Here is a 115,343-nt window from a genome sequence, read left to right on the forward strand (position 1 = left end):
AAAAACTATGCTTCTGCTTCTTTTTATCCTGTGTGATCGGGGCAATCATTGGTATCTTTCTTATCGCTCTAAAATTAGGTAGACGAAATCAACCAATACCGTTTGCTCCTTACATTATTGCTGCTAGTTTAATTACATACTTTTACGGTGATTCGTTGATTTTATGGTATTCTAACTTCTATCATATACCATTCAATTGAGCTCTGACCTATGATTATCAGGTTGTCCTAGTTCTAGGTTCTTAAGGTATGTTTTTTTTCATAGATTAAGTATGAAGGAGGGGATGAGTATGCGAGGACATTATACGATCTTAAGACTGTTGCTGGCAGGATTTTTGTTATATGTTGCCTGGCCATCTATTCCATATGCCTCAACCGTAATGGAACAAATTTTCTGGGCAGCCTGGATCGGTTTCTTTCTATTCGTAGTTGGCGCAAATGTTGCTTCATTATTACAAATGATAAAACCACCAATTATGGAACAGCAGGAAGAAAGACAACGGCAAACCTATAATCATTGAGTTTCATTGTTTTCAACTGTATAATAAATGGTAAATAATTCATTAGTACAGTTGAAAGATGGTGTGCGGGTTAATGGCAAGTAAGCATGAGCAAATCATTCAGCATATTATATCATTGGATATAGGTCATAAGATTTCTGTAAGACAAATAGCGAAGGAACTACATGTCAGTGATGGAACAGCCTATCGTGCAATTAAAGATGCGGAGAATCAAGGATTAGTTAGTACAATTGAACGTGTAGGTACGATTCGAATTGAACGAAAAAAGAAAGAAAACTTTGAACGCCTCACATTTGCAGAAGTGATTAATATTGTAGAAGGTCAAGTTTTAGGCGGCAGAAAAGGATTGCATAAGACATTAAATAAATTTGTCATTGGAGCTATGCAGCTTGATGCAATGATGCGTTATACAGAAGCCGATTCATTATTAATTGTTGGAAATCGTATTAAAGCACATGAACTGGCTATTAAAGAAGGAGCAGCTGTATTAATTACAGGCGGATTTGATACGGAGGATTATATCAAGCGTTTAGCTGATGAAAGACAGTTACCGATTATATCCACAAGCTATGATACGTTTACCGTTGCTGCAATGATTAATCGTGCGATTTACGATCAACTAATTAAGAAAGAAATTGTAGTAGTTGGTGATATATTTACTCCATTTGATAGTTCCTTTTATTTACACAGTAAAGATACCGTTCAAGATTGGTATCGACTAAATAATAATTCTACCCATACACGTTTTCCTGTGGTAGATAATAAAAAACGTGTAATCGGTATGGTTACATCCAAGGATGTTATTGGTGTCGATGAACAGACAATAATTGATAAGGTCATGAGTAGAAACCCGAAAATTGTTCAAGCTAAAACATCATTAGCTTCTGTCGCGCACATGATGGTTTGGGAAGGCATAGAAGTAATGCCAGTAGCAGATGAAACAAATCATTTGAAAGGGATTATATCGCGTCAAGATGTACTGAAGGCATTGCAACAAATACAAAGACAACCTCAAATTGGCGAGACAATTGATGATATTGTTTCTAGAAGTATCATCGAGGACGAGCATAAAAAAGACGTATATTTGACAACAGTTGCTCCACAAATGACCAATCAATTAGGGACGTTATCGAATGGAGTATTTACTGCTTTAATAACAGAAGCAAGCAGAAGAATGTTGCTTCAATATAAAAAAGGGGATCTAGTAGCCGAGAATCTAACCGTTTATTTTATTAAACCGGTACAGATTGATAGTACATTACACATACAACCAAAATTATTAGAAATTGGTAGAGTATATGCGAAGATTGATGTTGAAGTATACGATGAGCAAAAATTAGTAGGAAAGGGCTTGCTAATGGCACAATTAATTAATCGTTAACCGATTAAAGAAAGCTGACTACCAAAGATAGTCAGCTGCTATTTAGGAGGGGTTTAATCTTTTCCATTCTTTGCGGTAATGCTTTACTTCTTTGATGCCGCGATAGATCTGAGGTATTCCAACAATAATCAGGATAATCCCTATAAACAAAGCGATTCTGGTTTGATACAGAATATACTGATTAATTGTAAAAGATACTACCAATGTTCCTAAGCAAATACGTGATTTCCCATTAAAATAAGCTTGGGTTAATCCGTCATTGCTTTTTACGATTGCTACTTTGTAGTATACATAAAGTACTAAAGAGAGAACTATAAGTATTGAAAAAATAATCATGTTATCGCTCCTAGTTTAATTTACCATTTCCATCACTCATTGTACCGTTTTTTTAGTGAATAAGCCATATCGACTTCAGAATTGACAAGAAAAGGTGATAGTATTGCAGGACATTATTGATGTAATTAAGCAGTATCATACAATTATCATTCATCGGCACGTAAGGCCAGATCCAGATGCCATAGGATCCCAAGTGGGTTTAAAAGAAATCATTCAATATTCCTTCCCCGATAAACAGGTCTTTGCGGTTGGAGAGGAAGAACCAACGCTAACTTTCCTAGCAAAAATGGATGTTATTAAAGATGAACAATATAAAGATGCGCTTGTAATTGTTTGTGATACAGCTAACACAGCACGTATATCCGATGAACGATTTCAATATGCAGCTAAATGGATAAAAATTGACCACCATCCAAATGTGGATGAATATGGCGATATTCAATGGGTAGACACAACTGCTAGTTCTACCAGTGAAATGATTTATGAGTTTTATTTACAAACAAAGCAATATGGGTTGAAGTGTAATGATAAAGCTGCTCGATTACTTTATGCTGGTATTGTTGGGGACACTGGAAGATTTTTATTCCCTAGTACGACCAAACAAACCTTAAAGATTGCAGCTGAATTAGTTACATTCTCATTTGATCGAACTGCTTTGTACGACGGTATGTATCGGATGAAAGATAATATTGCTCGCTTAAAGGGTTATATCTTAGAACAGTTCAGCTTATCTGATAACGGTATGTCTGCTATAAAATTAACGAAAGCTATTCTAAATCGATTTGAAGTACAACCGAGCGAGACCAGCCAACTTGTGGGAGTACTAGGCGATATAGACGGGATTTTAGCATGGGTAACCTTTATCGAAGAAGATGATACAATTCGAGTTCGTTTGCGGTCTAAAGGCCCCGTAATTAATGATTTGGCTGCTAAATATAATGGTGGAGGTCATCCTATGGCATCGGGAGCCTCTGTATCAACTTGGAAAGAGACAGAAGACGTTATAGCAGATTTAGAACAAATATGCGAACAATATCAACAAAAAATGTAACGAAAAAATAACACGCCATGGGAAACGGCGTGTTATTTAGATTAGCTACTTTTTGTACTGCTATTTGGAATGAACCAGCATCCTGAAGATGCTTCATCTAAAAATACATCTAGGTGTTCTTTTTCAATGCCACGTTTTACTAAACGAATAAGTTCTCGTGACTCTGCGTAAGCGGAGTTCCCTTGTTTTAAGCGAGCTATTTTTTCATCTCGCATTTCACGATGATCCATTACCAACATGAAAATCCACTCCTTTCATCTGAAGCATTATATGAAAGTAAACGGGAAAATGACTCTCTTGTTATCTTTATCATAACTGGATTTGTAAGAAAATGCCATGAATTTTCGGATATTTCATGAAACGTTCACATTATGTAGTCCGCTCGGCTTTGGCTGTAATTTTAATATTTTTAGAAATGATCAATTTAGTAATAGTAAGCGTATATGTAAACTCTTCTACCTCAAATGACTTATTTTCGACAGTTGATTCTAGTAATTGATCACTTTCTCCTATAATGGACAGATCTTTCCCCACCACGTGTTTTAATTCTTGTTGTACTAATTCTTTCAGCTTGTCAGCTATAAGTCGGTCGAGCCGTAACTCTTCCATATTTTCGATAGTTAAGTTTATTGACTCTACAGTTACTTCTTCGGAAGGTCTTTCACTTAAGTCATCATTATCTTCCAATAATGAATCATTTTGATTCCGTAGTTCTGTTATTTCACTACGAAACGCATTATTTTGTGCAATTAGAGATTCATACATGGATCCATACATATAAAGCAGAGTGCAATAAGCTACAACTCCACCAACCATCACACCAACGAAAAAACGTTGCCAAGTTACTTTTTTATGGTAGGGAGGTATATGCATTACGATATTTCCTCCTGAATTAACCAGTTTAAAAGAAGAATCGCCGTCTTAACCCCGCCCATAGCGGAAAGAATAAACATAGCTTGTTTAAATAAATCCATTGTAGAACCATCTAGAATTCCTTTTTCAAAGTTAGCTATCGCATCAAATGTACCACCAATAGCAGCAACAATTGCCCAAATCCGTAATCGATCTGCTATTCGTCCTATTTCTGTTAAGGGAGGATCTCCAGTCACAAATGCCCCAATACTGCCAATAATTGCTCCACCGATAATTACACCAAATGCGATAAAGTAACAGTGTATAAAAGTTTCAAAGAATCGTTCTTCCATAAGGACGCACTCCCCTGTGAGTCATGTTGTTTCCATTTTATGATTACATGGGACGAGTTATGCAAAGTTATCAGCGTTTCCGTATGCATGTTCTACATAGATTGGTATAATGGGTCATAGAGAATTTAAAGGCGGGATAAAATGTCGTACACACATTTACAAGTACGAAGTAGTTATAGCCTGTTAAATAGTACAATAACGATCGATCATTTAGTTAAGAAAGCAAAAAAATCAGGATTTGAAGCATTAGCTTTGACAGATGAGCAAGTACTATATGGGGCTATTACTTTCTATAAAACATGTAAAAAGTATGGAATTAAACCAATTATTGGTATGTCTGTTTACGTCCACGCGGAACAAGATAAACTGGACGAGATAACCCTCTTAGCAAAAGACAATCATGGTTATCATGATTTAATTAAATTAAGTACATTGATTCAACAGCAAGAGGCCAAATATATAGAAGATCATCAATTAGCAGCGTATACCAAAAACTGTATCGGGATATTCTCTGAGAAACAATCAAGCATCTTTACCAATATTCAAGCTAATGATTATGAAGAAGCATTTAAAAAATTAGCAATTATAAAAGATATGTTTATTGAAGGCGACTTTTATGTAGGGATTGAAAGTAGCGTGAACGAGGAGACGAATCGTTACGAAGCAGTAAAGTCGTTTCTTACAAGCTATTCGCTTCCACCAGTTGCTATAAATGATGTGCGTTATCTCCAAGAAAAGGATGTAATTGCTTTTGATTGCTTACAAGCAATCAAAAATAATGAGAATTGGGATGGTAAAAACATCCCTTCTGCTTATTATTACCGTCATTTGTCTACAGCAGCTGAAATGCAGCATTTTTTTTCGTTTTGGCCAGAAGCTATAACAAATACAGAACGAATAGAAAAAAAATGTGAGGTAGTGTTTGATTTTAATCAACGTTTCCTGCCATCGTTTCCACTCCCTGATGGTGTAAACGCTCATACATGGCTGGAAAATCGATGCTGGGAAGGGTTACATGATAAATATGCTAACATCACGAAAACCATCAGAGAACGTTTAAAGTTTGAGCTCAATACCATTAAAGCAATGCAATTTAGTGATTATTTTTTAATTGTGGCAGACTTTATTCAATATGCAAAAGAACAACCCATTGTAGTTGGCCCAGGTAGGGGGTCTGCAGCAGGATCATTAGTTGCCTATGTTTTAGAAATAACCGATATTGACCCGATCAAATATGATTTATTATTTGAACGTTTTCTAAACCCAGAGCGTATGACAATGCCAGATATTGATATTGATTTCTCGGATTGGCGTCGGGATGAAGTGATTGATTATGTTCAACATAAATATGGTAGGGATCATGTAGCACAAATCATTACTTTTGGTACATTTGCTGCACGTTCTTTAATAAGAGAATTAATCAAAACAATGAATATAAATCAACAAGATGCATCATTTATATTGCGGCATATTCCTGTACAAGCCAAACAACGGATTTCTGAAATCATAACTGCATCAGACGAGCTTAAAAATTATATCAAAACATCTGAGCCGCTAAAATTACTTTTTACAGTCGCTGTAAAGTTGGAAGGAATACCTAGACATGTTTCCACACATGCAGCAGGTATTGTTATCACGGAAAAGCCGTTAAATGAATATATCCCTTTAACAATGGGTACTGGGGATAGCAATTTAACACAATTCCCGATGAATGACCTAGAAGCAATAGGATTATTAAAGATTGACTTATTAGGGCTTCGTAACTTAACACTGCTAGAAAAAGTCCTGCAAACCATTCGCTATATTTCCAATGACGATACCCATTTAAAAAACCTACCTCCAGAAGATAACTTAACTTTTTCCATGTTACAGCATGGAAAAACAAACGGTGTATTTCAGCTCGAGTCACAGGGGATGAAACGCGTGTTGCAGCAATTAAAGCCAACTGAGTTTGAAGATATCGTTGCGGTTAATGCGCTTTATCGACCTGGACCAATGGAATATATTCCTACCTTTATAAGGAGAAAGCATGGGGAAGAAGCAATCACTTACCCACATCCTGACTTAGCTCCAATATTGTCGAAGACCTACGGAGTATTAGTTTATCAAGAGCAAATTATGCAGATAGCTAATAGAATAGCAGGATTTTCCTTAGGTAAAGCAGATATATTACGAAGAGCAGTAAGTAAAAAGCAAGAACAACTTATGGCAGAGCAAAAAACTGATTTTATTACTGGATGTGTCCGTAATGGCTACTCAAAAAAGGTTGCTGAAGAAATTTTCGAATGGATTGTACGTTTTTCGAATTATGGTTTCAACCGAAGTCATGCAGTAGCTTACAGCCGCATCTCTTATCAGCTGGCTTATTTAAAAGCCCATTACCCTGCGGCATTTTTCGCTGAGTTACTCAGCTCTTCTGTTAATCAGCAAGAGAAATTGCAATCCTATATACGTGAGCTGAAGACTTTGCACCTAGATGTACTGCCTCCTTCTATTAATAAAAGTTTTGGTAAATATGCAGTAGAAGGAAATAAAATTCGAATGGGCTTATTACAAGTGAAAGGATTAGGCAAACAAGCCGTACAAGAAATAATTCGCGTTCGCAAAGAACGGCCATTTAAAAATTTATTTGATTTTTGCTTACGTGTTTCATCGAAGGCAGTCAACCGACAAACACTTGAGGTATTAATTATGGTTGGTGCATTCGATGAAAGTAATCAAAATAGAGCAAGCTTGTTGGCGACCATTGATCAAGCAATGGAACAAGGTGAATTATTTAAAGAATTTCTTGGCCAGCCTAACCTGTTTCAAGATCAAATTGAACTTGAAGGCGATTATGTAGATATAGAGGATTTTTCACAGTTTAAGAAATTGGCTGATGAGAAGGAATTCCTTGGTGTTTATATGTCAAGTCATCCTCTACAATCATATAGAATGCAATTAAAACAACATGGTCATGTTTCTTTATCACTTGCGCTTACGTTGGCTGGTAAAAAAAATATAAAAAGTGCTGCTGTTATTCAATCTATTAAAACAATCCGAACAAAAAGAGGAGATCCGATGGCTTTTTTAACATTAGGAGATGAGTCAGGTGAGATGGAAGCAGTTGTTTTTCCAGAGCTATACCGCAATGTAAATCGATGGTTAAAAGAAGAAACGCTTGTATTGATTGAAGGGAATTTGGAAAGTAGAAATCAAGGTGTTCAGTGGTTACTATCTTCTATTATTGAACTAACAGATGATCGGTTGGAGGAAATGAAATCCACTCGTTTATTTATTAAACTAACAGGAGAAGCTAGTGAAGCTGGTATAGAAAAATTAAAACAAATGGCTCACTATTACCCTGGAAATATTCCTGTAATTATCTTTCAAGAGCAAAATAGGAAAACCTATCAACTTTCTGAGGCGTATTTTCTGCAGCCAACAACCGACTGTTTAAAAGACTTAAAAGCTTTTTTTGGTAAGGATAGCGTGGTTTTAGACAAAGGTTAAATAATCAGGATTACTTTACACACAAAAACCATCTGTTATAATGGAAGAGTTAAATGTGGTCAGACCACTCGTGCAACCATATAGTATCGTATTTTTCTGCGAAAAGGAGCGATTAGTAAAGATGGCAAGCTTAAGAGATCAAGCATTACACTTGCATAAAGTAAATAAAGGCAAATTGACAACTCACTCAAAAATCCCAGTTACGAATGCAGAGGAGTTAAGTCTAGCGTATTCCCCTGGTGTAGCTGAGCCTTGTAAAGCAATTCATGATCGTAAAGAAACAGTCTATGATTATACAATGAAAGGGAATATGGTTGCGGTTGTCAGTGATGGGTCAGCGGTTTTAGGGCTTGGTAATATTGGAGCTGAGGCGGCATTGCCCGTAATGGAAGGGAAGTCTGTCTTATTTAAGAGCTTTGCTGGTGTGGATTCCTTTCCAATTTGTTTGGGTACGCAAAACATAGACGAGATTGTACAAACTGTTAAATTAATGGAGCCAACATTTGGTGGAGTGAATTTAGAAGATATTGCAGCACCAAACTGTTTTATTATTGAAGAACGTTTGAAAAAAGAAACAAATATACCTATCTTTCATGATGATCAACACGGAACAGCCATTGTCACCGTGGCAGGTTTAATTAATGCTCTTAAACTCGTAGGAAAATCTTTCTCTGATATAAAAGTTGTCGCAAATGGAGCAGGCGCAGCAGGAATAGCTATTATTAAATTATTATATAACTTTGGTGTGCGCGATATGATTATGTGTGACTCTAGAGGGGCAATATATGAAGGACGTTCCTATGGTATGAATGATGTAAAAGAGCGGGTTGCTGCTTATACCAACCAAGATAAACAAGAAGGAAGTTTAGAAGAAATGCTTGATGGAGCAGACGTGTTCATTGGTGTATCTGTTGGAGGCGCACTTACAAAAGAGATGGTGGAAAAGATGAACGATGACTCCATTATTTTTGCAATGGCGAATCCTGACCCAGAAATTATGCCAGAAGTAGCGAAAGAAGCTGGAGCAAAAGTAATTGGTACCGGTCGCTCGGACTTTCCAAATCAAGTAAATAATGTGCTTGCGTTCCCTGGTATCTTCCGTGGAGCTTTAGATGTAAGAGCTACTAGAATAAATGAAAGAATGAAGGTTGCAGCAGCTAATGCAATTGCTTCATTAATTGCGGAAGACGAATTGAATGAGGATTATGTCATCCCTGCACCTTTTGATGCTAGAGTAGCTCCGATTGTAGCAAAGAGTGTTGCACAGGCCGCAATGGAATCAGGTGTAGCGAGAATTGAAGTAAATCCAGAAGATGTTGCTGAAAAGACTAGAAAATTAACACAAATTGATGATAAATAATGTGTTAAAAGGAGTGAGTCATGGCTGTGTCCATGCCATCAAAGCAAAAGGTATATCAGGGTGTATTAAAAGAAATACGCCAGTTTATTGATAGTAATGATTTACAACCTGGAGACAAGCTCCCTTCCGAAAGGGAGCTTGCTGAAAACCTTCAAGCTGGCAGATCTTCGATAAGAGAGGCATTGCGAGCTATGGAATTATTAGGTTTGATAGAAACAAGGCATGGGGAGGGTACTTTTTTAAGTACTTATCGACCACATCAAACGGTTGAATTACTGTCATCATTTATTCTACAAGGAGATCAAGTTAAAGTTGATTTGGTGGAAACGATACGTTTACTTGAGAAAGAAGCAGTTAAACTAGTTTTATATCATTTAACTGAAAAAGAGGTAAGTCATTTAAGTACGATTATTAATGCAACCTATACCAAGCAAAATGCCAGACATGCTGCTTTCTTCACCTATATTTTTGAGAAAACCAATAATTTGTTACTATGGAAAGTTTGGCATTTAATGTTTGACTTCGCTACGACTGTAGAGAATGTTGGGACTGATAAATCGTTTTATATTGAACTAATACAAATTTTTCTAGATAAGGATCATTATTCTATTGACGATTTATTCGACACAGTCCCGAATAAATCATAGTTTTGACAACTATTTCTGACAGTTTTCGAAGGCTGGATTTAATATAATGGTTGTAGTTCTTTACTTATGTTATTTGCCACGGGTTTGTTTGAAAAGGAGGAATTTGCCTTGCTTAAAGATTTTTTTGGCAAGCGGAAAAAATATGCGTCTATCCCAAGTGAACAAGCAAAAGCGGATGTTCCGGAAGGATTAATGCAAAAATGTAGCGGATGTCACAAAATATATTATCGAAAAGAAATGAATAAGAATTTACAGGTATGTCCGAATTGTGGCTATCATCACCCCTTACAAGCTTGGGATCGTATCGATACGTTATTTGATGATGATACCTTTGAAGAGTGGGATCAAGCGTTAACGACAGGAAACCCATTAGCTTTTCCAGGTTATGAAGAAAAAGTAGAAAAAGATCAAAAGAAAACTGGGCTTAATGAAGGGGTCGTAACTGGAAAAGGAACAATTGATGGACAAGCTACTGCTTTTGCAGTTATGGACTCTAGTTTTCGTATGGGAAGCATGGGTTCTGTTATCGGGGAAAAGATTGCTAGAGCAGTTGAAAATGCAAGAGTTGAAGGTATTCCTTTCATTATTTTCACAGCCTCTGGTGGGGCAAGGATGCAAGAAGGTTTACTAAGCTTAATGCAGATGTCTAAAACAGCGATAGCAATTAAACGGTTTAGCGAGTCAGGTGGTCTCATGATTTCTGTAATGACCCATCCAACAACTGGGGGAGTATCCGCTAGCTTTGCTTCGATAGGAGATTATAATTTTGCGGAGCCAGGAGCGTTAATTGGATTTGCTGGAAGACGGATTATTGAACAAACCATCAGAGAAAAACTGCCAGATGATTTTCAGACAGCTGAGTTCCAATTGAAGCATGGACAACTTGACAAAGTGGTGAACCGATTAGAAATGAAAGAAGTACTTTCATTATTGCTTAAGTTTCATCAGAAAGGTGGGAATGAAAAGTGAAACAAGTATTAGAAATTGAAAAACCCATCGTAAATTTAAAGGAGAAAATTGCTGAGCTTAAGCGTTTTACAAAAGATAGTGAGATTGACCTTAGTGAAGAGATTTCGACGCTTGAAAAAAGGTTAGCTGTGTTAGAAGCTGATATATATGGTAATTTAAAACCGTGGGATCGTGTTCAACTGGCTAGACATGCGGAGCGTCCGACTACATTAGATTATATAGATAAACTATTTGAAGATTTTATTGAATTTCATGGAGATCGCTTATTTGGAGATGACGAAGCAATTGTAGCAGGAATAGCCTATTACAAAGACAAGCCTGTAACTGTTATTGGTCACCAACGAGGGAAAGATACAAAAGAAAATATTCGGAGAAATTTTGGTATGCCTCATCCGGAAGGGTATCGCAAAGCATTAAGACATATGAAACAAGCTGAAAAGTTTTCACGACCAATTATCTGTTTCATTGATACAAAAGGAGCGTACCCAGGAAAAGCTGCTGAAGAAAGAGGACAGAGTGAGGCAATAGCTCGAAATTTAATGGAAATGGCTGGATTAACGGTGCCAGTCATCTGTATTGTTATTGGTGAAGGCGGTAGTGGTGGCGCCTTAGCATTAGGAGTAGGGGATCAAATTCATATGCTTGAAAATAGTACGTATTCGGTTATCTCTCCTGAAGGTGCTGCATCTATTCTATGGAAAGATTCTGCGTATGCTCAACGTGCTGCCGAGACGATGAAGATAACAGCTTATGATTTGAAGAAACTGAATGTGATTGATAATATAATACCTGAACCTAAAGGTGGAGCACATCGAGATTTAGATCAACAAGCTGCTTATCTAGATGAAGTATTGGAAAAATCACTTCAATCTTTAATGCAGTATTCTGTTGACCAATTATTGGAACAACGATGGGAAAAGTACAAGCAGATAGGCGAATATAAGACAGTACAGTAAAGGAAATCGCTTGTTATTTATTGGAAGTAGCTTAAAAGGTAAAAACAAAGTTTTGATTTAGATTTGATTGCGTCTTTACGTACTGACAAGAGGTTGACACTACAGTCAACCTCTACTTCGTGTTTTAGACAAATGGACGTTTAACTTGAATGAAGGCATACTACATAGCTAGTTATATGTTGTAAAAACTTTTCAATTCATTATGCTTTCGATTGCTATTTTACTTGTTTCCAATTATCTTAAAGAGAGGAATTATTTTTAAAAGAGAAATCGTACGACATGAGGTGAGATAATTTAATGAAGAAAATTGGTGTGTTAACTAGTGGTGGTGACGCTCCTGGTATGAATGCAGCCATTCGTGCTGTTGTGAGAAAAGCCATTTATCATAATATAGAAGTTTATGGCATCAAATATGGTTATCAAGGGTTAATGGAAGGTAATATTGAGCGAATGGAAATTGGTTCTGTTGGAGATATTATCCATCGTGGCGGTACCATTCTATATTCTGCTAGAAGTGAAGCTTTTAAAACAGATGAAGGACAGCAAAGAGGGATTGAACAGCTGAATAAATTTGGAATTGAAGGATTAATTATTATTGGAGGGGATGGTAGCTTTAGAGGTGCTCAAAAATTGACAGAAAAAGGCTATCCATGTATAGGAGTTCCTGGAACCATAGATAATGATATTGCAGGTACTGATTTTACAATTGGTTTTGATACTGCATTAAATACAATAATTGAGGCAGTTGACAAAGTTCGTGATACCGCAACCTCTCATAAGCGAACGTATATCATAGAAGTAATGGGAAGAGATGCTGGCGATTTGGCGCTATGGGCTGGATTAGCTGATGGTGCTGAAAGTATCTTAATCCCAGAAAAGCAAGAGGATTTTTCGACAGTCATTGATAAGCTGAGACGTGGGCATAAACGCGGTAAAAAACATAGTATTATTGTCCTTGCAGAAGGTGTAGGAAGCGGCTTCGAATATGGAGAAAAAATTGAAAAAGAAACCAATTTAGAAACACGAGTAACCGTCCTTGGCCATATCCAACGGGGAGGATCACCATCTGGGTCTGATCGTGTACTTGCAAGTAGACTTGGTGCTAAAGCAGTTGATTTGCTACTTGAAGGAAAAGCAGGAAGAATGGTCGGAATCGAGAATAATTCCTTGGTCGATCATGATATAACGAAAATTTTAAATGAGCAGCATACAATTAACCAAGATATGTACAAGCTATCCCAAGAATTATCGATCTAACTTTAGAATTTCTTTACAGGTATTATAAGGAGGAAGTGTGAAATGAGAAACACAAAAATTGTATGTACGATAGGTCCTGCTTCAGAATCAATTGAAAAGTTGGAGCAATTAATTGAATCAGGTATGAATGTAGCCCGTTTAAATTTTTCACATGGAGATTATGAAGAACATGGCGCGCGAATTAAAAGTATTCGGGAGGCTGCAGAGAGAACAGGTAAAACCGTAGCCATTTTATTAGATACAAAGGGTCCAGAAATTCGTACTGGAAATTTTAAGGATGGACAGGCTGAACTAGTTCAAGGAAATGTAATCTATGTCTCCATGAAAGAATTAGAAGGGACTGCAGACAGGTTTTCAGTTACGTATCCGGGATTAATTCATGACGTACATGAAGGCTCTAAAATCCTATTGGATGATGGATTAATCGAACTAGAGGTTCAAGAAATAGATAGAGCAAATCAAGAATTGAAGACAATTGCTTTGAATACAGGAATGATTAAAAATAAAAAAGGTGTAAATGTACCGAATGTTTCAGTTAACCTACCAGGGATAACAGAAAAAGACGCGAACGATATTGAATTTGGCATTGAACAGAATGTCGATTTTATCGCAGCATCATTTGTCAGACGTCCATCAGATATCCTAGAGATAAAAGAATTACTAGAAAAGCACGATGCAACACACATTCAAATTATTCCTAAAATCGAAAACCAAGAAGGCGTAGATAATATTGACAGTATTCTTGAAGTAAGTGATGGATTAATGGTTGCACGTGGAGATCTTGGAGTTGAAATTCCTGCAGAAGACGTACCGCTTGTACAAAAGAGATTAATTAAACAGTGCAATACTGCAGGTAAGCCTGTCATTACTGCGACACAAATGTTAGATTCAATGCAAAGAAATCCAAGACCAACTAGAGCGGAAGCTTCAGATGTTGCAAATGCTATTTTTGATGGAACAGATGCAATCATGTTGTCTGGAGAAACAGCTGCTGGTGATTATCCAGTAGAGTCTGTACAAACAATGAGTAATATTGCATTAAAAGCAGAGACCGGGTTAGATCATAATTCTATATTACGTGATCGTTCTAAACATGTAGACATGACAATTACGGATGCGATTAGCCAATCTGTTACGCATACTGCGATGAACCTATCTGTAAGCTCTATTATTACTCCAACAGAAAGTGGTCATACTGCCAGAATGATTTCAAAATATCGACCACAAGTACCCATTCTTGCCGTAACATTCTCAGAAAGAGTCAATCGTCAACTTTCACTTGTCTGGGGTGTGCATGCAGTAATGGGGCGCCGTGCTAACTCGACGGATGAAATGTTAGATATAGCAGTTGAACGTGGGTTACAAACTGGTATAGTTGAACATGGAAATCGCGTTATTATTACTGCTGGAGTTCCTGTAGGTGAAAGTGGAACTACAAACCTAATGAAGGTTCATGTGATTGGTGATGTAATTGGTAAAGGTCAAGGGATCGGTAGAAAAAGTGCTTATGGGAAAGCAGTGGTTGTAAAATCGGCAGAGGAAGCAATTCAACAAGTTGAAGAAGGAGATATCTTAGTAACATACGGCACAGACCGTGAAATGATGCCTGCCATTGAAAAAGCTAGTGGAATAATTACGGAAGAAGGTGGACTCACTTCACACGCTGCAGTGGTTGGATTAAGTCTAGGAATTCCAGTAATTGTAGGCGTCAAAAATGTATTTGACCTCATAAATAATGGGGAAGATATTACAATTGATGGTACAAAAGGGGATATTTATCAAGGACATACCAGAGTCCTTTAAAATGGAAGACAGTGAAAGAGGTGCATTGATCTCTTTCACTGTTTCTTTACATGATGCCAGGTGTTTGTAACAAGCAATCGATATGCCCTTTTTAACTTTTATCCTGTAGTGAAAGAGGTGACTTGTCTTATGCGATGGTTTTTATTGACTGCTTTTTTATTATCTGCATTTGAAATCGGTGTATTTATATGGATTGGTGACATGATTGGACCTTGGTGGGTCGTATTATTAGTTCTGCTTACTGGTGCTGTAGGCTTTTATTTGGCTAAACAGCAAGGAATTGAAACATGGCAGCGAGCGCAGCTATCCATGCGAAATGGAGAAGCCCCCACTGGTTATATCATTGATGGAATCTGTATATTAATTGGTGCTGTCTTATTAGTAACGCCGGGATTTATATCTGACGCAATAGGCTTTTTATTAGTAATTCCAACTACAAGGAAGCTATTTAAGCGACGGATAGAGCAATTTATTAAGCATATAATTACCAACCGAACTATCATATATCGTAAATGGTAATCAACCTTTGATGAACCGCCATACATCTTGAAAAGTTCCTGCCCGATGTAAGGCATTTATGACAATTAGAAAAACAGGTGCAAGAATAAACCCGGCGACTCCCCAAAGTTGAATCCCAATAAAAAGAATAATTAATGCTGCAAGCGGGTGTAATCCCATACTTGAGGATAGAACCTTTGGTTCGATTACCTGCCTGACAATAATAATGATTCCGTAAAGAATTGATAAGTTAATGGTCATCGAATAATTTCCAATAAGGAATAAATAGAACATCCATGGTACAAAAATAATCCCTGAGCCGATATAAGGGAGCAAATCGACAAAAGCGGTATATAGTGCAATCGTAAAGGCATGTTCAAATTGGAATAATAGAAGCCCAACATAGACAATAAAAGCATTAATTAATACAAGAATGAGTTGTGCTTTTAAATAACCAGCCACTGTTTTTTTAAGGTGTCTGGTTATTTTTTTTCCTGGGCTTTTTACAATGGATGGAATCATGCTTATCATTAATTGGCGTAAATTAGAATAGTCATTTGAAATTAAAAAAACAGCAAGTAAAATAAAAATGAATACTGTTATCGATCCTGGTAATGAAGTAATAACACCGGGCAGTTTGAACAATAAATCTTGTAAGAAACCAGTTGCTGAAGTAGTAAGGTTATTCAAGAATTGCTGAACATTATCGCTAATAGCATGCTGCTGTGCAGTATCTAACATTTGAAAATAAGACAAAACCTTCTGATATAGCGGCATAATCGTATTGTTGATGAAATCGGTGATATACCCACTAAAGGTCTGGAAGTGTTGTGGTAATTTCTCAGCAAGAAATAACGTACCTTGAAAAAGCTCTGAAAAAATGAATAAAAAGACGCCACTAATACAGGAAATAAATAAAATCATTGTTGTAACGACTGCTAACATTCTAGGGAATTTTAATTTCACTTCTAATGTTGTTACCGTTGGGTTCATAAGCATTGCTATTAAAATGGCAATGAATAAAGGGTATAAATATACAAAGCTTGCTGTGATTATGATATAGATGGCGAAAATAAAACTAACTACAATGAGCAGTCGTAACAGTTGATAAAATAATGGCTTGTACATAATTTAACCCCATTTTAAAGTAATATAGATTCTATCTATATTACTTATGAGACAAACGAAGAAGTTAGAATAATTATTTAAAACATAAAGCTACTTGAAGCGAAAAGTGCTTTCCATACATTTTATAAATTAGAAGAAATGTCACTCTTTTTGCAAAAAAAACGGAGTTCTAGTAAAATTTATAAGTGAAGTTAATCGGTTTCAATTCACATTAGATTCATAATACTTTATAATTATCAATGGGGGTAATTATATTATTATTAGAATATTGTCGAAAAAAAGATAATATCCTGAATATTTATAAAGGAGAGGGTTTGTTATGACAGCAACAACGAAAGGCCTTGAAGGAGTTGTAGCAACTCAATCGTCAATAAGCTCAATTATAGATGACCAGCTTACATATGTTGGGTATAAGATTGATGATTTAGCTAAGAATTCGAGCTTTGAAGAAGTTATCTACTTACTTTGGAATCAAAAGCTGCCGACAAAAGCTGAATTAGAGGCTTTAAGAGCAGATCTTGCTGCAAATATGGAATTGCCTGATGCAATTATTGACCATTTACGTTCCTATGATCTTTCTACCGTTCACCCGATGGCAGCATTACGTACCGCCGTTTCTTTACTAGGTTTATATGATGAAGAAGCGGATGTAATGGAACAAGAAGTGAATAAGAAGAAAGCAGTTCGAATTCAGGCAAAAATCGCTACAATTGTAACGGCTTTCGCAAGAATACGCCAAGGTAAAGCGCCTATTAAACCGAAGAAGGAATACAGCTATTCAGAGAACTTCTTATATATGTTAAATGGTGAATCACCTAAAGACATTGAAGTGGAAGCAATCAATAAGGCTCTCGTACTTCATGCTGACCATGAATTAAACGCTTCTACATTTACAGCTCGTGTGTGTGTTGCTACATTATCCGATATTTATTCCGGCGTAACCGCTGCTATTGGGGCATTGAAAGGGCCGCTTCATGGGGGAGCCAATGAACGTGTGATGAAAATGCTTACCGAAATTGGCGAAGAAGAAAATGCGATACCATATATTAAAGAAAAGCTTGAAAATAAAGAAAAAATTATGGGCATGGGCCATCGTGTATACCGAAACGGTGATCCACGTGCTAAATTCTTAAGAGAAATGTCTAGACAACTAACTAAATTAACTGGCCAATCCAAATGGTATAACATGTCGATCAAAATTGAGGATTACATTAAGGAACACAAAGGGCTTCCAGCCAATGTAGATTTTTATTCTGCATCCGTATATCATAGCTTGGGAATTGATCATGATTTATTTACTCCGATATTTGCAGTAAGTCGTGTATCTGGTTGGCTAGCGCATATTCTAGAACAGTATGATAATAATCGATTAATCCGACCACGCGCAGAATATACAGGTCCGAAGTCGCCAGAATATGTATCTATTGATAAGCGATAAGGTAGTAATCTTAAATAAAGTAAATTTACCAATTTAATCAGGAAAACACGCATGTATTTTTGTTTGGGAACAAAGATGTTCATAAACGGAAATCTTTGCTAAACTATAAATGCATAATGAAATTAGGAGGTATTCATTGATATGGCACAGGGAGAAAAGATTATTGTAGAAAATGGACAAATGCATGTACCAAATAAACCAATTGTTCCATTTATTGAGGGGGATGGAACAGGTCCAGATATTTGGGCGGCTGCTCGTAGAGTGATTGAAGCTTCTGTTGAGAAAGCATACAATGGCAAAAAAGAGATTGATTGGCTGGAAGTATACGCTGGTCAAAAGTCATTTGATCAGTCTGGCGAATGGCTTCCACAGGATACACTTGATAAAATTAATGAATATAAAATTGCTATTAAAGGGCCTCTTACTACTCCAATTGGTGGGGGTATTCGTTCGTTAAATGTGGCATTACGCCAGGAATTAGATCTATTCACGTGTTTACGTCCTGTTCGTTACTTTGAAGGTGTTCCATCACCTGTGAAACGTCCAGAGGATGTAGATATGGCAATTTTCCGTGAAAACACAGAAGATATTTATGCAGGTATCGAGTGGCAAAAAGGTTCAGATGAAGTGAAAAAAGTGATTGATTTCTTGAAAAATGAAATGAATGTAACAAATATTCGCTTCCCTGAAACATCGGGTATTGGTGTGAAGCCAGTTTCAGAGGAAGGAACGAAACGATTAGTGCGTGCTAGTATTCAATATGCATTAAATGAAGGACGTAAGAGTGTTACTTTAGTACATAAAGGTAACATCATGAAATTTACAGAAGGATCATTTAAAGCTTGGGGATATGAAGTAGCTGAGGAAGAATTTGGTGATAAAGTTTTCACTTGGGCAGAGTATGATCGTATCGTTGAAAAAGAAGGAAAAGATGTTGCAAATAAAGCACAAGATGAAGCGTTGGCTGCAGGAAAGATTTTAATAAAAGATGCTATTGCTGATATCTTCTTACAACAAATACTTACCAGACCAAATGAATTTGATGTTGTTGCTACAATGAACTTGAATGGAGATTATATTTCGGATGCACTTGCAGCACAAGTAGGCGGAATCGGTATTGCTCCAGGGGCAAACATTAATTATGACACAGGACATGCGATTTTTGAGGCTACTCATGGAACTGCTCCTAAATATGCAGGATTAGATAAAGTAAATCCATCTTCTGTTATTCTGTCAGCTGTATTAATGCTTGAACATTTAGAATGGAGAGAAGCGGCTGATCTAATTACCAAAGCTATGGATAAAACAATTGCCTCGAAAGTGGTTACGTATGATTTCGCTCGATTAATGGATGGGGCTACTGAAGTGAAATGCTCAGAGTTCGCAGATGAACTAATTAAAAACATGGATTAATGTGCAAAGGGGATTTTAAAATGGCTATTAAGAGAAGTAAAGTATCCGTAATTGGCTCTGGATTTACTGGAGCAACAACTGCATTAATGATGGCGCAAAAGGAATTAGGAGATGTAGTACTTGTAGATATTCCAGATATGGAGGATCCAACAAAAGGGAAAGCCCTTGATATGTTAGAGGCAAGTCCAGTACAAGGATTTGACGCATCCATTATTGGAACTGCTAATTACGAAGATACAAAAGACTCTGACTTGGTTATTATTACAGCAGGTATTGCACGTAAGCCAGGTATGAGCCGTGATGATTTAGTGAACACCAACGCAAAGATCATGAAATCCGTAACAAAAGAAATTGTTAACTATTCGCCTGATACTTATATCGTAGTATTAACAAACCCAGTGGATGCAATGACATATACGGTGTTTAAGGAATCTGGATTACCGAAAGAACGTGTAATTGGACAGTCCGGCGTTCTTGATACAGCTAGATTCCGTACTTTTGTTGCACAAGAACTAAACCTATCTGTTAAAGATGTAACTGGATTTGTACTAGGTGGTCATGGTGACGACATGGTTCCATTAATTCGTTATTCTTATGCAGGTGGTATTCCATTAGAAAAATTAATTTCTAAAGATCGACTTGACGCCATTGTAGAACGTACTCGTAAAGGTGGAGGAGAAATTGTAGGTTTATTAGGAAATGGCAGTGCTTATTATGCTCCAGCTGCATCTTTAACTGTGATGGCTGAAGCAATTCTTAAAGACCAACGGCGTGTTCTTCCTTCCATTGCCTATTTGGAAGGAGAATATGGATACTCGGATATTTATTTAGGAGTACCAACCGTATTAGGTGGTAAAGGAATTGAAGAAATTATTGAATTAGACTTAACAGAAGATGAAAAGGCTGCGCTAGATAAATCCGCAGATTCTGTTAAAAATGTACTGAATGTATTAGAATAAGTTGATAAAAGCCCCTATCTATAACAATATAGATAGGAGCTTTTTTATAATGTATAGAGAATTTTATTGGAAATATTATGATGACTTTGATATAATAGAAAGCGCTTACATTTACTGATTTACATTTAGGGGGGATATTGTGTTAGGAAAAAGGCGGGCATTAGGAAAAGAGTTAAAGGATATAAGTATTGGCGATTCGTATTCAGAGACGAAGAAGATGGGTGATCGCGATTTATTGTTATATTTGGGGTTATCCAATGATGCGAATCCGTTATATCTTCAGCATGATTATGCATCATTAACTGATTATAAAAAGCCAATTGTACCATCTGTAATGCTATTTGGTATGATTTCTTCTATCGTATCTATGCACTTACCAGGTCCAGGTAGCCATATAACACAACATGAAATGACATTTCCGAACCCAGTTTATCACAACATGAATGTACAATTTCTTATTAAAGTCATTGCTATTGATCATCATAATCAACGCGTAGCGATGAGTGTCTCTGGAACCGATCAAGAAGGAAATGAAGTGGTGAAAGGAAAGCTTTATGTTTGTCCAGCATGTAAGCCAAATACTCTGACAGCTCAATCTTTAGAAAACTTTTTTTAACTGACAAATATGGAATGAGGAATAAATATCGCTGCTCGGAAATACTATTCAGTAAGAGGATAGTATTTTTTCTTTCAACGAAGCATCAGATTAGTTTGTAAATTTTAATTTACAAACTCTCAGCTTGTTCACATTAATACCTATTCATTGTAAGATGAGAGTGTAACAAATAATCTACTAGCGATCAGAAACGGGGACTGTACACATGAATGAAAAAATATTGATTGTAGACGATGAGAAGTCAATTGTTACATTATTAAATTACAATATTGAAAAAGCAGGATTCCAAACGGATGTTGCTTATGATGGGAATCAAGCTGTCCAGAAAGCCGAAAGTACCGGGTACGATTTAATAGTTCTCGATCTTATGCTGCCAGAAATGGATGGGATGGATGTTTGTAGATATCTTCGAAATAATCAAATAGACACACCAATTCTAATGTTGACCGCTAAGGATGAGGAGTTTGATAAGGTACTTGGTCTGGAACTTGGAGCAGATGATTATTTAACAAAGCCATTTAGTCCGAAAGAAGTCATTGCAAGAATCAAGGCAATTCTTCGACGGTCAACAAAAGTAGAAAAATCCAATTTTTCGTATATACAAATTGGCGAATTGACTGTTTATCCGGAAAGATATGAAGCAGAAATGCATCATAAGGTAATCACCTTTACCCGAAAAGAATTTGAACTACTTTATTATTTAGCAAAAAATAAAGGTAAGGTTATATCCAGAGATCAGTTGCTTAGTGGTGTGTGGGATTATGATTTTGTTGGAGATACTCGTATCGTGGATGTTCATGTTTCGCATTTACGAGATAAAATTGAACCAGATTCAAAAAAACCTGTTTATATAAAAACAGTCAGAGGTCTGGGATATAAAATGGAGGACCCTAGTTAATGCGATTTTTGTTTAAGAAGCCAATTTTCGGATATGTTATTGGTATTTTTCTTGTTGTAGCATTTACTGCTATTTTATTAAGTTTTTTAATCGGCCATTCCTTTGTATTAATTGCAGTGCTGCTTATTCAATTTATAGTACTATTATTATTTTTATTAAACTTTTATGACCGCTTCATAAAGCCTGTAAATAAAGCGACTAATACAATCGATGAGATTGTGAAGGGGAATTATCGTGCAAGGTTTCATCATCCTACAAGTGATAGTATTGGCTTATTAAGCACCAAGATAAATTCACTTGCACGTAATTTAAGTGAGATATCTATTCAAGAACAGATGCAATCCGAACAGTTATCCACGATTATCGAAAATACCCAAAGTGGCTTGGTTTTAATTGATTCAAAAGGGTATATTCACTTTGTAAATAAAAAGTTCATTACTCTATTTGGTAATTCTTCAAAAGCCTACCAAGGCTATTTATATTATGACGTGTTAAATAACGAGATTATCCATGAGACTGTACAAAAAACCTTTCTCTACGAACGAAATATAAAAGAAGAATTCACCCATTTTAAAGGTCTTGATAAATACTATATTGAAATAGTGGGTGCACCTATCTTTGATGATCGCAATATCTTAAAAGGTGCAGTTCTTGTACTTTACGATATTACTGAAATGAAAAAGCTAGAATTGATGAGGAAGGACTTCGTTGCTAATGTATCCCATGAGTTGAAAACACCGATTACTTCAATTAAAGGCTTTGCAGAGACATTGCTTGATAATTCTGCGGATCAATCCGATGAAAACAAAGAATTCTTAGAAATTATCTATAAAGAAAGTAATCGTCTACAACTTTTAATTGAGGATTTATTAATTTTATCACGATTAGAAAAAGAGAATTTTCAACTTGTACTATCAACATTTGATGTGAAAGAAGCCATCCATGAAATTACTCCAATTATTGAACATAAATTAACAGAAAAGAAATTATCATTTTCTACGGATGTTGAACCTAATGTAGAATTAACAGCGGATAAAGAAAAAGTAAAACAAATCATGTTAAATTTAATTGATAATGCCATTAACTACACCCCAGAAGCAGGGGAAATTAATTTATCTGCTGCTGAGGACGATGAAAGTATTTACCTTCAAATAAAAGATACTGGAATCGGTATTGCGAAGGAGTCTCTACCCCGTATTTTTGAACGTTTCTATCGTGTTGATAAAGCGAGAAGTAGAAATACAGGAGGTACAGGGTTGGGTTTAGCTATTGTCAAGCATATCGTTGAGGTGCATGACGGGGATATTCAAATCGAAAGTGAAGTAAACGAAGGGACAACAATCACTGTCATCCTTCCTAAAGTAACTGGAAGCAAAAACATTCTTGATTAAAGTGTGTTTTTGCTTTTTTGTGTTATACTGTCGTTTCACTTTATAAAGCTAGAATGATAAAATATGTTTAATGATGAATTTTCGGAGGCGAGACTATGAGCAATAAATTAGTATTAATAGATGGAAATAGTATTATTTATCGAGCCTTTTTTGCCTTGCCATTGTTGAATAATGATAAAGGTGTTTATACAAATGCAGTATATGGTTTTACAACGATGCTTCTTCGTATCCTGAAGGAAGAGGAACCTACCCATATGCTTGTTGCATTTGATGCAGGCAAGACAACTTTTCGACATACAACTTATAAAGAGTATAAAGGTGGACGTCAAAAGACACCACCAGAGCTATCTGAACAGTTCCCTTTATTAAAGGAAGTATTAGATGCATTTGAAATTGCTCATTATCAACTCGACAACTATGAAGCAGATGATATTATCGGCACATTGTCCAAGCGTGTAAGAAAGGACAAATGGGATGTAACGGTTATTTCTGGAGATAAAGATCTGCTTCAACTTGTCTCAGACAAGGTTACCGTTAATCTAACCAAAAAAGGTATAAGTGAGGTAGAGCGATATACACCTACTTTTTTGAAAAACAAAATGGAAATTTCGCAGGATCAAATTATTGACCTAAAAGCTTTAATGGGAGATAACTCTGATAATATCCCAGGTGTACCTGGCGTTGGAGAGAAGACTGCAGTTAAGCTTTTAAAGCAATTTGAGACATTAGAAAATGTATATGAACATATAGATAAAGTCAGTGGTAAAAAACTAAAAGAGAAACTTACAAATCATAAAGAAGACGCATTTATGAGTAAACAACTTGTTACGATCGAACGCGATTCGCCAGTAACGATTTCTACCAAAGATATTACTTACAATGGATATGAGCAGAAGAAGGTAAGTGAAGTTTTTAAACAATTAGGTTTTCAATCATTGCTTAGCCGATTAGATGGACAAGATGAAGAAGCTGATATGGTCTACGAAAAAGCAGAGATTGATTATACGGTTATTAACGAATTATCAGCTGATATGATAACTGGTGAAGAAGCGTTAATTGTTGAAATGTTAGGGGAAAACTATCATCAATTAGCAATTGAAGGCTTTGGGATCGTTAATGCTGAGCATGCCTATTTTCTACCAACAGAAGAAGCATTGAGGTCAACTTCATTTCAAAATTGGTTAGAAGATGGAAAAAAGAAGAAATTCGTATTTGATGCAAAAAAAACACTCGTCGCCCTTTTGAGAGAAGACATTCATATTAAAGGAATTACATTCGATATGCTATTAGCATCCTACCTACTTAATCCATCAGAGAATAATCATGACATACCGGCAATTGGAAATCGGTTCGGAAGAAATGATTGCTACTTTGATGAAGAAATATATGGTAAAGGTGCTAAATTAAAGCTGCCTGAACAAAAAGTTTTAGCTGAACATGTAATTAGTAAAGCAACTGTGATGTTTGAATTACGAAATAAGATGGAACAGCAACTTGAAGCAAATGAACAATATGATTTATATAAAGAACTCGAGATGCCTCTAGCTTTAATACTAGGTGAGATGGAGCATACGGGAGTAGCTGTTGATAAAGAACGTTTAGAAGAAATGAGAGTTAATTTAAAAGATCGATTGGATCAATTGGAGAAAGAAGTGCATGACTTAGCAGGAGAATCATTTAATTTAAATTCACCAAAACAATTAGGGCCAATTCTATTTGAAAAGCTGGAGTTGCCAGTGATTAAGAAAACAAAGACAGGCTATTCAACTGCTGCGGATGTCCTTGAACAGTTGCAAGATGAACATGAAATTATTCCGAAACTCCTATTATATCGCCAGCTGGGTAAATTACAATCTACGTATATTGAAGGCTTATTGAAGGTAGTAAATAAAGAAACAAACAAGATTCATACCCGCTTTAATCAAGCACTGACACAAACAGGAAGATTAAGTTCCATTGACCCTAATTTGCAAAATATACCGATTCGTCTAGAAGAGGGTAGAAAAATACGACAAGCCTTTGTACCAGCGAAGGAAGGTTGGGTAATGTTTGCTGCTGATTACTCGCAGATTGAATTACGAGTATTAGCTCACATAGCCAATGATGAGAAACTTATTGCTGCTTTCAAAAATAATATAGACATTCATACACAAACAGCAATGGATGTCTTTCATGTTGAAAAAGATCAAGTTACAGCTAATATGCGACGTCAAGCAAAAGCTGTTAACTTTGGCATTGTATATGGTATTAGTGACTATGGACTATCCCAAAATCTAGGTATTACTAGAAAAGAAGCGAAAAAATTTATTGACCGATATTTTGCTAGTTATCCTGGTGTTAAAGTATATATGGAAGAAATCGTTCAAGAGGCGAAACACAAAGGGTTTGTAAGTACATTGATGAAACGTAGAAGGTATCTGCCTGATATCACGAGTAGAAATTTTAATGTTAGAAGTTTTGCAGAGCGAACGGCAATGAATTCACCGATCCAAGGCAGTGCTGCTGACATTATTAAAAAAGCAATGATTGATCTGGATAACAAGTTAAAGGAAGAGAAGCTACAAGCAAGAATGCTGCTGCAGGTACACGATGAATTAATCGTAGAGGCGCCACGTTCTGAGATAGATAAACTAAAAGAGATTATACCAGCTATAATGGAAGAAACGGTTGAACTCGCCGTTCCGTTAAAAGTGGATTATGCGTATGGGGATAGCTGGTTTGATGCGAAGTAAGGAGATAAGGAGATGCCGGAATTACCAGAAGTAGAAACAATTCGAAACACTTTAAGACAATTTGTCTTAAATAAAACGATTGAGCATGTAGATGTAAGGTGGCCAAAAATCATCAAACGGCCTGATGATGTGGAACAATTTAAATCAGAAATCATAGGGCAAACGATTACAGATATCCAGCGAAAAGGGAAGTTTTTGTTATTCGAATTGGATGATTATGTTCTCGTATCCCATTTACGAATGGAGGGGAAGTATAGTGTAACTGCAGGCTCAGAACCAGAAAAGAAACACACCCATGTCATTTTCTCTTTTACTAATGGAGATCAGTTACGCTATAATGATGTTCGCAAATTTGGAACAATGCATTTATTTAAAAAAGGGGAAGAACAAGATAATAAGCCTTTATGCTTATTAGGGCCAGATCCATTTGATGATGCGTTTACACCAGAATATTTTATTACAAAGTTAAAAAAGACGGAACGAGTAATTAAAGCAGCTTTATTAGATCAAACAATTGTTGCCGGGTTAGGTAATATTTATGTGGATGAAACATTATTTAGAGCGGGAGTTCATCCATTAAAGCAAGCGAATAGATTGACTCAAAAAGAAATAAAGGAAATTCGTAAACAGGCGATAGCTACTATTCAAGCAGCTGTTATAAAGGGTGGTACAACAATTCGATCTTACGTTAATGGTCAAGGCGATATGGGAATGTTCCAGCAAGAGCTGTTTGTTTATGGACAAGAAAACAAACCTTGTAAAAATTGTGGAAAGACAATTGTTAAAATGAAAATTGGTGGTCGAGGAACCCATATTTGTACCTCGTGTCAGGTATTAAAGAGGTGAGATGATGGCATTAATCATTGGATTAACAGGTAGTATTGCTACTGGAAAGAGTACGGTTTCGCTTATGTTTGATGATTTTAATATTCCTGTTATTGATGCAGATAAAATCTCAAGAGAAGTCGTAAATCCAGGAGAGATAGCTTATGAACAAATAATTGAAACATTTGGAAGCCATATTTTAAGGGAAGATAAGACATTAAATCGTGAGAAACTTGGAGACATTGTTTTTAATGAAGAAACAAAACGAAAGCAGTTAAATGAAATTGTACATCCAGCAGTACGCAAAAAAATGCTTGATCGCCGAGACGGATATGTTAAAGCTGGGGCAACTTGTGTTGTATTAGATATACCGCTGCTATTCGAAAGTAAACTAACCACGTTAGTTGAGAAAACAATTGTTGTGTATGTTGATGAGCAAGTGCAATTAGAACGTCTAATGAAGAGGAATAATTATTCTGAACACGAAGCAAAACAACGTATTGCATCACAAATGCCTGTAAAAGCTAAAGCAGCAATGGCAGATGCAGTTATTAATAATAATCAAACCAAATATGAATCCTATGAACAGTTAGAACGTCTTTTAGCATCTTGGAATGTCATTTAATTTTACATGAACAGGTTGTCTCAATCGCAGACAACCTGTTTTTTGTAACTGCTTATTAAAATAGCCTTTAAATTCAGTAACCCTCCATAATAAATTGTTTGAAAACTAAAACTTATACTGAAATCAAAAATAAGGAACACACACAATTATAAATGTGTTATACTAATTAACAAATGAACGAAAAAAGTATAACTCAAAATAGGGGGACCACAGATGAATAAAACACGAATTGCTATAAATGGTTTTGGACGCATTGGGCGTATGGTATTTCGTCAAGCAGTTGAGGATGAACGTTTTGATGTTGTGGCCATCAATGCGAGCTATCCTGCGGAGACATTAGCCCATCTAATAAAGTATGATAGTGTTCATGGGATCTTTAACAAGGAAGTGAAAGCGCTTAAAGATTCGATTATAATAGATAACCATAAAATTGCATTAGTTAATTCTCGAGTTCCCGAACAATTACCTTGGGAAGAATTAAAGATCGATATTGTTATTGAAGCAACAGGCAAATTCAAAACAAAAGAAACTGCTGGCGGTCATTTACGTGCTGGGGCTCGGAAAGTGGTGATCACTGCTCCAGGGAAAGATGTGGATAATACAATTGTAATGGGGGTAAATGAACATACATTTAATCCAAAAACAGAAGCTATTATTTCTAACGCTTCGTGTACGACCAATTGTTTAGCACCAGTAGTAAAAATCTTAGATGACTCCTTTGGTATCGAAAATGGATTAATGACAACCGTTCATTCATTTACAAATGATCAAAAAAACATTGATAATCCACATAAAGATCTCAGGCGTGCAAGAGGATGTACGCAATCTATTATACCAACATCAACTGGAGCAGCAAAGGCATTAGGAGAAGTACTTCCACATCTAAATGGTAAACTTCATGGAATGGCACTTCGTGTACCAACACCGAATGTTTCCCTTGTAGATCTTGTTGTCGATGTAAAGAAAACAGCAACCGCTAAAGAAGTAAATCAAGTCTTTAGAAATGCTAGTAAGTCAGATTATCAAGGGATAGTCGATTATAGTGAAGCACCATTAGTTTCCATTGACTATACGACAACGGAGTACTCTGCTATTATTGATGGCTTATCTACAATAGTAATTGATGACCATAAAATAAAGGTTCTAGCGTGGTATGATAACGAATGGGGTTATTCGAAAAGGGTATTAGATTTGGCAAAACATGTCGGCAGTTTCCTGTACCAGCAACAGGCTCAGATTAGCTAAGAATAGGGACAGCTCTATCTCTATAAAAAGATTGCATTTAAAGAAGAAACAGTTTATACTTTTCGTTGTATTCTTGATTGATTGTCTTACTGCCTAAAGGGTTAGGGCCTCATCGGACTAACATTCCCCCCTTGGCAGAAGTAGGTATCAAGAAAATACCATGAGGGGGAACTTTCGATGGATACAATGGGAAGGCACATTATTGCTGAATTATGGGAATGTAATATTGATAAATTAAATAATATGGCAATGATTGAGCGAATATTTGTTGAAGCTGCGTTGAAAGCTGGTGCCGAAATTCGTGAAGTAACGTTTCACAAGTTCGCACCCCAAGGAGTGAGTGGGGTAGTTATTATATCCGAATCCCACTTAACCATTCATAGTTTTCCTGAACATGGTTACGCAAGCATTGATGTCTATACTTGCGGTGATGAAATAAATCCGAATACAGCAGTTGAATATATTGCTCGCTCGTTAGAATGTAATAATTATGAAAAAGTTGAAGTGTCAAGAGGTATTGGCCCAGTAAAAATGAAAAATATTCGAAATGTACAAATGTAAATAAAATAAGATATAATGATGGGTTGATAGTCTGCTATTAAAGGAATGGCAGATTATTAGCCCATTCTTGTTTTCTATTAGAGGTTTTATACAAAACATGTTAAAATAGTAATACTATACATAGGAATCTATATACTGTATTGGGGTGTCGAAAATTGTCGTTTCGAAATACAATTTCTAAATATTTTAGTAATCATGCAGAGACTAGAGATAATCATTGGGATCCCTCACTCCAAACACATTATTATAAAACAACTAAAGACAAAGGGATGAGTTTACTTGAGGATTTATTCCAGCGTTCTCAAGTATATGAATTACACTCAATATCCAAAGAACATGGAGAGATTAGTGTAAACCTTAAAAAAGGAAAAAAAGCATTTATTATAGCAACCATTATTATGGTAAGACCGTACCAAACCGCAGTTGATTTTTCAGTGACTACTGAATCGCTGCTACCAATTGACTTCGGTTACAGTACAAAATTAATTAAGCTACTTTATGAAGATATAAATAAAGAATTACCGTTAATAACAAAAGAGAAACAGGCATAGGTAGATATGAGGAGTGGGGTTGAACGGCATGAGATGTTCAAATTGCCATAACAAAAGTACAAAAGTATTAGACTCAAGACCAATAGAGGAAGGCCAATCGATAAGGAGACGTAGGGAATGTGAACAATGCGGTTTTCGCTTTACAACATTTGAGCGAATTGAAGATGTTCCTTTAATTGTTGTTAAAAAAGATGGAGCACGTCAGGAGTTTAGCCGTGAAAAATTGATTCGTGGCATTATTAGAGCATGTGAAAAACGACCAGTTCCATTAGAAAGGATTGAAGGGATTGCATTGGGTGTTGAGAAAGAGCTTCGCAATGAAGGGATTTCAGAGGTCGATAGTAAAGAAGTAGGTGAAAGAGTTATGGATCGACTTTCTCAATTAGATGAAGTAGCTTATGTGCGATTTGCTTCCGTATACCGACAATTTAAAGATATCAGCGTTTTTCTTGATGAGTTAAAAGATTTAATTAAAACGGATAAGCAAAATTAATCAACATGAAAGGATTAGAGTGAGGATGAACAGGATTGGCAAGATTTTACCTGTTGAAGGTTATTATGTTGTTCTCAAAGAATCATTACCGATTGACTACGCAAAATCTTTAACACATTTATATCAACCGTTAATTGGAATTCAAGCAGTTACTTTATACCAAACGTTATTACATGAGAAAGACCTACAAATGAATAATACGAAACCCCAAACTCATCATACGTTAATGAATTACTTAAATCTACCTTTAGATGAAATATATGCTGCGCGTTTAAAATTAGAAGGAATTGGTATGTTAAAAACATATCAAAAAAATAATGGAACAAACAATATTTATACGTATGAATTACAGCCTTTATTCTCACCAAAAAACTTTTTTAAAGATCCTATGTTATCTCAGCTTTTATACCACCATATCGGTATGGACAAATATAACGGATTAAAACAGTATTTTGTACAACAATCTATGGATACGTATGGGGAGAGTATAACTGCTTCTTTTCTGGATGTCTTTCAGACGATAAGACCTGTGAGTACAATAGAGGTGGAAGATGAAGAAGAACCAGCGGGAATGGTTGAGCATACAGATCTTTCTTGGATTGAGCATGTATTGAAACAACGGATGATCCCAGTACAAAAAGTACTTACTTCATATAACCGTAAGTTGATTTCCCAAATGATGTTTTTATATGATTTAGAGACATTTGAAATTGAAAAGTCCCTTTTATGGGCATTAACAGATGAAAACTACCTCCATGTGGATGAATTTAAAGCTGCGTGTCATGACGTCTTTCAATCAAAATCGAAAGGGAATAAAGTGCAGCTCACAGAAAAGGATAGTTTTATTGATGGAAACCAAACCGATCGAAAGAAACCGGAGACAAAGGAAGAGCAATTGATTCAACACTTAGAAACCATATCTCCAAAGCAACTGTTGGAAGATCTGTCTAGCGGCAATCAAGCGTCAGAACAGGATTTACGGTTAATTCGTGATATCATGACCCAACAAGGTTTACCTTCTCCAGTTATGAATGTCTTAATTCATTATGTATTACTTCAATCTAACATGAAGCTTTCTAAAGCTTATTTAGGGAAAATAGCAAGTCATTGGTCAAGAGCTAATTTGAAAACCGCTAAAGAAGCTATGGTCTTTGCGAAACAAGAAAGAAATAGTTTCCAAAAAGGAAAGACAAGCCCAAACACCTATCGAACAAAACAATCAAGAGAAGTAATTCCTGATTGGTTTAAGGAACAGAAGAGTAAGCAAAGGCAAATGGCTGCAGCCCAGGAAGAAGTCTTAGATGAAGCTAAGGAACAAAAAGAAATAGAAGCGTTGTTAAAACAATATTCAAGCAACAATAAATAAGTGTGATCAAGGATGAATAATATGAAGCCAGTACAATCCTCGCTGCAAAAGTGGATGAGAGAAAATGAGAACTTCCAGGAAAATTATTTAAAAATAAAACAAGAAATACTTAGTGATGGGGAGATTAAATCATTTTTAGCCGAACATCCTCAATTGCCACAAGCGGAAATAGATAAAAATTTAATAAAGCTTCATGAATACAAAACACAATCAAAGCAGTGTGATCAATGTACATGTTTTGAAGAATGTAAGAATATGGTTCAAGGTTATTCTCCTGTTTTACAAGTAGAAGACAAAGAGATCCATTTATCTTATGAAAAATGCCATAATCGGAAGGATTATGAAAAGCAGCGGGAGCAACAACAGATGGTTCAGAGTTTATATATGCCGAAACAAATTCTTGAAGCAACGATTGATAACATTGATACAGATCCTAAACGAAGTAAAGCGGTTAAAGAATTACTCCAATTTGTGGAACAAGCTAAGTCAGGTGTACCTGAAAAAGGGATTTATTTTTACGGTCCATTCGGAGTAGGGAAAACATACTTTCTAGGGGCTTTAGCTAACAAACTAAAAGAATTACAGCTTTCTTCGACTATTATTTATATGCCGGAGTTTGTACGTGAAATGAAGGCTTCGATGAAAGATGATTCGATAAATAAAAAGCTAGATTATTTTAAAAAAGCAGATGTACTTATGCTTGATGATATTGGTGCCGAAATGCAATCCTCTTGGTTTCGTGATGAAATTCTTGGCTCGTTATTGCAATATAGAATGATGGAGGGACTCCCGGTATTCTTTACATCTAATTACAGTATGGAAGAGTTAGAAAGTCATCTTGCACAAACGAAGACGGGCGTTGAAACGGTGAAAGCTGGCCGGATTATTGAACGGATGAAACAGATTAGTAAAGAAATTCCCATTTTCGCTGAAAATAGAAGAAAATAACGTTAGGATGCACAAGAGCTTGAATTTTCAAGCTCTTTTTTTTATAGGAATATAACGTTTACGAGGATGATTACTAAAACCAAGTTAATTCAACTGTGTCAGACTAAAGCGATTAGTGTAGTGAATCCCCCCACACTTCTGTATGAAAAAGAGACTTTATAATACGAATGTCCGTCGTAATCTTGTTACGGACCGAACGGCACGGGTTTAACAAACCTCCTTTTATTATCACCTTTAGATCGCCCCTCTAGCGCTATTCCATTTTTAAATGAAGTAATGAAAAAGACTTATACTTTAAGGATTTGACTTTTCTAGACTAATGCTTTAGAAATAGGACTTTTCATACAATTGGTAAAAAGTTCAAAAAATCACTTGATTCCATCAATGAGAACGGTTATCATTTAGTTTAAATAATGATAATGATAATCATTCTCATTATAATTATAGGTAATAATAGTTATTTATATGAAACGAACGTTGGAAGGAGTGATACCATGCAGTTTACGGGAATTAAAGGAAAGGTAGCTGTCGTTATAGGTGCTTCAGGTGGTATGGGACAGTCGATAGTTGAACAGCTTTCTGATAATGGGGCATATGTAGTCGCAATAGATAATCAGAAAGATAAGCTTTATTCATTTGTGAGTGATTTGCAGCAAAAGGGGATCCAACTAGCATCATGCCCTCTTGATATTCGTGATTACGATGAAGTTGAGAAAACAATAGAAACCATTGAGAGGGATGTTGGACCAATAGAAATACTTATTCATGCAGCTGGTGTCCTTTATTTGGACGAAGTTGTTTCGTTACCAAAAACGAATTGGGATACAACTTTTGCGATTAATACTACTGGCGTATTTCATATAGCACAAGCAGTAAGCAGAAGAATGATTCCACGCCAAAAAGGTTCAATGGTTATTGTGAGTTCAAATGCTGCACGTATGCCACGGATGTCAATGGCTGCTTATGCAGCTTCAAAAGCAGCTACCACTATGTTTGTTAAATGCTTAGGACTAGAGTTAGCGCAACATCATATTCGTTGTAATATTGTTTCTCCAGGATCTACGGAAACAGATATGCTTAAACAGTTGTGGAAAGATGAGCAAGGAGAACAAATATCGATCAGCGGAACTGCAGAAGAATACCGACTAGGAATTCCACTAGGTAAAATAGGGCATCCATTGGATGTTACCCGAACTGTATTATTCCTTACTTCTGATATGGCTGGTCATATTACAATGGAGGATATTTGTGTAGATGGTGGAGCAACATTAGGGTTGTAAAACAAGCACAATAAAAGGAGGATATTAGAAATGATAAACGCTACTGCTACAAATAAAAGGGGACAAGCACCTTTACTTGAGCATTATCAAAAGGGCGATTTTTTCCTAGCTTCACCGTTACGGACGATTTTGGGAAGAGGGGTATATTCAACTGTCGATACTTCAAATAATCATGGGTTGTCGAATCAAATTAGGAATGCATTGACTCAGGCTAAATTAGCTGGGCAAAACAAGCCAATAGTGGTAGGAGCGATTCCATTTAGTACTTCTACAGCAGCAAAGCTAGTCATCCCAAAAGATATTCGTATCGGATCCTCTCTTTCAATTCAGGATGATGAATGCAAAAAAGCATCTAGCAGTTCATTTGAAATTCAAGCTGTACCAGAACCAGAGGCATATTTGGCTGGTGTATTACAAGGTTTGGATGCTATTGAGGCAGGTTCGATCCAAAAAATTGTTTTATCGAGATCGTTACATATAACTTCAGCCAATCGAATAGATACACATCAATTATTAAAGAATCTGGCGTTTGATAACAAATCGGGTTACACATTTGCAGCTCATTTAAGTACCGAAAATGACCATTTAGAAGATCGAACATTAATTGGGGCAAGTCCAGAATTACTTGTCTCGAAAATGGGAGAAAAGATCGTGGCAAATCCGTTAGCTGGATCACGCCCTCGTTGTAAAGATCCAATTGAGGATGAGCAGCAAGCTAAAGAATTACTCGACTCAACGAAGGACTTACATGAACATACGGTAGTTGTCGAAGCGGTGAAACAATCACTACAAGGTTTTTGTTTAGAGCTAGATGTACCGAATAAGCCAACAGTAATCAAGACAGAAGCAATGTGGCATCTTTCTACTGAAATTACAGGGACTTTAAAAGATTCTCAAGTAACTTCTATCGATTTAGCAACAGCGTTGCACCCAACGCCAGCTGTTTGTGGCTACCCTACGGAGGATGCTCGTAATGCTATAGAGAAAATAGAACCATTTGATCGAGGTTTTTTTACTGGAATGGTAGGTTGGTGTGATGCATCTGGAAATGGGGAGTGGGTAGTTACGATTCGTTGTGCCGAAATACAAGGCAACAACCTTCAATTATATGCAGGAGCTGGAATTGTAGCTGGTTCAAACCCTGATGATGAGTTGGCTGAGACTGCAGCGAAATTTGGTACGATGCTCCAAGGAATGGGAATTTGAAAAAGGATAAAGGAGGAATGGCACAATGGTTTTAGCAGGATGTCCAACTTGGCCAGATGAATTTGCAACTTTTTATCGGGAAAAAGGGTGTTGGCAAGGAAAAACATTTGGACAGTTGTTGCAAGAAAATGCCAATAAATACGGAAACCAAATTGCCATGACTGACGGTGAAACAGAAGTGTCTTACAGTGATTTTAATGCAAACGTAGACCAGCTTGCAGCAGGTCTTCAAAGGTTAGGGATACAAAAAGAAGATCGTGTAGTGGTACAGCTTCCTAATCAACTTGCATTTTTTGATGTCGTCTTTGCTTTATTTCGTTTAGGAGCAATTCCCGTATATGCCCTTCCAGCACATCGGTATAGTGAGATTAGCTATTTTTGTGAATTTGCGGAAGCCAAAGCGTATATCATTCCTGACACGTATGGAGGGTTTAATTATACAGCATTAGCAAACGACGTACAAAAAAGCGTAAATTCACTTGAACATATCATTGTTCATGGTGAGACAAATGAATACACGTCGCTTTCTGAATTGTATTTACAAGCAGAATTTAAAGAGCCAGAAATTAAAGCAAGTGAAATAGCGTTCTTACAGTTATCTGGGGGGAGTACAGGGTTATCCAAATTAATTCCACGCACGCATGATGACTATATCTATACATTACACTTAAGTAATCAAATTTGTCGGATTAATGAAAATAGTGTATTTCTAGCTGTACTACCTATTGCACATAATTTCCCGATGAGTTCACCAGGCGTACTTGGAATATTGTATGCAGGTGGCAAGGTTGTATTATCTTTGGGTTCCAGTCCCGATAAAGCATTCCCGTTAATAGAAAAAGAACAGGTGAATATTACTGCACTTGTACCGCCAATTGCTCTTATATGGCTTGAAGCAATAAAAAGTCATGAAGATGATTTAACAAGTCTACAAGTAATTCAAGTTGGAGGAGCGAAATTTAGTGCGGAAGTTGCGAAACGTATTCAACCTGCGTTTGATTGTAAATTACAACAAGTATTTGGAATGGCGGAGGGCCTTGTTAATTATACACGCTTAGATGATCCAGACGAGATAATTGTACATACACAAGGAAAACCAATGTCAGCATATGATGAGATTCGGATTGTAGATGAAGAAGATACGATCGTGCCGATAGGTGAAGTAGGAGAGTTATTAACTCGTGGACCCTATACAATAAGAGGATATTATATGGCTCCAGTACATAACCGGAAAGCTTTTACTAGTGATGGCTTTTACCGAACCGGTGATTTAGTAAGTGTGAATGAACATGGTTATATCACTGTTGAAGGCCGTGATAAGGATCAAATTAATAGAGGTGGAGAAAAGATCGCAGCAGAGGAAGTCGAAAACCATTTATTGGCACATGCGAATGTATTTGATGCTGCAATCGTTGCTATGCCTGATAAATTCCTTGGTGAAAGAACTTGTGCATTCCTTATTTTAAAATCTCCTTCGGAAAAACCGGCAGATTTCAGGAATTTTTTAAGGGAAAAAGGCTTGGCTGCATATAAAATACCGGATCGTGTAGAGATTGTTGAAGCATTCCCTCAAACGCCATTTGGGAAAGTTAGTAAAAAAACATTGCGACAACAAATTGCACAAAAAATCAATATATAATCATTTATAGGATGAAAGGGAGTGAATAAGATGGGACTTCCATCTATAACAACATATCCGATGCCAAAAAGCACAGATTTACCTAATAATAAAGTGGACTGGCAAGTTGACCCGGAGCGGGCGGTACTACTTATCCATGATATGCAGCAATATTTTATGAATGCTTATGACTCTAGTCAATCACCGTTACCTGAACTAATCAACCATATTCAACAACTAAAAGAGCAGTGTAAACAAATGAATATACCAGTTTTTTATACAGCCCAGCCAGGTAATCAAGATCCAGTTGATCGAGCTCTCTTACAAGATTTCTGGGGTTCTGGACTAAGCGAAGATGCATCGGAGACGCAAATAATTACAGAACTTACTCCAGATGAATCCGATATTCTATTAACAAAATGGCGCTACAGTGCTTTTAAAAGGTCTGATTTTTTACGTATATTACAAGATAGCGGTAGGGATCAACTAATAATCACTGGCGTGTATGCGCATATTGGTTGTTTAGTGACAGCAACCGACGCATTTATGGAAGATATCCAATCATTCTTCGTTGCAGATGCAGTAGCCGATTTTTCGGAATCAGATCATAATATGGCTTTACAGTACGTTGCAAATCGTTGTGGGTATTGTTTAACTACAGAGACTGTTTTACGAGATCTTACCTCATATCAGGATGAACCTATTTCGTTTTCTAATCTAAAAAAGCAAATAGCTCATTTGCTCGACCTTGATCCTAAAGAGCTAGGAAATACGGATAATCTAATAGACGTAGGGCTTGATTCGATTCGCATGATGAGTTTAGTAGAGGAATGGCGGCAAGAGGGAATTGAAGTTAACTTTATGAAATTAGTAGAAAGGCCGACCCTAAACGATTGGTGGGAAATGATTACTGGGATACCACAAAATACATAAACTAGTGTCTATGGATAGGAGGTAACATGACAATGAAACAAAAACGGTACCCTTTAACTGGTGCTCAGACAGGGATTTGGTATGCTCAAAAACTAGATCCTAGTAATCCTATTTACAACACAGGAGAATATGTGGATATAAAAGGAAAGTTGGATATCAATCATCTGCAACAAGCGATTAGGCAAACGGTTTTGGAAGCAGAAAGCCTACATGCTCATTTAGAAGAAAGTCATGAAGGACCAAGGCAATCTATTCAATTAGAGAAAGACTTTTCTATCGATTACCTTGATGCTCGTGAACATTCCAACCCTAGTCAATTTGCGAAAAGATGGATGAAGGATGATTTGTCACAACCAATCGACATCGAAAAGGATTTATTATTTAAACAGGTTATCTTTCAAATTGATGAAAATCGATATTTTTGGTATCAAAAAATACATCATATTGCTGCAGATGCATTCGGTTTCTCCCTCATTAATCAAAGGGTTGCATCGTTGTATACATTATTTCTCCAAGGGGAAAAATTAGATGATGGCAGTGCATTGGGCTCATTTACAAAGGTTATAACCGAAGATCAAGGATATAGAAATTCGGAGAAATTTGAGGCTGATCGTGACTTCTGGATGAATCACTTTAGAGATTATCCAGAAGTCGTTAGTTTAGTAGATCGTTCAACGAGGTTACCTGCTTATTACATAAGTGATACAACTTATGTGGATAATGCAATCCTTACTTCCCTTCATAATAAATCGAGGAGATATAAAGGTAATTGGCATGATATGGTGATTGCAGCATTAGCCATTTATGTACATCGGATGACCGGAGAAGAAAATGTGATTTTGAGTTTACCTATGATGAATCGTTTTGGAACATCATCTTTGCGAGTTCCAGCAACAGTGATGAATATGCTGCCATTACGATTATCGTTACAGCCGGATGTATCATTACATAATCTGATCGAGCAAATTCATCAAGAAATCCGTATCATACGTAATCATCAGCATTATAGGCATGAAGATTTGCAGCGTGATCTCAAATTATTGGGGGATAACCAACGGTTGTTCGGTCCACAGATAAATATTATGCCTTTTGATTATACACTACGATTTGGAAAAGCAAAAGGAACAATATACAAGCTTGCAACAGGGCCTGTTGAGGACCTATCGTTAAACATTTATGATCAGAAGAATGATTCTGGATTACGATTTGATTTAGATGCTAACCCTGATATTTATAGTGAACAGGATGTGTATTTACATCTACAACGAATAGAAAAACTTGTGGTAGATATAGCTAATTCCTCAACGAAGCAAGCAATTGGTAAGCTTAACTTATTACTAACAAAGGAAAGGCAGCAGGTGCTAGAAGATTGGAATCCAGCCTATCATGAAATTGCTGATAAGCCATTTTTATCTCGTTTTGAAGAGCAAGTAAAAACGAATCCAGAACGTATTGCTGTAGAGTTTGGAGAAAAGAGGCTTTCTTACAGAGAATTAAATGGTCGAGCAAATCAAACCGCTTATTTGCTTCGTAAGCGAGGTGTAAAGCAGGGACACTTTGTAGCAATTATGTTACCTCGTTCAGATGAAATGCTTGTATCCATTCTTGCAGTAATAAAAACCGGTGCTGCCTATTTACCAATTGATCCGAGCTATCCGCAAGATCGAATTACGTATATGCTTGAAGACGCACAACCTGCTTGTGTTATTACGACAGTAAAAGATCAAATTTCATTGGAGAAAGAGAAAATAATCGTAGTAAACCTAGATGATAACAACATACAAGAAGAATTAACTTTATCGAATAATCAAACCTTTCCCTCTCCTATTGTTTCTGGGAGTGAACCAGCTTATATGATTTATACTTCTGGTTCTACAGGTATGCCGAAAGGTGTTGTAGTGAGAAATGAAGGCTTGATTAATTTTCTCGAGTCAATGCAATTGAAATTCAATCTTCAAGCTAGCGACCGGCTCTTAGCCGTAACAACAATAGCATTTGATATTTCTGCTCTGGAATTATTTCTACCTATCTTGAATGGTGCAACAACTGTCATTGTTGATAAAGAAACGATTCAAGATACGGATAAATTAGCACAGACTATTGAAACAAGAGATATTACGATTATGCAGGCTACTCCTACTCTCTGGCAAACGCTAGTAACATATCGCCCAAACACGATTCAAGGATTACAAGCGTTGGTTGGTGGTGAGGCACTACCTGCAAAACTGATGGAGGACTTACTTACGTTAAATTGTAAGATAACGAATTTATATGGTCCGACGGAAACAACAATTTGGTCAACCGCTATGCCAATTAGAGATAATGAAGCTAAAGCATTAATTGGCAGACCCATTGATAATACCAAAGTTTATATTTTGGATGCAGCTTTAAACCCATTACCCCCCAATGTTCCTGGTGATCTTTATATTGCAGGGAAAGGAATTGCCAATGGCTATTTAAATCGCCCTGGATTAACTGCTGAAAGGTTCATAGCTAATCCTTTCAGCCATCCTGGGGAGAGAATGTATTATACAGGAGATATCGCTAAATGGTTAAGTGATGGCACAATTGATTATATTAGTAGGTCTGACCACCAAGTGAAGCTTCGTGGATTTCGAATTGAACTAGGTGAAATTGAGAATGTACTAATGACACATCCAGATGTTGAACAAGCTGCTGTAATTGTACAAACAGACCAGTTAAGTAATCATCGGTTGGTAGCCTATCTTGTTGCAGATGAATCGTTGGATAGAAATGAAATTCGTTCACATATACAAGAGAAGCTTCCAGATTACATGGAACCATCCGTGTACCTTATTATTCCGAGTCTCCCACTAACACCAAATGGGAAACTCGATCGTAAAGCGCTTCCTGCTCCAGATATGGACCAAGAAGTATCAGATAGAGAGCCTAGGACACCACAAGAGGAGATTATATGTGATTTATTTGCTAAAGTGTTAGGCGTTCATCGTGTCGGAATTGACGATAATTTCTTTGATCTTGGGGGTCACTCTCTACTTGCTGGGCAGTTAATTAATCACATCCGTCAGATTTTTAATGTAGAAATTGGTATAAGTAAACTATTTACAGCACCTACCGTTGCAAGTCTTGCGGATGAGATTAATGATGGTAAGCAAGCTAGACCACCGATAAACAAAATGGAAAAACCAGTAAATATACCGTTATCCTTTGCACAGCAAAGGTTATGGTTCCTTTATCAATTAGAAGGAGCGAGTGCAACTTATAATATTCCAGTAGTTATTGAATTAACGGGTGATTTAAATATCGATGCCCTAGAACAATCCATCTTTGATGTGGTGGATAGACACCAGTCATTACGGACTATTTTTCCAGAAACGGAAGGAAATCCGCTTCAATTAATTTTAAGTACTAAGGAAGCTAATCCTGTGATTTATCAAAGGCAAATAGATAAAACGAAAGTGGATGATGTCATTCATTCAGAAATAAACTATTGTTTTAATTTATCAGAAGAAGCTCCATTTCGTGTAACGCTTTTACAAATAGAGAAGGATCACTATGTACTTGTACTTTTGATTCATCATATTGTTGGTGATGGTTGGTCACTTCGGCCACTTGTACAGGACCTAGGGAGAGCTTACCAACGAAGAAGTAAGGGAGAAAAACCTAATTGGTCTGCGTTGCCATTGGAATATGCAGATTTTGTATTATGGCAAGAAGCGCTATTAGGATCAGAGAATGGTCAGACAAGCTTGATGGCGAATGAATTGGACTATTGGACACAGGAACTTGCGAATCTACCAGATCAATTAGACTTACCAACGGATTATCCACGTCCAGTAGAGTCAACCTATAAAGGAGATAGTTATTATTTTACCATCACTCCTGAATTACACCGCCAACTATTAAAAATGAGTCAACTTAACGGTGCCAGTCTTTTTATGGCATTGCAAGCTGGATTTACGGCATTATTAACTCGACTTGGGGCAGGGCAAGATATTCCTTTAGGTACTCCAGTTGCTGGTAGGAATGATGATGCGGTAGAAGATATTGTTGGTTTATTTATTAATACGATCGTATTACGTACAAATACTTCTGGTGATCCTAGTTTTCGAGAGTTACTTCAAAGAGTTCGTCGTACAAACTTAAATGCTTATGAACATCAGGCTGTCCCTTTTGAGCGATTAGTTGAAGAATTGAATCCAATTCGATCTCGTTCAAAGCATCCATTATTTCAAATTATGTTCGCGCTGCAAAATACGCCGAACCCTGGTTTGGATTTACCTGAACTAGATAGTAATATAACAGTGAAGAGTGTAGGGTCTGCGAAATTCGATTTAACAGTTGAATTTCAAGAATTTAAAAATAGGGAAGGCAACCCAGATGGTGTAAAAGGAATGGTTGAATATAGTACAGATTTATTCAATCACCAAACGATTGAAAATATGTTCCAACGCTTTTTGAGACTGCTAGAATCAGCAGTAGTCGATATGGATCAACCAGTTGGTAAGCTAAATATATTGGGTTCTCACGAGGAAGAGATGATCTTGTCCGGTTGGAGCAGACAGAAAATGGTAGTAGCCGAAAATATATTACCTGATTTATTTGAAAAGCAAGTAGCCCATCATCCAAATGCAGAGGCTGTCGTAAGTAATAATCATACTTCATTAACATATGAAGATATCAATCAACAAGCAAACAGGCTTGCTCATTTACTAATAGCAAAAGGTGTAGGGCCAAATCAATTTGTGGCTTTAGCAATGCCTAGGTCAATCGATATGATCACTGGTTTACTCGGGATTCTAAAGGCAGGGGCAGGATATGTACCGCTTGATCCGAATTATCCAGATGCTCGAATTACTTATATGTATAACAATACGAAGCCTGTATGTCTCATTACAGATCAACAGCATAAAGATAAATTTAACAATAATCATCCTCATTCAATTATTATATTAGATGAAAATAGTACGAAACAACAATTGCATAAACAAAAAACATCAAATCCGACAAATAGAGATCGTAATGGTTCACTTTCTCCTTATCATCCAGCTTATGTTATCTATACTTCTGGATCGACTGGGAATCCAAAAGGTGTGGTTGTTCCACATCAGAATGTCGTTCGATTATTTGGAGCGACGGATCATTGGTTCCATTTTCATGCTGAAGATGTATGGACGTTATTCCATTCCTATGCATTTGATTTTTCTGTTTGGGAAATGTGGGGTGCCCTGTTATATGGTGGGAAGTTAGTCATTGTCCCACATGAGATCAGTCGCTCGCCGGAAGCGTTCTTGAATCTTTTGGTAGATGAAAAAGTTACAGTTCTTAATCAAACGCCTTCTGCATTCTATCAACTTATCCAAGCAGATCGTCATTTGGGTGGGGTAAATCTAAATCTACGATATGTCATTTTTGGCGGTGAAGCATTAGATTTAAATCGATTAGAAGAATGGTATGAGAGACATGAGCAACATTATCCACAGTTAATTAATATGTATGGAATTACGGAAACTACCGTCCATGTTTCTTATAAAGAGTTAGATAAGGCAAGTGTTTCATTAAGTGCAAATAGTATCATTGGTCAAGGAATTCCAGATTTAGGAGTATATATATTGGATGATTATTTAAATCCTGTTCCTCCAGATACAGTAGGAGAACTGTATGTATCTGGTGATGGAATGGCTTTAGGTTATCTAAATAGACCGGATTTAACTGCCGATCGTTTTATAGCTAATCCGTATGGAACTAGTGGTAGTCGAATGTATCGTACTGGCGATCTTGCCTGCTGGAAGCATGATGGTTCCTTAGATTATATTGGTCGTGCCGATCATCAAGTTAAATTAAGGGGATTTCGCATTGAATTAGGTGAAATCGAAGCAGTGTTAGCTAAACATCCTGATATTGATGATGTCGTGGTAATGGTACGTGAAGATCAACCAGGTGACGAACGACTTGTAGCCTATTGCACTTGTAAGTATGACATGGAAACAGAGGAAGATAATTGGAGAGCGTTCGCTGCGAAACATCTTCCTGAGTATATGGTTCCATCTGCTTATGTAATGATGGAAACTCTCCCATTAACTCCTAATGGAAAATTAGATAAGAAAGTATTACCAGTCCCTGAATATGGTATGAGTAATGCTTATCGTATCCCAAGAACGCCACAAGAAGAAATTCTTTGTGCTTTATTTGCAGAAATTCTTGATTTGCCACAAGTTGGTATTGATGATGGATTCTTTGATCTGGGAGGTCACTCCTTACTGGCTGTTCAATTAATGACGCGGATAAAGCAATTACTCGGAGTAGACTTGAATATTGGTACATTGTTTGCTGCTCCTTCTGTAGCGGGTCTTGCAGACCAACTTTCAGAAGAGAGCGACCATCATGCCTTAGATGTACTACTACCATTAAGAGAAAGCGGGAATCAGCCACCACTCTTCTGTGTTCATCCTGCTGGAGGATTAAGTTGGTGTTATGCAGGATTATTAAATAGTTTAGGAAAAGATTTTCCGATATATGGTATACAAGCCAGGGGGATTGCGGATTCTAGTCACTTACCTTCATCAATAGATGCCATGGCTAGTGAATATATACAACAGATAAAGCAAGTACAACCAGAGGGACCTTATCAGCTTGTTGGCTGGTCTTTAGGTGGAAATGTTATACATGCAATGGCTACGCAATTACAAGAATTAGGAGACACTGTATCATTGGTTGCCATGCTAGATGCTTATCCGAGTCATTTTCTTCCTATAAAGAATACACCAGATGATGAAGAGTCACTTGTCGCTCTGCTGGCATTAGGTGGATTTGATCCTGAAAGTCTTGGCAATGAACCATTGAATTTTGAGAATGCACTTAACATATTACGTAATAATGGCAGTGCACTAGCAAGCCTTAGTGATCAAACGATTTTAAATTTAAAAGAGACTTATGGAAATTCAGTACGTATTTTAAGTGAATACAAGCCGAAAGCATTTTCAGGTGACGTCTTGTTTTTCCGTTCCACGATTATACCAGAGTGGTTTGATGAGATTTCACCAAATACATGGACTCCATATATTAATGGAAATATCGAAGTGCATGATATTCATTGTCGTCATAAAGATATGTGTCAGCCTGAACCATTAACCGAAATTGGCGATGTTCTATTGCAGAAACTATTCCAATTACAAGTGAATTAATCAATGAGAGGAGAACGATAATGACAAATCCTATGGATAATCCAAATGGAAGCTATGTAGTATTAAGAAATAAGGATGGCCAATATTCGCTTTGGCCTTCCTTTCTCGATATACCTGATGGCTGGAATGTGATTTTTGGCGAAGATAATAGAGACAATTGTATGAACTATATCGAAGCCAATTGGAAGGATTTATTACCTTCGTCGCTAATATTAGTTAATGAATAGATAGGTTAGATATGGTGGGAAAGGCAAAGGGGGATTGGGTTTGGTTAATCTATATGTATGCAAACTTCCTAGCAAAAGAAGTTATCAAGAGATTCAAAGATTACTTCCTAATATCTCAGCTAGGGTTACACAAAAAATTAGTAGGTATCGATTTCTCGATGATGCATATCGCACTTTAATTGGTGACCTTTTACTACATCGATTCTTTTACCTGAATACCGGATATGATTTAAGGAAACAGAGAATAGAGATTACCAATTATGGTAAACCAAATATACCAACTTTTCCTTCTTTTCATTATAATATATCACATTCTGGTGATTGGGTGGCCTTAGCGACACACCATTATCCTGTTGGTGTAGATATAGAAAAAGTACAACCTCTTGAAAGCATTGTAGTTAAGAATCTGCTTTCTCATAGGGAATATAATAATATGCTTAAACATGATCGGCCGGTGCAAGCATTTTATGAGATATGGACAGGGAAGGAGAGCTTTGTGAAGGCAACTGGCAAGGGATTATCTATACCACTTCAATCTTTTAGTGTTACCGGTATGAGAAATATACAACTGATTAATACAACAACCGAAGACATCGTAAAAGGGTATCTGTGTGAACGATATAAAGATTTAAGCCGCTATTCCTTAACGGTTTGTGCAAAGCAAGCAGATAAAAAGTCATTTAATGATCTAACGGAATGTCAATTCAGCTGGTTAGCGAATGAACTGTAAACCATGTAGTAAGCAAACACGAGAAAAGGAGAGAATGTCCATGTTTAAAGCCGAGCGTATTGATGATGCATTGATTGAATTATTATGTGTGAAGGGACAAATGGTTGAGGAATCGCTGCAAAAAATAGAAATTTCCTATGATGATATAGCCTCTAAAAACAAAGGTCCTTATCAAACAGAAACCATCATAGAGATTCTTCAAATGCTAGCATGTAAAACATCTAAAAAAGAACAAGATAGCAAGGTATACTTACATTCGCGCGACCACCAACTAGAAAATTCAATTGTTAAAGTAGGGGATACGTTAATTGGGGATCAGCAACCTCATTTCATCATTGGCCCCTGCTCTGTTGAGAGTTATGAGCAAGTCTATCATGTCGCAGAACAAATGTCGGAAAGAGGGATGACATTATTGCGTGGCGGTGCATTCAAACCTCGAACATCGCCATATGACTTTCAAGGATTAGGCCTAAATGGTCTACAAATACTTTCTGAAGTTGCAAAACAATTTAATATGTCTGTGATAACAGAAATTATGAGTACGGAAAGTATTGATGAAGCCTATGATTATGTAGACGTAGTTCAAATTGGGTCACGAAATATGCATAATTTTGATTTGCTACGAGCAGTAGGTAAATTAGATAAACCAGTATTGTTGAAGCGAGGCTTATCTGCAACAATACACGAGTTTAAAATGGCCGCAGAATATATTTTAAACGAAGGTAATAACAATGTGATATTATGCGAGCGAGGCATTCGAACGTACGAAACAGCTACAAGAAATACGTTAGATATTTCAGCTGTACCAATTTTAAAGCAAGAAACACATTTACCTGTATTTGCAGATGTCTCTCATTCAGCTGGGAGAAAAGATCTACTTATCCCACAAGCAAAAGCGGCAATTGCCGCAGGGGCTGATGGTGTTATGGCAGAAGTACACCCAAATCCGCAAGTTGCTTTATCAGATGCAAAGCAACAAATGGACCTTTTAGAATTTCATTCTTTTATGGATCAACTGGATAACTTTTTACATCGTTTCTCTTTATCAGCAAGTGTCTAATAACATATCAACCTTATTCTATAAAACTTGTATATTTTCATGGAGAAGTAGTTTTAATGGATTACTCATTATTTCAAACCTTTGTCCATATAATGTAACAGTTTGGTTGGATGAGGGTGATGTTTATTGGTGGAACTATTTATGGAGTCAGATAAGGAAGTAATTCGATTTTGTGAAAAAGTGCGGCAATATAATAAACATATTAACCTGCACTGGAAGACACATGAGGAATGGGGGAATCATATTCAATTTGATGATCAAATTCCAAACCAAATACTTATATCAGCGATTGCTAAATCATTAACAAATGTATTTATTTCGCAACGATTGGGTAAATTAATTACAAACGTTATTGAAGATTTTTATTATTATACCAGTCTTGATGAAAAGGAGGAAATACTGGAGTTAACAAATTGGATTATGTCAGGGAAAGACAAAGATAGTCTAACAGTTCGTAAAAAAGAGGATCCATATCAAGTACTCGAATCCCTATTCATAGCTAATATTAAGGATACATCAACAATTCACTTTGATTCACTTGTTAAGTTTAGGTTGAAAGTGTTTCGAGATTATGTGATTCATTATGTAGGATTGGCAATTGATGAATATAAACGTGAAGAAGAACATCAAGAATTTGTGAATATGTTACGGGAGTATATCTCGAATCGCGAGCCTATCGTTGATACAGTCCATATTATACAAGGTAATTCATTTTCGTTTTATAAGCAAAATGGAAGACCCTTTTCAACGATGGAGTTGCGAGTGTTGATGCAAAAAGAACCGCTTTACATCGTCGGATTGGATGAGGATGAATTAAATTTAGCTCCCCTTGTAGCAATGTCTCCAAGGAGGATTTATATATATGGAGATCATCCGTCCGAACCGAAGACTCTGACGGTCATTAATGTTTTTCAAGAAAAAGTAACGTTTGAGCCGTTTAATCATTTTCCATTTCCTTACTATAGTAAAAAAGAGCAACATTAGGGCTTGCTTTTCCGAAAATTAGAAGCTATAATACACATTATAAATTAATTTAAGTTTTTGTGATATAGGTAATGAAAAGGACATGAATCATTGGATATGTCTGGAAAGAGAAAGAAGTCACCGGCTGAGAGCTTCTTACTGACATCAATGATTTACCACCTTTGAACCCTGCTATTGAAGCCTACTAGTAAGTAGCAGCGTTTCATCTGCGTTATAGATGTATGAAGCCGTAAGGAGTTTACGGAAAATAGGGTGGAACCACGACGTGACCAACGCTCGTCCCTTTGCTTAAAGCAGAGGGATGAGCGTTTTTATATTGAAGGAGGAGTGATTGTAATGGCTGCAGAATTATCTTTTGTTTTTCCTGATGGAGCAGAGAAGTCGTTTCCGGTTGGCACAACTGGTGAAGACATAGCTGGTTCTATCTCATCCGGATTGAAGAAACAAGCACTAGCAATTAAGCTGGGTAGTGTTTTATATGACTTAAAACGTGAATTGACACACGGAGGCAATGTAGAAATTATTACAAATAAGGATGACGAAGGTATTGAAATTATGCGTCATTCTACGGCACATCTAATGGCACAAGCGATTAAACGTTTATATAAAGATGTGAATTTTGGGGTTGGACCAGTCATTGAGGAAGGGTTCTATTATGATATGGACTTGGAGCATTCCATCACACCAGATGATCTTCCAAAAATCGAAAAAGAAATGAAGCGGATTGTCGATGAGGCTCACGAGATTGAACGTTTGGAGGTTTCTCGTGAAGAAGCTAAAGACATGTTTAAAGGTGACGAACTAAAGCAAGAATTAATTGATGCTATTCCACACGATCAGCAAGTAACGATTTATAAACAGGGAGAATTCGCTGACCTATGTCGAGGAGTTCATGTCCCATCTACGAATAAAATAAAAGCCTTTAAATTGCTTAGTATCTCTGGTGCTTATTGGCGTGGAGACAGTAATAATCAGCAGTTACAGCGGATATATGGAACCGCCTTTGCCAAACAAAGTCAAGTGGATGAATACTTAAAAATTCTTGAAGAGCGAAAAGAACGTGACCATCGGAAGCTAGGTAAAGAGTTAGACATTTTTACTGTCTCACAAAAAGTAGGGCAAGGCCTACCATTATGGCTGCCTAAAGGTGCAACCATTCGTCGTGTAATTGAACGCTACATTGTAGATTTAGAAGAGCGTTTGGGCTATGACCACGTTTATACACCAGTATTAGGAAGCGTTGATTTATACAAACAGAGTGGACATTGGGATCACTATCAGGATGACATGTTTCCAGAAATGAAAATGGATAATGAAGAATTAGTGCTTCGGCCAATGAATTGTCCGCATCATATGATGGTTTATAAAAATCAACTATATAGTTACCGTAATCTACCGGTACGAATAGCCGAATTAGGAACGATGCATCGTTATGAAATGTCTGGTGCCTTAGCCGGGCTTCAACGGGTACGTGCAATGACGCTGAATGATGCTCATATATTTGCACGTCCGGATCAATTAAAAGATGAGTTTATTCGAGTAGTTGAACTTGTCCAAAAGGTATATGAAGACTTTGGTATTCAGGATTATTATTTCCGATTGTCTTACCGTGATCCTAAGGATACAGAAAAGTATGTTGATAATGATGCAATGTGGGACAAAGCCCAAGCAATGTTAAAAGAAACAATGGAGGAAATGCAAGTAGAATATGTCGAAGCTGAAGGAGAAGCGGCTTTCTACGGCCCTAAATTGGATGTACAGGTGAAGACGGCGCTTGGAAAAGATGAAACACTATCGACGGTACAATTAGATTTTCATCTTCCAGAACGATTTGATTTAACTTATATAGGGGAGGATGGGAAGGAACATCGTCCTGTTGTTATTCATCGAGGCGTAGTATCAACGATGGAACGCTTCGTTGCATTCCTAATTGAAGAGTATAAAGGCGCGTTTCCAACATGGCTTGCACCAGAACAAGTAAGAGTGATTCCTGTTGCACCACAAGCTCATCTTGAGTATGCTAATCAAGTAGTGGACAAACTTAGATTGGAAGGTGTTCGAGTTTCTATTGATGAACGAGACGAAAAGATAGGTTACAAAATCAGAGAAGCACAGACACAAAAAATACCATTTGCTCTTGTTCTAGGTGATAATGAAATGAATGAGAATGCAGTAAATGTTCGGCGCTATGGAGAGAAACAATCAGAAACCAATTCGCTTGCTGAATTTACATCATTAATAAAACAAGAAATCACTGACAAATCGATGCATAGGTGAGCATGATCCAGAACGTCTAAATTAGAGGAGTAAAAAGAGCATGAATCATGGTTTTTTTGAACAGGTGTATCAAATAGTCGCCAAGATTCCTGAAGGACAAGTTGCCACTTATTCTCAGATTGCTAGGGCGCTTGAACAACCCCATAATGCAAGGGTTGTTGGTTGGGCCATGCGACAAGCTCCTGCAGATAGGAACCTACCTTGTCATCGAGTAGTAAAGAAAACCGGTGAGTTAGCCCCTGCTTTTACAGAGCAAAGAGCTTTATTGGAAAATGAAGGCGTCCCTTTTGATACGCGTGGAAGAGTTCAACTAACTGCCTGTAATTGGAACCAATAAGACAAATTTTTGAAAATAGGCTTTGACAACATATATATGATGTGTTATTCTATTAAAGTTGAAAATGATAACTGAATGATCTAAGACAAGTAGAAGCACCCGCTTCTCACCTGATTGACACCCTTTGGGTAGTTGACTGGTCCTTAACTCTGATATAGACGAATGGAGACGTGTGGGTGCATATGCCCACACTTTTTTCATGAACAAATAGTTGACTTGTCGATAATGATCACAAATAGATAAACTTTTTGGAGGTGGATGATTATTAGCAAAGAAATGAATGTAAATGAAAAAATTCGTGCAAGAGAAGTACGTTTAATTGATGCAAATGGTGATCAACTTGGCGTTAAGTCCCGTCAAGAAGCATTAGATATTGCACAAACAAGGAACCTTGATTTAGTGCTGGTTGCTCCCAACGCGAAACCGCCGGTTTGTCGCATTATGGACTATGGGAAATATCGATTTGAGCAACAGAAAAAAGAAAAAGAAGCACGTAAAAAACAAAAGGTTATTAATGTCAAAGAGGTTCGCTTCACACCTGGAATTGGTGACCATGATTTTGAAACAAAGTTAAAACAGGCACGTAAATTCTTAACAAAAGGTGATAAAGTAAAAGCTGCAGTTCGCTTCCGTGGACGTGCTATTACGCACAAAGATTTAGGAAGAGAAGTGCTGGATAGATTTGCTGAAGAAGTAAAAGACATTGCGACAATTGAGACAAAACCGAAAATGGAAGGTCGTAATATGTTTATGATGCTTGCGCCAGTAAATGAAAAATAAATTATGCAGTAATGACTGCTAACTTACTGTTATTGTTATAAGGAGGAAATCAACATGCCAAAAATGAAAACCCACAAAGGTTCTCAAAAACGCTTTAAGAAAACGGGTACTGGAAAGCTAAAACGTTCGCATGCATATACAAGCCATATGTTTGCTCATAAATCTCAAAAACAAAAACGTAAACTACGTAAGAGTACAACCGTATCATCTTCAGATTTTAAGCGAATTAAAACAATGCTTCCATATAAGTAAGGCATTTTATAACTAGAAAATAAACAATTTACTATTTTATTTTGATTTGTATTAGGAGGGAATTATTATGCCACGTGTAAAAGGTGGAACAGTTACGCGTAAACGTCGTAAACGCGTCCTTAAACTAGCAAAAGGTTATTATGGTTCGAAGAGAACGTTATTTAAAACAGCGAAACAACAAGTAATGAAATCAGGTCAATATGCTTATCGCGACCGTAAACAGAAAAAGCGTGAATTCCGTAAGTTATGGATCTCACGTATTAATGCAGCTGCTCGTCTAAATGATATCTCTTATAGTAAGTTAATGCACGGTTTGAAAATTGCTGGCGTTGATATTAATCGTAAGATGCTATCTGATTTAGCAATCCATGATGAACAGGCATTTACACAGTTAGTAACTAAAGCAAAAGATGCTTTAAAATAAAGAAAACGTCCTAAAAAGTAGGGCCGATATTTATTTTGTGAATGAGATGACCAAATACTTGCAAAAAAGCAGGAATTTGGTCATTTTTAATCTATGGATAGTCAATAATCCGTCAGAGAAAGGAATAATGTGGATGGAACTGTTGTCTAGTTTAATACCTTATTTAATTGGTGTAAACCTCATTACCTTCTTATTTATGGGGATGGACAAACAACGAGCCAAGAAACAACAATATCGTATCCCAGAACGGACGTTTTGGCTGCTTGCGATTGTAGGTGGATCATTGGGACTTTGGGCTGGGATGAAAACGTTTCATCATAAAACCAAGCATATGTCATTTCGAATAGGCTCTCCTATTCTAATACTGCTACATGTCATTATTGTTTGTTATGTTGTTTTTTCCTTGTCATAATGGCTCGTCTCATGTCATATACATTTACTAATGCGCGTCCTATACGTAGGAAGAAGAACATCAAGAAGGAGGCGAGTCATGGAGGTATTTGGGAATTATCTTATGGCTGTTATTGAAACAGGGGGGCTGTTTGCTCCATTATTATTCATTAGCTTTCATTTGCTGCGGCCTTTATTCTTTTTACCTGTGGTATTTATTTGTATATCAGGAGGAATTTTATTTGGAGCGGTTGCTGGTACAGTATACTCTTTAATAGGGATCACGCTATCGAGTATCATCTTTTATATGATTGTAAATAAAATGCCAAAGTCTGTTAAGCGGTTTACAAAATTGAAATCAAGGTTAATTGGTAAAGAATCTGTATTAACAACATCACAAATTGCCTTACTCCGCCTTGTTCCATTTATCCATTTTCATTTACTGTCACTATGTCTTCTTGAAATTTCTGCAGGTTTTAAAGAATATACGAAATCATCCATATTATCTAATATTCCTTTGGCTTTTGTCTATACGTCTATTGGGCAATGGATTTCAAATTTAACTCCTCTTTATATCTTCGTATTTTTAATATTATTATTGCCATGTCTCTACTTACTAAGAAGGAAAGAAATTTATATAAAATGGCAAGAGTTTTTTCATGTTAGTACAAAAGAAAGTATTTAAGGTAATAACGATGGAGGATCAAAAGTATGTAAGAATGAATAATCCGAATATTTTTCTGAAAATGCGAAATTGCATTCGGAAAAAGGATTCGGATTATTTATCATTCGTTTTTTAATTGTACGTACTACTGTATAGAATAATAGCCATGACTGTGAATCTTGTTAAATGAAATAAGGGTGATTTCTGCAGCAACATTACAGATCATGATGCTCTACTCGGGTAAGCAATACTTCTTGCCCGAGTTAACTGAAGCTTTGTCCCTGTAAAGCATGCCGTATTTCAGGTTACAAAATTAACGATTAAGATGGTTAATTACGATTTAGGGTCCTCATTTTTTTATGCCGATTATCACTACCGTAAGTAAAGAATTCGATTTGATAGAAAAAGATTATTTAGAGTTAGAGGTACTCATTCGATTGAAGTTATTAAAAGTTTATTAATGGGATGTTTCCATTCAATTTTTGCATATGGGTATCGAATTAACATTTCGTTTTCTAGAAAATACAAATCATCTCTAGTTAGTCCACGGAGTTCCAATGGATCTCTAACTGTAATTTGAATGTCCACAACTTCAAAGGAATTTTCGGTTGTTCCTACGTATTTTTCACCCTCAAATAAGCAGCCTCTATAAACAAACAAAAGATTCTTTTTACTATTAGTTGGTTCATCTAAAAGATAAAAATTTCCTTCTGCTTTTGCTATGCGTAGTTTTCTTTCTGGGTTTCGATAATATTGTATCCATGTGTAGACAAGCAAAGCGATTGCAACAAAAATTAATATACGGAATAAAATAATAATCATACCATCTGTCTCCCTGAAAAATTATTACTCATTTATACGTATGATAACATAATAAGGTTTCACTATTTTTGCTATTTCATGTAATATTCGGTGAAAATAGTAATTGAAAAAAGTCTGCTATTCTATTTGACTGAGCTATAGGTATATAAAAGAAACGAACCAGTGTTACAATCATCCGTTCATTATCTAGGCTTTCCATCACATCTTCCGATAGGAGTTCTGGTTTTAAGAAGTGGAAGCATGCCATAATTGAAAACCATTCTATTATATGTAATTATTATAGTATTGGTCTTTTTCCATGGTTGTTCATGAGTGAAATGGAAGACTAGTTGAAACAGCAAGTTTTGAAACGGGGGATAGAAATGGAAGCGGAATTAAAAATTAAATTGATACATAATGAAGCTAAGTTACCATATCGAGCTAATGAAGTTGACGCTGGATTGGATTTATTTTCAATTGAGGATAAGGTGATCAAGGCTGGAGAAGCGGAATTAATTCGAACTGGAATACAAATCGAATTACCTGAGAGAACGGAAGCACAGGTTAGGCCAAGAAGTGGTTTAGCTCTAAAACATTCCATCACTGTTCTAAATAGTCCAGGAACCATTGATGAGGGTTACAGGGGAGAAATAAAAGTCATTTTAATTAATCACGGAAAGGATGATTTTAAGGTAGAAAAACATATGAGAATTGCGCAAATGGTTATAGCTCCAGTTTTACAGGTCAAACTTACGGAGACGGAAGTTTTGTCAAACACAAGCAGAGGCATAGGTGGTTTCGGTTCCTCTGGTAGTAAGTAACACCAATGGGGTAAGAATATGGTTCAGCATTAATAGCAGAACCGCTAGTTACCTTTGAGTTTAACCCAAACATAGCTATAATAGCCACTGAACGTAACTGTAAGAAGGATTATTAAAAAATGACACATGCTATGAGACTTCGATTCCCAACTTTGAACATGTAATTGAATACGTTCAAAGGCTCTGTTTGTGAATACAGAGTAAAATGGAATTAGTCTGTCCTTTTTTAGCATCCTTCATTTCATATCTGAAAAATACGTCTTGCTTGGATTCGAGCATCTCCCCACTAACTTTTTGAAAGTGGGCTCTTATGCTAGATGGAAGCGAGATAAAAATATGTAATGTATAGAAAGGCGGCTTGTGCTGCCTTTTTTTTAATCTTGTCTACGTTTTGTTTTGTTGTAGCAAGGCTAGGTTTAGCTGTTAATGACATCTAACTACGTTTCATAAATTAGGATAGATTTTCCCTTTTACTTTTAATCACAGGTAGATGCTTGTGATTTTTTTATATAAAAAGGAAGAGGAAACCAATGCGTTATATTTATGTATGTAAGCGTGTATTTTGTAAGTATGGAATGAAAGAAAGCGTTGTTTTTATGCACAATCATCCATTTGTTACTCAGACGTGGGTCGGAATAAAAGCAGAAGAAAGGGGGCGAAAGGAATGGAAAAAATAGGTGTGGAATTGGAAAATGTTGAACTTTCTTTCTTAGATAGATTGGTATTACACGTCCTGCGTCTTGCTGTACACCAGTTTGACCGCATTGGAATTGTTGGAATAAACGGCGCTGGCAAGAGTAGCTTGTTGAAATTGATGAACGGTCAAATAAAACCAGAAAAAGGGCATGTAAAAAGCTATATAAATTTTGCTTATCTTGATCAAGTAACAGCACCAGATGAAAGTGAGATAGATTATGATCTAAAAAGGAAATTATCTATCCCAGAAACGAAAATGGAAAACTTCAGTGGTGGAGAGCAAACCAGGATGAAGTTAGCACAAATTTTCTCAAACTATTATGAAGGATTATTGGTAGATGAGCCTACTACGCATCTAGATACAGAGGGTATACAATTTTTTATGAAAGAATTAACTCATTATTATGGTGCCCTTGTGCTTGTGAGTCATGACCGGTACGTATTAGATCAACTTGTGACGAAGATTTGGGAAATAGAGAACGGAACTGTAACCGAATATACCGGGAACTATTCGGATTATGTTGACCAAAAGAAACTTGAGAAGCAGCACCAACAAGAACAACATGAAACATATGTAAAAGAAAAAATACGACTTTAAAAATCCGCAGAGGAAAAGATAAGGAAAGCAGGGAAAATCACACAAGGAAATGGTCATATGTCCAAAAAAGAAACAAAAGCAAAGGCCAACAAGATGTTTATGACCAAATAAAGGATACTAGTCAGAAGGCTATGCAACGTGCAGCGAAAGCTATAGAGCAGAGAATGGAACAGCTTGAAGAGGTGGAAGCTCCCAAGAAGGAGCAAATCCTTCTACAGGAAATGACCTAAATAAGGATGTACGAAATTTAAGTGGTGGAGAGGCTGTTCGTTAGTATTATGTCAGTTATTTTTAGGAAAATATAATGTGTTGTTTTTAGATGAGCCAACAAACTTTTTAGATGTTATTTGTATATAAAGCATTGGAGCGTTTTTTAAAGGCGTATGAGGGAACGGTTCTGCTTGTATCACATGATCGTATGTTTATAGATAGTGTGGCAGATCATGTATATCTCATCGAAAACAAAAAATTGATCTTACAAAGCTAATGTAAAGAAGCAGAGGAGATAGACTCTGCTTCAATTTATCCTATCACACAGCGTTAGGATAAATTGAAACTTTTTACGATTCAAACTGTATACGAAATAAAATGAGAGGGCTTAGAAGTTGATGGGAAACAAGCATATTTGCAATCATTCAAGTAAATGATAGGCAATAGGATGAGAGATCCTAGGATAATAACTGAATATCCTATTTATTCCTTCATGCTATAAAGGTATAATTAGTATTAAATCATTAGAAGAGGTGAAGTACATATGGGAAATTTAGATGATACAGTAAAAATGTTTAAAGATCTGACCGATGCAAAAGGAATTCCTGGTAATGAAAAAGAGCCAAGACAAGTGATGAAGGATTATATTATGCCATTTGCTGATGAGGTTGTTTATGATAATCTAGGGAGTCTAATTGCAAAAAAGACAGGGGATGAGCAAGGCCCAAAAGTTATGGTTGCAGGTCATCTAGACGAAGTAGGATTCATGGTAACTCGGATAGATGAGAAAGGGTTTATTTATTTTCAGACAACGGGTGGTTGGTGGAGCCAAGTAATGCTTGCGCAACGTGTTACCATTATGGGTGGTGAAGGTGATGTGACTGGTGTTATTGGTTCAAAGCCTCCACATATTCTTTCAGCAGAAGCTCGAAAAAAACCAGTAGAAATTAAAGATATGTTTATTGATATTGGTGCAGCCAGTAAAGAGGAAGCCGAAGCGTTTGGTGTAAAGCCAGGTGATTCCATTGTACCTTATTTTGAATTTACCCCTCTAAAAAATGAAAAATTATTATTAGCTAAAGCGTGGGATAACCGAATTGGCTGCGCAATAGCAATTGAGGTCTTAAAACAATTGCAAGGTACGGATCATCCAAATATTGTTTATGGGGTTGGAACGGTGCAAGAAGAAGTTGGTTTAAGAGGGGCAAAAACCGCTGCGAATGCAGTAGAACCAGATATAGGTTTTGGTGTAGACGTTGGGATTGCAGGGGATACACCTGGTGTATCTGACCATGATGCTGATAGTGAATTAGGTAAGGGTCCTCAACTTGTCTTGTATGATGCATCAATGGTTTCTCATAAAGGTGTTCGTAATTTAGTTGTAAAAACAGCTGAAGAGAATAACATTCCGTATCAATTTACTTCAATGGCTGGTGGAGGAACGGACTCTGGTTCCATTCATTTAACTGCTAATGGTGTTCCTTCGTTATCGATTACGATTGCAACACGTTATATTCATACGCATGCAGGCATATTACATCGTGATGATTTTGATAATGCTGTCAAACTAATTGTAGAAACAATTAAGAAGTTAGATCGGAATACCGTTAATAACTTGATCTTTGACTAATCTCTGAATGATAATGACAAAGGTTGTTCCAATATTGGAACAACCTTTGTCATTATGTGAGATATGAATGCATCACTTTTGTTACATAATTTTGCGTTTCTTGAAATGGTGGAATACCATGATATTTATCAACATTTCCCGGTCCAGCATTATAAGCGGCTAACGCTAATTCAACATTTCCATTGTAACGTTTTATCATTTGGCTTAAATACTTTGCACCACCGTTAATATTCTGTTCAGCATCATAAGGGTTTGTAACACCTAATGCTTTTGCAGTAGCTGGCATTAATTGCATTAGTCCTTGGGCACCTGCGTTACTTCGTGCATTTGGATTAAAATTGGATTCTGTTTGAACAACAGAATAGATTAATTTCTCATCAAGTTGGTAAGTAGCAGCGGCATCTGCGATTAATTGATGTATGGCTAGATTTGCATTTGTCTTGTCTTTTGTTGTAGCCGGTTTACTCATTTGTGATATCATATTATTTTGGGCTGTAGGCAGTAAATGCTGCTTAGCTGCTTGTAAGTTTGTAGCTTTGGTTAATTGTTCGGTTAACATTTGCTTAAAAGCTAAATCTATCATAGGAGAATAATTAGAAAAGCCATTTGTATTTGATGCTAGCACCGACATTGCTTGGTACTGCATCACTTGTTGTAAATCTCTCATCTCCATATCCCGTTCTCACTTTCTGCATGTATTTATAATCAGTTTACTATAGAATCTACGAGAAGCAATAGGATTTTCAAAAAACGTGGATGTTTTTTCCAGCCTTTTTGAGAATATCTTTATAAAAAGGGTCATTTCCAATACACAAAACACGTGAACATAGGGTGTTAATTTCATCCATATCATGGGAGGTATACACAATTACTTTCCCTTTGTTATTTGCTAAATCATGTAAGTAATTTTTTATTTCTTTTTTTGACTTTAGGTCAATACCGACAGTTGGCTCATCTAGTAAAATTAGATAAGGGTCATGTATTAAACTGATAGCCATGTTGAGCTTTCTTTTCATACCACCTGATAATGTCTTAACGGGTTTATTCCATTGGTCTAAATTCATTTCAAGACAGAATTGACGAAGTTCTGATTCTGAACGTTTTTTCCATGATAATTTTTCAAAGAAAAGCATGTTCTCTTTTACTGTAAATTCATCCCAAATAGCTATTTCCTGTGGTACAAAACCAATAAGTCGTCGTATTTTATTTTTATCGGCTAAATAAGTGAAGTTGTTTAATTGAACAGTTCCTGATTTTGGTTTTTGTAGTGTAGCTAATACCCTTAACAACGTAGATTTCCCTGCACCATTTTCACCGACTAAGCCTACGATCTCACCTGAATGAATGGTAAAGGTTAAATCCGAAAAGATTTGATTCTTACCATATGACATAGATAAATTATTTACCGTAAGCATTAGACTTCTCCTTTCTTAAAAACCATATTACAATAAGTGTAATTGTTACATATAGCCAAATATGATGGACGTTCGCATCCATGAATATCTGTAGTGGATGAATCACTTCAAGCAGCGGAAAATGATTGGTAATTCTTTCTACTGGCAGTATTACGCCACTCGAAATTGTCATGATCAATGTAAGGATAAATGATAAGCTATAATAAAAAATGAGATTTGTCACCCTTATAGCTATAAGAAAGACTAAGCTATTCATCATTAACCGGAAGGAAAATACATTCCATACATCTGTGGGGTGGATCCCCTCCCCGAGAATAATATTAAAGGCAAGTATAGCGATAAGGTCTGTAATCAAAAATAGTAAGGTGTAGATAATGAGATTTTGCAAGCAATAGGTTTTAAATGAATAACGGATAAAAGCAAATCGGGGACGTAAGGATGACCGTTTTTCTTTTATTATCCAATCAAATAGAAAGAAAGTTGATAATATAGAAAATAGCGCCCATAGTCCCCATGTATTCCAGATCAGTATTGAATTTGTTGTTTCTTCCGATTGACTGTTAGCATAGGTAAATGTTGTTTGTAACAATTCTTGATCCATTTGGATTTGTTTACTTTTAGCAACAATTTCCTCCCATGTCCATGAATGATTCTCATAATGGGTTTTAGCAAGGTTTAACACCGTATAGGCTGCCTTGGACCTACCTGTTTCTTCTTGTACAAAAGACGCAATCATTTCTGAAACGGGTGTATAAGCAAATGATAAATCCGAACTGTAACTTGTAATTAATTGATTTCTACTACCTTTTTTGATCTGTTGCTGATAGCCATCTCTTATAATAAAAACGCTATCCAGTTCGTGCTTTTCCAATTGAGCTAAAGCCTTATCTTCATCTAAGATGTCTACATGGATCATTGCTGCTTGGTTTATGTTCTCTTTCAGATTTTCGGCCATTGGTGTGTCTTCTTCGATTACAAGCCCAACGGGTATATTGCTATCTTCCTGAATCGACTCTGATAGGAGGGTGATAGATATGACAGCAATGATAGGGAGCAATAACCAAAACAATAGAGAAAAAATTTGATGTTTCCAAAATATTATCCGTGTTTGTAAGATGGATTTCATCGTAATCGCTCCTTAATGGCTGAAAAACCAAGCAAAATAAAAATACTAGCTACCATCATGCCGAGAAGTGGGAGTATATCGACAAAGGAACGGTTTGTTAGCATAATCTCTTGTAACCAGTGGAATGCTTCACTAGAAAATACCAAAGTCAACCCTTTTTGAATTTCTTGTGGAAAGTAGATCGTTGGAACGATTGCACCACTTAAGAGAAGGATTGCAATGGTATAAAACGACTGAATGAGTAATTGCAAGCGGTAAGAAGCTATTATCCTTTCGATAATAGCTAATCCAATGAGAAAGCCAATACTATACATTCCGCTTATCAGCAATATTCTCCAGATACCAAGCCCCTGTATTTCCCATTGTACAAACGGTTGGATAATGAAAAACAGACCAATTGCTAAAGGAAAGACAAACAGACCACTTGTGATCACTTTTGCTACTATTTGTTGCAGTTCTGAGACTCCGTATAACGCAAGTCGCTGCTGCATTTTTTTTCTTTCTTCTTTGTAAAGCAACATATACATCAATAACATCCAAATTGTTAGGACAACAAACCAACCAGCTAAGCTAAAATAGGATAGAGGATTGTTCGTCGCTTGATTAATTAATTGTTCTTCATTGATAATCCGATCTCTACCAATGGTATAGAAGACAAATTCTTTGAATTGTTCAAAAACTAGCGCGTTTCTTTCTTGATCACTTAATTGCATTTCCTTTGCATAATGATTAATGGTTAGGACATTGGCCTGTGAAGATCGAATATGTCTTGCTACACTTTCAATTAACTCATTTATCATTTGGCTTCGAATAGGTTGGTTAGCATTTCCGATAACCGGTAATTCTACAGAAACCCCCTGATAAAGATGCTTTGTAAAATATTCTGGGAAGATAATATAGGAGCTTAATTGATTATTTTTTACTGCTTGTACTGCTTCATTTTCATTCATGCTATCTATTTGTATGTAAGAGCCGAGTTCTGAAGCTTCTGTCATCATCTCTAAAAGTAACTGCGTTTCTTCTGATTGGTCGTTATCAACCAGCCCTAACTGAATTGGTTGCGATTCATTAGGTAAGAGAAATGAGACAATAATGACAAAAACCATTCCGATAATGATAAATGGAAAAAGGAAAAGAAGAGGAAGTGTGAGCCACTTCCTCTGGATTTGCACCCTGTTCCTGTTGATTAAAAGTACCAAGATTTTAATGAAATGCATAGGAGCACTTCCATTCTTAATAAATTATGAATCTAGAAATTTTTATGTTCTATTTAAAACCCCATATTGCCAGATTCAGAAAGTTTTCCGAAAAACCATTGCTGGAATTTAGGAGTTACGTCTGTTTCGAAATACTGCATTAATTGTTCAGCGTTCATATTCCCCAAATCTTTTTCACTGTTTCCTTCAGGAATCTTCACGCTGTCTACCGTTTTACCACTTACTCCAGCATGCAGTGATGCCATCTCTTGACTTAAAGTAGCTGTTTCTAAAGAGAAGTCATGTTCAGCGTTCATTTGATCATTATTATAAGTGGATGAACCGTTCCATAGTAGACTACCTCCGCCGTTAGCAGGATCTTCGATGGTGAAGGTACGTTCAAACTCCCGTTTATTATCATCTAACGTTTCAGTACCGTTATACGAAAGAACAATATCTCCAATTGTTAGATTAATAGAATCGGTTGCTTTATTATTTTTCCAAGATAGGTCGCCAGCTAAATTCATCTTACCTTGATCAACCGAATCTTCAAAAGTTACATCATAATTAAACACTTGACTGTCTTCTTTCAATAGTTGTGTTCCTTTTACTGCTAATGTAACTAATTCTTCAGATGAAGGCCCCATCTGAACTTGAAAATCTCGTTGGGCGATCACATCGTCATGAATCCAAATTGTTGATGTTAACCCATTAGGTATTTGCAAATCGGTTAATGCTTCTTTTGCATCTGCTAAGCCTGTTTCAAAGTCAGTGATCATTTGTTCCATTTCACTATTCATGGCCGTCCCGCCTAATTGTTGCAACTTCATCTGCTGACTTAATATTTCTTTTACTTTTTCGTCTTTTTCTAACTTATCCAAAATGGTTGTTAGTATTTGTTTTACTTCATTTTCACTTAATTGCATGGTAACTTTTTCAGTGTCAAGCGATTGATCGTTGACTTTAATTGTTTCTTCCTGGGCTTTAAATGCGTCTTCGGGGATTTCATTGTAGATCATCTCTCCATACGCCTCTTTAAAATAATCTAAGTCCTCTTCAGATAACGATCCTTCAAAAAAGCTTGCAAAATCCACTTTTTCTTCTCCTGTAAAGCTAGATGGATCTAATTCATGTAGCAAACTACCAATGTCATTCCCTTTTACCGAAAGTAAATCTTCAATGAAAGGAAGACCGACCATTAGTTTTTCACCAGTAAGGTAAAATTGGAGACCGTCAATTTGGATGCCTCCAATATCTGCAGTTAACTCGGAAGACAATTTCTTGTTTTCCATGTCGGTAGTATTCTTCATTGTGATGGTCGAGTTATTAATAAACTGTGACGGATCCATTTGGCCATATCCTGCGGAGCCGTTTGGATTATTATACTCTGCTGATAATTCTACGGTAGATTCTGTTGGGTTTTCTTCGGTTTGTTCTAACCAGCTCATCTCTGGTTCGTAACGTTCTTCGAATTTTTCAGTAAGCACCTCAATAGAATTCTTCTCCGCTAAAAAATATTCTTGTTTTCCGGATAAATTAGAAAAAATAAATGCCGAAACACTTCCCCCTATTAATATCACTGCTCCAATAACAATAGCAATGAGTGTTTTAGGCGACAATTTACCCCTTCGTGTTTCTCCCATAAAACATTTCCCCTCTCTATTTCTACTTCATAATTATATGTATTAACAATACCTAAAAAGGATAACAATGAAGTATCTGAATTGGTTATATCACTTTACTAAAACGTAGTCAAATTGTTCCAGATCTGTTCATTTGATGCTGATGATTCTAGCGTGTTTAATGCTTTGAATTCAAACAAAAAACCAGGATTTAAGACCTAAAAATAATAATTAGAATCCGGTAATTTTTTTAGTTAACGCATCTTTTATCACTTGCGTTTTTGAAGATAGGAAAAAATATCTAAATCCAAAATTAAAATTATTATTTTTTGAGTGATTAAAACAAAGCAAGTTCATGTTGATTTTAACGTATCTCTAGTACTTTTTGGTTAATTGTTCTTATTTAAAACAATTATCTAAAAGATTCAAGTGAAGAGTTGTTAACGTTTCTAACATTATCATTCATATGAAGCAAAAACTTGTAGAGAATCGCGGGGGTTCTCTACAAGTTAGCAAGTACTTTCTTGATTTGTTTTTAACGAATGCGTATAGGAGAGAAGGAATGATCAAAATATACACTTATCCGTTTGTAGATTGTTTTACTCCTTGCTCTAGTGCTTCAATCATATCTTGTTTGTCTTGTTCATCTGAATGTTTCCATATCAATTCAAACAAAACACCAAGACCAGGAAGCATTTTTTCTTCCCCATTTTGAACAGCGTCAACAATGGTTGCTTCTAATTGCTCTTGATCATTGGAAGCAATATTCGACAAGATGGCTTTACGTAAATTTAAATCCAAATTCCTCACCTCATTAGATAAAGTAGTACTACTAGCTAAGTGTCTAGAACTAGACTAGAGTTAGTTTGACCTATATTGCTTAAAATATGTATGATAGGATAGACACTAAATAGTGAGGAATGATGATATTGATTACTTCTGTCAAGAATGACAAAGTAAAGGTATGGAAAAAATTACATAAGCGCAAAGAACGATTCAAGACTGGCACATTTTTGATAGAAGGATTTCATTTAGTGGAAGAAGCTTGGAAAAGTAACTGGCAATTAAATGAGATTATTCTTCAGGAAGGGAATCATATTCCTGAATTTTGTAATGACATACCAACTGTATTCGTAAGTGAACAAGTATTTGGTATGATTTCACAGACGAATTCTCCGCAAGGGATTGCTGCAATTATAACCATGAAAGAAGAGTATGTACCAGTCTCAAAAGGCCAAGTATTACTTGTAGATGCAATTCAAGATCCTGGGAATCTAGGTACAATGATTCGTACAGCAGATGCAGCTGGGTTTTCTGAAATAATTGTTGGAGAAGATACAGTTGATATCTTTAATGATAAAGTAATTCGATCCACTCAAGGTTCTTTATTTCATATACCTGTAAGACAGGCTGATCTTCAAATAGAAATAAAACGACTTCAGGAACTTGGGTTCGAAGTGTGGGCTACAGCATTAGAGCATGCAGAAAATTATGCAACGCTCAAGCCATCACAAAAAACAGCATTAATTGTAGGTAATGAAGGTAATGGGATAAAACAAGAATTTCTTTTAGATGCTAATAAAATAGTAACAATTCCTATTTATGGTGATGCGGAATCTTTAAATGTAAGTGTTGCTGCAGGAATTCTTATGTATTATTTAAAAGGATAATGTTGCATCCTTAAAATAAATTCTCTATAATATAAATACAATAATATGTAATGCGTTGAAGGAGACCGATAACCCTACTATCATATGATTATAGGGAGGAATGCCATAGACTGGAAGCATTTCATCATATTGGAAGTTATCATTTCACTCTGGAGCAGATACTTGGACCTTGTAAACAAGTAAAGGTATTCCGGATCGATTCCGTTATCAGGAAGAAGTTGAGCACATTCTGCGTAGTTTCTAGGGATGTGTTAAATAGGGTGGTACCGCGAAGACAAAGCCTCGTCCCTTGTTGGGAGGAGGCTTTTTATATGCAATTTATTTAAAGATTGAACAAAAGTCTGAATTGCCGTTGTTTACAATTACACTGAAAAGGTAGATAAAAAAGGAGGCAGTGCCAAAAATGAGAGAGCAGTTACAAGCAATTGAAAAAGAAGCGCTAGAAAAAATTGCAAATGCAAATGATACGAAAACACTTCAAGATATTAAAGTTACCTATCTAGGTAAAAAAGGGTCTTTAACGAGTGTGCTTCGTGGTATGGGCAAACTATCGAAGGAAGAAAGGCCAGTTGTAGGGGAATTAGCAAATCAGGTTCGTGAGAAGATTACAACGACACTTGAGGAAAAAGGAGAAAAACTGGAACAAATTGCACTTGAAAAACAATTAGAAAAAGAAGCAATCGATGTTACCCTTCCAGGTCGACCAGTAAAAATTGGAGGCCCGCATTTACTAACAAAAGTTATTGAAGAAATAGAGGATTTATTTATAGGAATGGGATTTGAAGTAAGAGAAGGTCCTGAAGTAGAGACTGATTTTTATAATTTTGAATCGTTAAATTTACCAAAGAACCACCCAGCAAGAGATATGCAGGACACCTTTTTTATTTCAAACGAATTGCTTATGCGTACACAGACATCACCCGTACAAGCCCGAACGATGAGAGAGTATGGTGGAAATAAACCAGTAAAAATGATTTCGCCAGGAAAAGTTTATCGTCGTGACACAGATGATGCTACACATTCACATCAATTCACACAAATTGAAGGATTATATGTTGATAAGCATGTTCGGATGAGTGATTTAAAAGGGATCTTAGATACTTTTGCTAAGAAAATGTATGGGGAGGATCGTGAAATCCGATTACGACCAAGCTTTTTCCCTTTTACAGAACCTTCGGTAGAGATGGACATTTCATGTAAAGTATGTCATGGAGATGGATGTTCGGTTTGTAAAGGCTCTGGCTGGATTGAAATATTGGGAGCTGGAATGGTACATCCAAATGTATTATCTATGGCTGGATATAATCCAGAAGTATATAGCGGTTTTGCATTTGGAATGGGGCCTGAACGGATCGCAATGCTAAAATATGGCATTAATGATATTCGTCAATTTTACACAAATGATATCCGGTTTTTGAAGCAATACCATAATGCGTAGGGAGGAAGCTGAGACATGTTAGTTTCATTAAATTGGCTAAAGAATTATGTAAACATAGGTTCAATTAGTCCAGAAGAATTGGCAGAAAAGATCACAAAATCTGGTATTGAAGTGGATGGAATAGAGTATGTAGCAGAAAAAAGCGAAAATGTTGTTGTTGGTTATATTCGTTCTTGTGAAAAGCATCCGAATGCTGATAAATTAAATCTTTGTCAAGTGGATGTAGGGGAAGAAACGTTACAAATTATTTGTGGTGCACCTAATGTAGCGCAAGGGCAAAAAGTTGCGGTAGCAAAGCCTGGTGCTGTTCTTCCGGGAGACTTTAAAATTAAAAAAGTAAAATTACGCGGTGTTGAATCAAATGGGATGATTTGTTCATTGCAAGAATTAGGTATTGAAGAAAAATATGTACCAAAAGATGTGGCTGAAGGTATCTTTGTTTTTCCAGAGGCTGTAACGGTAGGAGAGCCAGTAGAGCCAATTCTAAATTTGAACGATGCTATTTTGGAATTTGATTTAACTCCAAATCGAGCAGATTGTTTATCTATGTTAGGTGTTGCTTATGAAGTGGCAGCTATACTTGATCAACCTGTTAAGCTTCCGAATCCAAAACCTGCCATGGTAGAGGAAGACGCGCATCAGTTTATTTCTGTTGAGGTAGAAGCACCAGAATGGAATCCCTACTATGGGGCATTCATCATTCGTAATGTAACGATTAACCCCTCTCCGCTATGGATGCGTAATTACTTAATTGCCGCCGGGATCAGACCAATTAACAATGTAGTGGATATTACTAATTATGTTTTGTTAGAATACGGTCAGCCACTGCATGCATTCGATTATGATAAATTAGATTCAGATAAGATTGTAGTGCGTCGGGCAAAGGAAGAAGAAGCAATTGTTACATTAGATGAACAAGAAAGAACCTTGTCTAATGAACATCTTGTCATAACCAATGGCAAGGAGCCGATTGCATTAGCTGGTGTAATGGGCGGGTTGAATACAGAGGTAACAGAAGGTACAACCAATGTATTACTTGAAGCTGCATTTTTTGCCGGGAATGCTGTAAGAAATGCTGTGAAATCAACCGGTTTACGAAGTGAATCCAGTACACGATTTGAAAAGGGTATTGACCCAAACCGTGTTAAATTAGCAGGATTACGTGCTTGTGAATTATTAGAGCAGTATGCAGATGCCACCATTTTAAAACATGTTGTAGAATTTGATGAATTGGACCAAACCGAGAAGCAAGTGGAAATGGACACTACTGAAATCAATAAACGCCTTGGTACAGAATTGGAAACGAAGCAGATCGTTGATATACTGCATCGATTACAATTTGCATTCGAACAACATGACGACCAAATTACTGTGTCTGTACCAACTCGCCGTGGGGATATCACCATCTTTGAAGACATGTTAGAAGAAGTGGCTCGTATTTATGGCTATGATCAGTTGCCGTACACCCTTCCGGCAGGTGCATCACAGGCTGGAGCATTAACAAATAAACAGGCAATGATCCGAAAAGTAAAGAGCTTATTAGAGGGCGCTGGTCTGATGGAGAGCCGTACGTATACATTAATAAGTGATAATGCGGTATCCAAATTAATTAGTCCAGAAATTAAGGAAGGACAGTTTGTTCCTATTGAATTAAAGCTTCCTATGAGTGAAGATCATAAATACTTACGCCAAAGTCTATTGCCTGAATTACTACGTGTCATTTCACATAATCAAGCAAGAAATCAAATCGATCTTGCCTATTATGAATTAGGCAGTGTTTTCTTAACGAAAGAAAGAGAATTAACGAAACAACCTGATGAGCGTCTCCGATTGGCTGGAGCAATATCAGGGAAATGGATGGATCACCCTTGGCAACAGGATAATAAAACGGTAGACTTTTATGTGCTAAAAGGCATCGTAGAAAAGCTGTTTGATTATTTAGATGTCTCTGTTTCATTTAATCAAGCTAAGATTGCGGATATGCACCCTGGTAGAACAGCGGAATTAAAGCTCGGTCATAAGAGAATCGGTTTCCTCGGGCAAGTACATCCTAGCTTGCAGAAACAATGGGACTTAAAAGAAACGTATGTTTTTGACATTAATATGGATGAGGTATTTTATGCCTATACTCCATCTCTGACTTATAAAACAATTCCAAAGTATCCTTCAATAGTTAGAGATATTGCCTTTGTATTGGATAAAGATGTCTTGGCTGGAGAAGTGAAAAAGACGATAGCAGAGGCAGGGGCGCCGTTAGTTAAACAGGTTGATGTATTTGATGTTTATCAAGGGGAACACATGGAGGCAGGCAAAAAGTCAGTAGCATATAGCTTGGTTTATCAAGACCCCGAAAAAACCTTAACGGATGAAGAAATACAAGCATCGTTTGAAAAAATTATTGAGGAAGTAACACAGAAATATCAAGCATATATTCGCTCTTAAATAAAAAGACAGTGAGCTAGTGGCTCATTGTCTTTTTTTAAAACTTATAAGTAGGTATTCGCTTTTTTAGTATTAGCGAAATGTGTCTTCCCGCATTTGTTTAAGAAATCCCATCCATATTTATGGATGATCTGCGCAATGGTTTCATCGACTTTTTTTGATGCACCTTTTGGTAGTGTCATCCCGGTAGATTTTGATAAGGCATCCATCTCTTTTAAAAAGCTAGCTCTTGCAATAATCGAACCAGCTGCAACGGCTGTAGAATAGCTTTCGGCTTTGGTTAGAAAGTAGGTGTGAGGTAATAAAGATAATTGTTCGGATCGTATATGCCGCTGGTAGATAGGCGGCTCACAAAATTGATCAATAATGATACCTTCTATTTGCTGCCCTTGTATTTTCTCTTGTAATTTGTTAATGGCGTGTTGATGAAGAACTGCTTTCATCTTCCCTTGTGACCATCCCTTTTTTTGCAGTTGATTATATTTTTCATTGCGTAAAACCATAAGCGAATACGGTATATTCATAGCAGTAATTTTTTTCGCTAATTCACGAATTTTTGTATCGGTTATTGTCTTCGAATCCGTGACACCAATGGTTTTTAAGTAATGAATTTGGTCTTGAGTTAGATAAACGCCTGCTACGGTTATTGGACCAAAATAATCTCCCGTACCAGCTTCATCCGTACCCATATGGTTGGATGTGTATAAGGTAGTTGGTGGGACAAAGGCATGAGGTGTCCTCTGTGAACGAGATGCTGCTTTAGGTGCAACCACTTCATTAGTGTTTGCCCATTTTTTTGATTCTTTTTCTGGTGCTGCACCTTGAAAAAGAACCTTGCCTGACTTATAAGCGGTAATAACTGCCTCGGGTGTTTTAGCTCGAAATATTGCTCCTTGAGGTGTAGTGGTTAACGAGCTTTGATAGTAGTGCTTCATTTGGTATATTGTTTGCTGTGAAAGTTTATAGACTGCCTGAGGCATATGAATCTCTCCAATCTTCATTGTAACTAAAACTATAGCAAACCTTGTTCGATTTAGAAATACATTTACAAAAAATGGTTGGATTCATTTACAGTAGTCGACAGTTTCCTAAACGATATACTTCATGTTAAGATAAGATGAGTACAAAGGCATAAAATCCTACTGAAGCAACTAATAAAGTACATTGGCATTTCTCATTGGTTGCTATCAGCTTAGTTCGCTGTACTACATCTAAATTTATAAGCTTGTGATCATTTTCTGTTACAAGCGGCTAGTAGGTAAGTAACAAATATAACGGTATAGCTCTATTCGTAGCTATCCTTCTATACAAAAACACAATTTAGATTCTGAGGAGGGTAAACACGTGGCCCAGGAAGAAAAAACACGTACGACTGTGGAAATACATAATCGAACTTATACGATCATTGGCACAGAAGCCCAAAGCCACGTCAAATTGGTCGCTAGCTTAGTTGATCAAAAAATGAGTGAAATTCAACAGGCAAATCGGCAGCTTGACACTACGAGATTGGCTGTGTTAACAGCTGTAAATACAATGAATGACTATTTAAAATTAAAAGAGGACTACGCATCTTTATTAGGGTCATTAAAAAAGAAAGAGGATAAATAAAAAAATGATGGATATCGTACTATTAATATTATTGATTTTCGGTTTTTTAATCGGTTTAAAAAGAGGGTTTATTCTTCAATTATTTCATATTGTGGGCTTTATAGCAGCTTTCGTAGCGGCGGCTCTTTATTATGACGATTTAGGACCGAAACTTTCATTATGGATTCCTTATCCTGACTTAGGAGAAAACGGTGAATGGGCGGAATTCTTACAAGCATTGCCATTAGAAAATGGATTCTATAATGCAATTGCGTTTGTGATTATTTTTATTGCAGTAAGAATTATCCTTCAACTGATAGCATCGATGCTAGATTTTGTTGCTTCGTTACCAATTTTAAATTCAGTCAATAAACTTCTAGGTTCTATTTTAGGATTTATTGAAATCTACTTACTATTGTTTATTGTTTTATATATTTTAGCATTAGTACCGGTTGTCCAGGTCCAAACATGGATTAATGATTCTTCAATCGCTTTATTTATGATTGAACATACGCCGTATTTTTCTGAAAAAATTAGGGAATTATGGTTTAATCATATGGCAGATATGTTTACAAATTAATAAATATTGAAAAGGCTGGTTCTAATCAACAGGATTACATTGTATGAAGGTACAAATAAGTAACTGGTTGGGACCAGTCTTTTTATAAGTTTGATAGGCAAGGAACCGTCGTTCAGCCGCTCTAAAATATCCGAAGCTGTATAACTCTGGTGTGTAACGAAACAGCATAAAGTACTCATCTTGGATGGTCAACTGAATGAACAACTATAGACAAGATAGGTGAATGGAAATGAAAGTAAATAAAAAAGATATTATTAAATTAATGGAGAGAATAGCAACTTACTTAGAACTAAAAGGAGAAAACCCTTTTAAAATAAGTGCGTATCGTAAAGCAGCCCAAGCCCTAGAACGAGATGATCGTTCCCTAACGGATATTGACGATTTTACGAAAATAAATGGAATTGGAAAGGGTACAAGTGCTGTTATTCAAGAATATATGAAGAATGGGAAGTCTGAAACATTGCTGCAACTTGAAAAGGAAATCCCTGAAGGCTTATTCCCTCTACTTCAATTACCAGGGTTAGGTGGAAAAAAGCTCGCGAAATTATATCAAGAACTTGGGGTAATTGATGCTTCTTCATTAAAGCGCGCATGTGAAAATGGCCAGGTTGAAAGCCTTGCTGGTTTTGGGAAGAAGTCTGCAGAGAAAATAGTGGCTGCATTGAATGAAGCGGGAAAACGACCTGAACGGTTACCGCTATCTATTATGCTGCCTATCGCTGAAGGTATTGAAGATTACTTGACTCAAATTAACGAAATAGATAAATTCTCTAGAGCAGGAAGTTTGAGAAGAATGCGAGAGACAGTGAAAGACATTGACTACATTATTTCCACTGACTCACCAACTATTATCCGAGACGCTTTATTAAATATGGATAACATAAAAGAAGTTATTGCCAAAGGAGATACAAAAGTTTCGGTAGTTATAGAGGATGTTTATGATATTAATGTTGATTTTCGAATTGTAAAGAAACGGGAATTTGCCTCAACCTTGCATCATTTTACAGGATCTAAAGATCATAATGTTGCTATGAGGCAGCTGGCAAAAGCACGAGGGGAAAAAATTAATGAATATGGAATTGAAGTAGAAGAAACGCACGAAGTTCTTACATTTGATACGGAAGAGGAATTTTTTAATCATTTTAACTTAACTTATATTCCACCAGAAGTAAGAGAAAATACAGGGGAAACAGACGCGTTCAAAACGACGTACCCATTACTAGCGTTGGATGATATAAAAGGTGATTTACATATGCATACAACCTGGAGTGATGGGGCGCAGTCAATTGAAGAGATGGTCAACCAGGCACGTTCTAAAGGGTACTCGTTTATTGCGATAACGGATCATTCCAAGTACTTAAGTGTAGCCAATGGCTTAAATGAAACAAGACTACGAAAGCAACGGGAAGAAATTGCGAAGCTAAATGAAAGGTATCATGATATTCGAATATTTTCTGGAGTAGAAATGGACATCTTACCTGATGGACAGCTAGACTTTTCAGAAGATTTTCTTCGAGAAATGGATTTTGTAATCGGAGCTATACACTCCAGCTTTAATCAAACAGAGGATAAGATTATGTATAGATTAGAAACCGCGTTAGAGAACCCTTATGTTTCGTTAATTGCTCACCCAACAGGAAGGCTGCTTGGTAGACGAGAGGGATACCGAGTTAATGTCGAAACACTTATTGAAAAGGCGAAACAAACTAATACGGCATTGGAGATAAATGCGAACCCAAACCGACTTGATTTATCTTATGAGTGGGCACGTATAGCGCAAGCGAATGGAGTGAAGCTGGCAATAAATACAGATGCCCATAACTATCAAATGCTAGAGCATATGAAGTATGGAGTAGGAGTAGCGAGGAAAGGCTGGGTTAAACAAGAAACGGTTTTAAATACGTGGTCTCCAGATGAGCTAACAGCCTTCTTTAATCGTAATAAATAAGATAGCTTAAAGGAGTAGTAAAAAACATGAATGATCGAATTCTTCGTGTACTTGAATATAATAAAATAATTGAACAATTAATAAATCATGCAGAAACGAGTTTAGGAAAGGATTTGGCTAAGCAGCTAAATCCTTCTACAGAGATGGAAGAAGTGGTACATTTACAGCAAGAAACGGATGAAGCTTCACAAATACGCAGATTAAATAAATCCATACCATTGGGCGGCATTTTTGATATCCGTGCAAGTTTAAAACGAAGTTCTATTGGTGGAGTTCTCACGACAAGTGAATGTATGGATGTAGCTAGTACGATTTATGGTGGAAGACAGGTAAGGGACTTTATTATGAAGTTGGAAGAAGAATTACCTATTTTAAAAAAGTATGCAGAACATATTACTTCATTACGTGATTTAGAACGGCATATTAAAAGCTGTATTGATGATCATGGCCAAGTGATGGATAGTGCATCCCAAAAGCTTCGAGGTATTCGTTCATCAATACGTACATTTGAAAGTAGGGTGAGAGAAAGGTTAGAAAGCTTTACAAAATCGAAAAGCAGTATGTTATCCGATGCTATTATCACCATTCGAAATGATCGCTATGTCCTTCCCGTAAAGCAAGAGTATCGTGGAGCAATTGGTGGGATTGTTCACGATCAATCAGCATCAGGCCAAACACTCTTTATGGAGCCAAAAGCAGTAGTGGATTTAAATAATCAATTACAAGAAGCAGTTGTTAAAGAGAAACAAGAAATAGACCGGATACTAAGGGAACTAAGCAATCATATTGCAAGCGAGGAGGGTTTTTTACAGGAGAACGTTCGTGTATTAGGGCAGATAGATTTTATTGCTGCACGAGCCAAACTTGGTGAATCGATGAAAGCAGCAATGCCTCGTATGAATAACGATGGCATAATAAAAATGCAGCAAGCACGTCATCCTCTAATTGATAAAGAAGCTGTTGTAGCAAACGACATAGAAATTGGTAATACGTTTACTTCGATTGTTATTACTGGACCAAACACGGGTGGCAAAACCGTCACATTAAAATTAGTCGGTCTATGCACGTTAATGGCGCAGTCAGGTTTACAAATACCTGCTTACGATGGTTGTGAACTTGCAGTTTTTAAGCAGGTTTATGCTGACATCGGTGATGAGCAGTCAATTGAGCAAAATTTAAGCACGTTTTCTTCTCATATGACAAATATTGTGGATATTTTAAAACATGTGGATGATCAAACGCTTGTATTGTTTGATGAATTAGGTGCAGGTACCGATCCACAAGAGGGAGCAGCTTTAGCGATGGCGATTTTGGATGAAGTAATAAGTCGTGACGCACGTGTCATCGCAACAACACATTATCCAGAATTAAAAGCATATGGATATAATCGTAACCAAGTTGTTAATGCATCTGTAGAGTTTGATGTTCAAACATTGCAGCCAACCTATCGTTTGTTATTAGGGGTTCCTGGCAGAAGTAATGCGTTTGAAATTTCAAAAAGGCTTGGACTTCATCAATATGTTATTGAGGAGGCACAGAAGCATGTCGGTATCGATTCGAAAAGTGTGGAGAATATGATTGCTTCACTTGAGAAGTCACAAACAAATGCGGCAAAGGACTATGAAGAGGCTTATCAGCTTTTAGAGGAAACCGAAAAACTTCATGGTGAGTTGCAACGTGAATGGAATCAATTGATGGAAAAACGGGAAGTCTTGTATCGAAAAGCCGAAGAGAAAGCAGAAGCTGCTATTAAAAAGGCACGTGAAGATGCGGAGTTGATTGTAGAAGAGATTCGCAATATGCGAACAGAGGCTGAATGGAAAGAACATGAATGGATTGAAGCTAAGAAAATACTTGATTCGACAAAACCGCAACTTACTTCGAAACAAGAGAAACAAAAATCCTACGGTGGTAAGCAGGAGCAACAGAAAGAACTTCAGGTTGGAGATGAAATAAAATTACTAACCATTAACCAAAAAGGTACTGTTTTGGAGAAAGTAAATGAGAATGAATATCTTGTACAAGTTGGAATTATGAAAGTTAAAGTAGAACGAAAAGATTTACAGTTGTTAGGTAAAACGAAACAATCGGTTGAGAAACCTCTAACAACTATTAAAGGATCGACTTACCATGTGAAAACGGAGCTTGATCTACGTGGAGAACGCTATGAGGATGCATTATTAAAATTAGAAAAATATATTGATGATGCATTATTAGCTGGTTATCCAAAGGTATCAATTATCCATGGAAAGGGTACAGGTGCATTACGAAAGGGCGTACAGACATTTGTAAAAAATCATCCTCGAATTAGTGAAGCAAGACCAGGCTCGTCGAGTGAAGGTGGTAGTGGTGTTACCGTTATTAGTTTGAAATAGTCTGATATATCGGGGTGAAGGATATGTATTTGATGGCAGCTTTTTGGGAAAATATCGTTGTAGAAACAGCAGCCAGATATAGTGTAGTAATCTTATGTACGCTTGTGTTCTTAGCAGTGTTTGAAGTTGTAACGACATATAAAAATTGGGAAGAAATCAAAAAAGGAAATTTTGCAGTGGCGATGGCAACAGGAGGTAAGATATTTGGAATTGCTACCATTTTCCGTTATTCCATTGAACATAACGATACACTGCTGCAAAGCATAGGCTGGGGAGTCCTTGGGTTCCTGCTGCTTCTTATAGGCTATTTTATTTTTGAATTTTTAACGCCGATGTTAAAAGTAGATGAAGAGATTGGTCGTGGAAATAAAGCTGTTGGATTTATATCCATGATGATATCGATTGGACTAGCTTTTGTCATTGGAGCAAGTATAGGATAAGGAGAGGAATACATGGTTCTAGACAGGTTAGCGAAAATTTTAATCGTTGTGGCCGTTGTATTTATTGTGGTAGGAATTATATGGCTTATATAAATAAAATTTTTGATATAATTACTTGCCCGGTGAAGTTATAGCTTGTAGAAATAGTTTCCGCTGTTTTCTACAAGCTTTTTTTGTAAAAATGTATAAAACTTAGCGTTGAAAAAACGGAAAAAAACACCTATATTTATCAGTCCATTCCGATGATTCTATATTGACAAATAAAAATGTAATAAAAAAGTTACATTAAATTTTAAAAAATTGAAATTAATCGGTATAATAGGTATAAAATAAGATAAAAGGAGGAGAAACCATGGAAAACACAAAAAGCTGGCATCAACATTATCCACCTGAGATTAAGCCCTCTATGCATTATGACGAAAAACCATTACATTCATTATTACAAAAAAGCGCAGAACGTTTCCCGAAAAAGAAAGCGCTTCATTTCATGGGTAAAGAGTTAGCTTACGAAGAGCTCTACACACAAGCAGCTAAAATGGCTAATTATCTTCAAATGCTTGGGATGGAAAAAGGCGACCGAATAGCTATCATGTTACCCAACTGCCCGCAGTCAGTGATTTGTTATTATGGTGCTTTAATGGCTGGCGGTATCGTTGTGCAAACCAACCCGTTATATAAAGAAAGGGAACTACAGTATCAATTGAATGACTCGGGAGCTACCTTTATCGTATGTCTGGACGTTTTATTGCCGCGAGTGACTAATGTAAAGGACAATACCGATCTTAAACATACAATAGTTGCATGTCTGAAGGACTATTTACCATTCCCCAAAAACATCATTTACCCATATATTCAAAAAAGACAATATAATATGGTAGTAAAAGCAGAGCAAGGAGAGGATATGCATACATGGGAATATATTATGGAAACGGCCAGAGCAACCTATGAGCCAGTAACGATTGATTCAAAAGAAGATTTGGCTTTATTACAGTATACCGGTGGAACAACAGGATTTCCAAAAGGAGTCATGTTAACACATTATAATCTGGTATCGAACGTAGAAATGTGTGACGCTTGGGTATACAAAACAAAACCTGGTGAAGAAATTGTGTTAGGGGTATTGCCGTTTTTTCATGTATATGGAATGACTGCTGTTATGAATAATTCGATACTTATTGGTGCGAAAATGATCCTGCTACCTAAATTTGACCCTACGGAGGTATTGAAAACCATTCACAAACAAAAACCAACATTGTTTCCTGGGGCACCTACGATTTATGTTGGTTTGTTAAATCATCCAAAATTAACAAATTACGATTTATCATCAATTGAAGCTTGTATCAGTGGATCAGCTCCTCTACCAACAGAAGTACAAGAGCAGTTTGAGGAGGTAACTGGGGGGAAGTTAGTTGAAGGTTATGGTTTAACTGAATCATCCCCGGTAACACATGCCAATTTTGTATGGCATCAACGAAGGAATGGTAGTATTGGTGTACCATGGCCGGATACGGATTCAAAGATCTTTAATATGGAAACAATGGAGGAAGCCGCAATTGGAGAAGTTGGGGAAATTGCAGTAAAAGGGCCTCAAATAATGAAGGGATATTGGAATAACCCTGAAGAAACGGATCAAGTATTGAAAGATGGATGGCTGTTTACAGGTGATTTAGGTTATCAAACAGAGGATGGCTATTTTTATATTGTTGATCGAAAGAAAGACATGATAATTGCTGGTGGGTATAATATTTACCCGAGAGAGGTAGAGGAAGTTCTATATGAACATGAGGCAGTACAGGAAGCGGTCGTTGCTGGTATTCCCGACCCATACCGTGGAGAAACAGTAAAAGCATACGTTGTGTTAAAACAAGGATTTAATCTAACAGAGGAAGATCTTAATACCCATTGTAGAAAGCATTTAGCCGCTTATAAAGTTCCAAAGAAATATGATTTTCGCGATGAACTTCCGAAAACAGCAGTAGGTAAAATACTACGCAGACAATTAGTCGAAGATGATACGAAAATAGAAGAAGCAACAACTATTTGAGCGAAAAGCTCTTTTTTTCCAATAACAAGTACAAGCTATCTATTGACATTAAGGGAAAAAGAAGCTATCATTATGAATGAATAATCATTCATTTTATGCTTGTAATTGTTAGGAGAGTACGATGAAAAAGAATAAACCGAAGTATAATCAAATTATTGAAGCGGCAGTAGAAGTTATTGCAGAAAATGGCTATCACGCTTCACAAGTATCTAAAATAGCAAAGAAAGCTGGCGTAGCTGACGGAACCATATACTTATATTTTAAAAACAAGGAAGACATATTAATTTCTGTGTTCGAAGAAAAAATGGGGCAATTTATTAACCATATAACCGAAGCTATTCAAAATAAGAACAATGCAAATGAGAAGCTGTACGAATTAATTCAGCTGCATTTCAGTCAATTAAGTAAGGATCCTCATTTAGCAGTTGTCACGCAGTTAGAATTAAGGCAGTCAAATCCTGAATTAAGATTAGAAATTAATAATGTACTGAAACCATATTTGACAGTAATTGACTCGATTGTTCAAGAGGGAATGAAAGAAGGTATTTTCCGAAATAGTTTGAATATACCACTTGTTCGTCAAATGATTTTTGGTACACTAGATGAAACGGTTACAAATTGGGTTATGAAAGAAAGGAAATATCAACTGATAGAGCAAGCTAAAGAGGTTCATACCCTTTTAACCGAAGGTCTAACCCTATCATAACAACACATTCTTTGGAAAAAGGAGGAGAAACTTTGGGGACACTAGCTTTAAATATTGAGAGCCAAGTAGCGTATTTAACGATTCAAAGTCCACCTGCAAATGCTTTATCTAGTACTCTATTAAATGATTTAGCTCATCAATTAGATGAAGTAGAAGCTGCTGAAAGCGTCAAGGCAGTTGTTATTAAAGGGGATGGGAAATTTTTTTCTGCCGGAGCAGATATCAAAGAATTTACTTCCTTGCAACAAGCATCTGATTATGAATCACTAGCAAAACGGGGGCAGGAATTATTTAATCGAATTGAACATTTCTCAATTCCTGTTATCGCATCTATTCATGGTGCTGCTTTGGGTGGTGGCCTGGAGTTAGCAATGGCTTGTCATATAAGAATTGTTACAGAGAATACGAAGTTAGGATTACCTGAAATCACATTAGGAATTATACCGGGATTTGCTGGTACACAGCGATTACCACATTACGTAGGTACAGCAAAAGCTTATGAGATGATTTTAACAGGGGAACCAATAACTGGTACAGAAGCATATTCGTTCGGGTTAGCAAATAAAGTGGTTCATGAGGAAATGTTGGAACAAGAAACCCAGCGCTTGGCAGAAAAAATTGCAGCAAAAGGAAAATTATCAATTAAACAAGTGATGCACCTATTACCGTATGCAAAAACCAAAAATTTTGATCTTGGGATTGAAGAGGAAGCTAGGGCCTTTGGTGAAGTATTCGGCACGGAAGATGCCAAAGAGGGTGTGCAGGCATTTATCGAAAAACGTAAACCAAACTTCCAGGATAGATAAACTAAAGGAGGAATTGATATGAATATTTATGTATTATTAAAAAAGACATTTGATACCGAAGAAAAGATAAATGTATCCAATGGCAAGATTGAAGAAGACGGGGCTGAATTCATCATTAATCCATATGATGAATATGCGGTGGAAGAAGCAATTAATCAGCGTGATGAACATGGTGGCGAAGTAACGGTTGTAACAATTGGTGACGAGGAGTCTGAGAAACAATTGCGTACTGCGCTGGCAATGGGAGCAGATAAAGCAGTACTCATTAATACGGAAGATGACCTTGAGGATGGCGATCAATTTACAACGGCTAAAATTTTGGAAGCGTTTTTTGAGGAAAAAGATGTGGATTTACTCCTTGCAGGAAATGTTGCCATTGATGAAGCAAGCGGTCAGGTTGGACCACGGTTAGCTGAATCATTAGGGATTCCATACATTACTACAATAACAAGTTTAAAGATTGATGGAGATAAGGTAAACATTGAGAAAGATGTGGAAGGTGATGTGGAAATTATTGAAGCTTCATTACCGGTTTTAGTTACTTGTCAACAAGGACTAAATGAACCGCGTTATCCATCACTTCCAGGGATAATGAAAGCAAAGAAAAAACCATTGGAAGAACTAGAAATTGATGATTTGGATTTGGATGAAGATGAAGTTGCTCCGAAATCAAAGACAATAGATATATTCTTGCCACCTGAAAAAGAAGCTGGAAGAGTTCTTGAAGGGGAAATGAATGATCAAGTAACAGAACTAGTTTCATTACTTAAACATGAATCAAAGGTACTTTAATCATAACGACAGAGAGGAGTAATTTACGTGAGTGATAAATTGTTAGTAATTGGTGAAGTAAAAGAAGGTTCATTACGAAATGTCTCTTATGAGGCAATTGCAGCGGCAAAGAAAATAAATGAAGAAGGTGAAATAGTAGGCGTTATTTGTGGAAATGGTGAACTTCAGGCGCTGGGAGAGGAAATGATTTATTACGGTGCTGATCGAGTCATTACCATTTCTCATGAACAATTAAAAGCTTATACTTCTGAAGGTTATGGACAGGCGATCTTAGCAATCGTAAACGAAGAGTCACCAACAAGTATTGTTATGGGGCATACGGCAATTGGTAAAGACTTAACTCCTAAGATTGCAAGTAAGTTGAATACTGGTTTGATTTCCGATGCTGTCGATATTGAAGTGGATGGGGATCATGTGCAATTTATTCGACCAATTTATTCTGGGAAGGCATTTGAAAAGAAGATCATTACTGATGGCCTGACCTTTTTCACCATTCGTCCTAATAATATTCCTGCACTTGAACGAGATGAAGCACGCTCGGGTGAAATCACACCAAAGGATCTCGAGATTACCGATATCCGTACGGTAATTAAAGATGTCGTAAGAAAAGCGTCAGAAGGGGTAGATTTATCAGAAGCCAATATTATTATAGCCGGGGGACGCGGCGTTAAAAGTGAAGACGGTTTCAAACCACTTTATGAATTGGCGGAAGTTTTAGGAGGAGCAGTTGGTGCTTCACGTGGAGCCTGCGATGCAGAATACTGTGATTATTCCTTGCAAATTGGGCAAACCGGTAAGGTAGTAACACCTGATTTATATATTGCTGTTGGGATATCAGGGGCTATTCAACATCTAGCTGGAATGTCTAACTCGAAAGTAATTGTAGCCATAAATAAAGACCCAGAAGCCAATATTTTTAATGTAGCGGATTATGGCATTGTTGGGGATTTGTTTGAAGTGATTCCGTTGTTGATAGAAGAGATAAAAAAGCTTAAAGTAACGGTATGATAATGGAAGGCTCTGTAGATAGCTATTTACAGAGCTTTTTAATTATACTGTATAAGCATATTTCCAGTTGATTTTGAATGAATAAGCAAAATATTAGTAAGGTAATACTAACGATGGTATACTCAACGTAAGAATTTAGCTTTATTTGAGGAGGAAGATACGAATGGCGATTATAAATGTATCAGATCAAAATTTTTCTAAAGAAACAGCAGAGGGTTTAGTATTAGCTGACTTTTGGGCACCTTGGTGCGGACCTTGTAAGATGATTGCACCTGTTCTTGAAGAAATTGATGGAGAAATGGAAGATAAAGTACAGATTGTAAAATTAGACGTAGACGAAAACCAAGAAACTGCAGGCAAATATGGCGTAATGAGTATTCCGACATTATTACTGTTTAAAGATGGTAATGTGGTAGACCAAGTAATTGGTTTCCAACCGAAAGAGGCATTAGTTGATTTAATTAACAAACATGCCTAAATAATGATATACTAATCAGTAGAATGTAAACAGAAAAATCCCTTGTTACTTGTTGTGACAAGGGATTTTTAAAGGGATTGGATGGACATATGAATCAGTTAATTAAAGAGAAACTAGCTGTACTTCCTGCTAAACCAGGATGTTATATTATGAAAGATAAATATGATACCGTCATCTATGTTGGCAAATCTAAATTACTAAAAAGTCGCGTACGCTCTTATTTTACTGGGGCCAATGACCGTAAAACACAACGCTTAGTGCAAGAAATTGAAACCTTTGAGTATATTGTAACTTCTTCGGAAATAGAAGCATTGATTTTAGAAATGAATTTGATAAAAAAATATGATCCTAAATACAATGTCATGCTTAAAGATGATAAATCCTATCCATACTTAAAAATTACCTCAGAAAGACATCCTAGACTTTTAATTACAAGAAAGGTAAAAAAGGATAAGGGGAAGTATTTTGGACCGTATCCCAATGTTATCGCAGCTCGAGAAACAAAGAAATTACTTGATCGGCTTTACCCGCTTCGAAAATGTAACAATCCACCTGGAAGGCCATGTCTCTATTATCATATGCATCAGTGTTACGCTTGCAGTGAAACCCCTCCATCGAAAGAAGAATATGCGGACATTGTCCAGAACGTAGTTTCGTTTTTACATGGTGGATATAAGTCAATAAAAAAAGATTTAACGACAAAAATGCAAGAAGCTAGTGAGCAACTTAATTTTGAACGGGCAAAGGAACTACGTGATTTAATCCAGCATATCGAGTCGGTAATGGAGCAACAGAAAATGACGCTTAATGATCAGACCGATCGTGATATTTTTGCATATAGTTTTGACAAAGGATGGATGTGCATCCAAGTATTTTTTATTCGGCAAGGAAAGTTAATCGAGCGAGATGTAGCTATTTTTCCATTTTTTGATGAGGCAGAAGAAACCTTTATTAGTTATATCGGGAGATTCTATCTGCATCAGAATCATCTTAAACCAAAACAAATCCTTGTTCCAATAGGAACAGATGTTGAATTATTGAAGCATCTATTAGAAATCGATGTTCATACTCCTTACCGAGGGAGAAAAAAGGAACTCGTGGAGCTTGCTGCCGAAAATGCTAAAATATCACTAAAAGAAAAGTTCTCCATTATCGAGCGAGATGAAGAACGAACGATTGTTGCAATGGAACAATTGGGAGAAAAAATAAATATCGAAACTCCGCATCGCATCGAGGCTTTTGATAATTCTAATATCCAAGGAACGGATCCTGTTTCTGCAATGGTTGTATTCATTGACGGAAAGCCAAATAAGAAAGAGTACCGTAAATATAAGATTCGCGATGTAGAAGGTCCAGATGATTATGATACAATGCGTGAGGTTATTCGACGCAGATATAAACGAGTGTTAAAAGATAAATTGCCACTTCCTGATTTAATCATTGTTGACGGAGGGAAGGGGCAAATGAGCGCAGCATTGGATGTATTAGAAAATGAATTAGGATTAGATATTCCCTTATGTGGGTTAGCTAAGGATGATAAACATAAAACAAGCGAACTCCTATATGGCTTTCCGCCTGAAGTAATGGACTTAGATAGAAAGTCTCAGGAGTTTTATCTGGTACAACGAATACAAGATGAAGTCCATCGTTTTGCGATATCATTTCATAGACAGCTACGTGGGAAAAGTGCATTTCAATCAGAGTTAGATAAAATACCAGGTATAGGTGAAAAAAGAAGAAAATTATTATTGACCCATTTTAAGTCCATTAATGATATTAAGCATGCTGCAATTGAAGATTTGAGTAAATTAGGTATACCAAAAAACACGGCCCATGCCATAATTAAGCATTTAAATGGTTCTAAACTAGAAGAGCAGTAGGTGATAGATTCAGTTATCAACTACTGCTCTTTCTTTAATTTGTGAATACAGCAGTAATTTCAACCTGATGTATTCGTGAATGAATTGTCTCCACGCATTCACAATCATAATGTTGAATAATTTGTAGTGCCTCTGCTAAAAAACCACATTCTAGACGAAATTCAGCCTCGAACGAAGCGTTTAACCGTTTAGCGATGGAATCGGACATCAATTGAAAAGTCATTTCTTTTCGTTTATCTTTGACTAACTCTAATTTTCCCCAACCTAAATTATCGAAAATAAATACAATGTCTTCAATCGTCTGAAGCTCGAATTTTCTAGCAAGCATTCTCCCCATAAAATATAAGAGAGTAGGAGATTCCTTTCCTAATAATTCAGGTAAGCCTATGTATCGTAGAATATCATAACCGGCTCCTGCCGTATGTAATTCTTCAATTTCTGAAACGGATATCAAGGCATCACGTTTGTTTGTCATGAAGGTCATCCTCTCTTCTCAACCATAAAGTAAATCGTTAACCAATGGGGCATCTCCCCGCTTCCCTTCTTTGTTTTCAGAAATGTTTTCCTGATAAGGGGTGTTACAGCCCGTCAACCTTAATAAGGGATGAGCTAACGATGTACATACAGATACTAGTTATATTATCTATATAATCTAGCATTTACGCAAGTATACAAAGAGAAATCATTGATCTTTTCTGCAAGAAGTAGCGAAATAATATTTCTAAATTTTAAGGTACCGTTTTCTTGACGCTTTATAGAGTTAGAAGTACAATAAACATGTCACAAATTGTACAATATCAACTCGCAGAACTTTCCTTTTTTTATGAGATTGTATTGGGTTGATCTTTCGAATAATGTACAACAAATTGATACTAAACAATTGATTAAACTAAAGGGGGGTAACACATTGGCAGAGCATCGTGAGTTCTTAACTCGAAGATTACACTCATTCTTAGGCGTGGTTCCAATTGGTATTTTCTTGATTCAACACTTGGTGGTGAATCATTTTGCTGTTTATGGTGAAGAAAACTTCAATCAAGCTGCAGATTTCATGCATAACTTACCATTTCGATTACTGTTGGAATTTGTAGTAATTTACCTGCCTATTTTGTTTCATGCTATTCTAGGGGTTTATATTGTATTTGTAGCAAGGAACAATACTAAGAATTATGGTTTTTTCCGTAATTGGATGTTTGTCTTACAGCGTGTAACGGGAGTTATTACTTTTGTCTATCTAATCTGGCATGTTTGGGAAACTAGAATTGCAATCGGCTCACACGGAGCAGATTATAGCTTAATGGAAGGTATCCTTAGTAATCCAATTATGTTCTGGTTCTATATTATCGGACTAGTATCTACCGTTTTTCATTTTGCGAATGGGCTATGGAGCTTCTGCGTTACTTGGGGTATTACCCAATCGCCAAAGTCCCAAAAGATCGTTACATATGCAACCGTAATTGTCTTCTTAGCGTTAAGCTATGTTGGCATAAGAACATTAATTACATTTGCGTACGGGGTTTAAATTAATCGAAGAGGGAGTGAGTATTAGACATGAGTAATCGTAAAATTGCCGTAGTTGGCGGAGGGTTAGCTGGCTTAATGGCAACTATAAAAGCCGCAGAAGCAGGAGTCAATGTAGATCTGTTTTCTATTGTTCCTGTAAAGCGCTCTCACTCTGTATGTGCTCAAGGTGGTATTAATGGTGCAGTAAATACAAAAGGAGAAGGAGATTCTCCTTGGCTTCACTTTGATGATACAGTATATGGTGGAGACTTTTTAGCAAACCAACCGCAGGTTAAAGCAATGTGTGATGCAGCACCTGGTATTATACATATGTTTGACCGTATGGGGGTTATGTTTAATCGTACACCTGAAGGACTATTAGATTTTCGTCGTTTTGGTGGAACACAAATGCATCGTACAGCATATGCAGGAGCAACGACAGGTCAGCAATTACTTTATGCTGTTGACGAGCAAGTTCGTCGATATGAAGTAGAAGGTCTTGTTACAAAATATGAGAATTGGGAATTTGTTAGTGCCGTTATCGATGATGAAGGAGTCGGAAGAGGAATTGTGGCTCAAAATATTAAGTCACATGAGATGAAAGCTTTTCCTTCTGATGCAACTATTTTCGCAACAGGTGGTCCTGGTATTATTTTTGGTAAGTCAACGAACTCCATGATTAATACAGGTTCTGCGGCCAGCAAGTTATACCAGCAAGGCGCAAAATATGCGAATGGAGAATTTATTCAAATCCATCCAACTGCCATCCCTGGCGATGATAAATTACGTTTAATGAGTGAATCAGCACGTGGTGAAGGTGGCCGAATTTGGACCTATAAAGATGGTGAACCATGGTACTTCTTAGAAGAGAAATATCCTGCTTATGGTAACCTAGTCCCACGTGATATTGCTACACGTGAGATCTTTGATGTTTGTGTTAATCAGAAGTTAGGGATAAACGGAGAAAATATGGTCTATCTTGATTTATCTCATAAAGATCCAAAGGAGCTTGATGTTAAGCTTGGTGGTATTATTGAAATCTATGAGAAATTTGTTGGAGAAGACCCGAGAAAAGTTCCAATGAAAATCTTCCCAGCAGTACATTATTCAATGGGTGGACTATGGGTAGATATCGACCAAATGACAAGTATCCCTGGAATCTTTGCAGCTGGCGAATGTGATTATTCACAGCATGGCGGCAATCGTTTAGGAGCAAACTCTTTACTTTCTGCAATTTATGGTGGATCTGTTGCAGGACCAAGTGCAATTAAATATATTGAAGGTTTGGACAAACATATTGATGATCTGCCTTCAAGCTTATATGAAGAGAAAGAACAAGAAGAACAAGATAGTTTTGAGAAAATGATGAAAATGGATGGAACCGAAAATGCGTATCAGCTTCATAAAGAACTAGGTGAATGGATGACGGATAACGTTACAGTAGTTCGTGAAAATAACAAACTACTAAAAACGGATGAAAAACTTAAAGAACTCCAGGAACGCTGGGATAATATTAATATTAATGATACCTCTCGCTGGAGTAATCAGGGAGTAATGTTCACACGTCAATTAAAAAATATGCTTCATCTTGCGCGTGTAATTACCCTCGGTGCTTATAACCGTAATGAAAGCCGTGGGGCTCATTATAAACCGGAATTTCCTGATCGAAATGATGAAGAATGGTTAAAAACGACAATTGCGCAATTTGATCAAACATCTAATTCACCGGAATTCTCCTATGAGGATGTTGATGTATCACTAATTAAACCACGAAAACGTGATTATACGAAAAAAAGTGAAGGGAGTAAGTAAGAATGGCTGATAAGCAGACAGTTACTTTTATAATAACTAGACAAGACGGCCCTGATTCTGCTCCTTATAAGGAAACGTTTAACATTCCGTACAAAAAAAATATGAACGTTATATCTGGATTAATGGAAATTCGCCAAAATCCAGTCAATGCCAATGGAGAGAAAACGACACCGGTACAATGGGATATGAACTGTTTAGAAGAAGTATGCGGGGCTTGCTCCATGGTGATTAACGGAACAGCTCGCCAATCTTGTGCCGCACTTATCGATCAATTGGAACAACCAATACGACTAGAGCCAATGTCGACGTTTCCAGTAGTACGAGATCTAATCGTGGATAGAGATCGTATGTTCGATGCGCTTAAACAGGTGAAAGCTTGGATCCCGCTAGACGGTACGCATGACTTAGGTCCTGGGCCACGTATGCCAGAGAAAAAGCGTCAATGGGCTTATGAGTTATCAAAATGTATGACTTGTGGTGTTTGCTTGGAAGCTTGTCCAAACGTAAACGATAAATCCAACTTCATTGGACCTGCTGCTTTATCGCAAGCACGTTTGTTTAATGCACATCCAACAGGCGAGCTAAATGCCAGTGAGCGCTTAAATGGTTTGATGGAAGATGGCGGAATCGACGGATGTGGAAATGCACAAAATTGTGTAGAAGTTTGTCCAAAAGGAATTCCACTTACTACATCTATTGCTGCCATGAACCGTGCAACAAATATTCAAGCATTCAAAAACTTCTTTGGAAGTGACCACGCACATTAAAAAGATAGTTAAAAGAGGCCCTACCCAGATGGTTGGGCCTTTTTAAAAGGGAAGAAAGATACAATCCAAATAGATTACATACAGGAGAATAGCGCTCTACTTGGTATTTGATAATCACAACCATTTATTTCCCAAATGGATCAGTAGTGTTTTTAAGAGCATATTTTTAAACAAGGAAGGGATGTCGATTGCGCATTTCATACATAGATAATCTAGAAACATGGCGAGCCTCTTTTTTATTTTTCATACCGATAAAAGTCCGCTTTTCAGAGACAGACTTATTCGGTCATGTGAATAATACATCGCCATTTATATATTTTGAACAGGCTCGAATTGAATTCCTGAAATCCAAAGGTTTGTTTGTGGAAGAGGGAGAAGTTGGAGCGATTCCAGTTGTATCCGATTTACAATGTGACTACATTCAACAAATGTACTTTGACCAATCTTTTCGTGTATATGTTAAGGCAAATCATGTAGGAAAATCCTCCATTGATCTGCATTATATGGTATTAAATGATAAAGAGGAGATTTCATTAACAGGAAGAGGTAGACTCGTCTATATTGATCCGAAGACAGGGAAAACTGTTCCTTTACCTGATGAGATGAAAACGTCCTTAATCTGAAGTAAAACACAAACCTAAATCGGCTTTCCTAAATGGAAAGCCGATTTGATTAGAGCTTCAATTCCCCCATGCGAAGGAGCTCTACTACAGCCTGTGAACGCCCCTTAACTCCTAGCTTTTGCATAGCATTTGAAATGTGGTTGCGGACAGTTTTCTCTGAAATAAATAATTCCTGGGCAATTTCTTTTGTTGTTTTATCTTGTACCAACAGCTCGAAAACTTCTTTTTCTCGTTTAGTTAATAATTGCTTCGGTTTATACTCGTTGTCCTTCAAATGTTAACCCCTCCTTGCTGTCAATAGAGCTGCAGAATGAAGGGAAATTATTTAGTCAATATAGCTTATGTGAAATCATTGATTCGGTGCGTACATTTGCCAGGGTACAAACGAATTCTTTGAAAAGAATTTTTACCTTCCATATTTACCCGATAAACGAAGAATAATGCAGGTAATTTTGGTTGTATTAGCAAAAAATACATCTTCGAATAAAATGAATGAACTGCTAATGTTTCATTGTAAACGAATATTGCTTTACGGGAGACTGTTTCATTATGTAAAATAACTATATACATGTAATTATTGTAGGAGGTCACTTTGTGAGATCGTACGAAACATCAGACGCCATTAATCGAATTGAAAAACGAATGCGATATATATCTGGAATTATTAAACAAAAAGGGAGACAGATTTTAAATAATTACCCGATAACTTCTCCACAGTTTGTTGCACTGCAATGGCTATTAGAAGAAGGAGATATGACGATTGGTGAATTGTCAAACCGTATTAGCCTTGCGTTTAGCACGACAACAGATTTAGTTGATCGTATGGAGAAAAATAAGCTAGTTGAAAGAGTGCGAGATTCGAAGGATAGACGTGTCGTTCGAATTCATGTACTGGAAAAAGGGGAGACAATTATTCAAGAGGTTATTGAGAAACGACAAGCATATCTAGGAGAAGTATTGGAAGACTTTTCAGAGGAACAAATTGAAGGTTTACATGAATTGCTTTCCTATCTACATGAACAAATGAAAGAAGTAGGCAAAAAATAATAAGAAGTTTTTAAGAGAGAAGCTATTTCAATTTCCCGTAGTGCAATGTAAAATGGATACATTCAGCAATAATTTCACTTTATATGAAGTTAGAGTGGAATGGGGTTGAATGTAATGAGAACAAAACTTCAAAGAAGAGGCGATACTGGTGAAGCAAGCAATTGGGGTCATTGATTCTGGTGTTGGGGGATTAACGGTAGCACATGAACTAATGCGACAGTTACCAAAAGAAAAATTAATTTACTTAGGTGATACGTCTAGATGCCCTTATGGACCAAGATCAAAAGAAGAAGTCCAGCAATTTACTTGGGAAATGGTTAATTTCTTACTTGAAAAAGATATTAAAATGCTAGTTGTGGCCTGTAATACTGCTACCGCATTTGCATTGCAATCGTTAAAAGAAAACTTGAATATACCTGTAATTGGAGTAATTCAGCCAGGATCAAGAGCTGCTATTAAATTTACGAAGACCAATCATGTAGGTATTATTGGTACAGAAGGTACGGTTAGGAGCAATGCATATACCAATGCGCTTAAGAATATAAAAGATGAATTGGAAGTATCAGCTCTGGCATGTCCGATGTTTGTACCAATGGTAGAACAAGGTATTCTTGAAGGACAACAAGCCAGGGAGGTAGTAGAAGATACGTTATCTCCACTACTGCAATATAGTAAAATGGATACCTTAATATTAGGATGCACACATTATCCTTTATTAAAAAATACGATTCAATCCGTTGTTGGTGAAGAAATAACAATTATATCTTCAAGTGAAGAAACAGCCAGAGAAACAAGTACGATTTTAGATGTGCATCACCTGTTGAATAAAGACGATTATTACCCGGTTCATCAGTTTTATACAACAGGCGATTTAGAAATCTTTATTGAAATTTCAAGAAGTATATTTAAAGAACCCCATTTACAGATGGTTACAATTGAACAAGCAAATTTACATCAATTACAGGATTCTTGATCAAAGAATCCTGTATTTTTTTTCATTGCTTGGTCTATTTTCACTCTAGGCTCGTATATATAATAGTACAAACCATCGTAGGAGGGAAAAATATGCACAAGCGCGGATTACTAATAGCAGGGACATTAACGATGTCCGTTATATTAGCAGGATGCTTTCAGGGGGAACAATCATTAAAGGAAGAAATGGATCCGCCACAAAATGCGGAACCAGTTGATAACTTGGAAGATTCACAATCAGGAGAACAGAAGGAAAATGCTAAAGAAGGCGAGCAGCCAAAGAGTGAAACGGTTGCAAGAGAACTTTATCTTATGGACGCAAATGGAATGGTCGCATCCCAAACATTAGAACTGCCAAATCCAGAATCAAAGGAAGTAGCTTCCCAAGTGTTGGAGTATCTCGTTAAAGATGGTCCAGTAGCGCAGATCTTGCCAAATGGATTTCAGGCAGTGTTACCAGCTGGCACAGAGGTGTTGGGAATTGACCTGCAAGAAGACGGAACCATGATTGTTAATTTATCTGAAGAATTTTCGAACTATGAAGCGAACGACGAAAAGAAAATACTTGAGGCAGTTACTTATTCCTTAACTCAATTTGAAAATGTCAAAGACGTTCAATTACAGATGGAAGGAAAAGCCTTAAGCGAGATGCCAGTTAATGGCACACCGATCAGCCAAGGATACTCAAGAGCTAATGGAATCAATGTTACGGATACAGGTACTTCTGACTTAATGCAAAGTAAAACGGTTACGATGTTTTACCCTGCGGAACATGATGAAAATCGTTACTATGTACCGGTAACTCAATATGTTGAACAAAAACAAGATGCTGATGAACTAAGTGCCATAGTAGAGAATCTTGTTGATGGGCCAGGTGTACAAAGCAATGTCACCCAAGTATTTAATCCTACGACGACGTTAACAAGTAAGCCATCCTTGAAAGATGGTATCTTACAACTTCAATTCAATAATGATATTTTAAAAGATGGGGAAAAGGCAGTGATTTCTGATGAGGTCATGGAAACAATCGTACGTACGATGACAGAAGTTAAAGGGGTCGATGCCGTCCAAGTAAGTGTTGAAAATGTGGAACAGCTAGTTAATGAAAATGGGGAAGCTTACACGGAACCAGTAACTAAACAGCAATTTACTCCTACGGAAGAAATATAATTAGGTCGAGGCTTTCAGCAAGCCTCTTTTTTTTATGCTTTTATTCAAGGTAAATGGCAATAATATCCTTATAGATAAGATGATTATAAAGAGGATACGTAGGGATAAGCGCAAATCCCATGTTTGAAGAATTATCTTATGCTATATGCATGGATAAATTAGTATAGCATGTATTTCTATAGTGGTTTCGATAAAAAATATGTTAAGCTAATGATTGAACGAAGGAGGAGTTAAGATGAGAAATGATCAACGAAACCGTAACAGTTTACGACCAATTACAATCATAACGAATTTCCTGCAGCATCCGGAAGGTTCTGTACTGATTCAAGTAGGTGATACAAAAGTAATTTGCAATGCTAGCATTGAAGATAGAGTTCCTCCATTCATGCGTGGCCAAGGGAAGGGCTGGATTACAGCAGAGTATGCAATGCTGCCTAGGGCTACCGAACAACGGAATATACGAGAATCGTCAAAAGGTAAGGTTAGTGGCAGGACGATGGAAATACAACGATTAATTGGAAGAGCTTTACGGTCAGTTGTTGATTTAGATAGTATTGGTGAGCGAACCGTATGGGTTGATTGTGACGTCATTCAAGCTGATGGTGGTACAAGAACGGCTTCGATTACGGGAGCATTTGTAGCTGTAGTATTAGCTTTTTCGACTTTAATAGAGAATAAAACGCTTAAGAAAATGCCAGTAACGGACTTTCTTGCAGCAACTTCTGTAGGCGTTTTACCTGATAATAGCGAAATCCTTGATTTAAATTATCAAGAAGATTCCCAAGCACTTGTAGATATGAACATCGTAATGACTGGTTCCGGTGAATTTGTAGAAATTCAAGGAACGGGAGAAGAAGCCACGTTTAGCAATAAGCAACTTCAGGCTATGTTGCAGTTAGCAGATGAAGGAATGCAACGTATATTTGAAAAGCAACGTGAAGCACTAGGTGAGTATGCAAATCACATCGGTGAGCTCGTTGACGAAAAAGGAGAATAATAATGAAACAAATTATTATTGCTACAAAAAATAAAGGCAAGGCGACAGAGTTTAAAGAATTTTTTAATGCATATGATATGGCTGCTGTATCATTGAATGAACGAGAAGAACTGCCTGACGTAGAAGAAACGGGTGAAACATTTGAGCAAAATGCTGCATTAAAAGCTGAAACCATTGCCAATATCTTATCTCAGCCAGTACTTGCAGATGATTCAGGATTGATTATTGATGCTTTAGACGGCAGGCCAGGTGTCTATTCAGCGAGATATGCTGGAGAGGATAAAAATGATCAAGCAAATATAAACAAAGTATTGACTGAATTAGAAGGCGTACCACAAAAAGATCGAACGGCAAGGTTTATATGTGTATTAGCAGTTGCAAGGCCAAACACAGAAACCCAATTTTATCAAGGAATATGTAATGGTCATATTTCAATTGCTCCAAGTGGAAAGAATGGGTTCGGTTATGATCCAATCTTTATTCCTGATGGATATCAAGAAACGATGGCAGAGTTATCTCCGAAAGTGAAAAATCAAATTAGCCATCGTAAGAACGCGATCTTACAGTTAGAAGAAACCATACGTAAAAATCGATCATTATACTAAGGAATAGGATGATTTCAATGGCAAAAGTACTTATTTTAAGTGACAGCCATGGGTTAACTGACGAATTAGACAAGATTAAAGCACGTCACGATGTCGATTATCGAATTCATTGCGGAGATTCGGAGTTAGATTTGGACGAACCACCAATGGCTGGATTTTATACAGTTATGGGGAACTGTGACTTTGATTCAAGGTACCCAGAAGAACAGATGTTATCAATTAATGGACTAACCTTTTTCATTGTCCATGGCCATCTCCACCAAGTGAAAGCAAATTTGATGCATGTTTCTTATCGAGCAGAAGAATTAGGTGCTCAAATTATTTGTTTTGGCCATACACATCTTGCTGGAGCTGTACAACAAGGAGATCAATTATTGATTAATCCTGGAAGCATTAGGCTTCCACGTATGCGTAAAGAAAAAACATACGCAATAATGGAATGGGAATCAAAAGCATCGATATCCGTTGAGTTCTTTACTGCAGATGGTAAGGTGATTGATGACTTACAATACGAGGCAAAATTATAATCTTCAAAACTCATCCATTGAATGTAATAAGAATGGATGAGTTTTTTAATGGATTTACTAGAAAGTATTGACAAACCACCTATAAGTTTATATAATGATTCTTGTCCGTTAAAAACGAGTCATTACATATTACTTAATTTATAAGCGTTTATCTCATAAAAATTGCGGGTGTAGTTTAATGGTAAAACCTCAGCCTTCCAAGCTGATGACGAGGGTTCGATTCCCTTCACCCGCTCCATACATAAAAATTTTGTCCCAGTAGCTCAGCAGGATAGAGCAACAGCCTTCTAAGCTGTGGGTCGCAGGTTCGAATCCTGCCTGGGACGTCACTAAGAAATATGAATTAGGTAGAAAACATGCCCAACTGTGATAATAACACATTTGGTCATGTTTTCTTATTGTCTACCTGCTGCACCATCTGTTATTCCCTAACCAAATCTTTTACGGAACTTTTTTTCCTACTGTATCAACATCATTCCAGATACAAGTATTTTATATATACTAGATTTAAGACTCCTACTCCCTATACTCGAGCTGTCATTCGCTAATTAGGCTTTGAATGCTCAAGATTCGATGTTGCATGCATACGAATGAAACCTCTTGCTTAGATCTACCCTTAACTATGTCGCATATTTTGATTTTCTATTGCCATTTTTTATTGCTTTCGACTGATTCCCATATTTCTTTTTCACTACTATAAATAATACCGCTCGGGAAATAATAAAAGAAGCTAACACTAATGTCATATTGATTACCCCCTTTTTTAAACTGTTATAGTAGCAGTAAAGGTGCTAGGAGCCTCTTCCTGTAAAAGATTAAAGAAACATTAAAATACTACTAAACATATTTCACTCCTATTATAAATGTTTTCGCATTATTCGTAATATTCCTGACCAGCAATAACACAGAAATCACTCTCTTTAACATATTAGTGCTAGTCTACGGCGATAGATGATTGGCCTTGTTTATCTTTTCTTCTGCTTCTTGTTCGATTAGATCTTTGAATTGACTAAGTATCGGGCTAAAATTCGTATGTTGATCCAGCATAAAACTCATTTTATATTCAATGGGCTTCCATGTAACTATATCCGCTTCATTATGTTGAATTTGTGCTTCAAGCTTATCGAGGGCATTGGCAACTTTTGCTTCATAGGTGTGTTTGTTTTCAAATTCTATCCATAAATCGAAAACATTGCTACCAAGGGGTTCTGGCAACTTTTGCTTTATATGGTCGATTGCTTCTCTTTCCTTTTCATGTTTCTGCTTAAGGAGTTTTGGGTTATTTAATGTATCGAAAGCAGGGATATCACTCGATTCAGCCTCTACTAAATCATGAATAATGATCATTTTTAATAGCTTTTCAGAATCAATATTTTCCTCTAAGTAAGGTTCGATTAACATCGCCATTAAGGATAATCGCCAAGTATGTTCCGCCACACTTTCTTGTCGCCCATTTGATAGCCAGCTATGCCTTAACTCATATTTTAATTTTTCCCCAAGCTTGATGGCCCAATAGATTTGCTTCAATGCTTCACTCATATTCTCACCTCTAACCCTATTATAATCAAACCATGCTCTTAGAGCCATATGTAATCGTTAGGTCACATTTCTTTGAATTCTGGTTATATGCTATAATGCGGATACGTTTCATTCCCCATTTAAAGGAAGAACATCTTAGCTTAAAGTTTGAAATTTCTTTGCATCGGGAATGTATATCTAGTATGTTAAAATTAAATACTATAAACACGCATGAGAGGAGGTAGACAATGCAGAACTTGCCAGAAAATGTCATTCTTTTTCCGAAATGGAGGACAGTATTAGAAGAAGAGAGTTTACAGGCTCTGAAAGAAAAAAAATATGAAGACGCTCTGTTAAAATTAAATAAGTTATTAAGTTACCAAATTGATAGCTATGAAATCATTAGTGGTAAGCTAATTTGCTTAATGGAATTAGGGCGTCATCATGAAGCTCAAGATATATGTGAAGAATTACTAAAACATAAGGATGAACATTATTATCATTATTTACATATTTATTTAACGATTCTATTTCAAACCAATCAATACGATACATTGATGAAGCAAATAGACTATGAATTTCAATCAAATGCTGTGCCATCCATGATGCAAGAGCAGTTTCAGCAATTATATGAGATGAGTAGTAAAATGAAGGCAGATGTTTCGGTAGAGCATACGACTACTTATTTAGATGAGTTGCATGAAGCAATTGAGGCTGAGGATTATCGAAAACAATGGCGATTGCTTGAGAAATTGCGGAAATTGAGGAGTGACCCAACTCAAGAGGTCATATCGCTGCTAATGAAGGGATCGATTCACCCTGTCATTAAAACAGCTGTATTTATTTGGCTTCAGGATATTAACTATAAGGATAAGGTGAAGGTTCATAAGTGGGATACAGCATTAAATGTAAAACCAGATGAAGTTCCCAATATACATAATCAAATCTTATTTAAGCAGATTTTATTAATTATCGGTGAGTTGGAACAAAAAGATCCTTCCTTATATAACTTATTGCTTAAACTATTAAATCATTATTTATATGTAAGGTTTCCGGTTTTGCCAGGTGAAGAAGATGCTGAATGGATAGCCGAATCATTGAAATATGTGGGCTCATCGTATTTAAATATTCCATCTCCCACCAGGGAAGAATCGTCTATCGAAAATAGGCATTACATAGAAGAGATCGAACTATGTGAAACACTATATGAAAGTATTATAGAAGAAAGCTAAGAATGTCGTTAAATGCTTGAAAGGCATAGTAATTATGTTATAATAAGATGGTTGTAAATTTAGATCATTATATAATAATGAACGTGAAATATGAAGGATATAATAGATTTTGGAGGGAATTTTTATGTCAGCGAAATGGGAAAAACAAGAAGGCAATGAAGGAGTACTTACGATTGAAGTAAGTGTTGAAGAATTTGACAAAGCATTGGATCAAGCATTTAAAAAAGTATCCAAAGATGTTCAAATTCCTGGATTCCGTAAAGGTAAAATTCCGCGTGGGATTTTTGAAAAACGTTTTGGAGTAGAAGCACTATATCAGGATGCGGTTGACATTGTACTTCCAGATGCTTATATGCAAGCAGTTGAAGAAACAGGCATTGAACCAGTAGCACAACCAGATGTTGATATTGACACAATTGAAAAAGGGCAACCACTTGTTTTTACAGCAAAAGTTACCGTTAAACCAGAGGTAAAACTTGGTGAATATAAAGGGCTTGAAGTGGAAGATCAATCTGTAGAAGTTACAGATGAAGATGTGGAACATGATTTAGAACATCAACGCGAACATCATGCTGAATTAGTTGTAAAAGAAGAAGGAAAAATTGAAGAAGGAGATACAGCTGTTATCGACTTTGAAGGTTTCGTTGATGGAGAAGCTTTCGAAGGTGGAAAAGGTGAAAATCATTCCTTAGAAATCGGTTCTGGTCAATTTATCCCAGGCTTTGAAGAACAATTAATTGGCAAAGAAACTGGAGAAGACACCGAAGTTTCTGTGACCTTCCCTGAAGATTATCATGCAGAAGACCTTGCTGGTAAAGAAGCAACCTTCAAAGTGAAGATCCATGAAGTGAAATACAAAGAACTTCCTGAACTTGATGATGAGTTTGCTAAAGACCTCGATGATGAAGTTGAAACGCTAGAAGAATTGAAAAGTAAGAAAAAAGAACAACTTCTTGAACAGAAGAAACAGGATGTCGAAAACCAAAAACGTGAAACTTTAGTTGAAAAAGCCAGCGATAATGCTGAAGCTGAAGTTCCAGAGGCAATGGTGGATACGGAATTAGACCAAATGGTAAAAGAGTTTGAACAGCGTCTGCAGATGCAAGGCATGACATTAGAAATGTATTCTCAATTCTCTGGTCAAGATGAAGCTGCATTGAAAGAACAAATGAGAGAAGATGCTGAGAAACGAGTAAAAACAAATCTTACATTAGAAGCAATTGTGGACGAAGAAGGTCTTGAAGTTTCTGAAGAAGATGTAGATGCAGAACTTGAAAAAATGGCTTCTATGTATGGTGCAGAAGTAGAGCAGCTAAAGCAAATGCTTGGTGGTAATACGGACGCAATTAAAGGTGATTTAAAAATGAGAAAAGCCATTGATTTCCTTGTAGAACACAGCAAAGCTGTTTAAATCTTATTATAAGGTTTAGATCATGCGAGATAAGGCAAAGACTAAAACAAGGTGCGATGCGTTCGCACCTTGTTTTCCATTATTTTTAATACAAACGATTTTGAGGAATTGTAATTTTAGCGACTTTATTTAAAGAATTAACATATAGTAATAGTATGTGTTAATGTTAAGTAACAATAAAAGCTAGAAGTCAATCCTTACTTATTAATTTATGATGGGAACAAGTCCATATTAGATCACTTATTTATGGTAAATGAATACAGATAACAATGTATATACGATACAAATTAACTTTAAAAAAGGTTTATTGTTTTGTATTTTAAATTCGATCTGATATGATGACTATAAAAGTTGAAACCTAGCGTGAAATGCGTAGGAGCAGATTTAAACTTTTAGGGGTGAAATGGAATGTTTAAATTTAATGAAGAAAAAGGGCAATTGAAATGTTCGTTCTGCGGTAAAAGCCAGGATCAAGTTCGAAAGTTAGTTGCTGGACCAGGCGTTTATATATGTGATGAGTGTATTGAACTTTGTACAGAAATTGTAGAAGAGGAATTGGGAACCGAAGAGGAAACAGAACTAAAAGAAATCCCAAAGCCGAAAGAGATTTGTGAAATCCTAAATGATTATGTAATTGGTCAAGATAAAGCGAAAAAGAATCTTTCTGTTGCAGTTTATAATCACTACAAGCGTATTAATACAACAAAGAATACAGCAGATGATGTGGAATTATCAAAAAGTAATATCGCTATGATTGGGCCGACAGGTAGTGGGAAGACATTGCTAGCCCAAACGTTAGCTCGTATTATTAATGTGCCATTTGCCATGGCAGATGCAACTTCGCTTACAGAAGCAGGTTATGTCGGGGAAGATGTAGAGAATATTCTACTTAAGCTAATTCAAGCTGCCGATTACGATGTTGAAAAAGCAGAAAAAGGAATTATTTATATTGATGAAATTGATAAAGTAGCACGTAAGTCGGAAAACCCTTCAATTACTAGAGATGTTTCGGGTGAAGGTGTACAACAAGCTTTACTTAAAATTCTAGAAGGAACGGTTGCAAGTGTACCACCACAAGGCGGCCGTAAACATCCACATCAAGAATTTATTCAAATCGACACAACTAACATTCTATTTATTGTCGGTGGAGCATTTGACGGCATCGATCAGGTAGTTAAACGTCGTCTTGGTAAAAAAGTAATTGGATTTGGTGCAAACGAGAAGCAGCAGGACTTAGAAATGGGAGAGTTGCTAGCAAAAGTACTTCCAGAAGATCTCCTTCGTTATGGATTAATTCCTGAATTTATTGGCCGAATTCCTGTTGTAGGAAGTCTAACTCCATTAGATGAAGAAGCCTTAATAGAAATTTTAACTAAACCAAAAAATGCATTAGTTAAACAATATGAAAAGCTATTTCAAATGGATGATGTAGAACTAGAATTTGAAGATGAAGCACTAAGGGAAATTGCTGCTAAAGCGATAGAACGTAAAACGGGTGCTAGAGGTCTACGTTCCATTATCGAAGGTATTATGCTTGATGTGATGTTTGATTTACCATCAAGAGAAGATATTGAGAAATGTATTATTACGAAGAAAACCGTGGAAGAAGAGAATGGCAGTCCGAAGTTGGTTTATCGTGATGGTACCGTAATGGAAGGTAATAAGAAACATCCGAAAGAGAGTGCGTAACAGTAATCTATTCTAATTTAAATAATGATGTGAAGAGACTGACTTTATTACATGTTCTTAGTAACGAGTCGGTCTCTTTTCATGATATTTCGTATATTTTTATATGGCGAACGAATGATAAGAACAGCTTAATAAAAATCGAATATGACGTATGATAATAATTTACAAATAAAATTCTTTTATATAAACTTTAAGAACATATGATATAAATAATTACATTACATAATATTTGGAGGTACATACGATGACCAATGATAACAGGCAACTTCCCCTCCTACCTTTACGTGGACTGTTAGTATTTCCATCAATGGTATTGCATCTTGATGTAGGGCGAGAGAAATCAATTGCTGCATTAGAAAAGGCAATGATGGATGACCAGCAGATTTTTCTAGCTGCTCAGAAGAAAGTTCGATTGGAGGATCCAGAACCAAAAGATATTTATTCTATTGGTACACTAGCAACTGTGAAGCAAATGATTAAGCTTCCAAATGGAACGATGCGTGTGTTAGTGGAAGGGATCTATCGAGGAGAAATCATTCGTTATATTGAACAGCAGGATGAATTTATTGTAGAAATTCAAGAGTTAAAAGATATTCAAGGTGATCAGCATGAAGAGGAAGCATTGATGCGATCTCTTCTAGATCAATTTGAACAATATAGTAAAGTATCTCGAAAAATAACACATGAAACTTTTGATACGGTTTCAGATATTGATGAGCCAAGCAGATTAGCGGATATGATCACTTCTCATTTGTCCTTAAAAATAAAAGAAAAACAAGAACTTTTGGAAACACCAAATGTGAAAGACAGACTGCAGCAATTAATTACGAGCATTACTAATGAGAAAAAGGTACTCGATTTAGAGAAGAAAATAGGACAACGTGTGAAGACATCAATGGAAAAAACACAAAAAGAATACTATTTAAGAGAACAAATGAGGGCAATTCAAAAAGAGCTTGGAGAAAAGGATGGCAAAACTGGCGAAGTAGGTCAACTGAAAGAAAAGATTGAGCAGTCTGATATGCCGGAGCATATTAGAAATGTTGCTCTAAAAGAGTTGGATAGATATGAGAAAGTACCACAAAGCTCAGCTGAAAGCTCGGTAATTCGAAATTATATTGAATGGTTATTAGCATTACCGTGGATAGAAAAGACACAAGATACAATCGAAATAAAACATGCCGAAGCGATATTAGATCGAGATCATTATGGATTAGAGAAAGTAAAGGAAAGAATTCTTGAATACTTGGCTGTACAAAAACTTACGCAAACAATTAAAGGGCCAATCCTTTGTTTAGTAGGTCCACCTGGAGTTGGTAAGACATCGCTAGCTAAATCTATAGCCAGTTCTATAAATAGAAATTTTGTACGAATTTCATTAGGCGGAATTCGTGATGAAGCAGAAATTAGAGGTCACCGGAGAACATATATCGGTGCGATGCCCGGCAGAATTATTCAAGGCATGAAAAAAGCGAAGTCGGTTAATCCAGTCTTTCTTTTAGATGAAATTGATAAAATGGCTAACGATTTTCGGGGTGACCCGTCTTCTGCATTACTAGAAGTACTAGATCCAGAACAGAATAGTAATTTTAGCGATCATTTCATAGAAGAAACCTATGACTTATCAAATGTTTTATTCGTTGCTACGGCTAACTATGTAAATAATATTCCTGGACCACTGCTAGACCGAATGGAACTCATTTCAATTGCCGGTTATACGGAATTAGAAAAGCAGCATATTGCAAAACAGCATCTACTACCTAAGCAATTAAAGGAAAATGGGCTAACAAAAGGTGACTTACAACTACGTGATCAAGCGTTAATGAAGTTAATACGTACATATACAAGAGAAGCTGGTGTACGTAATTTGGAAAGACAATTAGCAACATTGTGTAGAAAGGCAGCTAAGATAATTATATCGAATGAAAAAAAACGTGTTGTTGTGACTGAAAAAAGCATAGAGGATTTATTAGGTAAACCTATCTATCGATATGGATTAATGGAAGAGGAAGATCAGGTGGGTGCTGCAACTGGACTAGCTTATACTGCGGCAGGAGGAGATACCCTATCGATTGAGGTCTCTCATTACCCTGGTAAAGGAAAGCTAACCTTAACAGGTAAGTTAGGTGATGTTATGCAAGAATCTGCACAAGCGGCATTTAGTTATATTCGATCTCGTGCTAATGATTTAAACATTGATCCAGAGTTTTACGAAAAACGTGATATTCATATTCATGTTCCTGAAGGTGCAACACCAAAGGATGGACCATCTGCTGGCATAACAATGGCTACAGCCCTTGTTTCTGCATTAACAGGACGAGCTGTAAAAAAGGAAATCGGAATGACTGGGGAGATCACACTTAGAGGAAGGGTCTTACCAATTGGCGGCTTAAAGGAAAAGTCCCTAAGTGCTCATCGAGCTGGGATTACTACGATTATCATGCCAGAAGAAAATGAAAAAGATATTGAATCAATACCTGAAAGTGTTCGAAATGACTTAACATTTATTCCGGTAAACCATTTAGACCAAGTATTAGAACATGCGTTAGTGGGGGATATGGATGAAAGTAACAAACGCTGAAATTGTCATAAGTGCTGTAAGTGAAAAACAATATCCAACTGATCAATTACCGGAGGTAGCCTTAGCTGGCCGGTCTAATGTAGGCAAATCTTCGTTTATTAATAAATTAATTAATCGGAAGAATTTAGCTAGAACATCTTCTAAACCAGGAAAAACACAAACACTTAATTTTTATAAAATTAATGAAGCTTTCTATTTTGTGGATGTACCTGGTTATGGTTATGCGAAAGTCTCAAAAAAAGAGAGGCAAAAATGGGGTAAGATGATGGAAACCTATTTTGAAAAAAGATCTTCCTTAAAGGCAGTTCTGCTTATTACAGATGTACGCCATGAACCTACGAATGATGATATTCAGATGTACGATTATTTAAAATATTATGACCTTCCAGTTGTGGTAATTGCAACAAAATTGGATAAAGTACCAAAAAGTAAACGTGCCAAACATTTGAAACGTACAAAAAACCTATTCGATCTAGAACCCGAAGATATTTTATTACCCTTTTCTGCAGAAACAGGGGAGGGAAAAGATGAGGCATGGTCCATTTTAAGAGAATATATGGGACTGTAAGCAAACATTTCTAAAAAAGAAAAGCCCGTAAAGGAACAAGATGATTTTTGTTTCCTTTACGGGTTTTTTTGGGAAGGTATCGAAACGAAGGCATAGTTAAGGTATCTCAAAGGATGCTTAGGTATATGTGAGGGAAGCGAAGGGAATACAAGGTAATTCAAAGTTTTTTGAATACAAAGCAAAAAAACTAGGTGTAAATGAATTCGAAGAATTTTTAGATAATTGTTATAATTATGCTAATACTTTATCAAATAAGGATTTAACGCAGGTAGAAAAAGAAAGGGTGTATTCAATGAAAAAACGGAATATGTTGATTATGCTATTATTCATCTGTTTTATTTCCGCTTGTGGGACGGAATCTTCTTCCCATGGAAATACGGAAAACAATAATGAGTATTCCTTAATTGAAGAAGGCAAATTAACTTTTGCAGCTTCTGGCGAATTCAAACCATTTAGTTATATGGAAGGAACCGAAATGGTTGGTTATGACATAGCTGTTGGTAAAGCTATAGCTAACAAATTAGGACTAGAACCAAATCCTCAGCGAGCGAAGTTTGCGGGAATAGTAACAGGGGTCACTGAGGGGAGGTATGATATTGCAGTTGCAAGTCATGCGATTACAGAGGAACGTCTGGAACAGGTGAATTTTTCAAAACCTTATTATTATTCAGGTCCAGTAATCTATACTAGGCCAGATAGCGATATTCAATCTGCAGATGACCTCAAAGGGAAGGAGATATCGGTAGCAAGAGGAACTACTTACATTGAAATTGCTAAACAGTATACCGATAATATTCCTCAAGTAGATAGTGACGTTGTAGCTCTTCAATCCTTGGCAAAGGGACATCATGATGCAGTTATTACCGATGATGTAACAGGGTTTAATGCTATCGATAATGGATTGAATGTAGAAAGTCGAATTCAACTAGGTATCAGTGAACAAGCAATTGCTATTTCAAAGGAAAATGAAGCACTTTTAGAAGCAGTTAATGAGGTATTAAAGGAAATGAAAGAAAACGGAGAATTAGAGGAACTATCGAAAGAATGGATTGGTGGAGACATTACTAAAAAGAAAGAAGCAGAGCAATAAAAGAAATGTGCGTTATTTGCGCACATTTCTTATGGTATGAAAGGGGTTGATAAAGATTCTTTCAGCAATCGGACATTTTTTTGATGTATTTGTTGGTAGTATGGATGTGTTTATGGAAGGTTTATGGATTACCATTAAATTATCTGTCGTTTCTTTAATTATTGCGTTAATCATAGGGTTGTTTTTTGCCATCCTAAAAATTTCAAATATAAGGATTTTAAAATGGGTAGCGGATGCATACATTTGGATTGTTCGAGGGACACCATTAATTGTACAAATTTTTATTTTGTATTATGGCTTGACAGATCTTCTGCTTATCCCAATGTTTTGGGCAGGTGTAGCTGGACTCGCTTTTCATAGTGGCGCATATATAGCCGAAATAATTCGTGGTGCAATACAATCCATTGATAAAGGGCAGATTGAAGCAGGGCGATCTCTTGGTATGAGTAGTGGCTTAACCATAAGACGAATTGTCTTACCACAAGCGATACGACGAGCAATTCCTTCTTTAGGTAATCAGTTCATCATTGGTATAAAGGATTCCTCATTAATTTCATTTATTGGCATGCAAGATCTATTTGGAGTAGCAAGTACGATGGGGTCAAATAGTTTTGATTATTTACCTTATTTTATTACTGTAGCTATTTATTATTTGATCATTGTCCTAATACTTACATATTTTGTGAACATAACAGAAAAGAAACTGGCTAAAAGTGACTAAATCGTATGGGAGGCAAAAAATGAATGAATACAATGGAAATGATACGGGTAAATAACTTAAACAAATCGTTTGGAAATCTGCAGGTGTTGAAAGATATTAACCTGACAGTGAAAGAAAGAGAAGTCGTTGTACTAGTTGGAGCTAGCGGTTCAGGAAAAAGTACTTTGTTACGCTGTTTAAACTTTTTAGAATTGAAAAATAGCGGGCATATTATAATTGATGGAGAACGAATAGAACAAAATACGCATGATCTTAATACGATTCGTAAAAAAATAGGAATGGTTTTTCAGCATTTTAATTTATTTCCCCATATGACAGTACTGGAGAATATAATTGAAGCGCCTACACATGTCAAGCGTAAAAGTAAACAACAGGCAGTAAGTGAAGGAAAAGTACTATTAGGAAAAGTCGGATTGGGTGATAAACTTCATGTCTATCCCTCAACACTTTCTGGTGGACAGCAGCAACGTGTAGCTATAGCAAGAGCTCTCGCAATGAACCCAAAGGTGATGTTATTTGACGAGCCTACCTCAGCTTTAGATCCAGAGCTTGTTGGGGAAGTTCTAGGAACGATAAAAGAATTAGCAAAAGAGGGCATGACAATGGTTATTGTGACACATGAAATGGGGTTTGCAAGAGAAGTAGCAGATTGGGTAATTTATATGCATGAAGGAAGAATTGTGGAAGCAGGTACACCGAAAGAAGTATTTGATTATCCACAAGAATTAAGGACCCAAGCATTTTTAAGCTCTGTATTGTAGAAAAGAGCCCGAAACAAAAGTGATTTAGATAAGAAATATCCCAACTATCATCCGAGCATATGAATACGGATCGTAGTTGGGATTTTATCGTTTATTCGTTCAAATGCTAATTACTAGAGCACGGCCTTAACCGCCTTTGGTAGTGGAAAGCGCCATCCAATTGGCTTATGATATACTTGCATTTTTTTCAGGCTACTTTTTTCGCTTTAACAAATACAATCCTAAAACGATAAATATAATTGGCCAAAATCGTTCCATAAAATCAATAATCACGTAAATCCAATTTAACCATACCGGCAATTGAATAGAAAATAGCATGATAATTGCAAAACCAATAAGGAGGATACCAGGCAAAAGTCCTTCTTTTGTTTGTAGAAAACGAATAATAAATGCAATTCCCACAATTAGTACATACATTGCCCAATGATCTATCCAAAAGGAATAATAACTAAGCCCGTAAAAATGAATGCCAAGCCCTAAAACAATGGTTCCACTAAAAAGATTATGGTAATTCTTTGTAGCATAACTATGTATAAGTAAAACAAGCCCAATTAGAATGATTATTGTTTGCCATGAATAAAAATTAGAAAAGATGGGGATCTTTAATTGTTGTAATAAAAAAAATATCCCAATTCCAATTAATAAATAAGCTGCAAGTGTGTGTTGTTTTTTCAAAGTATCACCTCAGTGTTGCTGTATCAGATTCTTGCTTCTTAATGGCCATTATGATAAAGTACAGTCGAGTTATATCATATACGGTTTATCCTACCATATTGTTTCAGATTATGTTCACATTTTAAGAAATTGTAATTAAATTTACATGTTATAATGGTAATTAGTAAAGGCTTTAATTTATATTAATTATTAAGTAAAACTTTTTATTTTTTAATGATAATAAGTTATAATGAATGAATGGATGAGTTAAGGATTTTTGGGGGTAGATAATGTGCATATATTAAAAGTAGGGTTTAATTACAGAACAGCCCCTGTTGAAATAAGGGAAAAGCTCGCATTTTCAGAAGAAGATCTTCATCAAGCAATGGCTGCACTAAAAGATCAAAAGAGTATTTTAGAAAATGTGATTGTTTCAACATGTAATCGGACCGAAATTTATGCTGTAGTTGATCAACTTCATACTGGACGTTACTATATTAAGCAATTCTTGTCGAACTGGTTTGATGTAGATAAGGGGGAATTTACCCCTTTCTTACGAATTACAGAAGATGATGGTGCGCTGGAACATCTTTTTCGTGTTGTTACCGGTCTAGATTCTATGGTATTAGGAGAAACGCAGATCTTAGGACAAGTGAAACAAGCTTTCCTTACATCACAAAAAATGCAAACGACAGGTACCATTTTTAATGAATTGTTTAAACAGGCTATTACATTTGGCAAACGAGTGCAAAAGGATACGGCTATTGGTGAACATGCAGTTTCAGTAAGTTACGCTGCGGTTGAGTTAGCCAAAAAAATCTTTGGTGATATGCACCAGAAACATGTCGTCATCTTAGGTGCCGGTAAAATGGGGGAATTAGCTGCGAAGAACCTTCAAGGCTCTGGAGTATCCCAAATAACTGTAGTGAATCGTACAAAAGAAAAAGCGGAAGCTCTAGCATTAAAATTTGATGCTGGTGCTGAATCGATGGATAATTTATCTCAAGTAATGCAGACTGCCGATATTGTGTTAACATCAACAGGTTCTGATTCTGTTGTATTAACAAAAGAGATGATCGAACCTATTCAAAAGCAACGTAAAGGTTCACCGTTATTTCTAGTGGACATTGCAGTGCCTAGAGACGTTGATCCAAGCATTAGCGAACTGGATCATATTTTTCTATATGATATTGATGATTTACAACATATTGTAGACGAGAATTTAGAAGCAAGAAAATCTGCTGCTGAGGAGATTGAATTACTGTTTGAAGCGGAGATTGTTGCATTTAAGGACTGGTTAAAAACATTAGGGGTTGTACCCGTTATATCGGCCCTAAGACAGAAAGCACTTTCTATCCAGGCTGAAACTGTCAAAAGTATTGAAAGAAAGATTCCTGATTTAACAGAAAGAGAAAGAAAAGTGATTAATAAACACACAAAAAGTATTGTGAATCAATTACTTAAGGAACCTGTTACACAGGCAAAAGAATTAGCTGCGAAAGAAAAAGCAGATGAAACATTACAACTTTTTATTGATATTTTTGGTATTGAGGAAGAAGTACAGGCTGAACTAGAAAAACAATCAAAAAAAAATGATACAGCTACAGCAATGAAGAAAAAAGAGGTATCCTTTTCGTTGTTAGATAAAATAAAGACCATTTAATGAAAGGATTCTAGTATGATGGAACTGAAATGGCTTTATGAATTCATACTGATTATCTATGGATTAAGCTTGATTGGGTACTTTATTGACTTTATTCAAGACAACCGGAGGGTCAATCGCATCGCCTTCTGGTTGCTTAGTATGGTTTGGATTATTCAAACCGTTTTTTTATTGTATGAAGTATTCATTAAGAATAATTTTCCAATAATAACGCTGAATGATAGTTTATTTCTTTATGCTTGGGTATTAGTGACAATCTCATTACTTGCAAATAAATTTTTCGCTGTACATTTCATTGTATTTTTTACAAATGTTTTTAGTTTTTTTATTCTATTATTATATTTGCTATTGAATGCTCAGGAAAATTTAGATACGCATGGGGTTCAGCTAGTACATGAAATTTTAGTAACGCATATAGCAATTGCAATTGTATCCTATGGTTTTTTTACATTCTCGTTTTTATTATCATTTATGTATATTATTCAATATCAACTATTAAAACGAAAAAAAGGGTTTAAATGGATGTGGCGATTTGGTGATTTGAATCGGTTAGATGACTATTCTTTTAAATCCGTAACCATTGGAGTACCTTTATTGCTAATTGCCATCATATTAGGTGTAGTTTGGGCATATGTTTCGAACGCTGAATTTTACTGGCTAGACCTGAAAACGATTGGTTCGTTTTTTGTTTTAGGCGTTTATATCGTATATTTGATCTTAAGATTAATAAACAACTACAAAGGGAAAGCAACAGCTATGTACAATACTGCAGCATTTCTCTTGTTGCTCATCAATTTCTTTTTGTTTAGTACCTTATCGAATTTTCACTTTTAACTGTTAAGGAGGAAGTACATTGCGTAAAATTGTAATTGGATCAAGAAAAAGTAATCTGGCATTAACCCAAACAGATTGGGTAATAGACAGATTAAGACAAGCTGGTATAGACAACGAAATAGAAGTAAAAAAAATTGTAACGAAAGGTGATCGTATACTGGATGTAACGCTTTCTAAAGTAGGCGGAAAAGGTTTATTTGTGAAAGAAATAGAACAGGCAATGTACGATAAAGAAATTGATTTAGCTGTACATAGTATGAAGGATATGCCATCAACAATGCCAGAAGGGCTTGTAATAACTTCTATTCCTGAACGTGAGGATCATCGAGATGCATTTATTTCGAAAGGTAATATTTCTTTACATGATCTTAAAGAAGGCGCTATTGTAGGAACGAGTAGTTTACGCCGTGCAGCACAAATTTTAGCAGCACGACCAGACGTAACGATTAAGTGGATACGGGGGAATATTGAAACTCGCATTCGTAAACTAAGAGAAGAGGATTATGATGCTATCGTCTTAGCGGTTTCTGGATTGAAACGTGTAGGGCTAAGTGAAGAGTTAATCACAGAGTATTTAGAGCCGGATGTGTGTGTGCCTGCAGTTGGACAAGGGGCATTAGCAATTGAATGTCGCGAAGATGATAAGGAACTGCGGGATCTACTAGCACGAATCAATAATGAATACACAGCACGTACTGTAAAAGCAGAACGCACCTTCCTCCATTTATTAGAAGGTGGTTGCCAAGTTCCAATTGGAGGCTATGCTTATTTAGAAAATGATACGATTGTGCTTACTGCACTTGTAGGTACACCTGATGGGAAGACGATTTTAAAAGAGGTTGTTCGTGGTACAGATCCTGAATCGGTTGGCAGAGAAGCAGCAGAAATACTAATGAAACAAGGTGCTAAAGAAATTATTGATCAAGTTAAAGAGGAGCTTGATCAGTAATGAGTTTCCCGTTACAAAATAAACGGATTCTCATTACAAGGGAAAAAAAGAAGACAGCTGCTTTCTCAGAAAAGATAAAGCAGTTGGGCGGCGTTCCAATAGAAATTCCGCTATTGCGAATTGAATGCAGTAAAACAAAGGAAAATCACTTAGACTTTAAAAGGTTAGATACATTTGATTGGATTTTATTTACAAGCTCCAATGGTGTAGATTGCTTCTTTCAGCTTGCTAACTACTATCAAGTGAATCAAGATATACTTCATACGAAAAATATCGCAGTGGTTGGTAGAAAAACGGAAGAGACATTGATTTTATACGGTAGAAAAGCGGATTTTATACCAAGTACTTATAATGCAGCCACGATGGCTGAAGAATTCCTAACAAGCTATCCCGATGCCACGTCTATATTACTTGTTAGAGGGAACCGTTCAAGAGATGTATTGCCGAATCGATTAAAAGCAGCTGAGAAGGCATTTACAGCTATGGAAGTCTATGAAACACATGCTAATTATAGTATGAAGAATAAACTGCGAGAGCAATTATTAAATAGTCAAATTGATTATATTACGTTTACAAGCCCTTCTACAGTTGAATCATTTGTGGAAATGACGACAATGGATGTGGCAGCAACCTGTGTTTGTATTGGTTCAACAACGAAACAACGTGCCAAGGAGTTAGGTTTTTCATCTATTTTAATGCCAAGTGAATATACAATAGATGGTATGATTGCTCGTATACAAGAAGATATAATAAGGAAGGGGAAGAAATGATGACAGATATAAAAGGCTTTGCTAGACATCGTAGATTAAGAAGTTCGGCATCCATGCGCTCGCTTGTTAGAGAAACACAGTTAAGTGTAGATGACTTAATTTATCCCATGTTTGTGATTGAAGGCGAAAAGTTGAAGAGGGAAGTACCATCCATGCCCGGCGTTTTCCAAGTTTCTTTAGACCTACTTTTAAATGAAGTAACAGAATTAGACGAGCTCGGAATAAAAGCAATGATGTTATTTGGTGTTCCAAAGGAAAAAGACGAACAAGGAACTGGAGCTTTTATTGAAACTGGAATTGTTCAGGAAGCAACGCGTTTGATTAAAGCGGAATTTCCGGCGATGTTAATTCTTGCTGATACTTGTTTATGTGAATATACATCTCATGGTCATTGTGGTGTTATTCACCGTCATGAGGTAGATAATGATGCTTCACTGGATTTATTAGCTAAAACAGCTGTATCCCAAGCAAAAGCCGGTGCAGATATCATTGCTCCTTCTAATATGATGGATGGGTTTGTAACTGTCATTCGTCAAGCTTTAGATGAGGCAGGCTTTACGAATATCCCAATTATGTCTTATGCAGTAAAGTATTCATCTTCATTTTATGGTCCTTTTAGAGATGCTGCTGATAGTACTCCACAGTTTGGTGATCGTAAAACCTATCAAATGGATCCAGCCAACCGATTAGAAGCTATGCGGGAGGCTAAAGCAGATGTTGAAGAAGGAGCAGATTTTCTTATTGTAAAACCAGCCTTATCTTATTTGGATATTGTAAGAGAAGTTCGAAATCAATTTGATGTTCCTGTTGTTGCGTATAATGTAAGTGGGGAGTATTCAATGGTAAAAGCCGCGGCACAAAATGGTTGGATTAATGAGAAAGAGCTAGTTATGGAAAAATTATTATCCATGAAACGTGCTGGAGCAAATTTAATTATTACCTATTTTGCAAAAGATGTAGCCAAATGGTTGAATCAATAATTACGAATTAAACGTTAATGAGGTGATTTTTGTGAATAGCTTTACGAATTCAAAGGATGCATATAAGGAAGCGGTAGATTTAATGCCAGGTGGAGTTAATTCTCCTGTACGTGCATTTAAATCTGTAGGTATGTCACCAATTTTTATGGAATCAGGCAAAGGGTCCAAAATTAAAGACATTGATGGAAATGAATATATTGATTATGTTTTGAGTTGGGGACCTTTATTGTTGGGCCATGCGGATGATCGTGTTGTCGAAAAATTAAAGCAAACAGCAGAAAAAGGTACGAGTTTTGGCGCACCAACATTATTAGAAAATGAACTTGCTCAACTTGTTATTGATAGGGTTCCTTCAATTGAGATGGTACGTATGGTTAACTCAGGAACAGAGGCAACAATGAGTGCGTTACGTATAGCCAGAGGATACACGGGAAAAGACAAAATTTTAAAATTCGAAGGTAACTACCATGGGCATGGTGATTCCTTGTTAATTAAAGCCGGGTCAGGAGTTGCTACATTAGGTCTTCCTGATAGTCCCGGTGTACCTAAATCAATTGCCCAGAATACGATAACTGTTCCATATAATGATATGGAAAGTGTACGTTATGCATTTGAGCAATATGGAGATGATATTGCTGCAGTAATTGTTGAGCCCGTATCTGGAAATATGGGGGTTGTCCCACCTAAAGGTAATTTCTTGCATGAACTACGCACTATTACGAACGAACATGGTACAGTTTTGATTTTTGATGAAGTAATGACAGGGTTCCGTGTTGGTTATCATTGTGCGCAAGGGCATTTTGGAGTAACGCCAGATATGACTTGTCTTGGCAAAGTTATTGGTGGTGGATTACCAGTAGGTGCTTATGGTGGGAAACGAGAGATTATGGAAAAGGTCGCTCCAACAGGATCTATTTATCAAGCTGGTACATTATCAGGAAACCCTTTAGCAATGACTGCGGGATTAGAAACGTTAAAAGCTGTCGATGAATCCTCTTATCAAGAAATTAGCAAAAAAGTCGATCGTTTAATGGAAGGCTTCTCAAAAGCTGCTGAAGAATTTAATATTCCACTTCACATAAACCGTGCTGGTTCGATGGTTGGAGTATTCTTTACCGATGAAGAAGTAACCAATTTTGCTACGGCACAAAGTGCTAATCTCGATTACTTCGCCCAGTACTATCGAGCAATGATTGAAGAAGGTGTATTTTTACCTCCTTCACAATTCGAGGGGATATTTCTTTCTACTGCGCATACAGACGAAGATATAGACTACACAATAAATGCAATCCGCAAAGCATTTTCTAAAATTAAATAATTTGTTATTTGAATGAGAGTTGTTCATAGAGAGCAACTCTTTTTTATATTTTTATGGAACAAAGCATATCCGTATAAAAGGGTTCATATAGATAATTAAGACATATAATCATATTGCACATATATGTTGAAAGGAGGAAGAGCATTGTCAAAGGATCGACCGGTATTCAGCTTTGAACTGAATGAAACGCTCTATTTTGAAAAGGGACAGGAAGTCCAAGAAATGAGAGGTGTTTCCTTAGAGCCGGATATTTCCATACATTCGTTTAACGACTATATTTCAATTAGAGGAATTATTGAATTAAAAGGAGAATACGAGCAAACCGAAGAAATAACTGGAGAATCCTTGGAGGCTGAAAATCTTCAGTCGAAACGTTATGTTGAAAGAGTAGAGGAAAATGGAGATGGACTTGCGACTTTTTCTCATCAATTTCCAGTGGAAATTTCTGTGCCAGCCAATCGTGTGACGGATTTAAATGATGTTAGCGTGTATATCCAAACATTTGATTATGAAATTCCGAATCCATCCTTATTTCGGTTGTATTCAACAATTGAGATTCATGGTGTAAATGAAAATGAAGTAGCAGAAAGAGAAGAAGTAGATTTAAATACCCCGGAGGATTCGTTTTCTTCTAATTTGGGAGAAGAGGAAGAAAGCTTTCAATTTGAACTAAAAGAACCTGAAGTTGATACGGTAAATAGCGAAGATATAATGCCGTCTGATTTACCCGTGCTTTCATCGGAAACAGAAGAAAGAGATAATACAGAAGCTTTGGAGCCAAATGATATAGAAGAACCAATAGTAGAAGAATCGATTGAAGAATCCAGTGAATCTCATTATGATGAAGCGGATGGTAGATGGAAATACAAGGAGTCGAAAACACTAAAAGAATTCTTTGGTACTGCTTCACAAGATGAAGCAGAGTCTCCAACAGAATATGGAGATGTGAATATCGACGAACTATCTGATGATGAATGGGAAGAAGAGTCGACAACATCTGCTCCAGAGGTGTATGAAGGATCTGATGATCGAACGGATGATGAAGAAACTGTAAAAGATGTCAGTTATTTGTCTGATATGTTTAGGGGAAATGAAGAAAGCAATTATACAAAAATGAGATTGTGCATAGTTCAAGAAAAAGATACCATTGATTCAATTGCAGAACGTTATCAAATCTCGGCCTTACAGTTAATTAAGCAGAATCAATTAGATGAAGACTATGATGTCTCAGAAGGACAGTTATTATATATTCCCCATAAGAAAAAATAAATGCTGCCCCTTGCCATCGAGCCAAGGGGTTTTCCGTTATTAGGTGGTGATATGTTGGATGCCATAAAAACAATATTAAATGCTTATTCTGTTCAACCTTTTTACATAGAACATGAAACGGGTCACCTCTTTAGAATCCAGGATGGTCATCAACAATATGCATTAAAGCAAAGCGACTTATCCGAACAGACTGTTTCCATGTGGGAAAAGGTTTTCAGAGAAGCTTATGCAGAGAATTTATATACGATTCTCCCAGTTTATTTAACAACGGAAGGAAATATATACAAAAAACATCATGATCGCATTTATTACCTTACGCCATGGAGAGGAAAAGCATTAACTAACTTTAATGAAAGTTCTATACGTGATGTATTCCAAAGTCTTGGAACAATCCATGCTAAAACCAAACGAGTTCGAAACATACCAAATGAAACATTTATCGACCGTTTTACAAATTATCAAAAAGAAACGGAAGAGAGACAAAAAAAGCTGCTTCATTTTGTTGAAAACTATGAAAAAAACCATTACATGTCACCTTTTGAATTACTTGTTTGTACACAGTATCGTGATATTGATTTTGCACTTAAGGAGTCAATGCGAAGAATTGATCAACTTTTATATGAGCAGAAAGAGGATGAAGCATGGAATTATAGTCTATGTCATGGGAACTTACAAGCTTCACATATCCTTTCATCACCAGATCAAATATTTTTTATAAACTGGGAAGACGCCATGTACGAATATCCTTCGTTGGATTTATCTATTTTCTTTAAAAATGAAACAAGCATGTACGATGCACCAACGAATTTATTTATTCAAGCATTTGATAGTTATATGAATGAAAATGAATTATCCAAGAAAGAGCTTTACATGTTAGCCATCCAATTATTAGATTGCCAACCATATCTTCAATTACTCGAAGCTCATGGTAATTCGAAAGAAACAATGATTGAACAAATTGTTTCATTGCAGCATGTATTTAGGAGAATATTATTTGGATTACAATTGTCGGCCTATATTGAGCAAGAGTATGATTCGTTTGATATTGATGACTTAGAAAGTTAAATCCACTCCAAATAAAAAGCAATGAATAACCCTACTAACAGTCCTAATAAAAATACATCAAACGTTGTTGGAAAGAAAAGGGTACGGATTAATTGAAAGACCAAAATGGGTAAGGTAACTCTTTCAATTACAATAATGCATGTTCTTGCCCAAGGTGGTAAGCGGTAACGATAGTAGCGAGCCATTAGGATTCACCTCTCTTTTCATAATGATGATACTTTCAAGTTATTACATTATTGGTTTAACCATCTGTGCAGGGGTTCTTGATTCGTCTCTAACCTGTGTGCATACGCCTTTTATATATACTATGTATAGATATCCTGTTTTTGTGCAAAACTCTTAGAAATAGTTGACGAAATGACACATAATATATAAAATAAAGCTATTCCTTAAAAAACGATTTTGAAAAATGCGCGGATTGGAAAGAGTACAAGGTAATAACCAAAAGAGAGGGAAATCACAGGCTGAAAATTTCCTTGGCAATATTACCATGGAAGGTCGTCCATGATGCAGCTTCTTTGAACATACGCTATGAAAATATAGTGCATTACTAGAAGAAGCCGGTAATGGAGTTTATTACCGTTATCATTCAACGAAGTTGTGCATTGCTCAAGCCGAGCTTGCAAACAAAGGTGGTACCACGGAAAGTATACCCTTTTCGTCCTTTATTGGGATGAAAAGGGTTTTTTAGTTGATTAATTTGTTTTAGGAGGCGTTAGTATGAGTGAACAAAAGAAATCTACTTCCATGTCAGCAAAATATAACCCGCAGGAAGTAGAACAAGGCAGGTATCAATTTTGGTTGGAAGGCAAATACTTTCAAGCAAGCAATGATCCAGACCAGGAACCATATGCAATTGTAATACCACCACCAAATGTAACCGGACGGTTACACCTTGGTCATGCATGGGATACAACGATGCAAGATACAATTTCTCGTATGAAAC

At 36.5% G+C, this 115,343-nt stretch carries 108 protein-coding genes, 2 tRNA genes, 1 pseudogene and 1 other annotated feature (2 of these 112 cut by a window edge); of the genes and pseudogenes, 92 read left to right on the top strand and 19 right to left on the bottom strand.

Annotated elements, in window-relative coordinates; genetic code table 11:
* From M948_RS0121900 to M948_RS33545, 3 genes are all read left to right on the top strand, one after another.
* A protein-coding gene (locus tag M948_RS0121900) for a prepilin peptidase (RefSeq protein WP_337191376.1) crosses the window boundary here: on the top strand, window positions 1-200 show its final stretch. It extends 535 nt beyond the left edge of the window; the window shows 200 of its 735 coding nt (coding positions 536-735); its start codon lies beyond the left edge, outside the window; the stop codon is at window positions 198-200.
* Between the two features lie 89 nt (window positions 201-289).
* On the top strand, window positions 290-520 hold the full coding sequence (locus M948_RS33540) for a hypothetical protein (RefSeq protein ID WP_021290863.1): 231 nt from the start codon (window positions 290-292) through the stop codon (window positions 518-520).
* Between the two features lie 73 nt (window positions 521-593).
* Window positions 594-1,901: a DRTGG domain-containing protein gene (locus M948_RS33545; protein ID WP_021290864.1), complete on the top strand. Its 1,308-nt coding sequence runs from the start codon at window positions 594-596 to the stop codon at window positions 1,899-1,901.
* 42 nt (window positions 1,902-1,943) lie between these two features.
* Here the strand turns inward: M948_RS33545 and M948_RS33550 are convergent, their stop codons facing one another.
* A complete protein-coding gene (locus M948_RS33550; RefSeq protein WP_021290865.1) occupies window positions 1,944-2,237 on the bottom strand; it encodes a YtpI family protein in 294 nt (97 codons plus the stop codon).
* Window positions 2,238-2,334: 97 nt separating this feature from the next.
* Between M948_RS33550 and M948_RS33555 the strand changes: the two genes are divergently transcribed.
* On the top strand, window positions 2,335-3,288 hold the full coding sequence (locus M948_RS33555; RefSeq protein WP_038245057.1) for a DHH family phosphoesterase: 954 nt from the start codon (window positions 2,335-2,337) through the stop codon (window positions 3,286-3,288).
* A 41-nt stretch (window positions 3,289-3,329) separates the two neighbouring features.
* Here the strand turns inward: M948_RS33555 and M948_RS33560 are convergent, their stop codons facing one another.
* The 3 genes from M948_RS33560 to M948_RS33570 all read right to left on the bottom strand — a co-directional run bounded on the left by M948_RS33560 (window position 3,330) and on the right by M948_RS33570 (window position 4,493).
* Window positions 3,330-3,527 carry a hypothetical protein gene (locus M948_RS33560; protein ID WP_021290867.1) on the bottom strand — a complete coding sequence of 66 codons (198 nt, stop codon included), beginning with the start codon at window positions 3,525-3,527 and terminating at the stop codon, window positions 3,330-3,332.
* 130 nt (window positions 3,528-3,657) lie between these two features.
* Window positions 3,658-4,161: a sporulation membrane protein YtrI gene (gene ytrI, locus M948_RS33565; RefSeq protein WP_021290868.1), complete on the bottom strand. Its 504-nt coding sequence runs from the start codon at window positions 4,159-4,161 to the stop codon at window positions 3,658-3,660.
* Window positions 4,161-4,493 carry a YtrH family sporulation protein gene (locus M948_RS33570; protein WP_021290869.1) on the bottom strand — a complete coding sequence of 111 codons (333 nt, stop codon included), beginning with the start codon at window positions 4,491-4,493 and terminating at the stop codon, window positions 4,161-4,163. Before M948_RS33570 ends, ytrI begins: the two co-directional genes overlap by 1 nt.
* A 141-nt stretch (window positions 4,494-4,634) precedes the next feature.
* On the opposite strand from M948_RS33570, the gene dnaE reads away from it, so the two are divergent.
* The 8 genes from dnaE (at window position 4,635) to M948_RS33610 (ending at window position 15,496) form a co-directional block, all read left to right on the top strand.
* Window positions 4,635-7,985 (top strand): DNA polymerase III subunit alpha, encoded by a 3,351-nt coding sequence (gene dnaE / locus M948_RS33575; RefSeq protein ID WP_021290870.1) that lies wholly within the window; start codon window positions 4,635-4,637, stop codon window positions 7,983-7,985.
* 121 nt (window positions 7,986-8,106) lie between these two features.
* The gene (locus M948_RS33580) at window positions 8,107-9,345 is read left to right on the top strand and encodes an NAD(P)-dependent malic enzyme (protein ID WP_021290871.1); all 1,239 of its coding nucleotides are present in this window, start codon (window positions 8,107-8,109) and stop codon (window positions 9,343-9,345) included.
* A 20-nt stretch (window positions 9,346-9,365) separates the two neighbouring features.
* Window positions 9,366-9,992, top strand: a complete 627-nt coding sequence (locus M948_RS33585; RefSeq protein WP_021290872.1) for a FadR/GntR family transcriptional regulator — start codon at window positions 9,366-9,368, stop codon at window positions 9,990-9,992.
* A 108-nt stretch (window positions 9,993-10,100) separates the two neighbouring features.
* Window positions 10,101-10,961, top strand: coding sequence for an acetyl-CoA carboxylase, carboxyltransferase subunit beta (accD, locus tag M948_RS33590; RefSeq protein WP_021290873.1), 861 nt, complete (start codon window positions 10,101-10,103; stop codon window positions 10,959-10,961).
* On the top strand, window positions 10,958-11,917 hold the full coding sequence (accA, locus tag M948_RS33595; RefSeq protein ID WP_021290874.1) for an acetyl-CoA carboxylase carboxyl transferase subunit alpha: 960 nt from the start codon (window positions 10,958-10,960) through the stop codon (window positions 11,915-11,917). The genes accD and accA overlap by 4 nt, the downstream gene beginning before the upstream one ends.
* Window positions 11,918-12,214: 297 nt before the next feature.
* Window positions 12,215-13,174, top strand: coding sequence for a 6-phosphofructokinase (pfkA, locus tag M948_RS33600; protein ID WP_021290875.1), 960 nt, complete (start codon window positions 12,215-12,217; stop codon window positions 13,172-13,174).
* A 42-nt stretch (window positions 13,175-13,216) separates the two neighbouring features.
* Window positions 13,217-14,977, top strand: a complete 1,761-nt coding sequence (gene pyk, locus M948_RS33605; protein WP_021290876.1) for a pyruvate kinase — start codon at window positions 13,217-13,219, stop codon at window positions 14,975-14,977.
* 129 nt (window positions 14,978-15,106) lie between these two features.
* Window positions 15,107-15,496 (top strand): FxsA family protein, encoded by a 390-nt coding sequence (locus tag M948_RS33610; protein WP_021290877.1) that lies wholly within the window; start codon window positions 15,107-15,109, stop codon window positions 15,494-15,496.
* Here the strand turns inward: M948_RS33610 and ytvI are convergent, their stop codons facing one another.
* On the bottom strand, window positions 15,497-16,603 hold the full coding sequence (ytvI, locus tag M948_RS33615) for a sporulation integral membrane protein YtvI (protein ID WP_021290878.1): 1,107 nt from the start codon (window positions 16,601-16,603) through the stop codon (window positions 15,497-15,499). It lies immediately after the preceding gene.
* 319 nt (window positions 16,604-16,922) lie between these two features.
* On the opposite strand from ytvI, the gene citZ reads away from it, so the two are divergent.
* The 31 genes from citZ to M948_RS33765 all read left to right on the top strand — a co-directional run bounded on the left by citZ (window position 16,923) and on the right by M948_RS33765 (window position 53,013).
* Window positions 16,923-18,041 (top strand): citrate synthase, encoded by a 1,119-nt coding sequence (citZ, locus tag M948_RS33620; RefSeq protein ID WP_021290879.1) that lies wholly within the window; start codon window positions 16,923-16,925, stop codon window positions 18,039-18,041.
* A gap of 141 nt (window positions 18,042-18,182) precedes the next feature.
* A complete protein-coding gene (gene icd, locus M948_RS33625) occupies window positions 18,183-19,454 on the top strand; it encodes an NADP-dependent isocitrate dehydrogenase (RefSeq protein ID WP_021290880.1) in 1,272 nt (423 codons plus the stop codon).
* Between the two features lie 20 nt (window positions 19,455-19,474).
* On the top strand, window positions 19,475-20,413 hold the full coding sequence (mdh, locus tag M948_RS33630) for a malate dehydrogenase (protein ID WP_021290881.1): 939 nt from the start codon (window positions 19,475-19,477) through the stop codon (window positions 20,411-20,413).
* Window positions 20,414-20,552: 139 nt separating this feature from the next.
* Window positions 20,553-21,029, top strand: a complete 477-nt coding sequence (locus tag M948_RS33635) for a MaoC/PaaZ C-terminal domain-containing protein (protein ID WP_021290882.1) — start codon at window positions 20,553-20,555, stop codon at window positions 21,027-21,029.
* A gap of 205 nt (window positions 21,030-21,234) precedes the next feature.
* Window positions 21,235-21,927, top strand: a complete 693-nt coding sequence (locus M948_RS33640) for a response regulator transcription factor (RefSeq protein ID WP_021290883.1) — start codon at window positions 21,235-21,237, stop codon at window positions 21,925-21,927.
* Window positions 21,927-23,318 (top strand): two-component system histidine kinase PnpS, encoded by a 1,392-nt coding sequence (gene pnpS, locus M948_RS33645; protein ID WP_021290884.1) that lies wholly within the window; start codon window positions 21,927-21,929, stop codon window positions 23,316-23,318. The genes M948_RS33640 and pnpS overlap by 1 nt, the downstream gene beginning before the upstream one ends.
* A gap of 95 nt (window positions 23,319-23,413) precedes the next feature.
* Window positions 23,414-26,050: a DNA polymerase I gene (gene polA / locus M948_RS33650; protein WP_021290885.1), complete on the top strand. Its 2,637-nt coding sequence runs from the start codon at window positions 23,414-23,416 to the stop codon at window positions 26,048-26,050.
* 12 nt (window positions 26,051-26,062) lie between these two features.
* Entirely contained in the window at window positions 26,063-26,896 is an 834-nt protein-coding gene (gene mutM, locus M948_RS33655; protein ID WP_021290886.1) for a DNA-formamidopyrimidine glycosylase, read from the top strand.
* A gap of 4 nt (window positions 26,897-26,900) precedes the next feature.
* Entirely contained in the window at window positions 26,901-27,500 is a 600-nt protein-coding gene (gene coaE, locus M948_RS33660) for a dephospho-CoA kinase (protein WP_021290887.1), read from the top strand.
* A 213-nt stretch (window positions 27,501-27,713) separates the two neighbouring features.
* A complete protein-coding gene (locus tag M948_RS33665) occupies window positions 27,714-28,745 on the top strand; it encodes a glyceraldehyde-3-phosphate dehydrogenase (RefSeq protein WP_021290888.1) in 1,032 nt (343 codons plus the stop codon).
* A gap of 177 nt (window positions 28,746-28,922) precedes the next feature.
* Complete coding sequence (gene speD / locus M948_RS33670; protein ID WP_021290889.1) at window positions 28,923-29,306, top strand: adenosylmethionine decarboxylase; 384 nt, start codon at window positions 28,923-28,925, stop codon at window positions 29,304-29,306.
* 155 nt (window positions 29,307-29,461) lie between these two features.
* Window positions 29,462-29,857, top strand: a complete 396-nt coding sequence (locus tag M948_RS33675; RefSeq protein WP_021290890.1) for a hypothetical protein — start codon at window positions 29,462-29,464, stop codon at window positions 29,855-29,857.
* Window positions 29,858-29,885: 28 nt separating this feature from the next.
* Window positions 29,886-30,350, top strand: a complete 465-nt coding sequence (gene nrdR, locus M948_RS33680) for a transcriptional regulator NrdR (RefSeq protein WP_021290891.1) — start codon at window positions 29,886-29,888, stop codon at window positions 30,348-30,350.
* Between the two features lie 25 nt (window positions 30,351-30,375).
* Window positions 30,376-31,716 carry a replication initiation and membrane attachment family protein gene (locus M948_RS33685; protein WP_021290892.1) on the top strand — a complete coding sequence of 447 codons (1,341 nt, stop codon included), beginning with the start codon at window positions 30,376-30,378 and terminating at the stop codon, window positions 31,714-31,716.
* Window positions 31,717-31,737: 21 nt separating this feature from the next.
* A complete protein-coding gene (gene dnaI, locus M948_RS33690) occupies window positions 31,738-32,664 on the top strand; it encodes a primosomal protein DnaI (RefSeq protein ID WP_021290893.1) in 927 nt (308 codons plus the stop codon).
* Window positions 32,665-33,158: 494 nt separating this feature from the next.
* Complete coding sequence (locus M948_RS33695; protein ID WP_021290894.1) at window positions 33,159-33,944, top strand: 2,3-dihydro-2,3-dihydroxybenzoate dehydrogenase; 786 nt, start codon at window positions 33,159-33,161, stop codon at window positions 33,942-33,944.
* A 30-nt stretch (window positions 33,945-33,974) separates the two neighbouring features.
* Window positions 33,975-35,150 carry an isochorismate synthase DhbC gene (dhbC, locus tag M948_RS33700; protein WP_021290895.1) on the top strand — a complete coding sequence of 392 codons (1,176 nt, stop codon included), beginning with the start codon at window positions 33,975-33,977 and terminating at the stop codon, window positions 35,148-35,150.
* 25 nt (window positions 35,151-35,175) lie between these two features.
* On the top strand, window positions 35,176-36,789 hold the full coding sequence (locus M948_RS33705; RefSeq protein ID WP_021290896.1) for a (2,3-dihydroxybenzoyl)adenylate synthase: 1,614 nt from the start codon (window positions 35,176-35,178) through the stop codon (window positions 36,787-36,789).
* A gap of 30 nt (window positions 36,790-36,819) precedes the next feature.
* Complete coding sequence (locus M948_RS33710) at window positions 36,820-37,701, top strand: isochorismatase (protein ID WP_021290897.1); 882 nt, start codon at window positions 36,820-36,822, stop codon at window positions 37,699-37,701.
* Between the two features lie 26 nt (window positions 37,702-37,727).
* The gene (locus M948_RS33715; protein WP_031335464.1) at window positions 37,728-44,867 is read left to right on the top strand and encodes an amino acid adenylation domain-containing protein; all 7,140 of its coding nucleotides are present in this window, start codon (window positions 37,728-37,730) and stop codon (window positions 44,865-44,867) included.
* Between the two features lie 20 nt (window positions 44,868-44,887).
* A complete protein-coding gene (locus M948_RS33720; RefSeq protein WP_021290899.1) occupies window positions 44,888-45,094 on the top strand; it encodes an MbtH family protein in 207 nt (68 codons plus the stop codon).
* Between the two features lie 40 nt (window positions 45,095-45,134).
* Complete coding sequence (locus M948_RS0121905; protein ID WP_021290900.1) at window positions 45,135-45,824, top strand: 4'-phosphopantetheinyl transferase family protein; 690 nt, start codon at window positions 45,135-45,137, stop codon at window positions 45,822-45,824.
* 40 nt (window positions 45,825-45,864) lie between these two features.
* Window positions 45,865-46,884, top strand: coding sequence for a bifunctional 3-deoxy-7-phosphoheptulonate synthase/chorismate mutase (locus M948_RS33725; RefSeq protein WP_021290901.1), 1,020 nt, complete (start codon window positions 45,865-45,867; stop codon window positions 46,882-46,884).
* A 141-nt stretch (window positions 46,885-47,025) separates the two neighbouring features.
* Window positions 47,026-47,868, top strand: coding sequence for a sporulation protein YtxC (gene ytxC / locus M948_RS33730; RefSeq protein WP_021290902.1), 843 nt, complete (start codon window positions 47,026-47,028; stop codon window positions 47,866-47,868).
* A 336-nt stretch (window positions 47,869-48,204) separates the two neighbouring features.
* Window positions 48,205-50,145, top strand: coding sequence for a threonine--tRNA ligase (thrS, locus tag M948_RS33735; RefSeq protein ID WP_021290903.1), 1,941 nt, complete (start codon window positions 48,205-48,207; stop codon window positions 50,143-50,145).
* Between the two features lie 40 nt (window positions 50,146-50,185).
* The gene (locus M948_RS33740; protein WP_021290904.1) at window positions 50,186-50,482 is read left to right on the top strand and encodes an MGMT family protein; all 297 of its coding nucleotides are present in this window, start codon (window positions 50,186-50,188) and stop codon (window positions 50,480-50,482) included.
* An 81-nt stretch (window positions 50,483-50,563) separates the two neighbouring features.
* Window positions 50,564-50,686: a sequence feature (ribosomal protein L20 leader region), on the top strand.
* A 72-nt stretch (window positions 50,687-50,758) separates the two neighbouring features.
* Window positions 50,759-51,262, top strand: coding sequence for a translation initiation factor IF-3 (gene infC, locus M948_RS33745; RefSeq protein WP_031335472.1), 504 nt, complete (start codon window positions 50,759-50,761; stop codon window positions 51,260-51,262).
* Window positions 51,263-51,316: 54 nt separating this feature from the next.
* The gene (gene rpmI / locus M948_RS33750) at window positions 51,317-51,514 is read left to right on the top strand and encodes a 50S ribosomal protein L35 (RefSeq protein WP_021290906.1); all 198 of its coding nucleotides are present in this window, start codon (window positions 51,317-51,319) and stop codon (window positions 51,512-51,514) included.
* A 67-nt stretch (window positions 51,515-51,581) separates the two neighbouring features.
* Window positions 51,582-51,938, top strand: coding sequence for a 50S ribosomal protein L20 (rplT, locus tag M948_RS33755; RefSeq protein ID WP_021290907.1), 357 nt, complete (start codon window positions 51,582-51,584; stop codon window positions 51,936-51,938).
* 133 nt (window positions 51,939-52,071) lie between these two features.
* Window positions 52,072-52,350, top strand: a complete 279-nt coding sequence (locus tag M948_RS33760) for a DUF1294 domain-containing protein (protein WP_021290908.1) — start codon at window positions 52,072-52,074, stop codon at window positions 52,348-52,350.
* 78 nt (window positions 52,351-52,428) lie between these two features.
* Complete coding sequence (locus M948_RS33765) at window positions 52,429-53,013, top strand: TVP38/TMEM64 family protein (RefSeq protein WP_021290909.1); 585 nt, start codon at window positions 52,429-52,431, stop codon at window positions 53,011-53,013.
* Window positions 53,014-53,421: 408 nt separating this feature from the next.
* On the opposite strand, the gene M948_RS33770 is transcribed toward M948_RS33765, so the two are convergent.
* A complete protein-coding gene (locus tag M948_RS33770; protein ID WP_021290910.1) occupies window positions 53,422-53,814 on the bottom strand; it encodes a hypothetical protein in 393 nt (130 codons plus the stop codon).
* Between the two features lie 362 nt (window positions 53,815-54,176).
* Here M948_RS33770 and dut point away from each other — a divergent pair, with 362 nt between their 5' ends.
* The 5 genes and pseudogenes from dut to M948_RS33785 all read left to right on the top strand — a co-directional run bounded on the left by dut (window position 54,177) and on the right by M948_RS33785 (window position 57,748).
* Window positions 54,177-54,614 carry a dUTP diphosphatase gene (dut, locus tag M948_RS33775; RefSeq protein ID WP_021290911.1) on the top strand — a complete coding sequence of 146 codons (438 nt, stop codon included), beginning with the start codon at window positions 54,177-54,179 and terminating at the stop codon, window positions 54,612-54,614.
* Between the two features lie 119 nt (window positions 54,615-54,733).
* Complete coding sequence (locus M948_RS44005) at window positions 54,734-54,778, top strand: erythromycin resistance leader peptide (RefSeq protein ID WP_148530710.1); 45 nt, start codon at window positions 54,734-54,736, stop codon at window positions 54,776-54,778.
* 366 nt (window positions 54,779-55,144) lie between these two features.
* Entirely contained in the window at window positions 55,145-55,291 is a 147-nt protein-coding gene (locus M948_RS43230; protein WP_021290912.1) for a hypothetical protein, read from the top strand.
* Window positions 55,279-56,395: pseudogene (locus M948_RS33780) on the top strand (ATP-binding cassette domain-containing protein). The gene M948_RS43230 and the pseudogene M948_RS33780 overlap by 13 nt, the downstream one beginning before the upstream one ends.
* A gap of 267 nt (window positions 56,396-56,662) precedes the next feature.
* Complete coding sequence (locus M948_RS33785) at window positions 56,663-57,748, top strand: M42 family metallopeptidase (RefSeq protein ID WP_021290915.1); 1,086 nt, start codon at window positions 56,663-56,665, stop codon at window positions 57,746-57,748.
* A gap of 52 nt (window positions 57,749-57,800) precedes the next feature.
* Here M948_RS33785 and M948_RS33790 read toward each other — a convergent pair whose 3' ends face one another.
* From M948_RS33790 to sspI, 6 genes are all read right to left on the bottom strand, one after another.
* On the bottom strand, window positions 57,801-58,421 hold the full coding sequence (locus M948_RS33790) for a lytic transglycosylase domain-containing protein (RefSeq protein ID WP_021290916.1): 621 nt from the start codon (window positions 58,419-58,421) through the stop codon (window positions 57,801-57,803).
* Window positions 58,422-58,491: 70 nt separating this feature from the next.
* On the bottom strand, window positions 58,492-59,163 hold the full coding sequence (locus M948_RS33795) for an ABC transporter ATP-binding protein (protein ID WP_021290917.1): 672 nt from the start codon (window positions 59,161-59,163) through the stop codon (window positions 58,492-58,494).
* Window positions 59,147-60,289 (bottom strand): ABC transporter permease, encoded by a 1,143-nt coding sequence (locus tag M948_RS33800; RefSeq protein ID WP_021290918.1) that lies wholly within the window; start codon window positions 60,287-60,289, stop codon window positions 59,147-59,149. Before M948_RS33800 ends, M948_RS33795 begins: the two co-directional genes overlap by 17 nt.
* Window positions 60,286-61,506, bottom strand: a complete 1,221-nt coding sequence (locus M948_RS33805) for an ABC transporter permease (protein WP_021290919.1) — start codon at window positions 61,504-61,506, stop codon at window positions 60,286-60,288. The genes M948_RS33800 and M948_RS33805 overlap by 4 nt, the downstream gene beginning before the upstream one ends.
* Window positions 61,507-61,559: 53 nt before the next feature.
* A complete protein-coding gene (locus M948_RS33810; RefSeq protein WP_021290920.1) occupies window positions 61,560-63,128 on the bottom strand; it encodes a DUF6583 family protein in 1,569 nt (522 codons plus the stop codon).
* Window positions 63,129-63,686: 558 nt separating this feature from the next.
* Entirely contained in the window at window positions 63,687-63,908 is a 222-nt protein-coding gene (gene sspI / locus M948_RS33815) for a small acid-soluble spore protein SspI (RefSeq protein ID WP_021290921.1), read from the bottom strand.
* 128 nt (window positions 63,909-64,036) lie between these two features.
* Here sspI and M948_RS33820 point away from each other — a divergent pair, with 128 nt between their 5' ends.
* The 3 genes from M948_RS33820 (at window position 64,037) to pheT (ending at window position 68,657) form a co-directional block, all read left to right on the top strand.
* Window positions 64,037-64,777, top strand: coding sequence for a TrmH family RNA methyltransferase (locus tag M948_RS33820; RefSeq protein ID WP_031335474.1), 741 nt, complete (start codon window positions 64,037-64,039; stop codon window positions 64,775-64,777).
* Between the two features lie 403 nt (window positions 64,778-65,180).
* Window positions 65,181-66,215, top strand: coding sequence for a phenylalanine--tRNA ligase subunit alpha (gene pheS, locus M948_RS33825; RefSeq protein ID WP_021290923.1), 1,035 nt, complete (start codon window positions 65,181-65,183; stop codon window positions 66,213-66,215).
* A 15-nt stretch (window positions 66,216-66,230) separates the two neighbouring features.
* The gene (gene pheT / locus M948_RS33830; RefSeq protein ID WP_021290924.1) at window positions 66,231-68,657 is read left to right on the top strand and encodes a phenylalanine--tRNA ligase subunit beta; all 2,427 of its coding nucleotides are present in this window, start codon (window positions 66,231-66,233) and stop codon (window positions 68,655-68,657) included.
* Between the two features lie 44 nt (window positions 68,658-68,701).
* On the opposite strand, the gene rnhC is transcribed toward pheT, so the two are convergent.
* The gene (rnhC, locus tag M948_RS33835; protein WP_021290925.1) at window positions 68,702-69,637 is read right to left on the bottom strand and encodes a ribonuclease HIII; all 936 of its coding nucleotides are present in this window, start codon (window positions 69,635-69,637) and stop codon (window positions 68,702-68,704) included.
* A 364-nt stretch (window positions 69,638-70,001) separates the two neighbouring features.
* On the opposite strand from rnhC, the gene zapA reads away from it, so the two are divergent.
* From zapA to uvrC, 12 genes are all read left to right on the top strand, one after another.
* Complete coding sequence (zapA, locus tag M948_RS33840; RefSeq protein WP_021290926.1) at window positions 70,002-70,265, top strand: cell division protein ZapA; 264 nt, start codon at window positions 70,002-70,004, stop codon at window positions 70,263-70,265.
* A 4-nt stretch (window positions 70,266-70,269) separates the two neighbouring features.
* Window positions 70,270-70,824 (top strand): CvpA family protein, encoded by a 555-nt coding sequence (locus tag M948_RS33845; RefSeq protein ID WP_021290927.1) that lies wholly within the window; start codon window positions 70,270-70,272, stop codon window positions 70,822-70,824.
* 229 nt (window positions 70,825-71,053) lie between these two features.
* Complete coding sequence (gene polX / locus M948_RS33850; RefSeq protein ID WP_021290928.1) at window positions 71,054-72,772, top strand: DNA polymerase/3'-5' exonuclease PolX; 1,719 nt, start codon at window positions 71,054-71,056, stop codon at window positions 72,770-72,772.
* Window positions 72,773-72,798: 26 nt separating this feature from the next.
* Window positions 72,799-75,147 (top strand): endonuclease MutS2, encoded by a 2,349-nt coding sequence (locus tag M948_RS33855; RefSeq protein ID WP_021290929.1) that lies wholly within the window; start codon window positions 72,799-72,801, stop codon window positions 75,145-75,147.
* Between the two features lie 32 nt (window positions 75,148-75,179).
* Window positions 75,180-75,587 (top strand): DUF350 domain-containing protein, encoded by a 408-nt coding sequence (locus tag M948_RS33860; protein WP_021290930.1) that lies wholly within the window; start codon window positions 75,180-75,182, stop codon window positions 75,585-75,587.
* 352 nt (window positions 75,588-75,939) lie between these two features.
* Window positions 75,940-77,631 (top strand): long-chain-fatty-acid--CoA ligase, encoded by a 1,692-nt coding sequence (locus M948_RS33865; protein ID WP_021290931.1) that lies wholly within the window; start codon window positions 75,940-75,942, stop codon window positions 77,629-77,631.
* A gap of 121 nt (window positions 77,632-77,752) precedes the next feature.
* The gene (locus M948_RS33870; RefSeq protein ID WP_021290932.1) at window positions 77,753-78,337 is read left to right on the top strand and encodes a TetR/AcrR family transcriptional regulator; all 585 of its coding nucleotides are present in this window, start codon (window positions 77,753-77,755) and stop codon (window positions 78,335-78,337) included.
* Between the two features lie 32 nt (window positions 78,338-78,369).
* A complete protein-coding gene (locus tag M948_RS33875; protein ID WP_021290933.1) occupies window positions 78,370-79,143 on the top strand; it encodes an enoyl-CoA hydratase in 774 nt (257 codons plus the stop codon).
* Between the two features lie 18 nt (window positions 79,144-79,161).
* Entirely contained in the window at window positions 79,162-79,935 is a 774-nt protein-coding gene (locus tag M948_RS33880) for an electron transfer flavoprotein subunit beta/FixA family protein (RefSeq protein WP_021290934.1), read from the top strand.
* Between the two features lie 27 nt (window positions 79,936-79,962).
* Window positions 79,963-80,943 (top strand): electron transfer flavoprotein subunit alpha/FixB family protein, encoded by a 981-nt coding sequence (locus M948_RS33885; RefSeq protein ID WP_021290935.1) that lies wholly within the window; start codon window positions 79,963-79,965, stop codon window positions 80,941-80,943.
* Between the two features lie 163 nt (window positions 80,944-81,106).
* Window positions 81,107-81,421, top strand: a complete 315-nt coding sequence (gene trxA / locus M948_RS33890) for a thioredoxin (protein ID WP_021290936.1) — start codon at window positions 81,107-81,109, stop codon at window positions 81,419-81,421.
* An 89-nt stretch (window positions 81,422-81,510) separates the two neighbouring features.
* Window positions 81,511-83,301 carry an excinuclease ABC subunit UvrC gene (gene uvrC, locus M948_RS33895; protein WP_021290937.1) on the top strand — a complete coding sequence of 597 codons (1,791 nt, stop codon included), beginning with the start codon at window positions 81,511-81,513 and terminating at the stop codon, window positions 83,299-83,301.
* 34 nt (window positions 83,302-83,335) lie between these two features.
* Here uvrC and M948_RS33900 read toward each other — a convergent pair whose 3' ends face one another.
* The gene (locus M948_RS33900; RefSeq protein WP_021290938.1) at window positions 83,336-83,776 is read right to left on the bottom strand and encodes a YslB family protein; all 441 of its coding nucleotides are present in this window, start codon (window positions 83,774-83,776) and stop codon (window positions 83,336-83,338) included.
* Between the two features lie 432 nt (window positions 83,777-84,208).
* Here M948_RS33900 and M948_RS33905 point away from each other — a divergent pair, with 432 nt between their 5' ends.
* The 4 genes from M948_RS33905 (at window position 84,209) to M948_RS33920 (ending at window position 88,006) form a co-directional block, all read left to right on the top strand.
* Window positions 84,209-84,823: a succinate dehydrogenase cytochrome b558 subunit gene (locus M948_RS33905; RefSeq protein ID WP_021290939.1), complete on the top strand. Its 615-nt coding sequence runs from the start codon at window positions 84,209-84,211 to the stop codon at window positions 84,821-84,823.
* 29 nt (window positions 84,824-84,852) lie between these two features.
* Window positions 84,853-86,616: a succinate dehydrogenase flavoprotein subunit gene (gene sdhA / locus M948_RS33910; RefSeq protein ID WP_021290940.1), complete on the top strand. Its 1,764-nt coding sequence runs from the start codon at window positions 84,853-84,855 to the stop codon at window positions 86,614-86,616.
* A gap of 2 nt (window positions 86,617-86,618) precedes the next feature.
* Window positions 86,619-87,383, top strand: a complete 765-nt coding sequence (gene sdhB / locus M948_RS33915) for a succinate dehydrogenase iron-sulfur subunit (protein WP_021290941.1) — start codon at window positions 86,619-86,621, stop codon at window positions 87,381-87,383.
* 188 nt (window positions 87,384-87,571) lie between these two features.
* Window positions 87,572-88,006, top strand: coding sequence for an acyl-CoA thioesterase (locus tag M948_RS33920; protein ID WP_021290942.1), 435 nt, complete (start codon window positions 87,572-87,574; stop codon window positions 88,004-88,006).
* A gap of 49 nt (window positions 88,007-88,055) precedes the next feature.
* Here M948_RS33920 and M948_RS33925 read toward each other — a convergent pair whose 3' ends face one another.
* Window positions 88,056-88,280, bottom strand: coding sequence for a helix-turn-helix domain-containing protein (locus tag M948_RS33925; protein ID WP_010651078.1), 225 nt, complete (start codon window positions 88,278-88,280; stop codon window positions 88,056-88,058).
* A 320-nt stretch (window positions 88,281-88,600) separates the two neighbouring features.
* Between M948_RS33925 and M948_RS33930 the strand changes: the two genes are divergently transcribed.
* From M948_RS33930 to M948_RS33965, 8 genes are all read left to right on the top strand, one after another.
* Window positions 88,601-89,053 (top strand): MarR family winged helix-turn-helix transcriptional regulator, encoded by a 453-nt coding sequence (locus M948_RS33930; protein ID WP_021290943.1) that lies wholly within the window; start codon window positions 88,601-88,603, stop codon window positions 89,051-89,053.
* A gap of 148 nt (window positions 89,054-89,201) precedes the next feature.
* Window positions 89,202-90,026, top strand: coding sequence for a glutamate racemase (racE, locus tag M948_RS33935; protein ID WP_021290944.1), 825 nt, complete (start codon window positions 89,202-89,204; stop codon window positions 90,024-90,026).
* A 92-nt stretch (window positions 90,027-90,118) separates the two neighbouring features.
* Window positions 90,119-91,195, top strand: coding sequence for a GerMN domain-containing protein (locus M948_RS33940; RefSeq protein WP_021290945.1), 1,077 nt, complete (start codon window positions 90,119-90,121; stop codon window positions 91,193-91,195).
* A 235-nt stretch (window positions 91,196-91,430) separates the two neighbouring features.
* Entirely contained in the window at window positions 91,431-92,192 is a 762-nt protein-coding gene (rph, locus tag M948_RS33945; protein ID WP_021290946.1) for a ribonuclease PH, read from the top strand.
* A 2-nt stretch (window positions 92,193-92,194) separates the two neighbouring features.
* On the top strand, window positions 92,195-92,797 hold the full coding sequence (locus M948_RS33950) for an XTP/dITP diphosphatase (protein WP_021290947.1): 603 nt from the start codon (window positions 92,195-92,197) through the stop codon (window positions 92,795-92,797).
* A gap of 17 nt (window positions 92,798-92,814) precedes the next feature.
* On the top strand, window positions 92,815-93,324 hold the full coding sequence (locus M948_RS33955) for a metallophosphoesterase (protein WP_021290948.1): 510 nt from the start codon (window positions 92,815-92,817) through the stop codon (window positions 93,322-93,324).
* A 164-nt stretch (window positions 93,325-93,488) separates the two neighbouring features.
* Window positions 93,489-93,562: transfer RNA gene (locus tag M948_RS33960), tRNA-Gly, on the top strand.
* A 14-nt stretch (window positions 93,563-93,576) separates the two neighbouring features.
* Window positions 93,577-93,650, top strand: a tRNA-Arg gene (locus M948_RS33965).
* Window positions 93,651-93,944: 294 nt separating this feature from the next.
* On the opposite strand, the gene M948_RS43845 is transcribed toward M948_RS33965, so the two are convergent.
* Both M948_RS43845 and M948_RS33970 read right to left on the bottom strand, forming a co-directional pair.
* Window positions 93,945-94,070, bottom strand: coding sequence for a hypothetical protein (locus tag M948_RS43845; protein WP_021290949.1), 126 nt, complete (start codon window positions 94,068-94,070; stop codon window positions 93,945-93,947).
* A gap of 193 nt (window positions 94,071-94,263) precedes the next feature.
* Window positions 94,264-94,863, bottom strand: coding sequence for an HD domain-containing protein (locus tag M948_RS33970; protein ID WP_021290950.1), 600 nt, complete (start codon window positions 94,861-94,863; stop codon window positions 94,264-94,266).
* Window positions 94,864-95,090: 227 nt separating this feature from the next.
* Between M948_RS33970 and M948_RS33975 the strand changes: the two genes are divergently transcribed.
* The 8 genes from M948_RS33975 (at window position 95,091) to M948_RS34010 (ending at window position 104,895) form a co-directional block, all read left to right on the top strand.
* A complete protein-coding gene (locus tag M948_RS33975; RefSeq protein ID WP_021290951.1) occupies window positions 95,091-96,074 on the top strand; it encodes a tetratricopeptide repeat protein in 984 nt (327 codons plus the stop codon).
* A gap of 124 nt (window positions 96,075-96,198) precedes the next feature.
* Window positions 96,199-97,485, top strand: coding sequence for a trigger factor (tig, locus tag M948_RS33980; protein WP_021290952.1), 1,287 nt, complete (start codon window positions 96,199-96,201; stop codon window positions 97,483-97,485).
* Between the two features lie 408 nt (window positions 97,486-97,893).
* Window positions 97,894-99,174 carry an ATP-dependent protease ATP-binding subunit ClpX gene (clpX, locus tag M948_RS33985; RefSeq protein WP_021290953.1) on the top strand — a complete coding sequence of 427 codons (1,281 nt, stop codon included), beginning with the start codon at window positions 97,894-97,896 and terminating at the stop codon, window positions 99,172-99,174.
* A gap of 244 nt (window positions 99,175-99,418) precedes the next feature.
* Window positions 99,419-101,755, top strand: a complete 2,337-nt coding sequence (lon, locus tag M948_RS33990) for an endopeptidase La (RefSeq protein ID WP_021290954.1) — start codon at window positions 99,419-99,421, stop codon at window positions 101,753-101,755.
* Window positions 101,736-102,323 (top strand): ribosome biogenesis GTP-binding protein YihA/YsxC, encoded by a 588-nt coding sequence (gene yihA / locus M948_RS33995; RefSeq protein WP_021290955.1) that lies wholly within the window; start codon window positions 101,736-101,738, stop codon window positions 102,321-102,323. Before lon ends, yihA begins: the two co-directional genes overlap by 20 nt.
* Window positions 102,324-102,615: 292 nt before the next feature.
* Window positions 102,616-103,413 (top strand): transporter substrate-binding domain-containing protein, encoded by a 798-nt coding sequence (locus M948_RS34000; protein ID WP_031335477.1) that lies wholly within the window; start codon window positions 102,616-102,618, stop codon window positions 103,411-103,413.
* Between the two features lie 100 nt (window positions 103,414-103,513).
* Window positions 103,514-104,134 (top strand): amino acid ABC transporter permease, encoded by a 621-nt coding sequence (locus M948_RS34005; protein ID WP_051170067.1) that lies wholly within the window; start codon window positions 103,514-103,516, stop codon window positions 104,132-104,134.
* 23 nt (window positions 104,135-104,157) lie between these two features.
* The gene (locus tag M948_RS34010; RefSeq protein ID WP_021290958.1) at window positions 104,158-104,895 is read left to right on the top strand and encodes an amino acid ABC transporter ATP-binding protein; all 738 of its coding nucleotides are present in this window, start codon (window positions 104,158-104,160) and stop codon (window positions 104,893-104,895) included.
* 192 nt (window positions 104,896-105,087) lie between these two features.
* On the opposite strand, the gene M948_RS34015 is transcribed toward M948_RS34010, so the two are convergent.
* Window positions 105,088-105,570, bottom strand: a complete 483-nt coding sequence (locus M948_RS34015) for a LiaI-LiaF-like domain-containing protein (RefSeq protein WP_021290959.1) — start codon at window positions 105,568-105,570, stop codon at window positions 105,088-105,090.
* A gap of 271 nt (window positions 105,571-105,841) precedes the next feature.
* Between M948_RS34015 and hemA the strand changes: the two genes are divergently transcribed.
* The 8 genes from hemA (at window position 105,842) to M948_RS34055 (ending at window position 114,397) form a co-directional block, all read left to right on the top strand.
* A complete protein-coding gene (gene hemA, locus M948_RS34020; protein ID WP_021290960.1) occupies window positions 105,842-107,212 on the top strand; it encodes a glutamyl-tRNA reductase in 1,371 nt (456 codons plus the stop codon).
* 15 nt (window positions 107,213-107,227) lie between these two features.
* Window positions 107,228-108,046, top strand: coding sequence for a cytochrome c biogenesis protein CcsA (gene ccsA, locus M948_RS34025; RefSeq protein ID WP_031335481.1), 819 nt, complete (start codon window positions 107,228-107,230; stop codon window positions 108,044-108,046).
* Between the two features lie 19 nt (window positions 108,047-108,065).
* Window positions 108,066-108,995: a hydroxymethylbilane synthase gene (gene hemC / locus M948_RS34030; protein WP_021290962.1), complete on the top strand. Its 930-nt coding sequence runs from the start codon at window positions 108,066-108,068 to the stop codon at window positions 108,993-108,995.
* A complete protein-coding gene (locus tag M948_RS34035) occupies window positions 108,995-109,765 on the top strand; it encodes a uroporphyrinogen-III synthase (RefSeq protein ID WP_021290963.1) in 771 nt (256 codons plus the stop codon). Before hemC ends, M948_RS34035 begins: the two co-directional genes overlap by 1 nt.
* Complete coding sequence (gene hemB, locus M948_RS34040) at window positions 109,765-110,745, top strand: porphobilinogen synthase (RefSeq protein ID WP_021290964.1); 981 nt, start codon at window positions 109,765-109,767, stop codon at window positions 110,743-110,745. The genes M948_RS34035 and hemB overlap by 1 nt, the downstream gene beginning before the upstream one ends.
* Before the next feature lie 31 nt (window positions 110,746-110,776).
* A complete protein-coding gene (gene hemL / locus M948_RS34045) occupies window positions 110,777-112,063 on the top strand; it encodes a glutamate-1-semialdehyde 2,1-aminomutase (RefSeq protein ID WP_021290965.1) in 1,287 nt (428 codons plus the stop codon).
* A 144-nt stretch (window positions 112,064-112,207) separates the two neighbouring features.
* A complete protein-coding gene (gene spoVID / locus M948_RS34050; RefSeq protein ID WP_021290966.1) occupies window positions 112,208-113,332 on the top strand; it encodes a stage VI sporulation protein D in 1,125 nt (374 codons plus the stop codon).
* 51 nt (window positions 113,333-113,383) lie between these two features.
* Window positions 113,384-114,397, top strand: coding sequence for a phosphotransferase (locus M948_RS34055; RefSeq protein ID WP_188942227.1), 1,014 nt, complete (start codon window positions 113,384-113,386; stop codon window positions 114,395-114,397).
* On the opposite strand, the gene M948_RS34060 is transcribed toward M948_RS34055, so the two are convergent.
* Window positions 114,394-114,582: a hypothetical protein gene (locus M948_RS34060; RefSeq protein ID WP_021290968.1), complete on the bottom strand. Its 189-nt coding sequence runs from the start codon at window positions 114,580-114,582 to the stop codon at window positions 114,394-114,396. The genes M948_RS34055 and M948_RS34060 overlap by 4 nt on opposite strands.
* A gap of 535 nt (window positions 114,583-115,117) precedes the next feature.
* Here M948_RS34060 and M948_RS34065 point away from each other — a divergent pair.
* Window positions 115,118-115,343 carry the start of a valine--tRNA ligase gene (locus M948_RS34065; protein ID WP_021290969.1) on the top strand. 2,423 nt of this gene lie beyond the right edge of the window, so only the first 226 of its 2,649 coding nucleotides appear in the window; its start codon is at window positions 115,118-115,120; its stop codon lies off the right edge, out of view.

This window comes from Virgibacillus sp. CM-4 (genome assembly GCF_000445495.1).
GTDB lineage: Bacteria > Bacillota > Bacilli > Bacillales > Amphibacillaceae > Virgibacillus > Virgibacillus salexigens.

Coding starts and splice junctions, on each gene's coding strand:
- sdhB (WP_021290941.1), top strand. CDS start 86,619: ATGGCTGATAAGCAGACAGTTACTTTTATAATAACTAGACAAGACGGC.
- M948_RS43230 (WP_021290912.1), top strand. CDS start 55,145: ATGCGTTATATTTATGTATGTAAGCGTGTATTTTGTAAGTATGGAATG.
- M948_RS33955 (WP_021290948.1), top strand. CDS start 92,815: ATGGCAAAAGTACTTATTTTAAGTGACAGCCATGGGTTAACTGACGAA.
- M948_RS33725 (WP_021290901.1), top strand. CDS start 45,865: ATGTTTAAAGCCGAGCGTATTGATGATGCATTGATTGAATTATTATGT.
- M948_RS34060 (WP_021290968.1), bottom strand. CDS start 114,582: ATGGCTCGCTACTATCGTTACCGCTTACCACCTTGGGCAAGAACATGC.
- M948_RS33685 (WP_021290892.1), top strand. CDS start 30,376: ATGAACAGGATTGGCAAGATTTTACCTGTTGAAGGTTATTATGTTGTT.
- dnaE (WP_021290870.1), top strand. CDS start 4,635: ATGTCGTACACACATTTACAAGTACGAAGTAGTTATAGCCTGTTAAAT.
- speD (WP_021290889.1), top strand. CDS start 28,923: ATGGATACAATGGGAAGGCACATTATTGCTGAATTATGGGAATGTAAT.
- M948_RS33950 (WP_021290947.1), top strand. CDS start 92,195: ATGAAACAAATTATTATTGCTACAAAAAATAAAGGCAAGGCGACAGAG.
- pfkA (WP_021290875.1), top strand. CDS start 12,215: ATGAAGAAAATTGGTGTGTTAACTAGTGGTGGTGACGCTCCTGGTATG.
- M948_RS33610 (WP_021290877.1), top strand. CDS start 15,107: ATGCGATGGTTTTTATTGACTGCTTTTTTATTATCTGCATTTGAAATC.
- M948_RS33720 (WP_021290899.1), top strand. CDS start 44,888: ATGACAAATCCTATGGATAATCCAAATGGAAGCTATGTAGTATTAAGA.
- M948_RS33800 (WP_021290918.1), bottom strand. CDS start 60,289: ATGAAATCCATCTTACAAACACGGATAATATTTTGGAAACATCAAATT.
- ccsA (WP_031335481.1), top strand. CDS start 107,228: ATGATGGAACTGAAATGGCTTTATGAATTCATACTGATTATCTATGGA.
- rplT (WP_021290907.1), top strand. CDS start 51,582: ATGCCACGTGTAAAAGGTGGAACAGTTACGCGTAAACGTCGTAAACGC.
- M948_RS33740 (WP_021290904.1), top strand. CDS start 50,186: ATGAATCATGGTTTTTTTGAACAGGTGTATCAAATAGTCGCCAAGATT.
- M948_RS33880 (WP_021290934.1), top strand. CDS start 79,162: ATGAATATTTATGTATTATTAAAAAAGACATTTGATACCGAAGAAAAG.
- icd (WP_021290880.1), top strand. CDS start 18,183: ATGGCACAGGGAGAAAAGATTATTGTAGAAAATGGACAAATGCATGTA.
- yihA (WP_021290955.1), top strand. CDS start 101,736: ATGAAAGTAACAAACGCTGAAATTGTCATAAGTGCTGTAAGTGAAAAA.
- M948_RS33560 (WP_021290867.1), bottom strand. CDS start 3,527: ATGTTGGTAATGGATCATCGTGAAATGCGAGATGAAAAAATAGCTCGC.
- M948_RS33540 (WP_021290863.1), top strand. CDS start 290: ATGCGAGGACATTATACGATCTTAAGACTGTTGCTGGCAGGATTTTTG.
- M948_RS34005 (WP_051170067.1), top strand. CDS start 103,514: ATGGATGTGTTTATGGAAGGTTTATGGATTACCATTAAATTATCTGTC.
- infC (WP_031335472.1), top strand. CDS start 50,759: ATGAATGTAAATGAAAAAATTCGTGCAAGAGAAGTACGTTTAATTGAT.
- M948_RS33845 (WP_021290927.1), top strand. CDS start 70,270: ATGATGGATATCGTACTATTAATATTATTGATTTTCGGTTTTTTAATC.
- M948_RS33570 (WP_021290869.1), bottom strand. CDS start 4,493: ATGGAAGAACGATTCTTTGAAACTTTTATACACTGTTACTTTATCGCA.
- mdh (WP_021290881.1), top strand. CDS start 19,475: ATGGCTATTAAGAGAAGTAAAGTATCCGTAATTGGCTCTGGATTTACT.
- trxA (WP_021290936.1), top strand. CDS start 81,107: ATGGCGATTATAAATGTATCAGATCAAAATTTTTCTAAAGAAACAGCA.
- M948_RS33550 (WP_021290865.1), bottom strand. CDS start 2,237: ATGATTATTTTTTCAATACTTATAGTTCTCTCTTTAGTACTTTATGTA.
- M948_RS43845 (WP_021290949.1), bottom strand. CDS start 94,070: ATGACATTAGTGTTAGCTTCTTTTATTATTTCCCGAGCGGTATTATTT.
- mutM (WP_021290886.1), top strand. CDS start 26,063: ATGCCGGAATTACCAGAAGTAGAAACAATTCGAAACACTTTAAGACAA.
- coaE (WP_021290887.1), top strand. CDS start 26,901: ATGGCATTAATCATTGGATTAACAGGTAGTATTGCTACTGGAAAGAGT.
- tig (WP_021290952.1), top strand. CDS start 96,199: ATGTCAGCGAAATGGGAAAAACAAGAAGGCAATGAAGGAGTACTTACG.
- M948_RS33810 (WP_021290920.1), bottom strand. CDS start 63,128: ATGGGAGAAACACGAAGGGGTAAATTGTCGCCTAAAACACTCATTGCT.
- dnaI (WP_021290893.1), top strand. CDS start 31,738: ATGAAGCCAGTACAATCCTCGCTGCAAAAGTGGATGAGAGAAAATGAG.
- M948_RS33970 (WP_021290950.1), bottom strand. CDS start 94,863: ATGAGTGAAGCATTGAAGCAAATCTATTGGGCCATCAAGCTTGGGGAA.
- pnpS (WP_021290884.1), top strand. CDS start 21,927: ATGCGATTTTTGTTTAAGAAGCCAATTTTCGGATATGTTATTGGTATT.
- M948_RS33765 (WP_021290909.1), top strand. CDS start 52,429: ATGGAGGTATTTGGGAATTATCTTATGGCTGTTATTGAAACAGGGGGG.
- dhbC (WP_021290895.1), top strand. CDS start 33,975: ATGATAAACGCTACTGCTACAAATAAAAGGGGACAAGCACCTTTACTT.
- nrdR (WP_021290891.1), top strand. CDS start 29,886: ATGAGATGTTCAAATTGCCATAACAAAAGTACAAAAGTATTAGACTCA.
- M948_RS33940 (WP_021290945.1), top strand. CDS start 90,119: ATGCACAAGCGCGGATTACTAATAGCAGGGACATTAACGATGTCCGTT.
- M948_RS33695 (WP_021290894.1), top strand. CDS start 33,159: ATGCAGTTTACGGGAATTAAAGGAAAGGTAGCTGTCGTTATAGGTGCT.
- pheS (WP_021290923.1), top strand. CDS start 65,181: ATGAGAGAGCAGTTACAAGCAATTGAAAAAGAAGCGCTAGAAAAAATT.
- ytxC (WP_021290902.1), top strand. CDS start 47,026: ATGGAGTCAGATAAGGAAGTAATTCGATTTTGTGAAAAAGTGCGGCAA.
- rph (WP_021290946.1), top strand. CDS start 91,431: ATGAGAAATGATCAACGAAACCGTAACAGTTTACGACCAATTACAATC.
- M948_RS33580 (WP_021290871.1), top strand. CDS start 8,107: ATGGCAAGCTTAAGAGATCAAGCATTACACTTGCATAAAGTAAATAAA.
- polA (WP_021290885.1), top strand. CDS start 23,414: ATGAGCAATAAATTAGTATTAATAGATGGAAATAGTATTATTTATCGA.
- M948_RS34010 (WP_021290958.1), top strand. CDS start 104,158: ATGAATACAATGGAAATGATACGGGTAAATAACTTAAACAAATCGTTT.
- M948_RS33640 (WP_021290883.1), top strand. CDS start 21,235: ATGAATGAAAAAATATTGATTGTAGACGATGAGAAGTCAATTGTTACA.
- clpX (WP_021290953.1), top strand. CDS start 97,894: ATGTTTAAATTTAATGAAGAAAAAGGGCAATTGAAATGTTCGTTCTGC.
- M948_RS33760 (WP_021290908.1), top strand. CDS start 52,072: ATGGAACTGTTGTCTAGTTTAATACCTTATTTAATTGGTGTAAACCTC.
- M948_RS33860 (WP_021290930.1), top strand. CDS start 75,180: ATGGCAGCTTTTTGGGAAAATATCGTTGTAGAAACAGCAGCCAGATAT.
- M948_RS33865 (WP_021290931.1), top strand. CDS start 75,940: ATGGAAAACACAAAAAGCTGGCATCAACATTATCCACCTGAGATTAAG.
- pyk (WP_021290876.1), top strand. CDS start 13,217: ATGAGAAACACAAAAATTGTATGTACGATAGGTCCTGCTTCAGAATCA.
- lon (WP_021290954.1), top strand. CDS start 99,419: ATGACCAATGATAACAGGCAACTTCCCCTCCTACCTTTACGTGGACTG.
- ytvI (WP_021290878.1), bottom strand. CDS start 16,603: ATGTACAAGCCATTATTTTATCAACTGTTACGACTGCTCATTGTAGTT.
- hemB (WP_021290964.1), top strand. CDS start 109,765: ATGACAGATATAAAAGGCTTTGCTAGACATCGTAGATTAAGAAGTTCG.
- pheT (WP_021290924.1), top strand. CDS start 66,231: ATGTTAGTTTCATTAAATTGGCTAAAGAATTATGTAAACATAGGTTCA.
- M948_RS33545 (WP_021290864.1), top strand. CDS start 594: ATGGCAAGTAAGCATGAGCAAATCATTCAGCATATTATATCATTGGAT.
- M948_RS33785 (WP_021290915.1), top strand. CDS start 56,663: ATGGGAAATTTAGATGATACAGTAAAAATGTTTAAAGATCTGACCGAT.
- ytrI (WP_021290868.1), bottom strand. CDS start 4,161: ATGCATATACCTCCCTACCATAAAAAAGTAACTTGGCAACGTTTTTTC.
- M948_RS33805 (WP_021290919.1), bottom strand. CDS start 61,506: ATGCATTTCATTAAAATCTTGGTACTTTTAATCAACAGGAACAGGGTG.
- M948_RS34035 (WP_021290963.1), top strand. CDS start 108,995: ATGAGTTTCCCGTTACAAAATAAACGGATTCTCATTACAAGGGAAAAA.
- M948_RS33795 (WP_021290917.1), bottom strand. CDS start 59,163: ATGCTTACGGTAAATAATTTATCTATGTCATATGGTAAGAATCAAATC.
- rnhC (WP_021290925.1), bottom strand. CDS start 69,637: ATGCCTCAGGCAGTCTATAAACTTTCACAGCAAACAATATACCAAATG.
- M948_RS33870 (WP_021290932.1), top strand. CDS start 77,753: ATGAAAAAGAATAAACCGAAGTATAATCAAATTATTGAAGCGGCAGTA.
- M948_RS33710 (WP_021290897.1), top strand. CDS start 36,820: ATGGGACTTCCATCTATAACAACATATCCGATGCCAAAAAGCACAGAT.
- M948_RS33790 (WP_021290916.1), bottom strand. CDS start 58,421: ATGGAGATGAGAGATTTACAACAAGTGATGCAGTACCAAGCAATGTCG.
- rpmI (WP_021290906.1), top strand. CDS start 51,317: ATGCCAAAAATGAAAACCCACAAAGGTTCTCAAAAACGCTTTAAGAAA.
- M948_RS33585 (WP_021290872.1), top strand. CDS start 9,366: ATGGCTGTGTCCATGCCATCAAAGCAAAAGGTATATCAGGGTGTATTA.
- M948_RS33770 (WP_021290910.1), bottom strand. CDS start 53,814: ATGATTATTATTTTATTCCGTATATTAATTTTTGTTGCAATCGCTTTG.
- citZ (WP_021290879.1), top strand. CDS start 16,923: ATGACAGCAACAACGAAAGGCCTTGAAGGAGTTGTAGCAACTCAATCG.
- sdhA (WP_021290940.1), top strand. CDS start 84,853: ATGAGTAATCGTAAAATTGCCGTAGTTGGCGGAGGGTTAGCTGGCTTA.
- M948_RS33705 (WP_021290896.1), top strand. CDS start 35,176: ATGGTTTTAGCAGGATGTCCAACTTGGCCAGATGAATTTGCAACTTTT.
- M948_RS34000 (WP_031335477.1), top strand. CDS start 102,616: ATGAAAAAACGGAATATGTTGATTATGCTATTATTCATCTGTTTTATT.
- M948_RS34055 (WP_188942227.1), top strand. CDS start 113,384: ATGTTGGATGCCATAAAAACAATATTAAATGCTTATTCTGTTCAACCT.
- M948_RS33900 (WP_021290938.1), bottom strand. CDS start 83,776: ATGACAAACAAACGTGATGCCTTGATATCCGTTTCAGAAATTGAAGAA.
- M948_RS33975 (WP_021290951.1), top strand. CDS start 95,091: ATGCAGAACTTGCCAGAAAATGTCATTCTTTTTCCGAAATGGAGGACA.
- M948_RS33665 (WP_021290888.1), top strand. CDS start 27,714: ATGAATAAAACACGAATTGCTATAAATGGTTTTGGACGCATTGGGCGT.
- M948_RS33855 (WP_021290929.1), top strand. CDS start 72,799: ATGAATGATCGAATTCTTCGTGTACTTGAATATAATAAAATAATTGAA.
- M948_RS33715 (WP_031335464.1), top strand. CDS start 37,728: ATGACAATGAAACAAAAACGGTACCCTTTAACTGGTGCTCAGACAGGG.
- uvrC (WP_021290937.1), top strand. CDS start 81,511: ATGAATCAGTTAATTAAAGAGAAACTAGCTGTACTTCCTGCTAAACCA.
- thrS (WP_021290903.1), top strand. CDS start 48,205: ATGGCTGCAGAATTATCTTTTGTTTTTCCTGATGGAGCAGAGAAGTCG.
- polX (WP_021290928.1), top strand. CDS start 71,054: ATGAAAGTAAATAAAAAAGATATTATTAAATTAATGGAGAGAATAGCA.
- dut (WP_021290911.1), top strand. CDS start 54,177: ATGGAAGCGGAATTAAAAATTAAATTGATACATAATGAAGCTAAGTTA.